This is a genomic window from Streptomyces sp. NPDC006309 (genome assembly GCF_040613095.1).
Taxonomy (GTDB): domain Bacteria; phylum Actinomycetota; class Actinomycetes; order Streptomycetales; family Streptomycetaceae; genus Streptomyces.
This window is the reverse complement of record NZ_JBEXRO010000010.1, coordinates 1-115343: the sequence shown is the minus strand read 5'-3', so window position 1 is coordinate 115343 and position 115343 is coordinate 1. Positions and strand designations below refer to the sequence as shown.

At 72.3% G+C, this 115343-nt stretch carries 85 protein-coding genes and 6 pseudogenes; 45 read left to right on the top strand and 46 right to left on the bottom strand.

The window, feature by feature from the left end:
* Positions 1-82 precede the first annotated feature (82 nt).
* A complete protein-coding gene (locus ABZ117_RS15960; RefSeq protein ID WP_356821144.1) occupies positions 83-622 on the top strand; it encodes an NAD(P)H-dependent oxidoreductase in 540 nt (179 codons plus the stop codon).
* Between the two features lie 160 nt (positions 623-782).
* Here ABZ117_RS15960 and ABZ117_RS15955 read toward each other — a convergent pair whose 3' ends face one another.
* From ABZ117_RS15955 to ABZ117_RS15940, 4 genes and pseudogenes are all read right to left on the bottom strand, one after another.
* Positions 783-1421 carry a TetR/AcrR family transcriptional regulator gene (locus ABZ117_RS15955; protein ID WP_356821142.1) on the bottom strand — a complete coding sequence of 213 codons (639 nt, stop codon included), beginning with the start codon at positions 1419-1421 and terminating at the stop codon, positions 783-785.
* Positions 1422-1619: 198 nt separating this feature from the next.
* Positions 1620-2519 carry an SDR family oxidoreductase gene (locus ABZ117_RS15950; protein WP_356821140.1) on the bottom strand — a complete coding sequence of 300 codons (900 nt, stop codon included), beginning with the start codon at positions 2517-2519 and terminating at the stop codon, positions 1620-1622.
* A gap of 89 nt (positions 2520-2608) precedes the next feature.
* Positions 2609-3355: an SDR family oxidoreductase gene (locus tag ABZ117_RS15945; RefSeq protein WP_356821138.1), complete on the bottom strand. Its 747-nt coding sequence runs from the start codon at positions 3353-3355 to the stop codon at positions 2609-2611.
* Between the two features lie 94 nt (positions 3356-3449).
* Positions 3450-4370: pseudogene (locus ABZ117_RS15940) on the bottom strand (IS5 family transposase).
* Between the two features lie 14 nt (positions 4371-4384).
* Between ABZ117_RS15940 and ABZ117_RS15935 the strand changes: the two are divergent.
* A complete protein-coding gene (locus ABZ117_RS15935) occupies positions 4385-4810 on the top strand; it encodes a VOC family protein (RefSeq protein ID WP_356821136.1) in 426 nt (141 codons plus the stop codon).
* Between the two features lie 137 nt (positions 4811-4947).
* Here ABZ117_RS15935 and ABZ117_RS15930 read toward each other — a convergent pair.
* A pseudogene (locus ABZ117_RS15930) lies at positions 4948-5193 on the bottom strand (cation diffusion facilitator family transporter); the annotation flags it as partial.
* A gap of 422 nt (positions 5194-5615) precedes the next feature.
* Between ABZ117_RS15930 and ABZ117_RS15925 the strand changes: the two are divergent.
* Positions 5616-6650 (top strand): permease, encoded by a 1035-nt coding sequence (locus ABZ117_RS15925; RefSeq protein WP_356821134.1) that lies wholly within the window; start codon positions 5616-5618, stop codon positions 6648-6650.
* On the top strand, positions 6647-7399 hold the full coding sequence (locus tag ABZ117_RS15920; protein ID WP_356821132.1) for a TIGR03943 family protein: 753 nt from the start codon (positions 6647-6649) through the stop codon (positions 7397-7399). Before ABZ117_RS15925 ends, ABZ117_RS15920 begins: the two co-directional genes overlap by 4 nt.
* 40 nt (positions 7400-7439) lie before the next feature.
* Here ABZ117_RS15920 and ABZ117_RS15915 read toward each other — a convergent pair whose 3' ends face one another.
* Complete coding sequence (locus tag ABZ117_RS15915; protein WP_356821130.1) at positions 7440-7931, bottom strand: hypothetical protein; 492 nt, start codon at positions 7929-7931, stop codon at positions 7440-7442.
* A gap of 140 nt (positions 7932-8071) precedes the next feature.
* Here ABZ117_RS15915 and ABZ117_RS15910 point away from each other — a divergent pair.
* Positions 8072-8329, top strand: a pseudogene (locus ABZ117_RS15910) (transposase family protein); the annotation flags it as partial.
* A gap of 4 nt (positions 8330-8333) precedes the next feature.
* Here ABZ117_RS15910 and ABZ117_RS15905 read toward each other — a convergent pair.
* Both ABZ117_RS15905 and ABZ117_RS15900 read right to left on the bottom strand, forming a co-directional pair.
* Positions 8334-8477 (bottom strand): hypothetical protein, encoded by a 144-nt coding sequence (locus ABZ117_RS15905; RefSeq protein WP_356821288.1) that lies wholly within the window; start codon positions 8475-8477, stop codon positions 8334-8336.
* Positions 8478-8898: 421 nt separating this feature from the next.
* Positions 8899-10887: an amino acid transporter gene (locus tag ABZ117_RS15900; RefSeq protein ID WP_356821128.1), complete on the bottom strand. Its 1989-nt coding sequence runs from the start codon at positions 10885-10887 to the stop codon at positions 8899-8901.
* A gap of 483 nt (positions 10888-11370) precedes the next feature.
* Here ABZ117_RS15900 and ABZ117_RS15895 point away from each other — a divergent pair, with 483 nt between their 5' ends.
* The 11 genes from ABZ117_RS15895 (at position 11371) to ABZ117_RS15845 (ending at position 26693) form a co-directional block, all read left to right on the top strand.
* Positions 11371-11682 carry a trypco2 family protein gene (locus ABZ117_RS15895; protein WP_356821127.1) on the top strand — a complete coding sequence of 104 codons (312 nt, stop codon included), beginning with the start codon at positions 11371-11373 and terminating at the stop codon, positions 11680-11682.
* Positions 11683-11735: 53 nt separating this feature from the next.
* Positions 11736-14633 (top strand): trypsin-like serine protease, encoded by a 2898-nt coding sequence (locus ABZ117_RS15890; protein WP_356821125.1) that lies wholly within the window; start codon positions 11736-11738, stop codon positions 14631-14633.
* 691 nt (positions 14634-15324) lie between these two features.
* Entirely contained in the window at positions 15325-15957 is a 633-nt protein-coding gene (locus tag ABZ117_RS15885; protein WP_356821123.1) for a LuxR C-terminal-related transcriptional regulator, read from the top strand.
* 8 nt (positions 15958-15965) lie between these two features.
* The gene (locus tag ABZ117_RS15880) at positions 15966-16628 is read left to right on the top strand and encodes a LuxR C-terminal-related transcriptional regulator (RefSeq protein ID WP_356821121.1); all 663 of its coding nucleotides are present in this window, start codon (positions 15966-15968) and stop codon (positions 16626-16628) included.
* Positions 16629-16868: 240 nt separating this feature from the next.
* Positions 16869-18170 carry a diaminobutyrate--2-oxoglutarate transaminase gene (gene ectB, locus ABZ117_RS15875; RefSeq protein WP_356821120.1) on the top strand — a complete coding sequence of 434 codons (1302 nt, stop codon included), beginning with the start codon at positions 16869-16871 and terminating at the stop codon, positions 18168-18170.
* A gap of 80 nt (positions 18171-18250) precedes the next feature.
* A complete protein-coding gene (locus ABZ117_RS15870) occupies positions 18251-19204 on the top strand; it encodes an ornithine carbamoyltransferase (protein WP_356821118.1) in 954 nt (317 codons plus the stop codon).
* Positions 19197-21518, top strand: coding sequence for a lantibiotic dehydratase (locus ABZ117_RS15865; protein WP_356821116.1), 2322 nt, complete (start codon positions 19197-19199; stop codon positions 21516-21518). Before ABZ117_RS15870 ends, ABZ117_RS15865 begins: the two co-directional genes overlap by 8 nt.
* On the top strand, positions 21515-23062 hold the full coding sequence (locus ABZ117_RS15860) for an amino acid adenylation domain-containing protein (RefSeq protein WP_356821114.1): 1548 nt from the start codon (positions 21515-21517) through the stop codon (positions 23060-23062). The genes ABZ117_RS15865 and ABZ117_RS15860 overlap by 4 nt, the downstream gene beginning before the upstream one ends.
* On the top strand, positions 23059-24021 hold the full coding sequence (locus tag ABZ117_RS15855) for a threonine/serine dehydratase (protein WP_356821112.1): 963 nt from the start codon (positions 23059-23061) through the stop codon (positions 24019-24021). Before ABZ117_RS15860 ends, ABZ117_RS15855 begins: the two co-directional genes overlap by 4 nt.
* A gap of 102 nt (positions 24022-24123) precedes the next feature.
* The gene (locus tag ABZ117_RS15850; RefSeq protein WP_356821110.1) at positions 24124-24387 is read left to right on the top strand and encodes an acyl carrier protein; all 264 of its coding nucleotides are present in this window, start codon (positions 24124-24126) and stop codon (positions 24385-24387) included.
* Positions 24388-24398: 11 nt separating this feature from the next.
* Positions 24399-26693 carry a lantibiotic dehydratase gene (locus ABZ117_RS15845; RefSeq protein ID WP_356821108.1) on the top strand — a complete coding sequence of 765 codons (2295 nt, stop codon included), beginning with the start codon at positions 24399-24401 and terminating at the stop codon, positions 26691-26693.
* A 214-nt stretch (positions 26694-26907) separates the two neighbouring features.
* On the opposite strand, the gene ABZ117_RS15840 is transcribed toward ABZ117_RS15845, so the two are convergent.
* From ABZ117_RS15840 to ABZ117_RS15830, 3 genes are all read right to left on the bottom strand, one after another.
* Entirely contained in the window at positions 26908-27465 is a 558-nt protein-coding gene (locus tag ABZ117_RS15840) for a hypothetical protein (protein ID WP_356821107.1), read from the bottom strand.
* 27 nt (positions 27466-27492) lie between these two features.
* Positions 27493-28479, bottom strand: coding sequence for a TauD/TfdA family dioxygenase (locus ABZ117_RS15835; RefSeq protein WP_356821105.1), 987 nt, complete (start codon positions 28477-28479; stop codon positions 27493-27495).
* A 137-nt stretch (positions 28480-28616) separates the two neighbouring features.
* Positions 28617-35972, bottom strand: a complete 7356-nt coding sequence (locus tag ABZ117_RS15830) for an amino acid adenylation domain-containing protein (protein WP_356821103.1) — start codon at positions 35970-35972, stop codon at positions 28617-28619.
* Between the two features lie 184 nt (positions 35973-36156).
* Here ABZ117_RS15830 and ABZ117_RS15825 point away from each other — a divergent pair, with 184 nt between their 5' ends.
* Positions 36157-37440, top strand: coding sequence for an MFS transporter (locus ABZ117_RS15825; protein WP_356821101.1), 1284 nt, complete (start codon positions 36157-36159; stop codon positions 37438-37440).
* A 199-nt stretch (positions 37441-37639) separates the two neighbouring features.
* Here ABZ117_RS15825 and ABZ117_RS15820 read toward each other — a convergent pair whose 3' ends face one another.
* Entirely contained in the window at positions 37640-47194 is a 9555-nt protein-coding gene (locus tag ABZ117_RS15820; RefSeq protein WP_356821099.1) for an amino acid adenylation domain-containing protein, read from the bottom strand.
* A 197-nt stretch (positions 47195-47391) separates the two neighbouring features.
* On the opposite strand from ABZ117_RS15820, the gene ABZ117_RS15815 reads away from it, so the two are divergent.
* The 3 genes from ABZ117_RS15815 to ABZ117_RS15805 all read left to right on the top strand — a co-directional run bounded on the left by ABZ117_RS15815 (position 47392) and on the right by ABZ117_RS15805 (position 49660).
* Positions 47392-47625, top strand: a complete 234-nt coding sequence (locus ABZ117_RS15815; RefSeq protein WP_356821097.1) for an MbtH family NRPS accessory protein — start codon at positions 47392-47394, stop codon at positions 47623-47625.
* Positions 47626-47641: 16 nt separating this feature from the next.
* Positions 47642-47881, top strand: a complete 240-nt coding sequence (locus ABZ117_RS15810; protein ID WP_356821095.1) for a hypothetical protein — start codon at positions 47642-47644, stop codon at positions 47879-47881.
* A gap of 1050 nt (positions 47882-48931) precedes the next feature.
* Positions 48932-49660 (top strand): hypothetical protein, encoded by a 729-nt coding sequence (locus tag ABZ117_RS15805; RefSeq protein ID WP_356821093.1) that lies wholly within the window; start codon positions 48932-48934, stop codon positions 49658-49660.
* A gap of 56 nt (positions 49661-49716) precedes the next feature.
* Here the strand turns inward: ABZ117_RS15805 and ABZ117_RS15800 are convergent, their stop codons facing one another.
* The 3 genes from ABZ117_RS15800 to ABZ117_RS15790 all read right to left on the bottom strand — a co-directional run bounded on the left by ABZ117_RS15800 (position 49717) and on the right by ABZ117_RS15790 (position 55953).
* Positions 49717-52623, bottom strand: coding sequence for an AAA family ATPase (locus ABZ117_RS15800; protein ID WP_356821091.1), 2907 nt, complete (start codon positions 52621-52623; stop codon positions 49717-49719).
* 103 nt (positions 52624-52726) lie between these two features.
* Positions 52727-52918: a hypothetical protein gene (locus tag ABZ117_RS15795; protein WP_356821090.1), complete on the bottom strand. Its 192-nt coding sequence runs from the start codon at positions 52916-52918 to the stop codon at positions 52727-52729.
* A 71-nt stretch (positions 52919-52989) separates the two neighbouring features.
* Positions 52990-55953 carry a type 2 lanthipeptide synthetase LanM family protein gene (locus ABZ117_RS15790; protein WP_356821089.1) on the bottom strand — a complete coding sequence of 988 codons (2964 nt, stop codon included), beginning with the start codon at positions 55951-55953 and terminating at the stop codon, positions 52990-52992.
* 126 nt (positions 55954-56079) lie between these two features.
* Here ABZ117_RS15790 and ABZ117_RS15785 point away from each other — a divergent pair.
* A pseudogene (locus ABZ117_RS15785) lies at positions 56080-56229 on the top strand (hydrolase); the annotation flags it as partial.
* Between the two features lie 792 nt (positions 56230-57021).
* Here ABZ117_RS15785 and ABZ117_RS15780 read toward each other — a convergent pair.
* Together ABZ117_RS15780 and ABZ117_RS15775 are read right to left on the bottom strand one after the other, a co-directional pair.
* A complete protein-coding gene (locus ABZ117_RS15780) occupies positions 57022-57855 on the bottom strand; it encodes a PIG-L family deacetylase (RefSeq protein WP_356821088.1) in 834 nt (277 codons plus the stop codon).
* 872 nt (positions 57856-58727) lie between these two features.
* Entirely contained in the window at positions 58728-60434 is a 1707-nt protein-coding gene (locus ABZ117_RS15775) for a ricin-type beta-trefoil lectin domain protein (protein WP_356821087.1), read from the bottom strand.
* 326 nt (positions 60435-60760) lie between these two features.
* Between ABZ117_RS15775 and ABZ117_RS15770 the strand changes: the two are divergent.
* A pseudogene (locus ABZ117_RS15770) lies at positions 60761-62220 on the top strand (family 43 glycosylhydrolase).
* Between the two features lie 52 nt (positions 62221-62272).
* A complete protein-coding gene (locus ABZ117_RS15765; protein ID WP_356821085.1) occupies positions 62273-64294 on the top strand; it encodes a non-reducing end alpha-L-arabinofuranosidase family hydrolase in 2022 nt (673 codons plus the stop codon).
* Positions 64295-64519: 225 nt separating this feature from the next.
* Here ABZ117_RS15765 and ABZ117_RS15760 read toward each other — a convergent pair whose 3' ends face one another.
* From ABZ117_RS15760 to ABZ117_RS15745, 4 genes and pseudogenes are all read right to left on the bottom strand, one after another.
* Positions 64520-65278 carry a helix-turn-helix transcriptional regulator gene (locus ABZ117_RS15760; RefSeq protein ID WP_356821083.1) on the bottom strand — a complete coding sequence of 253 codons (759 nt, stop codon included), beginning with the start codon at positions 65276-65278 and terminating at the stop codon, positions 64520-64522.
* Positions 65187-65612, bottom strand: a complete 426-nt coding sequence (locus ABZ117_RS15755; RefSeq protein WP_356821287.1) for a hypothetical protein — start codon at positions 65610-65612, stop codon at positions 65187-65189. Before ABZ117_RS15755 ends, ABZ117_RS15760 begins: the two co-directional genes overlap by 92 nt.
* A gap of 163 nt (positions 65613-65775) precedes the next feature.
* Positions 65776-65985, bottom strand: a pseudogene (locus ABZ117_RS15750) (GDP-mannose 4,6-dehydratase); the annotation flags it as partial.
* A 69-nt stretch (positions 65986-66054) separates the two neighbouring features.
* Entirely contained in the window at positions 66055-66273 is a 219-nt protein-coding gene (locus ABZ117_RS15745) for a hypothetical protein (protein ID WP_356821081.1), read from the bottom strand.
* 787 nt (positions 66274-67060) lie between these two features.
* On the opposite strand from ABZ117_RS15745, the gene ABZ117_RS15740 reads away from it, so the two are divergent.
* From ABZ117_RS15740 to ABZ117_RS15730, 3 genes are all read left to right on the top strand, one after another.
* Positions 67061-67957 carry a ribosome-inactivating family protein gene (locus ABZ117_RS15740; RefSeq protein WP_356821079.1) on the top strand — a complete coding sequence of 299 codons (897 nt, stop codon included), beginning with the start codon at positions 67061-67063 and terminating at the stop codon, positions 67955-67957.
* Between the two features lie 109 nt (positions 67958-68066).
* Entirely contained in the window at positions 68067-68603 is a 537-nt protein-coding gene (locus ABZ117_RS15735) for an isochorismatase family cysteine hydrolase (RefSeq protein WP_356821077.1), read from the top strand.
* 397 nt (positions 68604-69000) lie between these two features.
* On the top strand, positions 69001-69744 hold the full coding sequence (locus ABZ117_RS15730; protein WP_356821076.1) for an SOS response-associated peptidase: 744 nt from the start codon (positions 69001-69003) through the stop codon (positions 69742-69744).
* Between the two features lie 453 nt (positions 69745-70197).
* Here the strand turns inward: ABZ117_RS15730 and ABZ117_RS15725 are convergent, their stop codons facing one another.
* The 5 genes from ABZ117_RS15725 to ABZ117_RS15705 all read right to left on the bottom strand — a co-directional run bounded on the left by ABZ117_RS15725 (position 70198) and on the right by ABZ117_RS15705 (position 73518).
* Complete coding sequence (locus ABZ117_RS15725; RefSeq protein WP_356821074.1) at positions 70198-70731, bottom strand: 2'-5' RNA ligase family protein; 534 nt, start codon at positions 70729-70731, stop codon at positions 70198-70200.
* A gap of 408 nt (positions 70732-71139) precedes the next feature.
* Positions 71140-71469, bottom strand: coding sequence for a WhiB family transcriptional regulator (locus ABZ117_RS15720; RefSeq protein WP_356821073.1), 330 nt, complete (start codon positions 71467-71469; stop codon positions 71140-71142).
* Positions 71470-71804: 335 nt separating this feature from the next.
* A complete protein-coding gene (locus tag ABZ117_RS15715; RefSeq protein ID WP_356821071.1) occupies positions 71805-72203 on the bottom strand; it encodes a VOC family protein in 399 nt (132 codons plus the stop codon).
* A 317-nt stretch (positions 72204-72520) separates the two neighbouring features.
* Entirely contained in the window at positions 72521-73255 is a 735-nt protein-coding gene (locus ABZ117_RS15710; protein ID WP_356821068.1) for an SDR family oxidoreductase, read from the bottom strand.
* On the bottom strand, positions 73252-73518 hold the full coding sequence (locus ABZ117_RS15705) for an Atu4866 domain-containing protein (RefSeq protein ID WP_356821066.1): 267 nt from the start codon (positions 73516-73518) through the stop codon (positions 73252-73254). The genes ABZ117_RS15710 and ABZ117_RS15705 overlap by 4 nt, the downstream gene beginning before the upstream one ends.
* 141 nt (positions 73519-73659) lie before the next feature.
* Here ABZ117_RS15705 and ABZ117_RS15700 point away from each other — a divergent pair, with 141 nt between their 5' ends.
* Positions 73660-74496, top strand: a complete 837-nt coding sequence (locus ABZ117_RS15700; protein WP_356821064.1) for a helix-turn-helix transcriptional regulator — start codon at positions 73660-73662, stop codon at positions 74494-74496.
* A 324-nt stretch (positions 74497-74820) separates the two neighbouring features.
* Positions 74821-75543, top strand: coding sequence for an alpha/beta hydrolase (locus ABZ117_RS15695; protein WP_356821062.1), 723 nt, complete (start codon positions 74821-74823; stop codon positions 75541-75543).
* A 255-nt stretch (positions 75544-75798) separates the two neighbouring features.
* Here the strand turns inward: ABZ117_RS15695 and ABZ117_RS15690 are convergent, their stop codons facing one another.
* A complete protein-coding gene (locus tag ABZ117_RS15690; RefSeq protein ID WP_356821060.1) occupies positions 75799-76608 on the bottom strand; it encodes a formate/nitrite transporter family protein in 810 nt (269 codons plus the stop codon).
* A gap of 218 nt (positions 76609-76826) precedes the next feature.
* Here ABZ117_RS15690 and ABZ117_RS15685 point away from each other — a divergent pair, with 218 nt between their 5' ends.
* Positions 76827-77462 carry a LysE family translocator gene (locus ABZ117_RS15685; protein ID WP_356821058.1) on the top strand — a complete coding sequence of 212 codons (636 nt, stop codon included), beginning with the start codon at positions 76827-76829 and terminating at the stop codon, positions 77460-77462.
* Between the two features lie 69 nt (positions 77463-77531).
* Here the strand turns inward: ABZ117_RS15685 and ABZ117_RS15680 are convergent, their stop codons facing one another.
* The gene (locus tag ABZ117_RS15680; RefSeq protein WP_356821056.1) at positions 77532-78254 is read right to left on the bottom strand and encodes a response regulator transcription factor; all 723 of its coding nucleotides are present in this window, start codon (positions 78252-78254) and stop codon (positions 77532-77534) included.
* A 227-nt stretch (positions 78255-78481) separates the two neighbouring features.
* Here ABZ117_RS15680 and ABZ117_RS15675 point away from each other — a divergent pair, with 227 nt between their 5' ends.
* The 4 genes from ABZ117_RS15675 to ABZ117_RS15660 are packed head-to-tail and all read left to right on the top strand — an operon-like array spanning position 78482 to position 81323.
* On the top strand, positions 78482-80029 hold the full coding sequence (locus tag ABZ117_RS15675; protein WP_356821054.1) for a tryptophan halogenase family protein: 1548 nt from the start codon (positions 78482-78484) through the stop codon (positions 80027-80029).
* Complete coding sequence (locus tag ABZ117_RS15670) at positions 80029-80274, top strand: hypothetical protein (RefSeq protein ID WP_356821052.1); 246 nt, start codon at positions 80029-80031, stop codon at positions 80272-80274. Before ABZ117_RS15675 ends, ABZ117_RS15670 begins: the two co-directional genes overlap by 1 nt.
* Entirely contained in the window at positions 80261-80836 is a 576-nt protein-coding gene (locus tag ABZ117_RS15665; protein WP_356821051.1) for a flavin reductase family protein, read from the top strand. Before ABZ117_RS15670 ends, ABZ117_RS15665 begins: the two co-directional genes overlap by 14 nt.
* A gap of 1 nt (position 80837) precedes the next feature.
* Complete coding sequence (locus ABZ117_RS15660) at positions 80838-81323, top strand: YbaK/EbsC family protein (protein WP_356821049.1); 486 nt, start codon at positions 80838-80840, stop codon at positions 81321-81323.
* A 67-nt stretch (positions 81324-81390) separates the two neighbouring features.
* Here ABZ117_RS15660 and ABZ117_RS15655 read toward each other — a convergent pair whose 3' ends face one another.
* The 5 genes from ABZ117_RS15655 to ABZ117_RS15635 are packed head-to-tail and all read right to left on the bottom strand — an operon-like array spanning position 81391 to position 87279.
* On the bottom strand, positions 81391-82593 hold the full coding sequence (locus ABZ117_RS15655) for an FAD-dependent oxidoreductase (protein WP_356821047.1): 1203 nt from the start codon (positions 82591-82593) through the stop codon (positions 81391-81393).
* A complete protein-coding gene (locus tag ABZ117_RS15650) occupies positions 82583-83572 on the bottom strand; it encodes an L-tyrosine 3-hydroxylase (protein WP_356821045.1) in 990 nt (329 codons plus the stop codon). Before ABZ117_RS15650 ends, ABZ117_RS15655 begins: the two co-directional genes overlap by 11 nt.
* Positions 83569-84069: a VOC family protein gene (locus tag ABZ117_RS15645; protein ID WP_356821043.1), complete on the bottom strand. Its 501-nt coding sequence runs from the start codon at positions 84067-84069 to the stop codon at positions 83569-83571. Before ABZ117_RS15645 ends, ABZ117_RS15650 begins: the two co-directional genes overlap by 4 nt.
* 23 nt (positions 84070-84092) lie before the next feature.
* Complete coding sequence (locus ABZ117_RS15640) at positions 84093-85898, bottom strand: gamma-glutamyltransferase family protein (protein ID WP_356821041.1); 1806 nt, start codon at positions 85896-85898, stop codon at positions 84093-84095.
* A 13-nt stretch (positions 85899-85911) separates the two neighbouring features.
* Positions 85912-87279: a TrpB-like pyridoxal phosphate-dependent enzyme gene (locus ABZ117_RS15635; RefSeq protein WP_356821039.1), complete on the bottom strand. Its 1368-nt coding sequence runs from the start codon at positions 87277-87279 to the stop codon at positions 85912-85914.
* Between the two features lie 198 nt (positions 87280-87477).
* Between ABZ117_RS15635 and ABZ117_RS15630 the strand changes: the two genes are divergently transcribed.
* On the top strand, positions 87478-87852 hold the full coding sequence (locus ABZ117_RS15630; protein ID WP_356821037.1) for a nuclear transport factor 2 family protein: 375 nt from the start codon (positions 87478-87480) through the stop codon (positions 87850-87852).
* 331 nt (positions 87853-88183) lie between these two features.
* Here the strand turns inward: ABZ117_RS15630 and ABZ117_RS15625 are convergent, their stop codons facing one another.
* Positions 88184-88945 (bottom strand): DeoR/GlpR family DNA-binding transcription regulator, encoded by a 762-nt coding sequence (locus ABZ117_RS15625; RefSeq protein WP_356821036.1) that lies wholly within the window; start codon positions 88943-88945, stop codon positions 88184-88186.
* A gap of 89 nt (positions 88946-89034) precedes the next feature.
* Between ABZ117_RS15625 and ABZ117_RS15620 the strand changes: the two genes are divergently transcribed.
* Entirely contained in the window at positions 89035-90237 is a 1203-nt protein-coding gene (locus ABZ117_RS15620) for an MFS transporter (protein ID WP_356821034.1), read from the top strand.
* A 32-nt stretch (positions 90238-90269) separates the two neighbouring features.
* Complete coding sequence (locus ABZ117_RS15615) at positions 90270-90920, top strand: HAD family phosphatase (RefSeq protein ID WP_356821032.1); 651 nt, start codon at positions 90270-90272, stop codon at positions 90918-90920.
* Positions 90921-91200: 280 nt separating this feature from the next.
* Here ABZ117_RS15615 and ABZ117_RS15610 read toward each other — a convergent pair whose 3' ends face one another.
* From ABZ117_RS15610 to ABZ117_RS15595, 4 genes are read right to left on the bottom strand one after another with little or no spacing between them, the layout of a single operon-like run.
* Positions 91201-92382 carry an XdhC/CoxI family protein gene (locus ABZ117_RS15610; protein ID WP_356821030.1) on the bottom strand — a complete coding sequence of 394 codons (1182 nt, stop codon included), beginning with the start codon at positions 92380-92382 and terminating at the stop codon, positions 91201-91203.
* Positions 92375-94513, bottom strand: a complete 2139-nt coding sequence (locus tag ABZ117_RS15605) for a xanthine dehydrogenase family protein molybdopterin-binding subunit (RefSeq protein WP_356821028.1) — start codon at positions 94511-94513, stop codon at positions 92375-92377. The genes ABZ117_RS15610 and ABZ117_RS15605 overlap by 8 nt, the downstream gene beginning before the upstream one ends.
* Positions 94510-95502, bottom strand: coding sequence for a xanthine dehydrogenase family protein subunit M (locus ABZ117_RS15600; RefSeq protein ID WP_356821026.1), 993 nt, complete (start codon positions 95500-95502; stop codon positions 94510-94512). The genes ABZ117_RS15605 and ABZ117_RS15600 overlap by 4 nt, the downstream gene beginning before the upstream one ends.
* Positions 95499-96080, bottom strand: coding sequence for a 2Fe-2S iron-sulfur cluster-binding protein (locus ABZ117_RS15595; protein ID WP_356821024.1), 582 nt, complete (start codon positions 96078-96080; stop codon positions 95499-95501). The genes ABZ117_RS15600 and ABZ117_RS15595 overlap by 4 nt, the downstream gene beginning before the upstream one ends.
* 281 nt (positions 96081-96361) lie before the next feature.
* Between ABZ117_RS15595 and ABZ117_RS15590 the strand changes: the two genes are divergently transcribed.
* A complete protein-coding gene (locus ABZ117_RS15590; RefSeq protein WP_356821022.1) occupies positions 96362-96940 on the top strand; it encodes a TetR/AcrR family transcriptional regulator in 579 nt (192 codons plus the stop codon).
* A 542-nt stretch (positions 96941-97482) separates the two neighbouring features.
* On the opposite strand, the gene ABZ117_RS15585 is transcribed toward ABZ117_RS15590, so the two are convergent.
* On the bottom strand, positions 97483-98655 hold the full coding sequence (locus ABZ117_RS15585) for a S1 family peptidase (RefSeq protein ID WP_356821021.1): 1173 nt from the start codon (positions 98653-98655) through the stop codon (positions 97483-97485).
* A gap of 352 nt (positions 98656-99007) precedes the next feature.
* Here ABZ117_RS15585 and ABZ117_RS15580 point away from each other — a divergent pair, with 352 nt between their 5' ends.
* The gene (locus tag ABZ117_RS15580) at positions 99008-99817 is read left to right on the top strand and encodes an SGNH/GDSL hydrolase family protein (protein ID WP_356821019.1); all 810 of its coding nucleotides are present in this window, start codon (positions 99008-99010) and stop codon (positions 99815-99817) included.
* 18 nt (positions 99818-99835) lie between these two features.
* Here the strand turns inward: ABZ117_RS15580 and ABZ117_RS15575 are convergent, their stop codons facing one another.
* The 4 genes from ABZ117_RS15575 to ABZ117_RS15560 form a co-directional block, all read right to left on the bottom strand.
* Complete coding sequence (locus ABZ117_RS15575; protein ID WP_356821017.1) at positions 99836-100792, bottom strand: hypothetical protein; 957 nt, start codon at positions 100790-100792, stop codon at positions 99836-99838.
* Between the two features lie 277 nt (positions 100793-101069).
* Positions 101070-101558 carry a glutathione peroxidase gene (locus tag ABZ117_RS15570; RefSeq protein WP_356821016.1) on the bottom strand — a complete coding sequence of 163 codons (489 nt, stop codon included), beginning with the start codon at positions 101556-101558 and terminating at the stop codon, positions 101070-101072.
* A gap of 36 nt (positions 101559-101594) precedes the next feature.
* On the bottom strand, positions 101595-102794 hold the full coding sequence (locus ABZ117_RS15565; protein ID WP_356821015.1) for a DegT/DnrJ/EryC1/StrS family aminotransferase: 1200 nt from the start codon (positions 102792-102794) through the stop codon (positions 101595-101597).
* Entirely contained in the window at positions 102791-104497 is a 1707-nt protein-coding gene (locus ABZ117_RS15560) for a carbamoyltransferase C-terminal domain-containing protein (RefSeq protein WP_356821014.1), read from the bottom strand. The genes ABZ117_RS15565 and ABZ117_RS15560 overlap by 4 nt, the downstream gene beginning before the upstream one ends.
* A 242-nt stretch (positions 104498-104739) precedes the next feature.
* Here ABZ117_RS15560 and ABZ117_RS15555 point away from each other — a divergent pair, with 242 nt between their 5' ends.
* Together ABZ117_RS15555 and ABZ117_RS15550 are read left to right on the top strand one after the other, a co-directional pair.
* Entirely contained in the window at positions 104740-105888 is a 1149-nt protein-coding gene (locus ABZ117_RS15555) for a radical SAM protein (RefSeq protein ID WP_356821013.1), read from the top strand.
* Positions 105889-105945: 57 nt separating this feature from the next.
* Entirely contained in the window at positions 105946-107025 is a 1080-nt protein-coding gene (locus ABZ117_RS15550) for a methyltransferase (protein ID WP_356821011.1), read from the top strand.
* Here ABZ117_RS15550 and ABZ117_RS15545 read toward each other — a convergent pair whose 3' ends face one another.
* From ABZ117_RS15545 to ABZ117_RS15535, 3 genes are read right to left on the bottom strand one after another with little or no spacing between them, the layout of a single operon-like run.
* Entirely contained in the window at positions 107026-107553 is a 528-nt protein-coding gene (locus ABZ117_RS15545) for a hypothetical protein (protein WP_356821010.1), read from the bottom strand.
* Positions 107553-108188 carry a hypothetical protein gene (locus ABZ117_RS15540; RefSeq protein WP_356821008.1) on the bottom strand — a complete coding sequence of 212 codons (636 nt, stop codon included), beginning with the start codon at positions 108186-108188 and terminating at the stop codon, positions 107553-107555. The genes ABZ117_RS15545 and ABZ117_RS15540 overlap by 1 nt, the downstream gene beginning before the upstream one ends.
* Before the next feature lie 55 nt (positions 108189-108243).
* Positions 108244-109260 (bottom strand): PIG-L family deacetylase, encoded by a 1017-nt coding sequence (locus ABZ117_RS15535; RefSeq protein ID WP_356821006.1) that lies wholly within the window; start codon positions 109258-109260, stop codon positions 108244-108246.
* A gap of 495 nt (positions 109261-109755) precedes the next feature.
* Between ABZ117_RS15535 and ABZ117_RS15530 the strand changes: the two genes are divergently transcribed.
* The 5 genes from ABZ117_RS15530 to ABZ117_RS15510 all read left to right on the top strand — a co-directional run.
* Positions 109756-111657, top strand: a complete 1902-nt coding sequence (locus tag ABZ117_RS15530; RefSeq protein ID WP_356821004.1) for a KedN5 family methylcobalamin-dependent radical SAM C-methyltransferase — start codon at positions 109756-109758, stop codon at positions 111655-111657.
* Between the two features lie 79 nt (positions 111658-111736).
* A complete protein-coding gene (locus ABZ117_RS15525) occupies positions 111737-111964 on the top strand; it encodes an acyl carrier protein (protein ID WP_356821002.1) in 228 nt (75 codons plus the stop codon).
* 65 nt (positions 111965-112029) lie between these two features.
* Positions 112030-112941, top strand: coding sequence for a glycosyltransferase (locus ABZ117_RS15520; RefSeq protein WP_356821000.1), 912 nt, complete (start codon positions 112030-112032; stop codon positions 112939-112941).
* Positions 112938-114692 carry a beta-ketoacyl synthase N-terminal-like domain-containing protein gene (locus ABZ117_RS15515; protein ID WP_356820998.1) on the top strand — a complete coding sequence of 585 codons (1755 nt, stop codon included), beginning with the start codon at positions 112938-112940 and terminating at the stop codon, positions 114690-114692. The genes ABZ117_RS15520 and ABZ117_RS15515 overlap by 4 nt, the downstream gene beginning before the upstream one ends.
* Positions 114685-115343 (top strand): cobalamin B12-binding domain-containing protein (locus ABZ117_RS15510; RefSeq protein WP_356820996.1); only part of this gene is annotated, 659 nt, incomplete at its 3' end. The genes ABZ117_RS15515 and ABZ117_RS15510, both read left to right, overlap by 8 nt.

The window sequence follows — 115343 nt, the reverse complement described above, 5'->3', positions numbered from 1 at the left end:
CCCGCGACGTACTGACCCGTCGCACCCAACCAACCCGCATCCGTTCACCCATTTCACTGATCACTGAAGAGGCTTTCTCACCATGTCCAAGGTTCTCCTTGTCGTAGGCCACCCCGACCTGTCCCAGTCGAAGGCCAACAAGGCCCTGCTGGACGCCGTCCGCGAGCTGGCCCATGTCACCGTGCACGACCTCTACGCCACCTACCCCGACTTCCAGATCGACGTCGACGCCGAGCAGGCGCTGCTGGCCGACCACGACGTGGTCGTCTTCCAGCACCCGGTGTTCTGGTACAACACCACCCCTCTGCTCAAGCAGTGGCAGGACAAGGTCTTCACCCTCGGCTGGGCCTTCACCATGGACGGCTCTCCCTCCGAGCTGGCCGGCAAGAAGGCCGTCGTCGCCGTCACCGCCGGCGTCCCCGCCGAGCACTACACCCCCGGAGGCGCGAACAAGACCACCCTGGAGACGCTCCTCAGTAACTGGCACGCCACCCTGCGGCTGTGCCAGTTCGACATCCAGCCGATGGTCAAGCTGTACGGCACCGCCTTCGGCCTCTCCGACGAAGACCTGAACACAGCCGCCAAGCAGTACAACGAACTGCTCGCCTCCTTTGCCGCCTGACCGCACTCTCACAGCAACAGCCGCCCTCGCTGATCGCAACGCAGCGGTGATAGCCCTGCCAGTCTCCGGTCACTCTTCGCCGGATCAGTGCCAAGCGGCTGGAGACTGGCAAGCGGACGGTGAGGGTCACCGTGGCGCGCGAGCGTACCGGGTCAGCAGCTCAGGGGCAGGCCGGGGGGTCTCCGGGCCGGGGAGCGACGCCGTCCATCACGTTGGCGACCAGGGCCAGCACGAAGTCCTCGGTCACGGGCTCGTCCGGGATCAGCAGCCGGTGGTAGACGGCGCCCCACAACTGGTCGACGAGGACCTGCACGTCGACGTCCGGACGGATTTGCCCCTGCTCCCTGGCGCGCAGCATCCGCTCCCCCGCCAGCCGTCGGCGTTCGGAGGAGTACAGGGAGCGGAAGGCGGTGGCCAGGTCTTCGTCCGTCTGAGACTGGCCGATAAGCTCGGTCACCACCCGGCCAGCCGGGCTCCTGGTCATGATGCGTGCGAACGTCCGCAGTTGACGCGTGAGGTCGGCGCGGATGTCACCCGTGTCCTCGAAGGCGAGCGTCTCCTCGACAGCGTGGAAGTAGCCGTCCAGGGCGAGTGCGCCCTTGGAGGGCCACCACTTGTAAAGCGTCGTCTTACTGACACCGGACAGTCGGGCCACCCGTTCGAAGGTCAGATCGGAGATCCCCTCCTCCATGAGGATCTCCCCGACCACACGGAAGACGTCCGCGCGCACCTCGTCGGCCGGGCGGCGTCCTCGCCCGCGGGCCGGACGCTCGGCGGCGCCCTCGGCCTGCTTCGTCAAGATGTCTCTCCCTCGTTCGTCCGGAACCGGATCAGTCTAGGAAGGTGTAGGTGTGCGTACGGCCTGGGCGCCCGCTCGTCCGAAGTGGTCCGTGGCCGACACCCTCTCCTTCGCTCACTGGGCGCTGCGCCGCATCGGCGAGCGGCCGGGGCGGCGCAGCGGATGGCAGGCGGCGGGTCGTGGTCCGGCCGAGGTGTGTCAGGAGCCCGCTCCCGCGACGTGGAGGAGTTCACCGAAGCCGAGGCGGGTGACGAACTCCTCCTGGGCCCGCCGCAGCACCTCGTTGACCTGCTCCACACCGGCCTGGCTGAAGTCGACGACGGTGCGGAAGGGACGGGTGCCGGCCGGCAGGGCCATGACGCGGGCGATCTCGTCTGCCACGGCACGCGGGTGCGCGTCCACGCCGGGCGGGAACAGCCCCTCGGTGGCCTCCTCGTTGCGCGCGACCATCGCGTCCAGCGCGGCGTAGGCACGGGTGCGTTCGGCGTCACCGGCGCGGTCGGCGTTGGCGAAGTGCTCGGTGCCCTGGGTGAAGGGACCCGGCATGACGATCGTGGTCTCGATGCCGAATTGCCCCACCTCGTACGCCGTGACCTGGGCGAGCGCATCGGCGGCGAACTTCGAGGCGACGTAAGGACCCAGAAAGGGCGGTGCGATCACGGAGGTGGTGCTGCCGACGTACAAGAGGGTTCCGGAGCGGCGCGAGCGCATGTGCGGCAGCACGGCCCGGTTGACGCGCTGGATGCCGAGCGTGTTGATGTCCAGCAGGCGCTGGATGTCCTCGGGGGTGAACGCCTCGACGTATCCGACGTAGAGGTGTCCCGCGTTGTGGACCACCGTGTCGAGCCGGCCGCTCTCATCGAGGACGGTGGCGACGGCCGCCTCCGCCGAGGCGTCGGACTGCACGTCGAGCTCGACGACGCGGAGGTCCTGCTCCGCACGGCGTGCCAGGTCCAGGAGTTCGGCGGCGCGCTCGGCGTTGCGGCCCTCGACGTCGCGCATGCTGGCGTAGACGGTATGGCCTGCGGCGGCGAGCGCGCGGGCAGTCAGATTGCCGATGCCGGTGGCGGCACCGGTGATGAGAACGACGGATGACATGCGTCTTCCTTTCCGCTGAGTGCTGATGGTGCGGAGCGGCGAGGGGTTGTGGGTGCTGTGCCTGGCCGGGGCCGGGGCCGGGGGCGGGGTCAGACCAGTCCGCCGTTGGTGTAGAGGGTCTGGCCGTTCACCCAGCGGGCGGGGCCGGCGAGGAAGGCAACCGTCTCGGCGACATCGCGCGGCTCGCCCAGCCGCTCCAGCGGGGTGGCCCTGACGAAGTTGGCGACGGTCGCCTCGTCCTTGCCTTCTATGAAGAGCGGGGTGGCGACCGGGCCGGGTGCGACAGTGTTGACGGTGATGTCCTTGCCACGCAGTTCCCGGGCCAGGATCAGCGAGATGCTTTGCACGGCGGCCTTGCTGGCGACGTACGCCCCGTAGGTGGGCAGCTGGGTGCGGGTGACCGACGTGGACACGTTGATGATCGCGCCTCCGCGGCGGACCCGCCGCGCGGCCTGCTGGGCGACGACGAAGGTGCCGCGGATGTTCGTGCGGTGCATCCGGTCCAGATCGTCCAGGTCCAGCTCGGCGATGGGCGCGAGCACCATGATCCCGGCGGTGTTGACCACGACGTCGATCCCGCCAAAGGCGGTCTCGACTGCGTCGAAGGCGGCCGCCATCGCGCGCTCGTCGGCGACGTCGCCGCCGACGGCGACAGCTTGGCCGCCGGACGTCGTGATCTCCTCGACGATGGCGTCGGCCTTGGCCAGGTTACCGGCGTAGTGCACCGCGACGGCGAAACCGTCCGTGACGAGCCGCCCGACGACGGCCTTGCCGATGCCGCCGGAACCGCCGGTGACGAGGGCGACGCGGGGAGCGGTGCGAGGGGTGGTGGTCATGGGTCTGCTCCTCCAGGAAATGAACGTTGACTCCATATAAGCACAATATGAACGCACCGTCCACTTACCTGTTGATCGCAGGGACACCCCCTAGCTAGGGTCTGTCTGATAAATGATCTTGTCTGGGTTCGCGGAGCCAGAGGATGAGTGGGCGAGGCGGATGCCGGCCTTGTAGCGGTCGGCGAGTTTGTCTAAGCGGGATCGCGCGGAACTGCTCGAGGCGGTTGAAGCAGCGTTCGACGACGTTGCGAGCCTTGCAGAGGTCCCGGTCGAAGGCCGGTGGTCTGCCACCGGCCCGGCCGCGCCCCATCCGGTTGGCCTTCTGGTCCTCCCGTTCGGGGATGACGGCTCGGGTGCCCCGGCGCCGCAGCGTCTGGCGGATCACCCGTGACGAATACGCTTTGTCGGCGATGACCGCGTCGGGCCTGCGGCGCGGCCGACCGACGCCGGTGCGGGGCACTCTCACCGCGTCCAGGACCGCGTCGAAGGCGGTGAGTCGTTGACGTCGCCCGGCGTGACGAGGACGGCCAGGAGCAGGCCCCGGCCGTCACAGGCGAGGTGGACCTTGGTGGTCAGACCGCCGCGGGACCGGCCGAGCGCCTGACGATCCGCCGTGCGTTCCGGATCTTCCAGTTCGTCCCCCGACGCCGCCCCCTTTGCGGGCGCCAGCGGCGTGCTGGTGAGCACGGTTGATCGTGGAGTCGACCGACACGGTCCACTCCACCGCCCCGACCGAGTCGTCGCGGACCCGGACCTCCTCGAGCAGGCGGGCCCAGGTCCCGTCCGCCTTTCACCGGGCGAACCGCTCATAGACCGTCTGCCACGGCCCGAACCGTTCCGGCAAGTCACGCCACGGAGCACCCGTCCGCAACCGCCACAACACCCCGTTGATCACCTGCCGGTGATCCCGCCACGGACGACCCCGCCCGTCAACGCCCGGCAACAGCGCCGCTATCCGCTCCCACGCCGCATCCGTCAGCTCACCACGCCCACCACAAGATCCATCATCAGACAAGACCTAGGAGAACCATGAGCAGCGAGACCCTGCACCAGGCCGCGGAGTGGATGCCGGGCAAGGCGCTGGACGCCGCGTTCCGCCAGCGCCTGTTCTGCGGCGAGGACGGGCAGCGCACCCCCGCCAGCAGTACCTCGATGACGAATGGGACGGCATCAGACGCGGCGGGCACCCTGGTGGTCGCCTTCCGACGGGTGGAGGATTTTCGCGCGCCGCGGTGGACGGATTCCGCGCATCCTCAGCAAATGCACATCGACGTGATGGTCACGCACCTCGACACGGCTGAGGCCCAAGTGCTCGCCCTCGGTGCGACGCTGTTGGATGGTTCGGACAAGCCGATCGGTTACCGCGTCTACGAGGACCCCGTCGGCCATCCCTTCTGCCTGATCACTACCGAGGGGCATGACCGCCGGCGTCGAAATGTGCCTCGAACTGGGTAGCTGACCTGGGCATTCTCCGGAGGCCGAGGTGGCCTTCGCCTGATCATGTGCTCCGACCGAGGTGCACCGATCAGAAACGAAGGCCGTGAGGGTGAGTCACCTGCCTGAAGCCATCCCTGAGAAAGCGTTCGCGGAAGTCCCAACAGGGCCACCGATCCGGACAGGCCGACGATCACCGCCTGGACGACGGCGGTGCCCCCCAGGAGGATGCCCAGCGACAGCCACAGCGTGCGCATCCCCTCACGCGAGGTCTCCATGACCGAGTCGACCTTGTCCATCGCCTCATGACTGTGCGGCGTCACCAGGTGCGCGACCTCGTGCCGTGCCCTGGCCCACCACCCTGAGCCGTGCGGGTGGTTGTGGTCGTGGTCGCCGGTGTTCACTGCCGTCGGGACATTGCTGGCATACGAGGACGAGCCCGCTGGGGTGCGAGCGCAGTTCCACGGTCCAGCGTCGCCGGGCATGTTGTGCGCAGCCTCATGGGCGCGTATTCCTCCTGTTGCGTGCGTGCCGGTCCCGTCGGGGGCTGGTTCGGTCGCTGCCCGGCTGGCGTAGTGCTTCTCTTCGAGCTCGATGGGACTGAGGTAGCCGAGACGCTTCTGGATGCGGCGGGGTTGCTGTTCGAAGAGCGTGAGGTCGGCCTCGGCTCTGGTGTCGAAGGTCCGCGGCGATCTCTTCCCCTCAGAACCACCGAGCCCGCCCGCCCCAGTCATACGCCCCAGTCGTCGTTAAGCTTGGCGCGTTTGGATCACATGTTCGTCGGCGCCCCTTATGTTGACGCGAACATCTGGCAGGTGGGTGGGGCATGCAGAGAACTGAAGAATGGGCCGAAGCGGCGGAGGACGACGACGCGGACACAGCGGCAACGGGTCACAGGGCTTCCGGTTGGCCCCGGTCCTGGCCGCTCCTGTTGCTGGGGGCGGCCACCGTTCCTGGGACAGTGCTCTATTTCGTGGGGCGCTGGATGGAGACGCCAGCGATGCAGGCGTGGCGCACCGTCTGTCTCGCCGTGACCGTGCAGGCGCTGCCCTTCCTTCTGCTCGGCACAGCCCTGTCTGGTGCGATCAATGCGTTCGTACCGGCACACGTGTTCAGTCGTGTGCTGCCGCGTCGGCCGGCGCTCGCCGTCCCGGTGGCAGGATTGGCGGGAGTCGTGTTGCCAGGCTGCGAGTGTGCGTCGGTGCCGGTGGCGAACAGCCTGATCGGCCGGGGTGTAGCGCCTGCGGCCGCTTTCGCGTTCCTGCTGTCCGCGCCCGCGATCAACCCGGTGGTGCTGACCGCCACCGCAGTCGCCTTCCCGGGCCGGCCCGACATGGTCGCCGCTCGGCTGCTGGCCTCGCTCGCCACGGCGTTGGTGATGGGCTGGCTCTGGCTAGGGCTGGGGAGAGCGGAGTGGTTGGGGCCGGTCGTGCGGCACAGCGGGCATCGGTCCGGTGCCAGTCGATGGCGGGAGTTCCGGGTCGGTTTCCAGCACGACTTCCTGCATGCGGGCGGTTTCCTGGTGGTCGGTGCGATGGCGGCTGCCACGTTCAATGTGGCGGTGCCCCGTTCCGTGCTGGATGCGTTCTCAGGCTCGCCCTGGCTGTCGGTGCTCTTCCTGGCCGGGCTGGCGATCGTGCTGGCGGTGTGCTCGGAAGCTGACGCTTTCGTGGCGGCCTCGCTGAGCGGGTTCTCGTCTACCGCGCGGCTGGCGTTCATGGTGGTCGGTCCGATGGTCGACCTGAAGCTGATCGCCCTGCAGGCGGGCACCTTCGGCCGGGCGTTCGCGGTCCGGTTCTCCGCCGCCACGGTGGTCGTGGGGGTCCTGTCCAGCGCGCTGATCGGAGGAGCCCTGCTGTGAGACGCCCGTATCAGATGACCTTGCTCGTTCTGAGCGGCCTCGGCCTGCTGCACATCGCCCTCTTCACCGACCTGTACCTGCGCTATGTCAAAGAGGGGATGCGCCCGCTGCTGATCGCCTCCGGCGCACTGCTGATCCTGCTGGGCGTGTCGGACGCGGTGTCCTACTGGAGACGGCGCGACCACGGCGCTGAGCACACGGACCACGCCGGGGACGGTCACGGGCACGATCATTCCACCGCACCCCGCGCCGCGTGGCTGCTCCTGCTTCCCGCGTTGAGCCTGCTGCTCTACGCCCCACCCGCCCTCGGCGCATACACCGCCTCCCGCGAGCCGGCCAAGGCCGTCACACAACAGGACGACTTCGACCCGCTGCCTTCAAGCTCGCCGCTTCCGATCACCCTTTCCGACTTCACCCGCCGCGTGCAGCAGGACCGTTCCCGGGCCATCAAGGGGCGCACGGTCCGGATGACCGGTTTCGTCACGTCCGCCAAGCCGGGGAGCAACTGGTTCCTGACTCGGATCATGATCTCCTGCTGCGCGGCCGACGCCCAGTCCGTGAAAGTACGGATCTACGGCATCCAGGCCCCGCCCGCCAACACCTGGGTGGCGGTCACGGGCACCTGGCGCCCCAGCGGAACCCTCGGCACCAGCTCCGCTCCCGCCGCGCTCGAGGCCCGTTCCGTGGAGAAGGTCGCCAAGCCGGCGAACTCGTACACCGACGCTCTTCCACTCACCCTCACGAGGTGAACCGGCGCAGCCGCGTGACTCACCTCGAAGGAGATCGCTCTCAGCGGTTCCGCCGACGCCCGCCCCGGCCAGCGGCGGGTCCGCCAGCCGCCATCCGCCAGACGCCATCCGCCCGCCGCCGCCGTTCCGTGGGCAGCTCCTCCTCTCCCCCGGCGTCCCCGGCCGCCCTGTCGCCGGCCGGGCCGAAGGCACTTGGAGCGGGCGCTGCCGGAGTGCCTGCCGGCGGTAGCGGGGTGACGGGGCGGGTGAGAGCCTCGACGAGGCCGCGTACGTGGTCCAGGACGGCCGGCAGGTCACCGCCGAGGTCAGCGCCGGTGCGCCACACGAAGTGCAGCAGACCGGACCACGCGCGGCCGACGAACTCCGCCGCGTCGGGGACATGTGGGCTGTCAGGAGCGGGCAGGGCGCGGCTCAGGGCGAGCGCGGCGAGGACGGCCTCGGCCAGACCGGCGGGGAAGACGCCGGGCGGCGCGCGGCGGTCGCCACGGCGGCGAGGTAGAACGTAGAACGCGCCCAGCTCCGGCCGGAGCAAGATGTCGAGATGGGAAGGGTGCCCGAGCAAGGCCGTCGCCGGTCGGCCGACCACACTCCGGGCAACAGCGCGACCGGCGACGCCGAGGCCCTGTGGCGGGAGTATCACCGCCAGATCCTCGACAACGCGACCGGCACGGCGGCGCACCGGCCATCGCCGACGGCGGCTACCAGGGGACCGGCCTGCTCATCCCACACCGCAAACGACGAGGTCCGACCCACCTCAGCCCGCAACAGGAAGCGGAGAACGCCGTCCACCGCCGAGCGCGAGCACGCGTAGAACACGCCCTGTCGCGGCTGAAGACCTGGAAGATCCTCCGCGACTGCCGGCTCAAGGGCAACGGCGTTCACCAGGCCATGCTCGGCATCACCCGGCTCCACAACCTGGCCCTCACCGGACAACTCACACCCCGTGCGGGACAACCTCCAGCCCCGAGTGTCGGGTCCAGAGGAGGATGCCGACAAGGTGGAGTGCGGCCCGGTAGGCGATGGTGAGTTCGGCGATCCGCGTGGCCGGGCCGCGCCACTGCTCGGGCGGTTGATGCACCGTTCGACGGGGGCCGGCCGTGCTGGAGTGGTTCGCCGAGGTCGCGGGCACATCGAGCGCTGCCGCCCGCCCAGCCACGCAGCGGCGATGCGCACCGTGTGCCGCTGCGGACTGAGCCAGCGGGACGCCTTCTGTACGTGGTTCGTCCGCGGGATGTACGGCTGTGGCTGGACGAGGTGCCCCAGGAACTCTCGATGCCGTCAACAGTGCGTCCTGCGCTCCTCACCCGTTCCGGCAGCACCCACACCGGTCCCGCGTACGGCGGCCACCGGCGGCTCCGGGACAGCAGCGGTCCCGGGACGCACAGGCACGTCTGCCGGTCCGAGGCGGGCGGGACATCGGACGCCCCCTCCGTCACCGTCTCGCCCGCCCCGGCCGCGAGCGCCAGGCGAAGACGGCGGGTGCGGCGCGGCAGACCAGGTCAATCGCCCACGTGAATGCCGGGGCGACGACCAGGATCGGGTTCATTGCTGCGGATGATCTCGCGAGTGACGGGAGCTGTGTCGCCGCGCCCCAGGAGGAAATAGCGGAACATGTGCTTCAGGGGGCTGCCTTCAGCCCAGGCGAAGTAGCAGTGCGGCTTGACGCCGGTCGTGTCGCGCAGCGCCAGGAGGATGGCCGCGATGGCGTTTGGAGCGGCCGGGGCCTGGGCGCGCAGGATGCGGTACGGGCCGACCTGGACGCCATGGATGGTGAGGGTGTCGCTGAAATCGGAAGGGTCGACCACATCGATCTCGAGGAACAGTACGTCGGCGGGCCCGGGGACGGGATTGGTGCCGCGCTGTTCGAGTTCTTTGGCCGAGTACTCGGCTTCGTCGCCGGCCTGCCGGCGGTTCGCGATGATGTTGATGGACTGGTCGTGGGCGAGGGTATCTGCGATGAACCGGCGGGCGGCCTCATCGAAGACCAGGCGGTCGGCGCGCAGTTCAGTGGTGCGCGAGACACGTGAGACCAGCGAGACGATGATGATGCCGAGGATGAACATGCCCGATATGGCGATGCCGTCGGGCTTGTCGATGATGTTGGCGACCAAGGCGTAGAAGAGGACCGCGGTCAGCATCGCGAAACCGACGGCGGCCGTGCGTTTGCGGCGGCGTACGACGGAGACGGTGACGGCGAAGGCGCCTGAGACCATCATGGCCAGGATGCCGGTGGCGTAGGCGCCGGCCTGCTTGTCGACATCCGCGCCGAACGCGATGGTGATCAGGACGCACAGAGCGGTGTAGACGATCACCACGGGGCGTACCGCGCGGCCCCATTCGGGGGCCATTCCGTAGCCGGGCAGGTAGCGGGGCACGATATTGATCAGTCCGGCCATCGCCGACGCGCCGGCGAACCAGAGAATCAGGATGGTGCTGATGTCGTAGACGGTGCCGAACGCCTCCCCCACGTGCTCGTGCGCGAGCCACGCCAGGGCGCGGCCGTTGGCCGCGCCGCCGGGCTCGAACTGCTTGTGAGGGATGAGGACGGTGGTCGCGAAGCTGGCGGCCAGTAGGTAGACGCTCATGATGAGCGCCGCGGTGGTGAGCAGCCGGCGGGTGTTGCGGATCCGGGAGTGCAGACGTTGTTCATCGTCGGCGGCGTCCGCGGTCACGAGCGGCATCATGCTCACGCCGGTCTCGAAGCCCGACAAACCCAGGACCAGCAAGGGGAAGGCCAGCAGAGCCGGGCCTGCGAGGTCGCCGAAGCCGCCGCCTTCACCGAGGGCGTCGGTCCAGCCCGACAGGGCGCCGGGGGTGCTGAATACGTCCGTCAGAGCGACGGCGATGACCACGGCGTTGAGGACCAGGAATATGGCCACCAAAGGGATGGCCACTTTGACGGCTTCGCTGAACCCGAGGAGAAAGACCCCGCCCAGGATCAGCAGCAAGGCCACGGTGAGGACGACCTCATGTCCGTGCAGAGCCTGGGGGAAGAAGGGATTCTCCACCACGTGGACGGAGGCGTCCGCCGTGGACAGGGTGATGGTGATGATCCAGGAGGTGGCGACGAAGCCGAGCAGGACCAGCACGAACAGTTTCCCCCACCAGAACGGCAGCAGGTCCTCCAGCATCGCCACCGATCCGGCCCCGTGCGGGCTCTCCTTCGCCACGCGCCGATACATCGGCAGCATGCCCAGCAAGGTCAGCGCCACGATCAGCAGCGTCGCCAGGGGTGAGACGGCGCCGGCAGCCAGTGCGGCGATCGCCGGCACATAGGCGAGGCTGGAGAAGTAGTCCACGCCGGTCAGGCACATCACCTTCCACCAGGCATGCGTCTCCGTGTGTCCGCCGTCCGCCGCCGGTCCGACCGGCTGCACCTGATGACGCAGCATCCACCGCGCAAGACGGCTTCTCGGCCTGATCCGCAGAGCCGGACTGTCCACGACCTCGGGGACGAGCGGCTGATTCACATCTTCCATATGCTCCATGAGCCTTTCCTGGTTCCCATCGACGCAGCGCACCAGTCGGAGCCCTGCCCGCGGCACGACCACCGAGTGTGAGACCTGCCGGACACGGAGCCGGCCGGTCAGGGTAGCCGCGACCCACCTTCTTCCCCACGTCTGTCACGCCAACGTCTGTCACGCCGAAGACGAACCCTTGCTCGCCTCAGCCGATCCCGACGCGCGCCGTGGTGGTGCGCTTGGTTCCGGTGGTCGCTGGGGGTGATGCCGTGCAGAGCCCACGGAAGACGCGGGGTGAAGTCTGCGGCGTGGGGGAATCCCCAGCGTGCTGCGAGGGCACGGGTCGGCACGTGACGCTTCGGCGAACCGAGGTGATGTCGTGTTTGCCGGTCCCGGCCCCTGGGGAGACCGGGACCGGATACGGTTCGAACCGCAGCGGGCCGGCGCACGTTCGGCCACACCCGCTTTGCGTCGTCCGGGCGTCAGGGCCAGCCGTCAGGGGGTATCGACGTGCCGCAGGAACCATGGGCCGAGCTGGGGGAGACCATCAGCGCGATTCGTGCCGAGTTGCAGAGCGCCATGGAGGCGGGCAGGGAGGAGTCCCTGAAATTCAGGACCGGGCCGGTGGAGCTCGAGTTCACCGTGGAGGTCAAGAAGGACGGCGGGGCCAGGGCCAAGGTCTTCGTTCTTCCCTGGACGGTTGAGGCCCATGGTGCGGCAAGCGTGGGCCGGACCCACCGTGTCAAGCTCACCCTGCATCCGGTCGACGGCGACGACAACGATCTGAGGATCTCCGCCGACTCTCCGCAGCGTCCGAGATAGCCGCGTACGGTCCGTGTGGAGGACAGGTCGTCGGGTGAGGAACAGGACGGGGGATGGACCAGTCACGGGTCATGGAGATCTGGAATCCGGTCCTCGGGAAGTCGGGCAGCGGGTACCTGATCGGTGACGACGTGGTGCTCACTGCGCACCACGTCGTGGACGGGGTCCGGATGCGCGGCAGCGTGGAGGTCCGGCAGCTGGATCCGGCGGGCCGCACGGACTGGACGGCTGCCGAACTGGTGTGGCTGCCGGAAGCGGCAGCTTCGGAGGTATCGCCGGACGCGGACGGTGCGCTGCTGCGGATCACGGGGCCGGACTGGCAACCGCCGGTGGCTCCGCCGGTGCGATTCGGGCGGACCGTGGGCAGGAGCCGCATGCCCTGCCTCGGACTGGGCTTTCCCGACGCGGTCACACGTCCTGACCACGCACGGGACACCATGCCGATACGTGGTCATGTGGACCCGTTGCACGGCATGAAGTCGCGGATGACCACCGTGCATGTCGACGTGGGCATCGTGCCGAGCCGCTCGGGATGGCGCGGCAGCTCGGGGACCGGGCTGCTGTGCGGACCGCACCTGATCGCGGTCGTGACGACGGAGAAAAGCCTCGCGCCCGGTGTGCTGGAGGCCGTACCCGTCAGTGTCCTCGCCGAACTGCCGGGATTCGAGCAGACCTTGCGTGCCCACGGTGTCCACTTCGTCACCGAGGACATCGGCGAGGCGTCTCCGGAGGCGGACGACGAACCGGACTACGCGCCGATTGCCATACCGCCGCCGTCCTCACGGCACCGCCTGAAGAAGCTGCTGGTGCCCGCCGCAGGAGGGACGATGACGGTCCTGGCGCTCTTGGCGCTGTCCCCGCCCGCGTCGGGCGTCACCTGGCCGATCGGATCGACACTCTCCGGTGTTCTGGCCGGATGGGGCATCGACCGGCTCCGTGGCCCGCGGTCGGCAGGGGCCGGCCGGGAAGCTGCCGTCCGAAGGCTGCGCGAGGCCGTCCGGGGGGAGGTGGAGCGACGTCGTTGGCAACTGCTGGGCAACGACAGCAAGGCCATCAACGTCACGTTCGTCACCGTACCGCAGGGCGGCAGGGACGCGGACAGGGCCTGGCCTCGCGGGGACTTCGACGGCATCGCCCGTTACCTGGACGAGCTGCGGCCGAAACGTCTGGTCATCACGGGCGGTCCCGGCTCGGGCAAGACGCTTCTGGCTTATGAACTCGTCCATCGGGTGCTCGCCCGCAAGCACTACGACGGTCCGGTGCCGGTGCCGGCCGGCCTGTCGGAGTGGGACACCAGCGCGACATTCGCCGACTGGTTCAGCGCTCTCTGGGGTCAGGAGTACCTGGGCGGTTCCGAGAGCACGGCGCGGGACCTGTTGGCGTCCGGGCGCATCATGCCGGTCCTGGACGGGCTCGACGAGATGGACCCTACGGACAGCGGACGGCCCAGGGCCGTCGCCGCGCTGGCCCAGCTCAACCGGTTCGCCGGGCCATTGGTGCTGACGTGCCGTTCGGACGAGTACGCCGAACTCAGCCGCGCCGATCAGCGTCTGCTGGACTGCGCGACGGTGCGGATCGAGGAGGTCCACCCCGTCGACGGCCGGCGGTTCCTGGACGAACGGACCAGGAACAGGGCCCGGCTCGCCGAGTTCGAGGACGACCTCTTCGCAACGGGGACGGCCACGAGAGCGGTGCTGTCCTCACCGTGGATGCTCACGCTGGCATCACTGGCATCGCAGACGGAAGCGGGAACCGCGAAACTCCGCTCGTTCATCGGGGCACCGGCCTCGGGCGGCCGAGAGCAGGAGGAGCTGCACGCGGCGTTGCTGGAGGAACTCGTCCCGTCCCTGTGCGAGCCGGATCCGGCCGACCGGCGTCGGCCGTACCAGGCGCAAGCCGTGACTCAGTGGCTGCGGCTGCTCACCGCAAGCCTGCGCGGCGGCCACGCGGCGCCGGCCGACGGCAGCGGTGCCGTCATACCGTCCCGAGACCTGGCCATCCATACGCTGTGGCCGGTCGCCGGGCCGCGCAGCGCCCGCTACGCCGCCGCAGCGATCACCATCGCCCTCTGGCTGCCCGCCCTGCTCTCCTTGGCGGTCTGCCTCCACCACAACCACGCCCTGCCACTGCCCGGCGCGGTACTGCTCGCACTGCTGACCCCCGCGCCGCTGCTGTCGGCCTGGAACGCACGTGCACGGTACGTCCAGCCCCGCCGAATCCTGTTCGGGCGGCTACGCAGCAGACGCGGCTGGAGCCGGATCGTCCTGGGTGCCACACTGGGCGGCGTCCTCATGCTGCCGCTGACGCCGCTGTTCGGTCCGGGCTTCGCGCTGGCCGCCGGCGCCGGGTTCGCAGCCGTCTTCGGCCTCGGCCTGGCGCTGTCGGTGCGGGCGGACATCGACCGCCGCCATCTGGTGGCAGTCAGTACCCCGTCCGCCCTGGGGGTGACAGTGGCGGCCGGGTTCCTCGCCGGCGGACTCGGCGATTTCATCGGTCTCACCGCGGGATGCGGAGCGGGAGCCATCGGGCTGGCGGTGGGGGTACCCGCAGGGCTGCGCGCCGCTCGGCGCAACAACGGCGGAGACCCGGACCCGGATCCGCCCGGGGTGCCCACGCCGCTGTCCCCGCTGCGCAATGACGCCATGGCAGGGGTGGTGTCCGGTGCCGTCGTCGTGGCCCTCACCCTCTACGGGACGCTGAGCGTCGAGTGGTTGCGGGTGCCCTGGCCGCTCGCCGTCATCACGGCCCTGGCCTGCGGTGTGGCTGCCGGGCCCGGTTTCGTCGCGGTCACCACCCGCCAGTACCTCGGCCTGATCTCGGCCACCCGCGGAAAGCTGCCGTGGCGCCTGGCCGCGTTCCTCCGCTGGTGTCATGAACGAGGACTGCTGAGGTCGGCCGGCACCGTCTACCAAGTACGCCACGACGAACTGCTTGAGTGGCTCCGGCGTTGACCTCTGCTCACGCCGCGTTGCCGCTCAGCATGCGGAGTGACGAGAATCCGTCGCATCGGGGCAAGTTGTTGATCTGGGACAGGCCGCCCAGGTCGTGCACCGGCGTTTCGGATTCTCACCCGTTCTCGTCGGAGTTCGCGGTGGAGTTCGCGGTGCCGAGGACAGCACGTACTCACGGCCGATCCCGGCAGGCACGCCCTGCTCGCGAACCCCTACGCCGTCGAGCTGATGCGCTGCCGTGACCGATGGCTCATGAGCCCCGCGCATCGACGACACCTTTCACCGGCGACCCCGTCGCGGTCTTCGGCGGCTGAGGGCCGCCGTCACGCGGGAGGGGAACCGGCAGCGGGTGCGGCGGCCCCTCCCGCCGCCCTCCCGCGCGGTTTCGGGTGACGGCCGCGGCGGACATGGGGGGATCGCCCCCATGTTTGCTCCCGGCCCGGCGGTGGACCGGTGGTGGCCGCCGGAACCCGGTGGCGGCGGGCGGCGAGGCGGTGCGGACGGCGACTGCGGGCGGCGGGCCCGGGCGGGCGGTGAAGGCCGCGGGGACGGCGGTGCGGGCCGGCGGCGGTCGCTGCCGGCCCGCACCGCCGTCGGACCGGGAAAACTGGGTGCCCGCACCCGATGCCGCTCGGGGCCCCGCGACCGATGCTCTCTCCTGTCGGGCAGGGCCAATTATCAGGAGGAGCCGATGGGCGAACCGGTGAGAGTCAGCATCGTCGCGCAGGACCCGATACTGGAGGCCGGTACCCGGATCAGCCTGCAGTACCACGGCGACATCGCGGTGGCGCTGTCCGGGGAGCGGGCGCAGGTCGTGGTCATGATGGTGGACCGGGTGGCCCCGCAGGTGATGAACGCGGTGCGGGCCGGGCGCGAGGCGGACGAGCGCCAGGAGGTGGTGCTGGTCGCGACCGATCTGGCGGCCGGCGACGCGGTCCAGGCGTTCGCGGCGGGCGTCCGGGGGCTGCTGCGCCGTTCCGAGGCCACCGCCGAGCGCCTGGCGTCGACGGTCGTGGCGGCCGCCGCGGGCGACTGCACGCTGCCGCCGGACCTGTTGGACGGCCTGCTGGAGCACGGCCAGGGCGCCGGCGCCCGCCGCCCGGGCACGGGCGGGGTGGCGGCGCCCGGCGGCTCGGCGCTGTCGGAGCGGGAACGGGCGGTCCTGCGACTGGTCGCGGACGGCCGGGAGACCGAGGAGATCGCACGTGAACTGTGCTACTCGCCCCGCACCGTGACCACCGTGGTGCACGACGTCACCCGGCGGTTCCAGCTGCGCAACCGGGCCCACGCGGTGGCCTTCGCCCTCCGGGCGGGCCTGCTGTGATCGCGACGATGACGGCCCCCGCCGCGGCCCCGTCCACGGCCGCCCCGGCCGCCACCGCGCCCAGGACGGGGGTCCGGGTGCGGGTGCGGTCGAGCGACGCGGCGGCGCGCGCGGTGGTGGAGGCCAAGCTGATCATCGCGGGGCTCCGGCCGGCCGAGGCGCCGGATCCGTCCCCGCAGGACGTGCTGGTGGCCGTCGGCGACACCGTGGAGGGCGCGATCGAGGCCTGCCGGCCCGGCCTGCCGGGCGGTCACGAGCGGCTGCTTGTGGTGGCCGACGTGCTGTCCCGCCACGGCGCCCGGCAGGCGTTGCGGGTGGGCGCGCGGGCCATGGTGCTGTCCGCCGAGGCGACGCCGGAGCGACTGGCCGCGGCCGTCCACTCGGCCCACCGCGGCGAGGGCCGGCTCTCCCACCTGGCGCTGGCCCGCCTGCTCGACGGATCGCCGGAGCCGGCCGGGCCCGGGCGGCGGCCGGGCCCCCCGACGCTGACCGGCCGTCAGCTGAAGGTGCTGCGGCTGATGGCGGACGGCCACGGCAACGAGGCGATCGCCGCGACGCTGCGCTGCTCCAAGCACACCGTCAAAAACGTGATCTACGAGCTGATGGGCCAGCTCCAGGTCCGTAACCGGGCCCACGCGGTGGCGCACGCGGTGCGCACCGGGCTGATCTGACCCCCGACCGGCCGGGCCGGACGGGATGCCGGGCCGGGCCGGACCGGCTCGCGGGCCGGACCGGGACAAACGCGCAACGACGCGGCCGCGCGGCTGCCATTCGTTCCCTGGTGCCGCGCCACGGTCCGGCGGCACGCTGCTCCTGCCCATGTCCGTCCGGCGGGCATGGCGACCCTCCCTCCACCTGCGGGCACTGTCACGAGCGGCTGCCGCGGGCTCGTTTCCTGCCGAGAGGACCCGATGGACATCGCCGAGGACACCCCGACCACCGGCCAGGAGTCCCTGCCGGAGCCAGAGTTCAAGATCTTCGAAGACCTGGAGTCGGAGGTCCGGCTGTACTGCCGCAAGTTCCCGGCCGTCTTCGAGCGGGCCAAGGGCGCCGAGCTGTTCGCCGAGGACGGCCGGACCTTCATCGACTTCTTCTGCGGTGCGGGGACGCTCAACTACGGGCACAACAACGACTTCATCAAGGCCCGGGTGGCCGGCTACCTCGCCGCCGACGGCCTCGCGCACGGCCTGGACATGTACACCGTGGCCAAGCGGGACTTCCTGACCGCCTTCGCCGACACCGTGCTGCGGCCCCGCGGGCTGGACTACAAGGCGCAGTTCACCGGGCCGACCGGCACCGACGCCGTGGAGGCCGCGCTCAAGCTGGCCTGCAAGCAGACCGGCCGCTCCGGCCTGGTCGCGTTCACCGGCGCGTACCACGGCATGTCGCGCGGTTCGCTCGCGGTGACCGGCAGCCGCCGGGCCCGCCGGGCGGGCGGGGTCACCGGGCAGGACGTCACGTTCGTGCCCTACGAGGACGGTCCGCAGGGCGGGTTCGACTCGATCGGTTACCTGGAGCGGCTGCTCACCGACTCCTCCTCGGGCGTCGACCTGCCCGCCGCGGTGATCGTGGAGCCGATGCAGATGGAGGGCGGCGTCTACCCCGCGAGCGCCGGCTGGCTGCGCGCCCTGCGCGAACTCACCGAGCGGCACGGGATCCTGCTGATTCTGGACGAGATCCAGGCGGGCTGCGGCCGATCCGGCCGGTTCTTCTGCTTCGAGCACGCCGGCATCACCCCCGACGTGGTGACCCTCTCCAAGTCGCTGAGCGGTTACGGGCTGCCGCTCTCCCTGGTGCTGTTCAAGCGGGAGCTGGACGTCTGGGAGCCGGGCGAGCACACCGGGACGTTCCGCGGCAACCAGCTGGCCTTCGTCGCCGCCACCGCGGCCTGCGAGCTGTGGCGGCAGGACGCCTTCCACACCCAGCTCGCCGCCTCGATCGGCCGGCTGGACCGGTTCCGCGCCGAACTGGACGCGCTGGGGCGGGGACTGGTGACGCGCGGGAGCGGGATGGCGCTCGGCATCGACCTCGGCTCCGGCGCCGGCCCGCTGCGCGCCGAGCGACTGCAGCAGTACGCCTTCGAGCACGGGCTGATCGTCGAACTGTGCGGCCGCCGTGACGAGGTGGTCAAGCTGCTGCCGCCGCTGACCATCGATCCCGCCGTGCTGGACCGCGGGCTCGACGTGCTGCGACAGGGCCTGCGAATCGACTGACGCTCCGCCAGGACCTTTTCCGGGTCCGTCAAGCCCTGTTCCAGGCCGTCAGACAAGCCCGTCAAGGAAGGAGACCGCAGATGTCCGGTCCGCTACGCCGACACCTGATCTCGATCGACGACCTCGGCTTCGAGGAGATGCACGGCATCGTGCGGCGGGGTGCCGAGTTCGCCGCCGGCCGCCGCGAGGACGCCCGCCCGCTGCACGACGCCGTGGTGGGCGTGCTGTTCCGCAAGACCTCCACCCGCACCCGCACCGCCTTCTCGGCCGGCGCCCTGCGCCTGGGCGGCCGGCTGATCACCTACGGCCCCGGGGACCTCCAGGAGAACACCGGGGAGACGGTCGAGGACACCGCCGCGGTGCTGTCCCGGATGCTCGACGTGCTGGTGGCCAGGACCGCCGGTGGCGAGGCCGAGCTGCGGGCCTTCGCCGCCCAGCGGCGGATGGCCGTGGTCAACGCGATGAGCGCCGCCGAGCACCCCACGCAGGCGCTCACCGACCTCACCACACTGCTGCGCCGGTTCGGGCGGATCGACGGCCTGCGGGTGCTCTACCTCGGCGAGGGCAACAACACCGCCTCGGCGCTGACGCTGGCGCTGTCCCGCTACCCCGGCACCGAACTGCACCTGCGCACTCCGCAGGGGTACGGGGTCGAGCAGCACTACCTCGACCGGGCCGCCGAGTACGCGGCGGCCGGCGGCGCGCTGGTGACGCATCGGCACGACCCGGCCGACCTGCCCGAGGCAGACGTGGTCTACACCACTCGTTGGCAGACCACCGGCACCACCAAGGCCGACCCCGACTGGCAGCGCGCCTTCGAGCCGTTCCGGGTCGACAAGGCCGTCATGGAGGCCAGCCCAGGCGCGCTCTTCATGCACGACCTGCCCGCGCACCGCGGCGACGAGGTGACCGCCGAGGTGCTCGACGGACCCGCCTCGATCGCGTTCGAGCAGGCCGAGAACAAGTACCACAGCGCCCGCGCGGTGCTGGAGTGGTGCGTCGGCGGCGCCCCCGAGGGAGACGGCGATGAGTGAGCCCGTACTGCTGCCCGGCGGCGGCTGGCGCCTGTGGCGGCACTTCGCGCTGCGCGGACCGGGCTTCCCGGTGACCGGGGTGCTGCGGCTGGCACCGCAGGGCCTGGCCGAGGCGGCAGACCGGTTCGGTGCCGGGGCGGAGCTGGCCGGAGCCGACTGGCGGTCCTTCGAGACCGCCTTCGCCGACGCGGCCGTGGAGACCGCCAGGGAGCTCCAGACGATCGCCGGCCGGCCCGACTTCCGGGCCGCGGTGGCCTGGCAGAACCGGACCGTGCTGCGCACCGGCATCGCGCCGTTCCTGGCCTGGACGCCGAGCGCGGCCGGCCGGACCAGCATGCCCCGCCAGCGGGAGGAACTGGTGGCGCACTACTGGCAGCGGTTCTGCGTCAAGAACGACACCATCGGCTTCTTCGGCCCGGTCGGCTGGGCCACCCTCGACCCGGAGCTGCGCGGGGTCGAGGTGGACCGCGGCACGGGCCTGATCACCCGGTCCGAGGTCTTCTTCTCCAGCTGGTCGATCGACGAGCTGGCCAGGACGCTGGACCGTGATCCGGGTCTGCGTCCCTGGCTGGCGCCGCGCCGGCTGCCGTACCTGCGGATCGGGGAGGCGCAGGTACGGATCCCGGGGCGGCCCGCGCAGCCGGTGCCGGAGCTGGAGCGCGAGGTGCTGCTGCGCTGCGACGGGGTGCGCCCGGCCCGGGACATCCAGCGGGAGCTGGCCGACCGGGCCGCGCCGGAAGAGGTGGAGGACCTCCTCGACCAGCTGGTCCGGCGGCGCTGGATCGCCTGGCGGCTGGAGATCCCCGCCACCGCCTACCCGGAGCGCCACCTGCGCGAGACCTTGGAGCGGGTCGGCGACCCGGCGGTCCGCGAGCCGGCCCTGGCCGGACTCGCCGTGCTGGAGCGCGGCCGGGACCGGGTGCAGGCCGCCGGGACCGACGCGGAGGAGCTGGTCGCGGCGCTCGCCGCCCTGGAGGCCGACTTCGCCCGCCTGACCCAGGCTCCGGCGCAGCGCGAGAAGGGTGCCAGGACGGCGCCCAACCGCTCGCTGGTGTACGCGGACTGCCGTCGCTCGGCGACGGCCCGGGTCGGCAGTGCGGTGCTGGACGCCCTCACCCCGCTGGAGCTGTGCCTGACCGCCGCCCGCTGGATGACCGACCGGTTCGCCGAGGTCGTCGGCGCCCGGATCACCGACGCGTACCGGCGGCTGCGCGCGCGGCAGGGGACGGTGGACCTGGGCTCGCTCTGGTTCGAGTGCCTGCCCGCCCCGCACAGCCGGTCGATCGCCGACATCGACGCCATCCAGGCGGAGCTGCGCGAGCGCTGGGCGGCCGTCATCGCCGCCCCCGAGGGTGCCCGCCGGGTGGAGCGGGCCTCCGCCGACATCGCCGAGCAGGTCCACAAGGCGTTCGGGGAGCCGGGCGCCGGCTGGTCGCTGTCCCGCTACGCCAGCCCGGACGTGATGCTCATCGCCGAGGACCTCCGGGCCGTGGAGCGGGGCGAGTTCAGCCTGGTGCTCGGCGAGCTGCACGTGGCGATGAACACGCTGGGCGCCTCGCTCTTCGTCACCCAGCACCCGGACCGCGAGGAGCTGATCGCGGAGACCACGGCGGACTTCCCCGGTCCCCGCCTGGTCCCCATGCTGCCCAAGGAGCTGCCGCTGATCCGCTGGTCCGCGCGCAGCCGCCCGGCGCTGGACCGCCCGGAGGACTACTACGTCGCGCTCGTGGACCACACGGCCGACCCGCGCCGGCCGCGCACCGTCCGCTGTGCGGACGTGGCGGTCGAGGAGCGGGCGGGCCGGCTGGTCGCCGAACTGCCCGACGGCGCCGTGTTCGACCTGCTCGACGTCTTCTGCCACGCGATGACCAACCGGGTGATGGACCGGTTCCGGATCCGCCCGGACGCCGACCACTCCCCCAGGGTCACCGTGGACAAGATGGTCCTCTCCCGCGAGACCTGGCGCTTCGCCGCCGGTCAACTGCCGTTCGCCACCGAGAAGAGCGAGGCGAAGCGGTTCGTCCGGGCCCGCCACTGGCAGGCCGCGACGGAGCTGCCGCGGCACGTCTTCGTGGTCTCGCCCGCCGAACCCCGGCCGTTCTACGTGGACTTCGACAGCCCGGTGTACGTCAACATCCTGGCCAAGGCGATCCGCCGGCTGGCCGCCCGGGACCCGCAGGCCCGGCTGACCGTCTCCGAGATGCTTCCGACCCCGGAACAGGCGTGGCTCACCGACGACCTGGGCAGCAGGTACACCTCCGAGCTGCGCTTCGTCGCGGTCGACCGCTCCGAGTCGCCGGGCGGTGCCGGATGACCGGAGAGCCGACCGTGGAGCCGAGCTACGTCGACTCGATCGCGGCGCACGCCGCCGGTGCTCCCGGGGCGCCCGCCCTGGTCACCCCTGAGGGCGTCCTGACGTACGGTGAACTGCTCGCGCGTATCGACGGGTTGGCCCGGCTGCTGGCCGTTCGCGGGGTCGGTCCCGAGCGGGTCTGCGCGGTGGCGCTGGAGCGCGGCCCGCACGCCGTGGTGGCGATGGCCGCCGTCTCCCGGGCCGGCGGTGCCTTCCTCACCCTGGACGTGGACGCGCCGCCGCCACGGCTGCGGGCGATGGCCGCCAGTGCCCGGGCCGGCGTCCTGCTCACCACCGCCGCACTGGCCGAGAAACTCGAACTCGCCGTCCCCGGGCCGACCGTGCTGATCGACGAGGAGGCCGGGGCGGGCTCCGAAGGCGCGCCGGATCCGGCCGCGCCGACCGCGCTGCCGCAGATCGTGGCGTCCTCGCTGGCGTACGTCTCGCACACATCCGGCTCGACCGGGACGCCCAACGCGGTGCTGATCGAGCACCGCGGGCTCACCCGCTACCTGCGGTTCGTGGCCCGCGACTACGGTCTGGGCCCGCACACCACCGCGCTCCAGCTGGCGCCGCTCGGCTACGACGCGTCCGTCCGGGACACCTTCGCCCCGCTGGTCGCGGGCGCCCGGCTGGTCCTGGTGGACCGCTCGGTGCTGCTCCGGGCGGAGGGTTTCGCCGAGACGGTGCGGCGGTTCGGCGTGGAAACGGTGCTCAGCGCCACCCCGTCACTGCTCACCTTCCTGACCCGGCACGAGACGAGCGCCGCGGAGCTGCGCGGGCTGCGGCTGACCGTCTCCAGCGGGGAGTCGCTGCGGCCGTTCCTCGCCGCGGGCGGCCACCGGGCGCTCGGCGGCGGGCTGGTCAACCAGTACGGCCCGACCGAGTGCACCATGACCTCGACCCGGCTGCACCTGCCCGAGCGGCCGGAGACCACCGCCGACCTGATCGGCACGCCGATCGACGGGGTCGCCGTGCGGCTGCTGGACGGCGGGTCCGACCCGGTGGCGGACGGCGAGGTCGGCGAGATTCACATCGCCGGCGCCGGCGTGGCGCGCGGCTACTGCGGCCGCCCCGCGCTGACCGCAGAGCGGTTCCTGCCCGATCCGGCGGGCCCGCCCGGCGCGCGGATGTACCGGACCGGCGACCTGGCCCGGCGGCGGCCCGACGGCAACCTGGAGTACCTGGGCCGCGGCGACCGGCAGATCAAGATTCGCGGCTACCGGGTGGACCCGGCCGAGATCGAGGGCGAGCTGCTCGGCCACCCCGCGGTGACCGGCGCCGTGGTCACCGCGGAGACCGACGACCGGGGCCGCACCTACCTGGTCGCCCACCTCTCCGGGGCACTGGCCGGGGTGACCGACGCCGCGCTCCGCGCCCACCTGGCGCGGACCCTGCCGTTCCATCTGATGCCGCGCCGCTTCGCCCGGATCGACCGGGTGCCGACCACCAGCACCGGCAAGGCCGACCGCCGCGCGCTGGGTTCCCCGGACCGGACACCGTGACGGCCCTGCCGACCCGACTCGGGCTGGCGGACGTCCGGGCGGCGGCCGACCGGATCGCCGACCGGGTGCGCCGTACCCCGCTGCTGGCCCTCGACGCGCTGCCCGGCATCCTGCTCAAGGCCGAACACCTCCAGCACAGCGGCTCCTTCAAGGTCCGCGGCGCCGCCAACGCGATGGCCGGGGCTACCGCGGGCGAGATCGTCACCGGTTCCTCGGGCAACCACGGCATCGCGGTGGCCCGCAACGGCCTGGCCCTCGGCGTCCCGGTCACCGTGGTGATGGCGGCCGGGGCCAGCGCGGACAAGGAGCGGGTCATCCGCTCGCTGGGCGCGCGGGTACTGCGGGTGGACGGCGGCGTGGCCGAGCGCGAACGGCAGGCGCTGGCCCACGCGAAGCGGACCGGCGCGCTGCTCGTGCCCTCCTCCGACCACGAGCTGGTGGTCGCGGGCCAGGGCACGGTGGGCCTGGAGATCTTCGAGCAGGCGCCCGAGGTCGACACCGTCTTCGTCCCGACCGGCGGCGGCGGTCTGCTCGCCGGCATCTGCCTGGCCGCGCGGGCGGCCCGCCACCCGGTGCGGATCGTCGGCGTGGAGCCGGCCGGGGCCGACCGGTACGCCCGCTCGCTGGCCGCCGGACGAGCGGTCGCCGTGCCGCCGTCGGACACCGTCGCGGACGGGCTGCGCGGGCAGCGGCCGGGCACCGTCACCTTCCCCATCGTGCAGGAGCGGGTGGACGCGCTGGTCGAGGTCGCCGACGAGGCGATCCTGCGGGCCATGCGGCTGCTGCACCGGGAGGGCGTCCCCGCAGAGCCCAGCGGCAGCGTCGCGCTGGCCGGGGCGCTCTGTCCGGCGGGCCGCCGGCTGCGCGGCGAGCGCGTCGCCGTCGTGGTGTCGGGGGGCAACACGCCCGCCGCACTGTCCGCCAGGCTGCTGGGCCGTCCCCCGGCCGCTTCGGTCTGACCCCCGCGGTACCGCCGGCACCCGGCCGGCGGTACCGCACCGATTCCCGGCATCGCGCCGGCTCACCCGTACAGCAAGCAGCTACTCACTCGGAGGTACCGGATGACCAGCACGCACAGCCCGCAGGTGGCAGCGGCAGAACTGCCCGAGCTGATCGCCTCCTTCTACCGCGAGACGCTGGGCGACGACACGCTGGACACCTTCAGCGACTTCTTCGAGGCGGGCGGCGATTCGCTCAGCGCCTTCCAGATCACCGCCCGGCTACAGCAGGCCGTCGGTGCGGAGGTGCCGGTCGCCCTGGTCTTCACCTACCCGTCGCCCGAGGACCTTGCCATGGTCGTCATCGCCGACGCCGGCCTGAGCTAGGAGGGGGCACCATGGCCGGGAGAACCGTCCCGCTGGGGGACAAGTGGCAGCTGTGGCGGCAGTTCGCCCTGCGCGGGCCGGGCTTCCCGGCCGACGGGGTGCTGCGGCTGGCCGCGCCCGAACTGGCCCGGGCGGCCGACGCCCTGGGACCGCGGGCCGCGCTGACCGGGCCGGCTTGGAAGGCATTCGAGGCGGCCTTCGCCGAGGCCGCGGTGGACGGCGCCAGGGAGCTGCAACGGATCGCCGCCCGGCCGGACTTCCAGGCCGCGGTGGCCTGGCAGAACCGCGCGGTGGTCGGCCGCGCCGTGGAGCCGTTCGTGCGCTGGGAGCCGAGCGCGGCCGGGCGGACCAGCGGCCACCGGCAGCGCGAGGAGCTGGTGGCGCACTACTGGCAGCGGTTCTGCGTCAAGAACGACACCATCGGCTTCTTCGGCCCGGTCGGCTGGGGCACCCTCGACCCGGACCGGCCCGGCGTGACGGTCGAGCCGGGCGAGGGCCTGGTGGCCAGGACCAAGGTGTACTTCTCCAGCTGGTCGATCGACGAGCTGGCCAAGGTCCTGGACGCCGACCCGCGGCTGCGCGAGTGGGTCGCCCCGCGCCGCATGCCGTACCTGCGCACCGGCGCGGCGGCGGTCCTGCTGCCCGGCCGGCCCGCGCAGCCGGCCACCGAGCTGGAGCTGGCGGTCCTGCGGCTGTGCGACGGCCGGCGCCCGGCCCGGGAGATCCGGCGCGAGCTGGCCGGCCGGGCCGCGCCGCAGCAGGTCGAGGACCTGCTCGATCAGCTGGCCCGGCGGCGCTGGATCGTCCGCAGGCTGGAGGTGCCGGCCGGCACCCACCCCGAGCGCCACCTGCGGGACTGGCTGGAGCGGGTCGGTGACGAGCCGGCGCGCCGGCGCGGCCTCGCCATGCTGGAGGTGCTCGAACGCGGCCGGGCCGGGGTCGCCGCCGCGGCCACCGGGCCGGAGCTGACCGCGGCGCTGGCCGCCCTGGAATCCGACTTCCGGGAGCTGACCGACACGGCGGCGGCCCGCGAGAAGGGCAGCACCACCGCGCCCTGCCGCACCCTCGTCTACTCGGACAGCATCAGGGCCGCGACCGCCACGGTCGGCGCCGAGGTGCTGCGGGCGCTGGAACCGCTGGACCTGCTGATGACCAGCGCCGGCTGGCTCACCTCCCACCTGGCGTCCCGGGTGCTGGCACTGGCCGAACAGGTCCACGAGCGGCTGAGCAAGGCCGCCGGCGGACCGGTGGATCTGGCGTCGTTCTGGTTCGCCTGCATGCCGATCCTGCACGGTGACGCGGCCGGCGAGGCGGCCGCACTGCAGCGCGAGTTCTGGCACCGCTGGTCCGCGATCCTGCGCCTGCCGGAGCACGAGGGCAACGTCGCGGTCGCCGCGGCGGACATCGCCGGGGCGGTGCGGGCCGCCTTCGACGAGCGGTCGGCCGGCTGGACCGCGGCCCGCTACCTCAGCCCGGACGTGATGCTCGCCGCCGACGGCCTGCGGGCCGTCGAACGGGGCGAGTTCGAGCTGGTGCTCGGCGAGCTGCACGTGGCCATCAACACTCTCGGTGCCTCGCTCTTCGTCCACCAGCACCCGGCCCCGGCCGAGCTGTTCGCGCAGACCGGCCTGGACCACCCGCGGCCGCGGCTGATGCCGCTGCTGCCCAAGGAGCACCGGGCCCGGCTCTCCACCCGGGTCCGGCACGCCCTGGTCCGCCCCGAGGACTACCAGATCGCCCTGCTCGACCACGGCGCCGACCCGCACCGGGAGCGCACCGTGCCGAGCGCCGAGGCGGTGGTGGAGCGGCAGGACGGCCGCCTGGTGGTCCGGCTGCCCGACGGCGCGGTCTTCGGTGTGCTGGACGTCTTCGCGCACGTGCTGACCACGCTGGTGATCGACCTCTGCCGGCTGCTGCCGGAGGCCGACCACACGCCCCGGATCACCGTGGACCGGATGGTGCTGGCCCGGGAGACCTGGCGGTACGCCGGCGCCGCGCTGGACTGCGCCCAGGACAAGAACGAGGCGCGCCGCTTCGTGCGGGTCCGCCGCTGGCACGCCGCGAGCGGGCTGCCCAGGTTCGTCTTCGTCACCACGCCGGCCGAACCCCGGCCGTTCTTCGTGGACTTCGAGAGTCCGGCGTACGTCAACCTGTTCGCCAAGGCGGCCCGCCGGCTGGCCCGGCAGGACCCGGAGGGCCGGCTGACGGTCACCGAGATGCTGCCCAGCCCGGAGCAGACCTGGCTCACCGACGACCAGGGCAACCGCTACACCAGCGAACTGCGCTTCGTCGCCCTCGGCGACTGACGCAGGCCGGCCGGACGGGCCGCCCCCGAAGACCGGCCGGGGGCGGCCCGCCGCCGTGCCACGCCGGGCAGCGAACACTGACGGACCGCCGGGGCCGTACGCTGACGGACGGCTGGTGCCGGAGCGCCGGCGGTCCGTCAGGGACCGGCCGAGAGGATCTGTCGGGGAGCGGTCAGCCGAAGGTCCGTCAGGGTGCGGTCAGCCGAGGGGCCCGTCAGGGTGCGGTCAGCCGAGGGGCCGTCAGGGAGCCGTCACCGAGGGCCGGCAGCCGGCCCGACCGCCGCGGCTCGGCCGGTGCACCGGTACCGAGCACGCCGGTCCCGAAGCTCTCGCGCAACGCGCGCACTGTCCGGCCGAGTTGCGCCTGCGGGCGGGACGCGCCGAGCCGGCGGGAGCCGAACGAGGTGGCCGCCGGGCACACCCCCGCGCGGGCCGGCGCCGCGCAGAAGGCCGCCGCCGTCGCGGGGGCCGGTCGCGGGCCGGCGCCGCGCAGCGCCGCCTCGACCACCCGGTCGTCCGGGCGGACCCGGTCGGCAGCGGCCGGGGCCGGCGCCGCTGCCGCCACGGCGGGGGCCGGCCCGTGCGGCCGCGGGACGGTGAACGTCACCGCCTCCGGGCCGCCCCGGAACGCCACGGTGCCGACCGGGACGCCGCGTCCCGCGGCCGGCCGCAGGAAGTGCGCGGTCGCGGCGGGCGGCTCGCCGCCGGCCGCGACCGTGATCAGGACACCGGCGAACGAGACGGTGACGCCTCGCACGATCGGCCGCGCCACCGGGTCCTCCCCGCCTCTGACTCGACGTCAGCCGGTCACGACGTGGCCGTCGCCCGCCCGGTGGACACGCGAGCGGCGCAGGTTCTGGGTCGCGAAGGTGCGGTGCAGCCAGCGGTCGCGTCCGTCGTAGCGCGGCGCGAAACCGGTGCGGCCGTGCGCGGTGACCCGGTTGTCGACGATCGCCAGGTCACCGGGCAGCAGGTGATGGGTCAGCGCGTGCGCCGCGAAGAGGCGCTGGAGTTCGAGCATGGCCTGCGCCGCCCGCTCGGTGAGCGGCTCGGTGGCGGCGAAGTCGACCAGCAGGTCCGGGTCCTCGCGAGCGCCGCTGAGCACCGGGTGCGGCCGGGAGTGCGCCGCGGGCAGTGCGAAGGAGGGCGGCGGCGCGGTGCTGAACTCGGGCTCGAAGAGCGCGTCCCGGTGGGTGTCGCCGAGCAGGTGGTGGACCTGCCGGATGGAGGCGGTGCGCAGCCCGGCCACCCGGTCGTGGTCCGCCCGCACGCACAGCAGCAGGACGAAGTCGGGGCGGTGCGGGTGGAAGGCGTTCTCGTTGTGGAAGGTCAGCAGGGCCGAGCCCTCGTTGCCCTGGAACTCCTCGCTGCCCGGCACCGGGACCACGTCGTGGACCATCGCGCCGGACTTCTCGGGCCGGAAGGAGATCGGCTCGCCGAGCGCGTGGGTGAGGAGCATCAGGACGGCCGCGGGGATGGTGGCCTCGCGCTGGACCGAGCCGCTGACCATGGGGGTCGGCCCGATCAGCTCCTCGTCGACCGGCAGGCCGCGGATCAGCAGCGCGCCGGCCGGTCCTGGGTCCCGGCCGAAGTCGGCCAGGGATCTGCGCAGGGGGGTGGGCAGCTCGTGGCGGCGCCGGCCGGCTTGGCGGATCCAGGCGGGATCGTCGATCCGTCCGTCCGCGAAGGACAGGAGGTCGGCGGCCAGGCTCTCGACGGCCATGGACGCGCTGGGGTCCAGGGTCACCACGCTGTCGTGCGAGTCCGCTGTGAGGACGGGGGGCATCGGTTCACTTCCTTCGTCGGTGGTACGTGGTCCCGGCCGGGCTCGACTGACGGACCCGGCGGGTGGGTCGTGCACGCGCCGGCCGGTTCGTCCGGCACCGGGGCGGGCGGGCCCGGCCACCTGCCCCGGCCGGGTGCTTACTGCTGCTCGCCGGCCAGCAGGCCGGTCAGCACCGCCGCGACCTGGGCGACATGGGGCGCCTTCAGGACGCCCAGGTGGTTGCCGCCCACCCGGTGGACCGTCAGCCCGCCGGAGGCCAGCTCCCGCCAGCGCGCGGTGAAGTCCTCGAAGCTGACCCCTTCCGCGACCTCGTGCTCGCCCGCCGCGACGTCGTCACCCGCGAGCAGGTGAAGCCGACCCTGGTACGGCTTGTGGCGGTAGGCCAGCCGGGTCTGTAGCAGCTCCCGCCAGACCCGGATCCGCCCCGGCCAGAAGTCGTCGCCCGGCTCCGGCGGGGCCACCTCGCCGTCGTCCAGGATCCCGTTGAGCAGGTCACCGGCCCGCTGCCGCAGCTCGGCCACCCGCTCCCGGCCGGCTCCGGAGCGTGCGGCGTCGGCGAGTTCGGCGAACGCCGCCTCGGCCCGCTCGAAACGGCGGACGAACTCGTGCATGTTCTCCCGCTCGTAGGTGTCCAGCGCGGGGTCGAGCAGCAGGAAGGTGACCTCCTCGCCCGCCGCGTGCAGTCGGCGCACCATCTCGGTGGTGATCTGGCTGCCGCCGCACCAGCCGAGCAGGTGGTACGGACCGCTGGGGGCGATCCGCCGCAGCTCGGCCAGGTTCAGCTCGGCGACCTGCTCGACGCTCTCCGGCGCCGGGCACGGACGGCTCAGGCCCGGCCACTCGAAGGCGGCCACCGGCTGGTCCGGGTCCAGGTGGTCGGCCAGCTCGGCGAACCAGTGGGCGCTGCCGGGGTGCACGCAGAACAGCGGCGGCCGGCTGCCGGTGCGGCGCAGCCAGACGATCGAGTCCGCCGCCCTGGCCTGCGCGCCGCTCGGGCCGTCCGGGACACCCGCGCCCTCCGCCGCCTTGGCGTCGGTCACCACGGCGGCCAGCTCGGCCACGGTCCGGTGCCGGTAGAAGTCCTGGAAGGTGAGCTTGTAGCCGTGCTCGGCCCGGAGCTTGGTGATCACCTGCATCACCGTCAGGGAGTGGCCGCCCAGCTCGGTGAAGCTGTCGTCGATCCCCACCTGCTCGCGCTTGAGCGCCGCGGCCCAGGCCCGGGCCAGGATGTTCTCCACGGCCGTGCGCGGGGCACGGTAGGGGCGGGCGGAGACCGGCTGGGTGTCCTTCGGCAGCCTCGCCAGGTCGATCTTGCCGCTCGGCGTCATCGGCAGCTCGTCGAGCACCAGGTACCTGGACGGCACCAGGTGGGCCGGCAGCACCTGGGCCAGCCGGTCGCGCAGCGCCACCGGATCGAGCGCGGTGTCGCCGGCCGGCACCAGGTAGGCGGCCAGTTCCTTCTCGCCGCCCGGCGTGCTCGCCACGTGCACCGCGACCTCGCGCAGCCCGGCCTCGCGGCGCAGCGCGGCCTCCACCTCGCCGGGCTCGATCCGGTAGCCGCGGATCTTCACCTGGTGGTCCACCCGGCCGGCGAACTCCAGCACCCCGTCCTCCCGGTAGCGGGCCAGGTCGCCGGACCGGTAGAGCCGCTCGCCGGGGCGTGCCGCGTACGGGTCCGGCACAAAGCGTTCGGCGGTCAGCTCCGGCCGCTCGACGTACCCGCGGGCCAACTGCGCCCCGCCGATGTACAGTTCGCCGACCACCCCGACCGGCACCAGCTGCATGTCGCGGTCCAGCACCCGCATCGTGGTGTTGGCGAACGGACGGCCGATCGGCAGCACGCCGGCCGGCAGCTCGCCCGGGGTGCCTTCGAGGTGGGAGCAGCCGACGGTGGTCTCGGTCGGGCCGTACTCGTTGTCCACCACGGTGTCCGGCGCGTGCTCGGCCCAGCGCGAGACCATCTCCCGGGTGAGCTCCTCGCCGCCGGCGATGAGGCGCCCGGCCGCGCCGCGCAGTGCCTGGGGCGACAGCGACTGGTTCAGCAGCGCCAGGTGGGAGGGCGTCAGCTTCAGCAGCCCGAACCCGCCACGCTCCAGCTCCGCCACCAGGGCGTCGATCCCGGGCGTGCCGTCGTCCTCGGTGAGGGTGACCGGCTGGCCGGAGAGCAGCGCGGGGAAGAGCGAGGTGACCGGGAGGTCGAAGGCCATCGAGGAGTACAGCGGAGCGCCGGTGCCGCCCAGCGGCCGGTAGCCGTCCAGGCACCAGCACACGTAGTTGACCAGGTTGCGGTGCTCGATCATCACGCCCTTCGGCATGCCGGTCGAGCCGGAGGTGTAGATCACGTAGGCCAGCGAGTCCGGCGTCACCGGCAGGCCGGGGTTGCCCGGGTCCTGGCCGGCGATGCCGGGGTCCCGGTCGACCAGCAGCGGCTCGGCGGCGCTCGCGGCGAGCAGACCGGCCAGGGCGGTCTGGGTGAGCACCACCCGGGCACCGGTCTCGGCGACGAGTGCGGTCAGCCGGGCCGCCGGGTGGCCCGGGTCGAGCGGCAGGTAGCCGGCGCCCGCCTTGAGGACCGCCAGCAGCGCGACCACCAGCTCCGGGCCGCGGCGCAGCAGCACGCCGACCCGGGACTCCTGGCCGACCCCGAGCTCGCCCAGGCGCCGGGCCAACCGGTTGGCGCGGGCGTTGAGTGCGGCGTAGTCGAGGGTGCTGCCGTCGGCGCAGCGCAGCGCCGTGGCCCTCGGGGTGCGCTCGGCCTGCGCCTCGAACAGCTGGTGCAGGCAGGCGTCCGGGTAGGCCGTGGCAGGGCCGGTCGCGAACTCCGCCAGCCGGGCGTGCTCCTCGGCGGCCAGGACGCTGCCCCGGGCGTCGCCCAGCGGGTCGGCGGCCATCGCCTCCAGGATCCGCCGGTACAGCGCGGCCAGCCGGCGCCCGTTGGCGCGGCTGATCCGCTCGGGCCGGCCGGAGATGAAGACCACGCCGGGGAAGGTCCACACGTCCAGCGCGAACTCGTTGGGACTGACGTCGACCACCTTGCCGGAGTCGATCTGCCGGCTGTCCAGGACGTGGAAGTCCAGGTAGGTGAAGGCGACGTCGACGAGCGGAGTGCCCTCGCCCCAGGAGCGCTGCATCTCCGGCAGGGGGAACCGGCGGTGCGGCCAGGCCTCCACCTCGGCGGTGAAGACCTGCCCGGCCAGTTCGCTCCAGGTGGCGCCGGTCAGCTCGACGCCGAGCGGCAGGGTGTTGAGGTGCATGCCGCGGACCAGCTCACCGCCGTCGGTCTCCAGGCGGCCGTTGCAGACCAGGCCGCTGTGGAAGCGGTGGCTGCCGCTGATCGTGGCCACCGCCTTCAGGTGGGCGGCGAACAGCACGCTCTTGAGCGGCACCCCGGCGGTGGCGGCCAGCCGGCGCAGGCCCGGCTCGAGGTCCCGGAACGGCACGGTGACCTGGAACGCCCGCTCGCCGGCCCGCGGGTCGGCGGCCCAGGCGGGCGGCAGGGCGACCCGCTCGAAGCCGGCGACGCGCGCCCGCCAGAACTCCCGGTCCGCGGTGGAGGCGAGCGAGCGCCGCTCCAGCGCGACGTGGTCGGCGAACCGGACGGTGTGCCCGGCGGGGCCGGCCGGGGCCTGCCCGGCGCGGATCGCCCGGTAGTCGCCCATCACCTCGTCGATCAGCGAGTGGTGGCTCCAGCCGTCGAGGATCGCGTGGCACTCGATGAAGGAGAAGGTCCAGCGGTCCTCGGCGGTCTGGTGGACGTGGAAGCGCAGCATCGGCGCCTCGCCGATGTCGAAGGGCGTGCGGCGGGTCTCGGCGGTGAAGCGCTCCAGCTCCGCCCGCACCTGCTCCTCGTCGAGCCCGCGCAGGTCGTCGTAGCCGACCTGGGCGACGGCCTCGGCGTGCACGAATTGCAGCGGCTCGGAGAAGCCGGTGAGGTCGAAGCCGGTGCGCAGGATCTCGTGCCGCCTGGTGAGCTGGGCGGCCGCCTCGCGCAGCGCCGGCAGCGAGAACGGCGCGTCGTCGATGAACGGGAAGAGCGTGATGTTGTGGTACGGGCTCTCGTCCCGGTCGGCGAGCATCTGGTAGACCATCGCGGCCTGCACCATCCCGAGCGGGTAGGCGTCCACCAGGCCGGGCGGCAGGGCCGTGCGGTCGGCGGGCGACAGCAGCGCGAACGGCGCCACCCGCTCCTCCTCGACGCTCGCCTGCCCGCCGGGCGCGGCCGTCTCGGCGAACCCGGCCAGGCCCTCGACGCTCTGGTGCACCAGCAGGTTCTGCACCGTCAGGTCGACCCCGCGCCGGCGCAGCGCGCCGACCACCTTGATCGCACGGATCGAGTCGCCGCCCAGCTCGAAGAAGTTGTCGAGGGCACCGACCTTCGGCAGGCCGAGCACCTCGGCCCAGGTCTCGGCGACGATCTGCTCGGTCCTGGTCCGGGGGTTGACGTACTCGCCCGCTCCGCGGGCGCCGTACGCCTCGGGGTCGGGCAGCGCCCGGCGGTCGATCTTGCCGTTGGCCGTCATCGGGAAGGCGTCCAGCGGGACGAGGAGGGCGGGCACCATGTAGCCGGGCAGCGTCCGGCCGAGCCGGGCCCGCAACTCCGCCACCTCGACCGAGTGGCCGGCCCGCGGCGCGACGTACGCGACCAGCCGGGCCTCCCGCTCGCCCGGGCGGCGGTGCGCGATCACCAGGCTGCTCTCCACCTCGGGCTGGCTGCCGAGGGCCGCCTCGATCTCGCCGGGCTCGATCCGGTGGCCGCGGATCTTCACCTGCTCGTCGGCCCGGCCGAGAAATTCCAGTTCGCCGTCGGCGTCGTAGCGCGCCAGGTCGCCGGTGCGGTACATCCTGGCCCCCGGCACGGTGGCGAACGGGTCGGGCAGGAACCGCTCGGCGGTCAGGCCCGGACGGCCCAGGTATCCGCGCGCCAGGCCGGGTCCGGACACGTGGAGCTGGCCCGGGACGCCGACCGGCACCTGGTTGAGGTCGGAGTCCAGCAGGTAGAGCCGCAGGTCGCCGAGCGGGCGGCCGATCGGGCTGCGCCGGGCGCCGGCCTCCTCGCCGGCCCGGACCGGGCGGTAGGTGACGTGCACGGTGGTCTCGGTGATGCCGTACATGTTGACGAGCGACGGCCGCTGGTCGCCGAACCGATCGAACCAGGGCGCCAGTTCGGTGACGTCCAGCGCCTCGCCGCCGAATACCACGGTCCGCACCGCGAGGGCACCGGGCCGCAGGTCGGCCAGCGCCACCGCCTCCTGGAGGCCGCGGAACGCGGAGGGAGTCTGGTTGAGCACGGTGACCCGCTCGGTGACCAGCAGGTCGAGGAAGTCCTGCGGCGAGCGCGAGACGGCGAACGGCACCACCACGGCCCGGCCGCCGTTCAGCAGCGCGCCCCAGAGCTCCCAGACCGAGAAGTCGAAGGCGTAGGAGTGGAAGAGCGTCCACACGTCCTCGGGGCCGAAGCCGAAGTCCTCCTGGCAGGAGCCCAGCAGCCGCAGCACGTTGGCGTGGGTGACCTGGACGCCCTTGGGCGCTCCGGTGGAGCCGGAGGTGTAGATGACGTACGCGGTGTTGCCGGAACTCGCGAGCGGGACCGGGTCGGTGTCGGGCCACTGCTGGTCGTCCTCGCCGAGCAGCAGGGTGGTGACGGCCTCCTCACCCGTGCGCCGGTCGGCGACCAGGGCCGTCACCCGGGCGTCGGCCAGGATGTAGCCGAGGCGGTCGGCCGGCTGGCCGGGGTCCAGCGGGAGGTAGCCGGCCCCGGACTTGAGTACGCCGAGCAGCGCCACCACCAGGTCGAGCCCGCGCTCGAACCGCACTCCGACCAGTTTCTCCGGGCCGGCGCCGAGCGCGCGCAGCCGGTGGGCCAGGCGGTTGGCCCGGGCGTTCAGTTCACCGTAGCTGAGGGAGACGTCCTCGCAGCTGACGGCGGGCGCGTCGGGGGTGCGGCCGGCCCAGCGCTCGAAGACCTCGGGCAGGGTCCGTTCGGCGGCGTAGCTGCGGCCGGATCCGCTCCAGGAGGCGAGGAGGGCGCGCTCGGCGTCCGGCAGCAGTTCGAGCCGGTCGACCGGCTTGCCCGGCTCGGCGACGATGTCGGCCAGCAGCCGCAGGTAGTGCGCGATCGTCCGGTGGATCGTCGCCTCGTCGAACAGCGCGGTGGCGTACTCCAGTCGGCCGGTGATGGTGCCCTCGACGGTGCTGCCCAGCGCCAGGCCGAGGTCGAACTTGGCGGTGCGCCAGTCCACCGGCTGCTGCCCGGCGCGCAGCGCGCCCGGCTCGGCCGGGGTGTGGGCGACCAGCTGGAAGACCACCTGGAAGATCGGGTTGCGGGAGGGATCGCGCTCCGGCGCCAGCTCGTCCACCAGCCGCTCGAACGGGGTCTCCTGGTGGGTGAACGCGCCGAGCGCGGTCTCCCGGACCCGGCCCAGGAGTTCGAGGAAGGACGGGGCGCCGGACAGATCGGTGCGCAGCGCCACCGTGTTGGCGAACAGGCCGACCATGGCCTGGGTCTCGGCGCGGTCCCGGCCCGCCACCGGGGTGCCGACCACCACGTCGCGCTGCCCGCAGCTGCGGCCGAGCAGCAGCTGGAAGGCGGCCAGGAACACCATGAACGGGGTCGCGCCCTGGCCCCGCCCCAACTCGACCAGCGGCTCCACAAGTTCGGCCGGGATGGTGAAGGCCGCGGTCGCGCCTGCGGCGTCCCGGACCGAGCCGCGCGGCCGGTCGGTGGGCAGCGCCAGCGGGGTGAGGCCGGCCAGAGTGGTGCGCCAGTAGGCGAGCTGGGCCGCCAGGCGGTCGCCGGAGAGTTGCTCGCGCTGCCAGGCGGCGAAGTCCGCGTACTGGAGGCCGGCCGGTTCCAGGGGGGCGGGCCGGCCGGCGGCGAACGCCTCGTAGAGCTGGTCCAGTTCACCGAGCAGCACACCTTCGGACCATCCGTCGGAGGCGATGTGGTGGAGGGTGAGCAGCAGCGCGTGGGTGTCCTCGCCGAGCCTGGCGAGCAGCGCCCGGACCGGGTGCTCGGCGGCCAGGTCGAAGGGGCGCCGGCCGTCCTCGGCCACCAGCTCGGCGAGCCGCCGCTCGGCCTGCGCGAGGGCCGCGCCGGCACCGCTGTCCGCGCCGGGCCCGCCGTCCTGGCCGTCCGCGCCGCGCAGGTCCACGGTGGTCAGGGCGATCGGGCCCGGCGCGTCGATCACCAGCACCGGCTCGTCGTCCACCGCCGGGTAGCGGGTGCGCAGCACCTCGTGCCGGGCCACCAGCGCGTCCAGGGCCCGCCGCAGCACCACCGGGTCGACCGGGCCGGGCAGGCGCAGCAGCAGCGGCATCAGGTACTCGGTGCCGCCCGGCTGGAGCTGGTCGAGCACCCACATCCGGTGCTGCGCGAACGACAGCGGGAGAGCGCCGTCCCGGGGAACGGGGGCGATCCCGTCCTGCCGCTTCTTCGTCAAGCCGCGCAGGCGTCGCTGCAGCAGCTCCGTGCGGGAGCTCGGGCTCGTGCTCATCCTTCGCCTTCCTGTGCGTGCGACGGGGTCCGGTCCGGCGACGGTCCACCGGCCAGGCAGCAGCCTGCCGACGGCGGACGGGCCGGCGGCAGGGTCAGCAGGGCGAAGCTTTTGGCCGCGGACTGCGCGCGTGACTGCCGGTCCTTCTCTGGGCCGGGGACGGACGGCCTCCCAGCATCGAGCCATGACCCACACCGTGCGCGAGGAAGTCCCCCGGCCCGTCGAGCCGTTGCTGCGCAACCGAGACTTCGTCCTGCTGTGGCAGGCCGCGGCGGCCTCCGGGCTGGGCTCCAACGTCTCCAGCGTGGCCTACCCGCTGCTGATCCTCGCGCTGACCGGCTCCCCGGCGGACGCCGGACTCACCGGCTTCATCGCCCTGCTGCCGCAACTGCTGTTCCAGCTGCCGGCCGGAGCGCTGGTCGACCGCTGGAACCGGCGGCGGACGATGATCACCTGCGACGCGCTGCGCGGCCTGGCCATCGGCAGCGTGGCGGCGGCCCTGCTGCTGCACCGGCTCTCGCTGCCCCACGTGCTCGCGGTCGGGTTCACCGAGGGCACGCTGACGGTGTTCTTCCGGATCGCCGCCTCGGCGGCCGTCCCCAACGTGGTGCACCCCTCCCAGCTCGCCGCCGCGCTCTCCCGCAACGAGGCGCGGGCGCGCGGGGCCGCGATGCTCGGCCAGCCACTGGGCGGCGTGCTCTTCGGTCTGGGCCGGGCGGTGCCGTTCCTCTTCGATGCCGCCAGCTACCTGTGGTCGCTGGTCGGCCTGCTGCTGATCCGCCGCGAGTTCCAGGCCGAGCGGCGCCCGCGCACTGCCCCGCTGCACCGCGAACTCACCGAGGGCGTGCGCTGGTTGTGGCGCCAGCCGTTCCTGCGTACGACCACCTTCCTGATCGCCGGCAGCAACCTGCTGTTCCAGGCGCTCTTCCTGACGGTCATCGTGATGGCCCGCGGGCGGCACGGCTCGTCCGCCGCGATCGGCGTGATGTTCGGGGTGGCGGCGGTGGGCGGGGTGCTCGGCTCGCTGCTCGCGCCCGCGGTGGAGCGCCGGCTGTCGATGCGGACCGTGGTGATCGGCGCCAACTGGGCCTGGGCCCTGCTCACTCCGGTGCTGCTGGTGGTCCGCGACCCGTACCTGATCGGCGTGGTGTACGCGTTGATGTGCTTCGTCGGCCCCGTTTGGAACGTGGTCATCTCGGCCTATCAGCTGGCCGTCACGCCCGACGCCATCCAGGGCCGGGTGCTCGGCGCGGTCGGCCTGGTCGCGTTCGGCGCCATCCCGCTCGGCTCCCTGGTCGGCGGCCAGTTGCTGGCCGGGCTGGGCGCGGACGCCACCGTCCGGGTGCTGGCCGCCTGGATGGTCCTGCTGGCCGCGACCGCCGCGCTCAGCCCTTCGGTGCGCTCCGCCCCCACGCTGGCCGGCGCCACGGCGACCACCGACGAGCCGGAGCCGACGCCGGCCGCCTGACAGCCGGTCCACGAGCGCCGCCCCCGCGCGGCGCACGGTTCCCCGCCGTGCGCCGCGCTTCGCCGTTGCCCGCCGGCAGCCTCGTGGCCCCGGCCCCGCCACTCAGGACGCCGCCCGACCGCGCGTGAGGACGGGAACGCGAAAGACGTCCGCCCGCCGCCCCCCAGGGGGTGGCGGGCGGACGTGCCGGGCCCTGGGTTCAGCGGGCTTCGCCCTCCTCCGCCAGCAGGGCGGCGACCTCCTCGTCCGTCAGCTCGGCGATCTGCGCCTCCAGCGCCTCCAGCAGGACCTGGCTCAGGGCGGCCACCGTGGTGGCCTCGAAGAGGCAGCGCAGCGGCAGGTCCACGTCGAAGACGGCGACCAGCCGGGCGAGCACCCGGGTGGCGAGCAGCGAGTGGGCGCCGAGGACGAAGACGTCCTCGTCGACGCCGATCCGCTCGATGCCGAGGGTCTCCGCCCACACCTCGGCCACGATCTCCTCGGTCGGGTTGCGCGGCGCCCGGTAGGGGCGTTCCAGCAGCTCGCCGGTGGTGGCGGGCTCCGGGAGGGCCTTGCGGTCCACCTTCTTGCTGGGGGTCAGCGGCAGCTCGGGCAGGGTCGTCCAGAGCGAGGGCACCATGTACGGGGGCAGCCGCTCGCCGGCCCACTCGCGCAGCTCGGCGACGTCCGGGCAGCCGTTGCCGCGCGGTACCAGGTAGGCGACCAGCCGGCGGTCGCCCGGCCGGACGTCGCGGGCGACGACGGCGACCTGGCGCAGCCCGGGGTGCTGCGCCAGCACCGCCTCGATCTCCCCCAGTTCGATCCGGAAGCCGCGCAGCTTGACCTGCTGGTCGATCCGGCCGAGGAACTCGATGGTGCCGTCGGCGAGGTAGCGCACCAGGTCGCCGGTCCGGTAGAGCCGGCCGCCCGGCACGTCGCCGAAGGGGTCGGGGACGAACTTCTCCGCGGTGAGCCCGGGGCGGCGATGGTAGCCGCGGGCCAAGCGGACCCCGGCGAGGTGGAGTTCGCCGGGCACCCCGACCGGAACGGGGCCGCCGGCACCGTCCAGCACGTAGGCCCGGGTGCCCGGGACGGGGCGGCCGATCGGCAGCGCGGCCTCGCCGCGGCCGGCCGGGGCCGCCGGCACGGGGTGCAGGACGCAGGTGACGGTCGCCTCGGTGGGGCCGTAGTTGCACAGGAACCGGCCGGGCAGGCCGGTGGTGGTCCAGGCCCGGGCGTCGTCCACGGTGACCACGTCGCTGCCGACGTTCATCAGCTTCAGGCCGCTCAGCCGTTCGTCGCCGGGCGGCACGTGCTGGATCACCTCGCGGTAGTAGGCGGGGGTGATCTCCATGACGGTGATGCCGTGTTCGGCGACCCGCCCGGGGAGTTCGGCGGGGCTCCAGAACAGCGGGTCGGCCACGACGACGGTCGCGCCGGCCAGCAGGGTGGCGGCGATCTGGTCCATCGCCACGTCGAAGGTGAGCGCCGAGAGCAGCACCACCCGGTCGCCCGGCTCGATGCCGTAGGCGTCGGCGATCACCCGGCAGTGGTGGGCGTAGGAGCCGTGCTCGATCAGCACGCCCTTGGGCTGCCCGGTGGAGCCCGAGGTGTAGATCATGTACGCCAGCTGGTCCGGCGCGGCCTGCGGCGGGGGGTTGTGGTCCGGGCGCCCGGCGATCCGCCCCGCCTCCGCGTCGACCAGCACCAGCGGGCCGCGGGCGACGGCGGAGAGCCGCCCGGCGAACCGGCCGGTGCTCAGCACGGCCCCGGCGTCCAGCTCGCCCAGCATGAACGCCAGCCGTTCGGCCGGGTGTTCGGGATCGATCGGCACGTAGACGCCGCCCGCCTTGAGCACCGCGAGCAGCGCCACCACGACCTCGACCCCGCGCTCCATGCAGACGGCGACCGGGCGTTCCGCCCCGACACCCAGCTCGCGCAGGTGGTGGGCCAGCTGGTTGGCCCGGGCGTTGAGCTCGGCGTAGCCGAGGGAGGCCGGTCCGAACGAGACGGCGACCGCGTCGGGGGTCTCGGCGGCGCGCCGCTCGAACAGGGCCGGCACGCAGGCCGCCGGCAGCTCGGCGCCGGCCGTGTTCCAGCCGTGCACCAGCTGCTCCCGTTCGTCCTGGCTGAGGATCGCCAGCCGGCTGAGCGGGGTCTCGGGCCGCGCGGTGGCCGCGCGCAACAGGGTCAGGTAGTGCCCGGCCATGCGCTCGACCGTGGTGCGGTCGAAGAGCGCCGTGGCGTACTCGAACAGCCCTTGCAGACCGCCGTCGGCGCGGCGGCCGAGCGAGAGGGTGAGGTCGAACTTCGCGGTCCGCCAGGGCGAGGGGACCCGCTCGACGGTCAGGCCGTCCAGCCGCAGCGGGGTTCTCTGGACGTGCTGTAGCTCGAACATCACCTGGAACAGCGGGTTCCGCGACAGGTCCCGGTCCGGCTGGAGTTCGTCGACCAGGCGCTCGAAGGGCAGGTCCTGGTGGCTGTAGGCGGCGACCACGTCCTGGTGGACCCGGCGCAGCAGCGCCGCGAAGCTCGGGTCGCCGCCGAGGTCGGCGCGCAGCACCACGGTGTTGACGAAGGAGCCGACCACCTCCTCCACTTCGGGCCGGGTCCGGCCTGCGGTGGGGGTGCCGACGCAGACGTCCGCCTGCCGGGTGTAGCGGGCGAGCAGCACGTCGAAGGCGGCGAGCAGCACCACGAACGGGGTGACCGCCTGGCTGCGCGCCAGGTCCGCCACGGCCTCGGCGAGCTCGTCGGGAACCGCGAGGGCGAGCAGGTCGCCGCGCGGGTCGCGGACGGCCGGGCGGGGCCGGTCGGTGGGCAGCTCCAGCGGGGTGAGCCCGCCGAGCCGCTCCCGCCAGTGCGCGAGTTGGGCCTCCGGCAGCTCGCCCTGCGACCAGCGGTCCTGCCAGGCCGCGAAGTCGGCGTACTGCACCGGTGGCGCGGGCGGCAGGCTGCCGCCGGTGAGCCGGGCCCGGTGGAGCGACCCGAGGTCGCGGGTCAGCAGGTCCAGGGACCAGCCGTCGACCGCTATGTGATGGGCGGTCAGGACGAGCAGGTGCTCCTGTTCGCCGACCTTGACGAGCAGGGCGCGCAGCGGCGGTTCCCGGTCGAGGCGGAACGGCCGGGCGGTCTCGTCCCGCACCAGCTCCTCGGCCCGAGCGGCGGCCTCCTCCGCCGGCAGGCCGGAGAGGTCCACCGGCGCGGCACCGAGGGCGACCACCGGGTCGATCACCTGTACCGGCTCGCCGCCCGGCGCCAGGTAACGTGTTCTCAGCGCCTCGTGACGGGCCGCCAGGTCGTCCAGCGCGCCGGTCAGTGCGGCGGTGTGCAGCGGGCCGCGCAGGCGCAGCACCAGCGGCACCAGGTACTCGGAGCTGCCGGGCTCCAGCTGGTCGAGGAACCACATCCGGCGCTGGGCGGAGGAGAGCGGCAGCGTGCCGCCGCGCGGCACCGGCAGCACCGCTCCGGCCGGGTCGGCGGGCCGGGCGCCCGGGGCGGTGGCCAGTTCGGCCAGGGCGGCGACGGTGCGGCGGGAGAAGACCTCGGCGACCGGGATGTCGACACCGAAGGCCGCCCGCAGCCGGAAGACCAGCCGGGTGGCGAGCAGCGAGTGGCCCCCGAGGGCGAAGAAGTCGTCGAGCGCGCCGACCAGCTCGCGGCCCAGCAGCTCGGCGAAGATCTCGGCGATGGTCTGCTCGGCGGGGTCACGTGGCGCGAGGTACTCCCCCACCGCGGCCAGGCCGGCCAGCCCGGGCAGCGCCTCGAGGTCCACCTTGCCGCTGGCGGTGAGGGGCAGTGCGGCGAGGGTCCGCAGCACGGCCGGCACCATGGCGTCCGGCAGCCGGGCCGCCAGGTGGGCCCGCAGCGCGGCCGGGTCGGGTTCGGCGCCCTCGACGGGGACGACGTGGCCGACCAGTTGCTGGTCACCGTAGACGCCGACGGCCGCCGCGGCGACGGAGGGGTGCTCGCAGAGCGCGGCCTCGATCTCGCTGGGCTCGATCCGGATGCCGCGCAGCTTGACCTGCCGGTCGAGCCGGCCGAGGTACTCCAGCGTGCCGTCGGCGCGGCGCCGGACCCGGTCCCCGGTGCGGTAGAGCCGCTCGCCCGGGGCGGCCGGGTGCGGGTTGGGAACGAAGCGCTCGGCGGTCAGGTCGCCGCGGCCGAGGTAGCCGCGGGCCAGGCCGGTGCCGGCCACGCACAGCTCGCCGGGGACGCCGAGCGGGACCAGGCCGCCGTCCGGGTCGAGCACCAGGATCCGGGTGTTGTCGATCGGCTGCCCGATGGCGACGATCTCGCCGGCCTCCCGGCCGTCGTAGCGCCAGGAGGTCACGTCGATGGCGCACTCGGTGGGGCCGTAGGTGTTGACCAGGGTGACCGGCAGCAGGGCGAGCAGCCGGTCGCAGAGTTCCACGGGCAGCGGCTCGCCGGCGCAGAACACCAGTCGCAGCGTGCCGCAGTCGCGCAGCCCGGGCTGCTGGACCAGCACCCGCAGCACGGACGGCACGAGTTGCAGCACCGTGATCCGGTGCTCGGCCACCGCCCGCACCATGGCGGCCGGGTCGCGCGGCACGCCGTCGGCGGCGACCACCACCGTCGCGCCGCAGACCAGCGGTGCCAGGAACTCCCAGACGGAGGCGTCGAAGCCGACCGTGGTCTTCTGTAGCACCCGGTCCGCCGGGCCGAGGCCGTGCTCGCGCACCGTCCACAACACCCGGTTGCGGATGGCCTCGTGGCTGATCAGCACGCCCTTGGGGCGGCCGGTCGAGCCCGAGGTGTACACCAGGTAGGCGGCCCCGGCGGGGTCGAGCGGCGGCAGTTCGGCGGCCGGCCGCCAACCGGCCGGTGCCGGCCCGGCCGGCTCCGGGTCCTCGTCGAGCAGTACCAACCGGGCGGGGCACTCGGGCAGTTCCCCGCGGATCCAGGACTGGCTGATCAGCACGGTGGCGCCGCTGTCGGCGAGCACGTGGGTGCGGCGCTGCGGTGGGTGCGCGGGGTCGACCGGCACGTAGATGCCGCCGGCCCGGAGCACGCCGAGCAGAGCGGTGACCAGGTCGGCGTCGCGGCGCAGGCAGACCGCGACCGGGGTCTCCGCGCGCACTCCGAGGGCGCGCAGGTGGTGCGCCAACCGGGTGGCCCGGGCGTCGAGTTCGGCGTAGCTCAGGGTGTGCTCGGCGAAGACGACGGCCGGCGCGTCGGGGGTGCGGGCGGCCTGTTCGGCGAAGAGCTCGGGCAGGCAGCGGGCGGGCGGCTCGGCTGTGGTGTCGTGCCGGCCGTGCACCAGCGCCTCCCGTTCGGCGGCGTCCAGCGCCTCGATCCGGTCGAGCGGCAGGTCCGGTTCGCCGACCACCGCGGCGAGCAGGCGCCCGTAGTGCTCGGCCATCCGCCGCACGGTGTCCCGGTCGAACAGCGCGGTGGCGTACTCGAAGCCGCAGCGCAGGGTACCGTCCGCCTGCGGCTGCACCGAGACCGTCAGGTCGAACTTGGCGGCCGGCCAGGAGACGGCGAGTTGCTCGACCCGGAGCCCGGGCAGGCTGAACGCCTCGCCCTTGGGCGGGCGCAGCTCGAACATCACCTGGAAGAGCGGGTTGCGGGACAGGTCGCGTTCGGGTGCCAGCTCCTCGACGACGCGTTCGAACGGCACGTCGGCGTGGCCGTAGGCGTCGAGCGCCAGCTCGCGGACCCGGGCGAGCAGGTCCGTGAAGCTGGGGCGCCCGCTGAGGTCGCCGCGCAGCACCAGGGTGTTGGCGAAGAATCCGATCAGCGGTGCCGTCTCTGAGCGGGTGCGGCCGGAGACGGCGGTGCCGACCGCGATGTCCTGCTGGCCGCTCCACCGGCCGAGCAGCGCGTAGCAGCCGGCGAGCAGCACCATGAACGGGGTGGCGCCGTTGCGGCGGGCCAAATCATCGATGGACTCGCCGAGTTCGGCGGGCAGCTCGATGGCGAGCCGGCCGCCGCGCGGGTCGCGCAGGCGCGGGCGGCGGCGGTCGGTGGGCAGCTCCAGCGGGGTCAGGCCGGCCAGCCGTTCCCGCCAGTGCCCGAGGCGGGCGGCGAACTCCTCGGTGGCGGCGTGCTCGCGCTGCCAGCGGGCGAAGTCCGCGTACTGGACGGGCAGCGGCTCGACGGCCTCGCCGGCGTAGTGCCGCGCCAGCTCGTCGGCCAGGACCTCCACCGACCAGCCGTCGGAGACGATGTGGTGCAGCGTCAGCGCCAGCAGGTGGTCGTCCGCGCCGATGCGCAGCAGCATCGCGCGCACCGGGGCGCCGGCCGCCAGGTCGAACGGGACCTCCAGGTCCGCGCGGATCAGCCGCAGCGCCTCCTCCTCGGTGGCCGCCCGCTCGGTCAGCGGGATCCGGGCGCCGGGGTCGACGAGCTGGACCGGCTCGCCGTCGCGCTCCTCGTACCGGGTGCGCAGCACCGCATGTCGCTCGGCCAGGCGGGCCAGCGCGGTGGTCAGCGCCGTCCGGTCCAGCGGGCCGCGCAGCCGCAGCGCGATCGGCACCAGGTAGTCGGTGGCGCCGGGCGCGAGGCGGTCGAGGAACCAGAGGCGCTGCTGGGCGAAGGAAAGAGGCAGCGGTCCGTCCGTGCCCGCCGGGGTGATCGGCGCCTGCCGTTCGGGGGCGGCGGCGGCCAAAACCTCGGCGAGCCGGGCGACGGTGCCTGCGGCGAACACGTCCGCCAGCGGCACGTCGGCGGAGAGGACCTGCCGGAGCCGGAAGGCCAGCCGGGTGACCAGCAGGGAGTTGCCGCCGAGGGCGAAGAAGTCGTCGTGCACGCCGACCTCGTCCAGGTCGAGCAGCTCGCACCAGATGGCGGCGACCGCCCGCTCCAGCGGGGTGCGCGGCGCGACCCGGTCCGCGGCCGGGACCAGCCGGGCGCCGGTAGGGTCGGGCAGCGCCTTGCGGTCCACCTTGCCGCTGGCCGTGTGCGGCAGCTCGGGCAGCACCACGTAGAGCGCGGGCACCAGGTAGGCGGGGAGCAGCCGCTCCAGGTGGGCGCGGAGTTCGGCCACCCGCGGTGCGCGTTCGCCGGCCGGCACCAGGTAGGCGACCAGCCGGGCCGCGTCTCCCGTGCCGTGGGCGCCCACCGCGGCCTCCAGCACCTCGGGGTGCTCGGCCAGCGCGGCCTCCACCTCGGCCGGTTCGACCCGGAACCCGGCGACCTTGATCTGGGTGTCGACGCGGCTGAGGAACTCCAGCAGGCCGTCGGAGCGGTGCCGGACCAGGTCGCCGCTGCGGTAGAGCCGGGCGCCGGGGACCTTGGCGTACGGGTCGGGGACGAAGCGCTCGGCGGTGAGGTCGCCGCGCCCCCGGTAACCGCGGGCCACCTGGACGCCACCGATGTACAGCTCGCCGACGGCGCCCGGCAGCACCGGCTCGAGCTCGGCGTCCAGCACGTACAGGGTGGTGTTGTCGATCGGCACGCCGATGCCCATCGGGCCCTCGTCGAGCTCGCGCACCGGGAGGGCGAGGGTGGCGCAGCCGACCGTGGTCTCGGTCGGGCCGTACTCGTTGAACGCCACGGTGTCCGGGGCGTGCCACCGCCACGGCTCCAGCATCGCGCCGGTGAGCTGCTCGCCGCCGATCACCAGGTGGGGTGTCGCGGTGCGCAGCGCCGCCGCGGGCAGCTCCCGGCCGAGTGGCCCGAGGTGGGTCGGGGTGAGCTTCAGCAGGTCGAAGGAGTCCCGGCTCAGCAGCTGGACCAGGCCGTCGAGGCCGGGCGTGCCGTCGTCCGGGGTGAGGGTGACGGCGGCGCCGGTGAGCAGCGCGGGGAAGAGCGAGGTGACCGGCAGGTCGAAGGCGACCGAGGAGTACAGCGCGGTGCCGGCGCCCTCGCCGAGGTAGGTCCGGGCGGACCAGCGCACGTAGTTGACCACGTTGCGGTGGGTCACCATGACGCCCTTGGGCTCGCCGGTGGAGCCCGAGGTGTAGATCAGGTACGCGAGGTTGTCCGGCCCGGCACCGCTCTCGGGCGCGGTCTCCCGCTCCCCGTCCCCGACGGCCAGCACCGTCCCGGTCCAGCCCTGCGCCGACTCACCGTCAGCGATGAGCAGTTCGGCGCCGGCCCGGTCGAGCAGCCGGGAGCGCCGCAGCGGCGGGTGGTCGGGCGCCAGCGGCAGGTAACCGGCACCGGCCTTGAGCACCGCGAGCAGCGCCACCACCAGCTCCGGCCCCCGGCGCAGGCAGACGCCCACCAGGCTCTCCGGCCCCGCCCCGTGCGCCCGCAACCGGTGCGCCAGGAGGTTCGCCCGGGAATCGAGCTGACGATACGTCAGTTCACCGTCCGGCCAGCGCAGCGCGACCGCCCCTGGGGTGCGCTCGGCCTGCTCGGCGAACAGCTCGTGCAGGCAGCGCTCGGGCAGCGGCACGGCGGTCTCGTTGAACTTCTCGACCACCGCCAGCCGGTCCTGGTCGGTCAGCAGGCCGACGCGGTGCAGCGGGCGGTCCGGGTCGGCTAGCACGGCGTCGAGCAGCACGCGGAAGGCGTCGGCCAGGCGCTTCGCGGTCGTCCGGTCGAACAGCGCGGTGGCGTATTGCAGCCGGGCGTTGAGGCGTCCGTCGGGCAGTATGTCGGTGTCCAGCACCAGGTCGAACGGCGAGCCGGTCAGCGGTGTGCGGACCAGTTCGCAGTCGAGGCCGGGCAGCGCGATCGGCTCCGGCGGCGCGGTGCGCAGTGAGAAGGACACCTGGAACAGCGGGTTGCGGGCGAGGTCACGCTCCGGCGCCAGCTCGTCCACCACCAGTTCGAACGGCGTACCGGCGTGGCTGAGGGCGGCCAGTGTGTTGGCCGCGACCCGGCCGAGCAGGGTCCGGAAGGACGGCTCGCCGCTCAGGTCGCCACGCAGCACCACGGTGTTGACGAACAGGCCGATCAGCCGCTCCGCATCGGGCAGTCCGCGGCCGGCCACCGGCGTGCCGACCGCGATGTCCCGCTGTCCGCTGAACCGGGCGAGCACCGCCTGGAACGCGGCGAGCAGCACCATGAACCGGGTCGCCCGGCTGCGGCGGGCGAGTAGGTCGACCCGTGTCATCAGCTCGGCCGGCAGCTCGAAGCGGACGGCGTCGCCGGCGCCGTCCCAGACGGCCGGGCGGGGGCGGTCGGTGGGCAGCTCCAGCGGCGTCAGACCCGCCAGCGCGGTGCGCCAGTGGTCCAGCCCGGCGGCCAGCCGCCGGCCGGTGAGCCGCTCGGCCTGCCAGTCGGCGAAGTCGGCGTACTGGAGGGCGAGCGGCGCGAGGGCGGCCGGCGCGCCGCCGGTGCGCTCCCGGTAGCCGGCCGCCAGCTCGGCCCCGAGGAGGTGCCAGGACATGCCGTCGAAGGCGATGTGGTGGACCACCACGATCAGCAGGTGGTCGGCGGCGCCCACCCGGGCCAGCACGGCCCGCAGCGGGGGCTGCCGGGCCAGGTCGACCGGGAGCCGCAGCTCCTCCTCGATCAGCCGGACCAGCCGAGCCTCCCGATCGGCGGCCGGCAGGTCGGTGAAGTCGCATCGGTGGAACGGGAGTTCGACTTCCGGCGCGATCCGCTGCCGCAACCGGCCGGCGTCCTGCCGGTAGCTGGTGCGCAGCACCTCGTGCCGCTCGACGACGGCGGTGAGCGCACCGAGCAGCGCGCCGGCGTCCAGGTCGCCCCGGATCCGCAGCGCCAGCGGGAGCAGGTAGTCGGGCGTGCCCGGCCGCAACTGGTCGAGGAACCAGAGCCGTTGCTGCCCGAACGACGCGTTGCGGGGCGCCCCGGCCGTGCTGTCCGTGCCGCCACGGCTGTCGTCAATCTCCACCGGCCACCTCCACGGGTCCTCACGGACGCGCACCGCGCCCCCGGCGAAGCCTGCTGGCGGGCGCAAGCCCGGCACCAGGGACACAGTGGCAGGGTGCGGTGCCGTTCCTGCTGCCCGTTTGTCTCTTGTCGCCGTTCCCCGGCGCCCGGCAGGCTCGCCCCGTCGCAGTGTCGAACCCCCGAGGGCAGGAGGGCCTGATGGCCGAGGAAGCCGCCGACACCCGTAGCTACCTGGTCGTGCTCAACGACGAGGAGCAGTACTCGATCTGGCTCGCCGACCGCGAACTGCCGCTCGGCTGGCGGGCCGAGGGTGTCCGGGGCAGTCGGGAGGAGTGCCTGGAGCACATCGGGACCGTGTGGACCGACATGCGGCCGCTGAGCCTGCGCAACCGGATGGACAGCGCCAGCAGCGGGACCCGTGCGGCCGTCTGACACCGTGCCCGCCGGCGTGCAGCGGACCGCGGACCGGACGCCGCCGGCCGAGCTGCCCGGGTTCGACCCGACCGCCCGCTTCCGCCTGTTGGCCGAGCCGGAAGCGCTCGACCCCGGCGGCTCGACCAAGGACCGCTCCGGGCTGGAGCTGCTGCGCGGCGCCATCAACGAGGGCCGGGTGAGCTCCGGCCGGTCGGCCGTGGCCGAGCCCGGCTCGGGCGACCAGGGCATCGGACCCACCCGGGCGTACGGGTAGTTCGGGGTCCGCTTCGCCTGCGCGGTGCGTGAGATCCTCGCCGGCACGGAGCACGCCTACTGCCCGGACCGGTGATCGAACCGGATCGGCCCGCGCTCGCACCACGCGACCGTGCGGGAGATCTGCGAGGTCCTGCCCGGCGGCCTGGACCACCATTTCAGCGCGACCCGTTCGTGCGGGACGCTGCGCGGCTGCGCCGAGTACGCGCGGGAGCGGCGGCTCCCGGTGACCATCGTGGCCGTCGACGCCGAGGGCCATCTTCGGGCGCGAGCCCGCGCCTCGGCTGATCCCCGGCCACGGCGCGGCCGTCCGCCCGGCGCTCCACAGGGACGGCCTAGCGGAGGAGGCGGTGCACGTCAGCGACCTCGCTGCGTGGTCAACTGCCGCCGCTGGCGCACCGCGAGGCGATCCTGACCGGTGGCTCGGCGGGCGCGGTGCTCGCCGCGGTCCGGCGGCTGGGCGACCGTATCCCGGCCGGTCTGACCCGCGCGGTGATCCTCCCCGACCGGGGGCGAGTGCTGCCTCGGCACGATCTACGGCGACGATTGAGTCGCGTCGCGCTTCGGCGGCGTCGCCCACCTGTGGAAGGAGCAAGATCCAGTGGCCCAGGTGGCGGCATGCCGATCCTGACGGCCGGTCACGTCCGCCAGGTCCTGGACGGTGCCGAGGAGCAGGGTGGTCGAGGTGGTGAGCCGGGCGTACCGGCTGCACGCGGCCGGCCGGACCGTGCTCCCGCGCCCGCACTTCCTGCGGTTCCCCGAGGAGGCGCGCAACCGGGTCACCGCCCTGCCGGCCCACCCCGGCGGGCACGCCCCGGGCACGCAGGATGCCGGCCACTGGCACGCGTGCGCCCCGTGGCCGGCGCCGGCGCCGGTACGGGCACCGGCAAGGGCACGACGGGCGCCGGAGGTACAGCCTCCGGCAACCTGGGAAACGCCGGGGGCACCGGGGCGCAGGAGCCGGTCGCCGGCATCGAGTGGATCTCCTCGTTCCCCGGCAACCCGGACGCCGGGCTGGAGCGCGCCCCGGCGGCGAATCATCCTCCACTCGATGCGCACCGGTCACCCCGAGATGCTGCTGGACGGCTCCGTGACCTCCGCGCGGCGCACCGCGGCGAGCGCCGTGCTCGCCGCCGCCGTGCTCGCCGCCGCGACGCTCGCCCCGCGGGAGCCGCAGACCGGCGTCACGCTGACCGGCTGCGGAGTGATCGACTTCGAGGTGCTCACCTTCCCGCGCGCCCTGCTGCCCGAGTCGGCCGAGGTCACCCTCTTCGGCCTCGACCTCGACCCGGCCCGCGCGCGGGCCTTCGCCGAACGCCGCGCGGTCCAGCTGCCCGGGCTGCGGACCACCGCCACCGAGCGGATCGGGCACATCCCGGCGGCCCGCCCGCTGGTCTCACTCGCCACCACCGCCGCCGGCCCGCACCTGGACCCGTCCGACTGCCCGCCCGGGACGCTGCTGCTGCACCTGTCCCCGCGCGACCTCGCCCCGGAGACCATTCTGTCCAGCGTCAACATCGTCGACGACGGTGACCATGTCTGCCGCGAGTCCACCTCTCAGCAGCCGGCCGAAGAGCAGGCCGGTCACCGCGACTTCATCGCCGACTCGATCGGCGCCATCCTCGCCGGCGGCCGGCGCGAGCGCGCCCCCGAGGCCCTCACGGTCTTCTCGCCGTTCGGCCTGGGCGTGCTGGACCTCGCCGTCGCCGACCTGGTCCGTCACCGGAGTCAGGAGCAGGCTCTCGGCACCGACGTCCTCCTCCCACCCGGGGCCCGGTGACCGACGGCTCGTCCGTGCCGCCGGGCGGGGACCGACCGGCCCGGTGGCACGCGTGGTCAGTCCCCGCACAGCGCCCGGGCGAGCCGGCACAGCTCCGCGCGGTTCGCGCTGCCGGTCTTGTGGAGCAGGCTGGCGATGTGCTTCTCCACCGTGCGGGGCGAGATGGACAGCCGCTGGGCGACGTCCTGGTTCCCGAGCCGCTCCACGAGCAGCGCGAACACGTCGAACTCACGCGGCGTCACCCCGACCGACCGCAGCCCCTCGGGGATCAGCTCCCGCCCGGTGCGCCGCTGCGCCACCGGCACGCCCGCCTGCCGGATCAGCGACCGGCAGGCGCCGGCGACGGAGCGGACGCCGGCCTGGTGGAAGTACTCCTCGGCGGTCCGCAGCCAGGCGACGGGCTCGCCCCAGCCGTCGGCGAGAGCCGCCTCGGCGACCAGCCGCAGCCCGAGGTGACGGCCGGTCGGGAACCCGCGGAACTCCTGCCGTGCCCGGTCCACCAGTCCGGCGGCCTCCCGGCCGCGGCCCTCCCGCCCGAGCAGGACGGCGTCGGTGAGCACCAGGAACTGCCGGTTCCAGGCCAGCGCGGCGGCCGGGGCCGCCAGGGCCGCCGTGTACGCCGCACGGTCGGCGGTGCCGCCGACGACGGCGAGCAGCGGACCGAGGCCGTACCGTCCGCTCAGGTAGAACATGTTGGGGTGCTGGTCCTCCCAGGCGGCCGCGGCGGCCAGCTCGGCCAGCGCCTGGGTGCGGTTCTCCTCCAGCAGGGCGCAGAACGCCCGGCACAGGCCGAGCAGGACCGGCATCAGGAAGGAGGTGGATTCGTCGGCCTGGTCGAACCGGAGCAGTTCCCGCTCCATCTGCCGCCGCCGGCCCTGGTGGGCGGCGAGGGTGGCGGCCACCAGCAGCAGGTAGCGGTGGCCGCCGAGGTTGCGCATCCGGGCGCTCGGCTCCAGGCAGCGGTCGATGATCTCCTGCGCGGCGGGGAAGTCGGCGCGCTGCACGGCGTCCATCGCCAGCAGGCCCTCCGCGTGCTGGGCCAGGGCGAGGGCGCCCAGATCGCGCGCGGCGTCCCGCGCCTCCCGGATCCGACGCGCGTCACCGCTGCGCAGGAAGGCGTTGGCGCCGAGCCGCAGCAGCGCCTCCACCCGCCAGACCGGCAGGCTGTGCTCCTCCGCTACGGCGAGCATCCGCTCCAGGCAGGCGTCCGCGTCGTCGAAGCCGCGCTCGCGGGCCAGCAGGGCGAGCAGTTGCCAGGCCTGGCAGGCCACCACGGGGAGCTTCTCGCGCTCGGCGACCTCGGCCGCCTCGCGGGCCAGCCGTTCGGTCTCGGCCGTCTCCGCGCCGTGCGCGGGCAGCAGCGCCAGGTGGGCCTCGACCACGGCCAGCGCGGCGGTGTGCCGCGGGTCCGACGGGTCCCCGAGCTGTGCGCGGGCGGCGGCCACCTGCGCGAGAGTGTCGGCGGCGCGTTCGGAGATCACCGCGGCCCAGGCGAGCCTGGTGTGCAGGGCGACCCGGCGCTCGATGTCCAGCGCGTCGGCCCCCGCGTCCGGCAGCGACTGGGCCAGCGCGAGTGCCCGGTCCAGCTGCCCGTTCTCGGCCGTCGCGTGCACCAGCGACTCGGTGACGGCGGTGCGGTCGGCCGGCGCCGCCAGCCCGCGGGCCCGCTCCAGCAGCCGCACGGCGGTGGCCGAGGCGCCCCCGGCGAGTGCCCGGCGGCCGGCTTCGGCGTAGAGCAGCGCCGCTCCCGCCTCGTCGCCGCCCAGCAGCCGCAGCCGCGCCACCAGCTGGCAGCGGTCGTCGGAGACCGCCGGGTCGGCGGCCAGGACCGCCTCGGCCGCCCGGCGGGCGATCACCGCCCGCTCGGCCGGCGGCAGCCCGGCGAGCAGCGCCTCCGCGGTGAGCGCGTGGCGGAAGGCGTACTGGTCGACCGCGGTGGGATCGGGGACGACGAAGCCCGAGGCGGCCGCGGCGGCCAGCTGGTCGAGCAGCAGCCGCACGCTGTGTCCGGTGATCAGCTCCAGCGTGCCGATCGAGAACCTGGTGCCCAGGGTCGCGGCGAGCAGCAGCAGGTCGCGCACCTGCGGATCGAGCTGTGCCAGCCGTTGCCGCAGGCCGCTGACCACGCTGACCGGGACCGCGGCCGCCAGGTCGCCGGTGACCCGCCAGCCGCCGCCGTCCCGGCGCAGCACTCCGGAACCGACCATCTCGGCGAGCAACTCCTCGACGAGGTACGGGTTGCCGTTGCTGAGCGTGCTGAGCCGCTCGACCACGGCGGCGGGCACCTGCTCGGCCCGCAGGTCCAGGCAGCCGGCCGCGAGCGCGCCGACCTGGGGTGCGCCGAGCGGCTCCAGGGTGGCCAGCGAGGCGACCCGGCGCCGCTCGGCGCCCCGGGCCAGTTCCAGCGCGGCGCCCGGTTCGGGCCGCAGCGTGGCCGCCAGCAGGACCGGCAGCCCGGCCAGATTGTCGACCAGGTAGTCCACCACGGCGATGGTCTCGGAGTCGGCCTCGTGCAGGTCCTCCAGGACGAGCAGGCAGCCGCGGTCCCGGCCGAGCACGGCCAGCAGCCGCAGCACGGCCTCGGCCAGCTCCACCGCGCTCTCGGGGTAGCCGGGCACGGCGGTGTGCCGCCACTCCGGGATCACCCGGCCGAGGGCCGGCCGGTAGGGCTCCAGCTCCGGGTCCTGGGGCACGCCCGTGACCCGGAAGCGCGAGTTCAGCGCCTCGATGAGCGGGCGGTACGGCATCCCGGCACTGGTCGGGCTGCCGCGCCCGCGCAGCACCGGCAGGCCGAGCGACTCGGCCTGGCCGGCGCACTCCCCGGCAAGCCGGGACTTGCCGATCCCCGCCTCCCCCACCAGCAGGACCGTGTGGCCCGCCCTGTCCTGAAGACCTGTCAGTACACGTCGGAACAGCCCGAGTTCGGTCTCGCGGCCGATAGTGGTCGGGGCAGTAGTGTGCACCTGCGCAGGCTACCCGTGCCGCACTCGCGCTGAGTAGAGAGCTCCACGGGAGAGATGATCACGCTTCGCCGCAGCAGCCCGCCGCTGCCGCCCGACGGGCTGTTCAGTGGAGCTCGATACTGACGGAGGTCCACGGGCTGGTACCGCGGAACGCCGAGGACTCGCCGAGCAGCTGGGAGCGGCGGCCGAGCCCGCCGCCGCTGCGCAGCCGGATCTCGCCCGCCGGGTGGTCGGTGGAGGCGCCGTGCCGGATGGTGGGCTGCTTCCGGAGCTGCACGAGGTCGGTGGTGTTCATCAAGGGGTTCCTTTCCCTGCGGATGTTCTCGGTGGGCTGCGTCAGGTGGCGCGGCGTCCGGCTCCGGGCGTTCAGGAGCCGTCCGCGGCTTGGACCCGGGGCCGGGGCGGGACGGGTTCGGGTTCCGGCGCCCGCAGCAGCAGCGCCGGGGGGACCAGGTCGGCGAAGCCCAGCCGCAGCAGGCCGAGGCCGTGGCCGGCCAGGCCGGTGAGCAGGCCGGGCGCCGTGATGCCGCCGTCGGCCGCGGGGTGCGGGCCGTGCCGGACCGGCCCGGCGGCCCGCGCCCGGAGCACCGCGCCGGCCGCTGTCCGGTGCGGCAGCTCCAGCAGTCCCCACTCGCCGTGGCAGAGGCTGCCGTCCGGCACCGGTCCGGCGTCCGCGAGGTGCCCGACGGCCGCCGCGACGGCCGCCGCCAGCGCCGGATCCGCCATCGCCACGGGCCGGTCGGCGACCGCCAGCGCCACCCCCGTCGCGCCGGTGCACCAGGAGAGGTCGGCGCCGGCGGACGGTAACGCGGCCACGGCCGAACGCAGCGCGGCCAGCCCCGCCCGGCGGTACTGCTCGCCGCCCCCGGAGCCCGCGAAGCCGAGCAGCGCCCAGCCGACCCCGGCGGCGCCGGTGGCGAAGCCGGGCGCCGCCGGGACGGGCTCGGCGGCGAGCCGGTCGGCGCAGGCGCCCGCGCCGCGCCGGAGCTCGGCCGACGGGTACGCCCGGTGCGCGGCCAGCAGCGCGGCCAAGCCGCCCGCCGTGCCGTCGAGCACGCCGGTCGGCCGCTCGGCCCCGGCGGCCCGGACGGTCAGCGCGGCCGCCGGCTCGACCAGGGCGCGCAGCCCGGCGTCGGCCAGCACGGCCGAGACCCGGGTGAGCGCGTACAGGATGCCGCCGAGCCCGGTGAAGCCGCCCGAGCCGACCGTGCCGAGATCCTCGTCCGGGAGCGCGGCGAGCCGGTCCAGCAGCCGCGGCAGCGGGCGCAGCGCGGCGCGTGCCGTCCCGGCGTAGCGGTCCGCGCCGGTGAGCGCGGCCAGCTGGGCGAGGAAGAGGGCGATGCCCGGGTACCCGTGGCCCAGGTCGGCGCCGCACGGCCCGAGCCTGCGGTACCGCTCGCCGAGCAGTTCGACGCCCAGCCAGTTCGCTCGGTCCCGGCCCCGGTGGGCCTGCTGGACCAGCAGGTCGCCGAACTCCCGGGCGGCGGCGAGCAGCTGGTCGGGCGCCGGCGGCCCGGCCTGCCCGGCGGCTCGCGCACCCGGCCCGGCCGGCCGGGGTCCGGGCACCGCGGCGGGATGCGCCGGCGCCGCCGTCCGGCAGGCCAGCGCCGTCCGGATGATCCGCTCCTGCCCGGCGAGGTCGGCCTCGTCCATCGTCGCGAGGCGTTCCGCCACCCGGGCCAGTCCGGGCCGGTCGAGGGCGCCGGGGATGTGGGCGCCGGTACCGCTCCACAGGTCGGTGCGGCCGGGGCGGGCGGTGAACACCGGCACGTCGCCGTCCCACAGCTCGGCGATCTCATGGTCGAGCAGTCCCGGCCAGCCCTGGTCGTCCACCGCGTCCGTGCCGAGCAGCCGTAACAGTTCCTCCCGGTCGCCCGGCTCGCGTAGCACGTCGGGGTGGGTGGCTTCGGCGAGGACCGTCACGTAGACCTGGGTGGCCCGGGTCACCACCCGGACCTCGTCGTCGGCGAAGCGGCGCAGCAGGCCGGCCAGCTCCTGCCGGTGCGTCAGGAGCATGCGGTAGCCCGCGCGGAAGCCGGCCACCAGTGCCTCGGTGTGGGCGGCGGGCTCGGCTTCGGCGCCGCCCAGCCGGGGGCGGTTGGCCCCGGCGCGGACCGCGCCGGGGCGGCGGACCAGCCGCATGGCGTCGGTGCCCGCGGCCTCCCAGCCGGCCGTCTCGACCGGGGAGCGGCGGTCGGCGCCGCCGCCGAGGCCGGAGAGGTCGAGCGCGTCACCGTCCCCGAGCACCAGCTGGGGCAGCAGGCCGATCCGCTGCACGGACGCGTCCAGCGCGCGGCCCGCCGGGTCGTCGGCAGCGGGGTCCTCGGGCAGCGGCGGGTGGAAGAGCGTCTCCACGTCCACCAGCACCGGGTGGTCGGCGCAGGCGATCAGGTTCTCGTGGTGCAGGTCGGTGAGGTCGAGCACGTGGGCGAGCGCGAGCAGCGTGCCCTGGCGCAGGTAGAACCGGTCCAGTTCGGCCCGCGAGGCGCAGGGGCGGGCCTCGATCAGCTCCGACCAGCCGTGGTCCGGACGGGTCAGCAGGGCCGGTGTGCGCAGGCCGGGTGTCCCCGCGCGGGCGTTGCACCAGTCGACCAGTTCGCCGAAGTGGCGGTCGGCCGCGAGCGGGCGGGGCTTGTGCACCACCCGGCTGCCGTCGGCGAAGCGCAGCACGGCGACCCGGCGCCCGCGCCGGTGCGTGTCGCCGGCGGTCCGGTCCACTGCGACCAGCGGGCCGGGGTCGCGTCCGGCCAGCAGCCGGGCGACCAGCTCGGCGCGGTCCTCGGCGTACCGGTTGAGCAGCTCGGCCATGGCCGCGACGGCGTTCACGCAGCTGCGACCGACCAGTTGGGCCAGCAGGGGGTACTCGGTGAACAGTCGGGCCAGGCCGGCTCCGGTCCCGGTGCCGGCGACGAAGTCGCGGAACCTGGCCTGCGGGGTCGCGCCCGCCAGGCGTCCCTCGACCCGGGCCACCTGGAGCTCCAGCACCAGCGCGCGGGCCGCCAGGCCGCCCAGCGCGGCGGCCGTGGTCGCGGTGAACTCCCGGACGATCCCGTCCAGTCCGGTCGACCGGCCGACGCCCGGGTCGAGACCGGCAAGCAGCCGCCGCCCGGCCAGCTCGGCGAACGGCGCCAGCACGACGGCGAAGCCGGCCGTGCCCGGCAGCGGCCCGGACGGCGGGACCGGGTCGCCGGGCGCGGCGGCGAGGGCGGCCTCGACGAACTCGGCCGCGTCGCGGTCCCGCGGCTCCTGGGACTGCGCCGGCGCCAGGGCCGACGGCCACCTTGAGGGGGCGGCCGGCCCCACTGCCGCGAGCGCATCGTTGGCGGTCACGAGCCAGAGCCTGTCAGCCGGCGCGGTGGCGGCGCAAGAGACGGAAGTCTGCCGGAATTACCCTACCGGGACTGGCGTCGCCGGTGGCTGACGAGGCGTCGCGGGGGCGGCCCCGTCGGCCGCCCGGGTCTGTGGTTCACGGTCGCCGGGCGTGGCGGTATCGACACCACCTGCGCTGTCGCGGGCGGGGTGATTGCCGCCCGCACGGGCGTCGCCACCCTTCCCTGTGCCTGGCACGCAGCCCGTGAGCCGCTGCCGCTGGTTGTGCCGGAGTAAGAACTCCTCTCGGGATGAGTTCGGGCGTCTCCAGCAGATCAGTGAGCATCCGAGGGTGCGGAGGACTTCGTGGATGCCGTCGCGGATCTCCCAGCGGATCCGCAGGCGGCGGAGCCAGGGCAGGTGGGCGAACACCCGCTCGACGACCCAGCGTCGGGTGCCGGATCCAGAGCCCTGCTCGGTGCCTCGGCGGGCGATCACCCGTTTCACTCCGAGGTTCCAGACCAGACGGCGGTACGGCCGTAGCCGCGGTCGCCCAGCCTGATGTCCGGGCGGCGCCGGGGCCGGCCCCGCTTGCCTGCCCCGCACCTGTGGTACTGCCTGGAGCAGTGGGATCAGCTGGGCGACGTCGTTGAGACGACCAGGTCGCGGTCGCTGTAGACGGTGCCGAGGGCGGCCGTCACGGCGGCCACGCCGATGGAGTCGTCGAATCATGCACCGCCGGCTCCGCCCCCGGCCGCCGCCGTCGCAGGCGGGTGTGACCGAGCCCTTGAGCCGGCGAGTCGATCGTCGACATGGTGAGCCCGAGGTCTTGCCCCGACGGACGCAAGGGCGGCTGGGGTCCCACCTTCCGAGTCCGGCAGCCCTCAGGTCTCCCGCCCGTGCGGTTGCCAGGTGGGCCGGGGACCAGCGCGGTGTCGGGCCGGAAGCGCGGCCACGCATAGACGCCGCTGGCGAGGGCCTGGACGCGGGCTGCCGGAGCGGGACTCACGTGGGCGAGCCCCCGGGGGTGTGACCCGCTCGATCGCGCCGTGCGGTCGATGCCCTTTCCCGGCCGGCCGGAAGGGCGGGTCAGCGAAGTCCGGCGAAGAGATCGTTCTCGGGTATGGCCGCGCCGGTGGCGTCCTGGACACGTACGAAAGTCTCCATGCCCATCAACTCGCCGAACCTCTCCTTGCCCATCTTGAGGAAGAAGATGTTCTCGCCCTGGCTGGCGTGCGCGGCCAACGCGTCGAACTTCTGACCGCTGAACCCGGTGGTGTCCACCCACGTGGTGATCTCATCGTCGGGGAGGCCGATCTCGGCCATCGCGGCGGCCTCGGCAGGATCCGGCTCGGGCATGTCCTCGTGGAACTCGCGCATGATCTCGCCGAACCGCTGCATCATCGAGCGGGGCATCGTGGTCCAGTACACCTTCGGCGTCAGCGCGGTCATCTCCAGCGCCGCCATCGTGATGCGGTGGGCCTGGATGTGGTCGGGGTGGCCGTAAAAGCCGTTCTCGTCGTAGGTGACGACCACATCAGGCCGGTAATGCCGCATGAGTTCCGCGAGTCGGGCCGCGCCTTCCTCCACGGGGGTCCGCCAGAAGGATCCGGGGGCGTCGTTGCTCGCCCAGCCCGCCATCCCGGAGTCGGCGTAGTCCAGCGTCTCCAGATCGCTGACCTTCAGGACGTCACAGCTCGCCTCGAGTTCTTGCCGCCGCATCAAGGCGACCGCCGCCGGATCGTGCCCGGGATCACCCGGCTTGACACCCCCCGGACCGTCACCGCAACCGCCGTCGGTACACGTCACGAGGACCGTGCGGATGCCTTCCGCCGCGTACCGCGCGAGGACCCCTCCGGTTCCGGTGGCCTCGTCGTCGGGGTGGGCGTGTACTGCCATCAGCGTCAAAGGCCGGTCAGTCATGAAACAGTCCTCCAGCAGAGATTACGTCTTGGTCCGCGTGTGCGACGGGCGCACCGCGGTCTTGGGGCCCGGATCCTGGTGGGCGGACGACCTTGTGGTCTCGTGCTCCCCGCCCGTGCGGCGCCGGCCCCTCGGTCGATGCAACCATGCCGACTGGACCAGCTGTTCCCGGCGCGGCCGATTGATCTTCTCCCGGCGTCGGCGTTCGACGCGAACGAGGTACGGACGTGACGTGACCTGTACACCGCCCGGTGGCGGCAGGTACGGCGACGGATCGAGGAGCGCCACTTCCTGCGCGAGCGGACCCGCTGAAGCAAGCTCGCGCCGGATTCGCCGCTGACCACCGAGACGGCCCGGTTCCTGAGCACGGCTTCATCGACGAAGGCCGTCAACGGGACTCTGTCGGCTCCGGACCCTGAGCGGGGGCGCAGACACTCCGTCCGACACCGAAGCCCCAGCGAGCACGCGAGCGAGCCCGGACCGATCAGCGTCCGGGCTCGCCATCAGGGCGGCGCGTGCCAGGGTTCGACGAGCAACCCGGTGTGCTTCCCCCGAGCCTGCTGACAAGCCACCTGGACCGGGTGGCGCCGTTCAGGGCTTGGCCGTCGGCGTAAGCCCTGGTACCACCCATGTCGGAGTCCGACAAAGTGAAGGCACGCGAGTGCGATCAGCACCAGGGGGCCGACACTGCGAACAGCAGCAGAAGCCGCTTCCTGGTCGGAAACGTGATCCTGGATGCTAACGAGATCGTGAAGCGGCGCGCGGCCCCGACCACAGGGTCGTTGAACACCGGGCGGGCGGGCCCGAACACCCACGCGGCCGAGGTCCCGTCCAGGGCACTGTCCAGTGGTACGCGGACAAGCACGGCAGCATCAACGGCTACCTGCTGCTGCACCCAAGTGACCCCTCCTAGGCAGGTCCGTACGAAACGGTGCGTTGATCCGCCAAGACTGGTCGGCCTGGCCGTTGCAGGCCCACAGGACCAGCGGGGTGCCGTCGGCGGTGCCGGCCCGGTCGGTGTCGAGGCACAGCCCGGCGTGGACGTTGCGGACCGACCCGTCCGAGCCGAGCGTCCATCTCTGGTTGTCCTGGCCGTTGCAGGGCCAGGTGACCACCCGGGTGCCGTTGGCGGTGCCCTGGTCGTAGGCGTCCAGGCACTTGTCGCCGAAGACGCGGATCTCGCCGCCGGCCCACGTGGTCCACAGCTGGTTGGCGGCCGTATGGCAGTCCCAGATCAGCACCGTGGCCCCGGCGGCGGTGGAGGCGTTGTCCACGTCGACGCAGCGGCCGGACGCACTGCCCCGCAGACGCGAGGTGGTGGCGGCCAGCGGGCTGCCACCGGCCACCCGGAACACGGCGACGCCGTGCGCGGGGACGTTCGCCGAGATCTGCCCGGACGTGCTCGACATGCCGCCGGTCCACAGGTCTGTGAGGGTGAAGGGCCCACCGGAAAGCCCGACTTGCGCGGCCGTGGTGGTGACGGTCTCGGTGCCGCCTCCCCGGTTGAACAGACCCACCGCGACCGAGCCGTCGGACAGGGGCTTGGCGAAGACCTCCGTGCTGCCGTCGTCACGTACCCTGCGCCCGCCCGCGCCCAGCCGATCCTGGTCCACCGCCAGCAGCCGCGGGTTGCGCAGGACGGCGCTCACGTCGGCGGACATGGCGCGGATGTCGTTGCCTGCCATGAGCGGGGCACCCAGCAGCGCCCACAGGGCGAAGTGCGAACGTGATTCGGCCGGAGTCAGGCCGGGACGGCCGACGACCAGCATGTCGGGATCGTTCCAGTGTCCCGGGCCCACTTGTGCCGCCAGCGGCGCGGTGACGTCCAGGACGTTCCCGACACCCATCGGATAGCTGTTGGCGTTGCCGTTCTGCCAGATGTCGAGCAGGTCCTCGGTCGTCCGCCACAGGTCGGCGACCTCGCCCCAGTTGTACGTGGCGCCGGTGATGGCGTGCAGGCTGTTCGGGTTGATGCTGTAAACGATCGGCCGGCCGGTGGCGCGCAGGGCGTCGCGCATGAGCGTGAACCGTGCGACCTGTTCGTCACGGGTACCGCTGGAGGAACACCAGTCGTACTTGAGGTAGTCGACGCCCCATGAGGCGAACGCGGTGGCGTCCTGCGCCTCGTGCCCTCTGCTGCCCGTGGATCCCGGGTAGCTGCCCACGGCCTGCGCGCAGGTGCGCTCCCCCGGTGCCTCGTAGATGCCGAACTTCAGGCCCTTGCCGTGGATGTAGTCGCCGAGCGCTTTCATCCCGCTCGGGAACTTGGCCGGATCGGCCCGCAGGTTGCCCGCCGCGTCCCGCTGCGGGTCGAACCAGCAGTCGTCGACCACCACATAGCGGTAACCGGCGTCCCGCATGCCCGAGGACACCATCGCGTCGGCGGCCTGGCGGACCTGGCCCTCGGTGACCCCGCACCCGAAGCTGTTCCAGCTGTTCCAGCCCAGCGGTGGGGTGAGCGCCGGGCTGCCGGGCGCGGCTGAAGCAGTGGACCGGACAGACGCCGCGACCGACGCGGTGACCGTCAACACAATGGCCGCAAAGACGTGCAGAAGTCGTCTGCCTGGTCCTCTGGGCACCTGGGCTCCTCTCCGAAGCTGCGAAACGATTCGTTCGTGATTCCGAACATTGTTCGGCCATCAGGCCTATGGATGGTCAGGGAGGGGCGCGAGCATGTCAATGTTTTCGGCATCCTCAACCCACCGCAGGAACGAGCGCCGCTTCCCAGCTCACCGAGCTTCGAAAGATTCGGCGCCGGTAACGAATCCTGCGAGAAGGATTGACGGCGCTCTCAGACTCCTTACCATCCAAAGTGCTCGGCCAGTCGATCGATGTTCGATATTACGAACATCCCGACCAGGAGTGTCGTGTCAGCCGGGACGCATGAGGAGGAGCACACATGAATATGTCATGCTCTGACCAATTCTGGGGTCGTCGTCAGGTGCTGGCCTCCGCCACCGGCCTGGTCGCCGGCTCACTCCTCCCGATCGCCGGGACCTCCCGGACCGCGGTCGCCGCGACGGCCGCCGGGGCCGCAGCGCCGTACACGAATCCGGTGATCCGGCAGGACTTCGCAGACATCGACGTCATCCGCGTCCTCGGCACCGACTACGCCTCGGCCTCGACCATGCACTACGCGCCGGGCGCCCCCGTCCTGCGCTCCTACGACCTGGTCAACTGGGAGATCGCCGGCCACTCGGTACCCGTCCTGGACTTCGGCGCCATCAGCACGCCCTACGACGCGGGACTGCTCGTCGACAGCGACGACACCCTGTACGTGGCGTACGGGAACACCACCATCAGCGTGGCCCAGTTCTCGCCCGACGGACGCAGCCAGGTCCGTACACAGCAGGTGTTCACCGCCCCGTCGAGTGTCGGCACCCTTGAGGGGCCGCGCTCCTACAAGATCGACGGGCACTACTACATCTTCCTGACCCGCCCGGCGAACGGGCAGTACATCCTGAAGTCGTCGAGCGGCCCGTTCGGTTCGTACACGATGCGGCAGGTGCTCCTCGACCTGCGCGGACCGGTCGCCGGCGGTGGCGTGCCGCACCAGGGCGGGCTGGTGCAGACGCAGAGCGGTGCCTGGTACTACCTGGCTTTCGTGGACGCGTACCCCGGCGGCCGGGTGCCTGTCCTGGCGCCGGTGACCTGGACCGCGGACGGCTGGCCCGTCGCACAGCTCGTGAACGGCGCCTGGGGTGCGTCCTGTCCCAGCCCGGCCGTGCCCGCTCCGGCCGGCCAGGTCGCCCCCATGACCGGGGTCGACACCTTCGACGGGACGGGCCTGAAGCCGAACTGGGAGTGGAACCACAACCCGGACAACACGAGGTGGTCGGTCGGTGACGGACCGACCCTGCGGACCGCGACCGTCACCGACGACCTGTACTGGGCCCGCAACACCCTCACCCACCGCATCCAGGGCCCCACCTCCACCGCCACGGCCCTGCTGGACCACTCGGCGATGCGGGACGGCGACCGGGCCGGACTGGCGCTGGTGCGTGACTCCTCCGCATGGGTCGGCCTCAAGCGCGACGGCGGCGTGACTCGGGTGGTGATGGTGGGCGGGCCGGTCATGGACGGCAACTGGAACACCACCGGCACGGGCACCGAACTCGCGAGCGCGCCCGTATCCGGCGGCCGGCTCTGGCTGCGCGCGAGCGCGGACATCCGTTCCGGCGCAGCACGCCCCGGAACCTCTCCTACAGCACCGACGGCATCCACTACGCCCGCCTCGGGTCCGACTTCTCCATGGGCAACGACTGGCACTTCTTCATGGGCTACCGATTCGCCCTCTTCGACCACGCCACACAGGCACTCGGCGGCGCGGTCCGCGTCACGCGGTTCGAGCTGGCCACGCCCTGACCGGACGGAGGATCGCACCACCCACCCCCCCACCAACCGTACGAGGAGAATTATGATCCCGCTGAAACGGCTCGGCCGTCGCCGAGCCTCGGTGTTGTCCCTGCTGGCCGTGGCCGCCCTGGTGACGCCAGGGACCGCGGCCGGCGCGTCCGAACCCGTCAAGGCCTCCACGCTGGGCGCCCAAGCGGCTCAATCGGGCCGGTACTTCGGAACCGCCGTGGCCGCAGGCAAGCTCGGCGACGGCACGTACGCCTCGATCCTGGACCGCGAGTTCAACGCGATCACTCCCGAGAACGAGATGAAGTGGGACACGACCGAGCCGTCGCGCGGCTCGTTCAACTTCGCTCCCGCGGACCAGATCGTGAGTCACGCGACGGCCCGCGGCCAGCGCATGCGTGGCCACACCCTGGTCTGGCACTCCCAACTGCCGGGCTGGGTCAGCTCCATCGGCGATGCGAACACGCTGCGCAACGTCATGCACAACCACATCACCACCGAGATGAACCACTTCAGGGGCAAGATCTACGCCTGGGACGTGGTCAACGAGGCGTTCGCCGACGGCGGCAGCGGCCAGCACCGGTCCTCGGTGTTCCAGAACCTGCTCGGTGACGACTTCATCGAGGACGCCTTCCGCACGGCTCGCTCCGCCGGCCCCGCGGCCAAACTCTGCTACAACGACTACAACATCGAGAACTGGTCGGACGCCAAGACCCAGGGCGTCTACCGCATGGTGCGCGACTTCAAGACGCGTGGCGTACCCATCGACTGTGTCGGCTTCCAGGCCCACTTCGGTACGGGCGGTCCGCCCGCCAGTTTCCAGACGACGCTGTCGAACTTCGCCGCCCTCGGCGTGGATGTCCAGATCACCGAACTGGACATCGCACAGGCGTCGCCGACGGCGTACGCGAACACCGTCCGGGCCTGTATGAACGTCTCGCGCTGCACCGGCATCACCACCTGGGGCATCCGGGACAGCGACTCCTGGCGCAGCGGTGACAGTCCGTTGCTCTTCGACCGCAACGGCAACAAGAAACCGGCCTACCAGGCGGTGCTGTCGGCGCTGGGCGGCACGGCCGCGGCACGACGGACCCACACCCCTTCGCCCCGGTCCACCGCGGCCCTCCCCGCCGGCTTCTCCTGGAACTCCAGCGGTGCGCTGATCGCCCCGAAGCCGGACGCCACCCACAACATCGCCGGGATCAAGGATCCGACGGTCGTCCACTACAACGGCAAATACCACGTGTTCGCGAGCACCGCCAGCTCGTCCGGGTACAACCTGGTGTACCTGAACTTCAGTGACTGGTCGCAGGCAGGCTCCGCCACGCACCACTACCTCGACCGCACCGCCATCGGCACCGGCTACCGGGCCGCGCCCCAGGTGTTCTACTACGCGCCGCAGAAGCTCTGGTACCTCGTCTACCAGACCGGGAACGCCTCGTACTCCACCAACCCCGACATCAGCAACCCCGACGGGTGGAGCGCGCCGCGCAACTTCTACCCATCGATGCCCGACATCATCCGCCAGAACATCGGCAGCGGTTACTGGGTCGACATGTGGGTGATCTGCGACAGCGCCAACTGCTACCTGTTCTCCTCCGACGACAACGGACACCTCTACCGCTCGCAGACGACCGTCGGCCAGTTCCCCAACGGGTTCACCAACACCGTCATCGCGGCCCAGGACTCCAACAGGTACGCGCTGTTCGAGGCGAGCAACGTCTACAAGGTGCAGGGCGCCAACCAGTACCTCCTGCTCGTCGAGGCCATCGGCTCGGACGGCCGGCGCTACTTCCGCTCCTGGACGACGAGCAGCCTCGCCGGCTCCTGGACGCCCCTGGCCGCGTCCGAGAACAACCCCTTCGCGAAGTCGAACAACGTGGCCTTCCCCGCGGGCGCGTGGACCCGGGACATCAGTCACGGCGAGATGATCCGTGCCGGTTACGACCAGACACTCACCATTCCCGCCTGCCGGCTCCAGTACCTGTACCAGGGCAAGGACCCCAACGCGAGCGGCAACTACGACAACCTCCCGTGGCGGCTGGGCCTCCTCACCCAGACCAACTCCACCTGCTGAACGCAACACCGCTGACTGCTGGTCGACCGGCCAGGGCCAGGAGATCAACGAGGCGCTCGGCTGGGATTCCCCGGCCGAGCGCTTCGCGTGGGCGGGAACGACCCGACGCCAACTACTCCCGGGGGTCCGGGGACCCCGCCAGGAGAAGGAGACCAACTACCTGCGCGTCCACCTCGCCAACCCGCCGCGAACTCGAACCGGAACCCTCCCAGCCCCGCTACGTCATCACCGAGCCCGGCGTCGGCTACCGTTCCACCTCCGACATCCCCGCCTGACTCCGCTGTCGCCGGAATCGGCGGGCCGGCGCCCACCGGTCGGCGCGCAACCGGTCGAGCGGACCTCGCGGCGGGTCCACAGGGTGCTGAACCGCTCGCTGGCGACGGTGAGTTCGCCGATGGTCTCCAGTAACTCCGGGTCGGCCTCGTCGACATCGATCATGGCGCGCAGTCCGGAGACGGCCTTCGCGGTCATGTCGTCCCACTGCGGGTAGAGGCTGCGCATCTCGGGTTCGAGGAAGGCAGCCCGAAGCGGGTTGCGGCCGACGGCGAAGAAGGGGCACAGCAGCCCGGCCAGCCGGTTCGCGGCGACGACGCGTCCGCTGGGACCCTGGACGTAGGCGGGGGTCTGCGGCCAGCTGTCCAGCAGTGGTTGCAGATCGCCCTGGTTCGTACGGGCGCGGCCGCGTGGCCTACGGGTGGGCGGTGCGGGGCGGGCGAGGCGGTGCAGGTAGGCGACGGCGTCCTCGTCGAGCTGGAGGGCGCCGGCCAGGGCGGCCAGGATCTGGTCGGAGGGGTTGAGGTTGCGGCCCTGTTCCAGGCGCAGGTAGTACTCGGGACTGATACCGGCGAGCTGAGCGACCTCCTCGCGCCGAAGTCCGGGGACCCGGCGCCGCTCACCGGCGGGCAGCCCGGCCTGTTGCGGGCTGATCTGCCCGCGCCGGGCCCGCAGGAACTCGCCCAGGGTGTCGGCCGTCTCGTGCGCCATGTTCTCGACGCTGACCGCTGAGCAGTCCGAGGCGGACCAGGCTCTCCGCGGTGGCCACGACTGCGTCCTCGTTGGAACGCGGGGACCAGTCCAGCTCCTTGCGGGCCTTCGCGTTGGAGGCGCGGCGCACCACGCCCAGCTGCGGCACCGTCTCACGCAGCGTCGGGTTGCCCGTGGCCGGCAGGCGCAGCAGCCAGGCCGGGGCCGTCCTGGTGGGGGCCTTGGCGGCGACCTCGCCCAGCCGCGCACGCAACGCCAGGGCGATGTGGTGGAAGGAGATCGGCTCGCCCGCGAGCGCCAGGTATCGCTGTCCGGCCGCCTGCGGTGCCGTCATGGCGCGTGCGTGCAGGTCGGCCGCGTCTCGGACGTCTACCGTGTTGCTCCAGATCGGCGGCGCGGCCCGCATCCCGCCGGTCAGCATCGTCCTCGGTCTTCGGCCGGGCTTCGGGAAACGGCGAGGCCACGTGCAGCACGTAGTCGGCTCCCGCCACGGCCCGGCCCCAGCCGTGGTCAGAGGTCAGATCCGCCTCTACATAGGAGACGCCGTCCGCGTGCGGGGCGCCGGCCACGGCGAGCATCCGCTCGACGTCGGACCGCCGCGTGCGGGAGCGCACGGTGGTCGTGACGGTGTGCCCGGCGATCAGGAGCTGCGCGATCGTATGGGAACCCAGAAACCCGGTTCCGCCCGTGACGAGTACATGTGCCATGCCTTCATGGTCGACCGCCGGATCGTCCCGTTCCAGATCCCGCCGATACCAGTACTCCCAGGGACAGGCTCAGCGCAGCACCCGGCGCGACGCCGACCCCTCCCTCCGGATTCGAAGCTTCTGGGCGTGCGGGCCCCCGTCGCGGAAGTACACGTGGGCGAGGTCCTCGGCGATGATGCCGCGCAACTGCTGGTCGCCGGCGCCGGCCTGCGGGCGTCGAAGAGGCGGGCCGCGTAGTCGGGGCGGGAGGGCGAGGGTGAGGTGACCGGTGACGCAGGCGTGCGTCACCGGTGGTGCCAGGCGCCGCGCTGAAGCAGGCCCGACGGGCGAGAGACTGCCCATCCGCTGCGGCCGACGAGTACGACTGCGGGCCGGAGGGGGCGGGTCCGGCCAGGCATGGCGGCCCGGCACGGTGATCGGACCGCGGTGCCTGCCGAGGGCGGGGGCGGGCGCGAGACCGCAGGACGGGCGCGAGACCGCAGGACGGGCGCGAGACCGCAGGGCGGGCGCGAGCGTGGGCGAAAGCGGTGTGGTTGGCCCGGTCGGCACTCTGGCGGACAGGCTGCCGACCGGGCCGTCGGCGGTGGGCGGTGGGCGGTGGGCGGTGGGGCCGACGGACGAGGGCAGGGCGGGCGGCAGACGGTCAAGTCGACGGACGGAAGTCTCCGCTCGCGACCCGGCAACAAGGCGGCCGGCACCGGACAGGCGGCAGCTCGGCCCGGCGGGGACGCGGGGCGGGCGCGGCCGGGCGGTGGCAAAGGCGGGGCCTCTCGCCCGCGGCCCGACCACAGAAACCGCCGGCGGCGACCGGGCTGGATGCGGCGGCCGTGCAGCGAGACCGGTCAACGCAGCGAAGGCCGGACGGAGGCGGTGACGGGCTGGGAGGAAGCCCGGACGAACGGGCGACGGGCCCGGACGGAGGACAGCAGGGCGGCGGCCATGCACCGGTGGCACCACCGCGGTGCACGTTCGGACAAGGAGGACAACACGACCAGCCCTAGGTTCCAGGTGACCCCGCCCGGTCCCGGTGGACCGACCCCCGAACGCGGGCCGGCGGACGAGCGAAGGAACCAAGATGCGAAGAGGCGTACGGAAGCTGGTGTCGCTGCTGGCGACGTTAGTGACGGCGGCCGGCCTGGTCACGGTGCTCAGCGGCACCGCGTCCGCGGCCGACATCAAGGTGGTGATCGACTGGAACATCTCGGACATCACCGCGGGCGGAGCGGCGCACGAACGGAACTACTACAACGTCATCGACCGCATCCACACGGCCTCCTACGGCACGCCGACGCACATGGACGGTGTCCGGCAGACCCAGACGCAGGCCGGTGAGCTCATCCAGGTCAGGGTGCTCGACACCAACGGGGTCTACCTGTCGTCGGTCTACCTCTGGGCCCATGACCTCTACGTCGCCGGCTTCTACTCCCCCGGTCGCAACGGACACCCGGGCATGCACTGGGCGTTCAACGACCGGACCAACGAGTTCGCCCACGCGCTCGGCATCGCGCCCAACACCCTGCATGTCATGCAGTCGACCGGGAACTACAACAGCCTGCCCGGCGGCAACGACCGCGGCGGGCTGGTCCTGAGCCCTGGAAGCATCTACAACGCGCTGTACCAACTGGGCGATGTCACCCAGTACAACCAGGCCACCGGGCACAACATGCTCGTCGCCATCCAGATCTTCTCCGAGGCGTCCCGCTTCGCCTCGATCTTCGACACGGTACGCGGAAACATCCGCGAGCCGAACAGGAACCAGACCCTCGACCACTGGGAGGAGGCACCCCGGGGCTTCGTGATCAACTCCTCGCTGGAGAACCAGTGGGCCGACATCAGCGATTTCGTCCGCAACGTCCGCGACTCCCCCGACCACGGAATCTACGTCATGGGACACTGGGTCACCAGCATCGCGGGCCTGCTCTACTGGGCCGGGGGCTTCGTGGAGCTCAACGGTTCCCGAGCCCGCCTCTGATGATTCCCGGCTCCGCCCGGGCGTGTCACGTCGTGGCGCCCCGGGCGACGCTGTCGCGGACGTAGGCAATACACGCGTTGCCCAGCCCCGATCGTGGAACCCGGGCCGCATGAGCAAGACCGCGCTGATCATCATCGACATGATCAATACGTACGAGCACAAGGATGCCGACCTGCTGATTCCCTCGGTGGAATCGGTCGTGCCGGTCATGGGCGGCCTCCTGCGCCGGGCCCGCGACCAGGGGGTGCCGGTCATCTATGTCAACGACAACTTCGGCGAGTGGCGCTCGCACCACGGGGAGCAACTGGAGCAGGCGCTAGCCGGGCCGCGTGCAGACCTGGTCGAGCCGGTGAAGCCCGACGGCGACTCCCTCTTCGTGCTCAAGGCCCGGCACTCGATCTTCTTCGAGACACCGCTGAGCTATCTGCTCAGGGAGCAGGGGATCGATCGGCTGGTGCTGTCCGGTCAGGTGACCGAGCAGTGCGTGCTGTACTCGGCGCTCGACGCGCACATCCGTCACTTCGACGTGGTCGTACCGAAGGACGCGGTGGCGCACATCCACGAAGACCTCGCTGAGGCGGCGCTGCGCATGATGGAGCGCAACATGGGTGCGCTCATCCGCGAGAGCCGCCAGCTGTGGACGTGAGCGCTGCCCACGTCCGTCCGGAAGCACCGGTCGGGGGCCGTCTCCCCCGGCCCCCGACCGGAGGCCGATCGGCGAGCCCCCTGAATCCGGTACGGCGATCTCCAGCGGCCCGCTGCGCAGTCGCAGCCTCCTCCCCCGGTGGCGGTGGTAGGCCGGCTACGTCCAGCGCGTCGCGGTCACAGCCGGCGCCCACCGGCACCGCATGAGGTGAACCGGCTCCACCGCGACCTGTCCCAGTCAGCCTTCTGCGCCGTCGGCGTCCTGCCCAGGAAGCGTGTCGGAGACACGGCACGCGCCGGCCGTCCGGTCCTGCCCCGCCGATCTTCCGCACGAACACGTCCGCTCGGCCACCGTACCGGCGCCTCGTCGAGCGGACGGGCGGTGAGAGAGTGGTCGCATGTGCGGTCGATACGTTGCCACCCGGCGCCCGCAGGACCTGGCGCCGCTGTTCCACGTCGCCCGGTGGCCTGCCACCGAGGCGCTCGCACCGAACTGGAACGTCGCCCCGACCGACGACGTCTGGGCCGTGCTGGAGCGCACCCCGCACGACGGTGGCGGTTCCGCGGCACCCGTGAGGGAGCTGCGGCCGCTGCGCTGGGGCCTGGTGCCGTCCTGGGCGAAGGAGCCGAAGATCGGCGCGCGAATGATCAACGCCCGGGTGGAGACCGTGCACGAGAAGCCCGCCTTCCGCCGCGCGTTCGTCAAACGCCGCTGCCTGCTTCCGGCGGACGGCTTCTACGAGTGGCAGCCCGGCAAGGACCCGGCCACCGGCAAGGCCCGCAAGCAGCCGTACTTCATCCACCCCGAGGACGACGAGGTGATGGCGCTCGCCGGCCTGTACGAGTACTGGCGCGACCCGGCCGTCGTACAGGACGACGACCCGGCCGCCTGGCTGATGACCTGCACCATCATCACCACCGAGGCCACAGACGCAGCCGGCCGCGTGCATCCGCGCATGCCCCTCGCGCTCACCGAGGATCACTACGAGGCCTGGCTCGACCCCACTCACCAAGAACCCGACGAACTGCGCGCTCTCCTCGGCCAGCCCGCCGGCGGGCATCTGGATGCGCGCCCTGTCTCCACGGTCGTCAACGACGTCCGCAACAACGGCCCTCAACTCCTCGACACGATCAGCCTGTAGCTGTGTCGGGCCGTACCGTGCCGAAACGCGAGCTGTGTCCTGGCCAGCCGATTCCTGCGCCCGTGTGCGTCACTCTCACCCTCGCGCTGCCCTCACAGCAGCTGCCCGTCTCTTCGCGGCCCAGGAAGGGAAGGCGGCGCCATGAGAATGGGCTCCGGCAGCTCGCCGCTGAAGCCCCGGGGGACGTGTACTCGCGCGACAACCGCCGTGCGCCCACGGCCTCGAAGACGCCGGCGTCTCGGTCTGCCATCGGGCGGCGTCGGCCATCTGAAGAGAACTCGCCACCGGACGAGGCGAATGCATGGCTACGCTTCAGGTGTCCCGGGTGCTGGCAAGCTGGGGGCGCAAGCCGGCCTGGCGGCGGTGCGCCGTCGTCGAACGGCGCCATCGTCGCCCACGGCACTGTTCCGCTGATTCTTGGAGCCTCGCCACGGCTCCGACGTCAGGCGCGGCTCAGGGGCGGGCCTCCAGCACCTCCAGGGCGCCGGTCCGGGTGTCGTAGCTGCGCAGGGTGGTGAGCCGGACCGACAATGGGGGCGCCGGCAGCAGTTCGGGGACCCGCCGGTCGGCGAAGGCACCGGCCCGCCGGGTCCGGCCGAGGGTGATGTGCGGGCTCCAGCGTCCTGGGGCGTGGAAGGGGTTGAGGGTCTCGGGCGGGCTGTCCGAGGCGACCGCCTCCCACACCCGGCGGTGCAAGCCGGCCAGCTCGGAGTCGAGGTCCAGCGCCCAGGCCAGCACCGAGGTGGGCCGCTCGAAACGGACCACACCGGTGCACCGCACCGGCAGCGGCAGGGCGGCGGCCACCTCGGCGAGCTCCCAGCGGATCGAGGCGGTCAGCTCCGGGCAGGCGGCCAGGGTGAGGTGCGGGCTGTTGGTCGGTGAGCGGTGACGCGCCTGACTCGGCAGCCCCGCGTCCGCGAGCCGCCGCCAGGCCTCCCGGACCGCTAGCTCTGCCGCCTCGTCCAACAGGAGCTCGACCGTGCGCACCGCCGTAGCCTACCGGCGATCGGCTGCGGTTCCGTCGTTGCCGGGCCGTCAGGCCGGAGGCTGGGCAGGGTCCCGCGGGGTCGGTCTCCTCGATGACGGTCCGGCCGCATGTCCTTCGCGTCCTCACCGACCTGAGCTGGTGACCTAACGTCACATATCCGCACCGTCGTCGTGCCCACTCGGGCCCCTCGCCAAGAGGTCCTCGGGAGTCCCGACAACCACGACTGCCACATCGCCTGGACATCGTTCATCGCACCAGGATGCCCCGCCGGTTGCCAGCACCATCGAGATCAAGGACCCACGCGGCCTCGACAACATCCGCTGCGACGTCGCCGACGGCACCGCCGGCTTCCTGCCTCGTCGTCGTCCGCCCCGATGGAGCGCTGCCAGGGCGGCACAGGGCGCTGTTCAGGCGGTGCGCTTGCGCTCCGTGGCCTGGATCGGGAGTGCTCGGCCCGGGCTCACGTGCTCGGTGCGGGCGGCCTCCAGCAGCAGGCGCCAGGAGCTCACCATCGGGCGGCGCCGCAGAAGACCGCGGCGTTCACGCTCGGTCATGCCTCCCCAGATGCCGTGTTCGATGCGGTTGTCGAGAGCGTGGGCGAGGCATTCGGTCCGGACCAGGCAGCCGTCGCACAGGGCCTTCGCCCGATTCTGGGCCGCGCCCTCGACGAACAACTCCTCAGGGTCCGCAGTGCGGCACTTCGCCCATGTCTCCCACTCCCGATCGCCCGTTGCCATTGCCGGCTGTCCCTCCCCGTACGGGTTTCCCCCGCCTGCGGGGGCTTGGTGCAGACCGTATGCCCATGACACGGAGATGATGATCCCCTCCGCAGTTCCAACCCTTACGAGGGACGCCACCGTTGACAGCGACGGCCACTAGTGCTGTGACCTCGATCGATGCGCGAACTGGTCGTCCACCTGCGCAAAGCCCACGGACGCTGATCCGGATCGACCGCGAGGTGTTGAAGAAACGCGCCCAGGGCGGCCATGGCGCTTTCGCATCAACGCCCACACGGCCGAGGCCACCGCCCACGGCACCGGAGCCGCGACTCCCGGCCTGACGCGGTGGGCTGTCAGGCGCTCTCGGGGCCGGACGGGTCGGCCCACTCGACGAACTGGATGATCACGCCGTTGGGGTCGGTGACCTGGAAGAGGCGTTCGCCCCAGGGTTCCTCGCGCAGCGGCATGGTGATCTCGACGCCCTCGGCGCGCAGCCGCTTCTCGTTGTTCTCGATGTCGGTGCTGGTGAAGGCGAGGATCAGGCCGGTAGCGTGCTGGTCACGCTGTTCGGCCGGCAGCACCTCGGTGCCACGTGCGAGCAGGACGATGTCCACCGCAGCGTCGTCGCGGGCCAGGGAGGCGAACCCCTCGGCGCTGGCCTGCTCGACGTAGCCGAGGTGGGCGGTGAAGAACCGCTGGGACGCAGCGACATCGTCGACGGTGAGCGAGATGGTGGACGCGGTGATCTGCAAGACCGTTCTCCTCATGGATCGGCGAAGCCTGTCGCCGCTGGTAGGCGAGGTGGTCGGGCGTGATCGTCGGTGGGCGTGTGGCTCCGGGGCCGAGACGGCGGGTGCTCCACGTTGTCGAACGCCGCCCACGGGGCAGTGGCAGCCAGCGGCTGGAGCACCGCGGACCCAGGCGTTGGCGCGGCCCTCCCTGACAGGGTGACGCCCGCAAACGTCCTGGACATGTGCGTTGATGCCATGCCCCTCACAGCGTCATCGGGTACGCGCCCGAGGATAGGGAGCCGACCCGGAGCGATGTGCAACACGTCTGGCGATGACGGTCATCGGGCGCTTGCGGCGGGACGGACGACGATTTCGTTGACGTCGACCTGCGAAGGCTGGGAAAGGGCGTAGGCGATGGCCTCCGCGATGGCGGAAGCGGGCAGTGCCGCAGCGCGGTAGGTCTTCATGGCCTGCCTGGCGGCCGGGTCGGAGATGCTGTCGGCGAGTTCGGACTCGGTCACGCCCGGGGATACGAGGGTGACGCGGATGGTCCCGGCGGACTCCTGGCGCAGTCCTTCGGAGATCGCGCGGACGGCGAACTTGGTGGCGCAGTAGACGGCAGCGGTGGGAGAGACCTCGTACGCGCCGACGGAGGCGATGTTCACGAAGTGTCCGCCGCCCTGAGCGCGCATCACGGGCAGCGCGGCGGCGATGCCGTGCAGGACTCCCCGCACGTTCACGTCGATCATCCGGTCCCACTCGTCGGTTCTCAGCGCGTCCAGCGGCGAAAGCGGCATCACCCCGGCGTTGTTGACCACCACGTCCACGCGGCCGTACTGCTCGCGGGCGGCGGACACGAAGGCCCGGACGTCGGCGGCATCGGTGACATCCAGCCGCTGGAACGTCGCGGTGCCGCCTGCGGTCGTGATTTCCCTGGTGAGCGCGTCGAGACGATCGGTGCGCCGCGCTCCGAGGAACAGGCGGTGGCCGTCGGCGGCAAGCCGACGGGCGGTCGCCTCCCCGATCCCGCTGCTCGCTCCGGTGACCGCCACGACCTTGGCTGCGTCTGTCATGCCTGCTTTTCCTCTCGGTGGAGCACGAGGTGCTCGTGGTGGAGCACGCCATCACGGATGTCGCCCGTCGCGGTGAACCCGGAGTCGTCGACGCAGTCGATGTGGCCGCCGGTCACCGTGCAGTGGCCCGTGCAGGCGCTGTGCCGGGTACCGCGGGCCTCGACGTACCGGCCGTCCGCCCGCAACTCCTGACGGATGTGACCGTCTGCGGTCACCCACATGCCGACCACGTCGGCATGGCACTCCTCCGTGTTCCCTGTCATGGCGGACTCTCCTCGTCCATGGGTGCGGGTCTGTCCTGCCCGAACGAGTCTGGACAGAACGGGGACCGCAGGCCAGGACGTGTGGTGCCTGGGTGCACGGCACCCAGGCACCGCACGGCTTGCGCGGCCTAGCCTGAGGAGATGACCGACAACAACCACCTGGGAGAGTTCCTGCGCGCAGGCAGGGCGGCGCTGCGGCCGCAGGACGTCGGCATGGCGAGTTACGGCGTGCGCAGGGTCACCGGTCTGCGCCGTGAAGAGGTCGCGGTCCTGGCCGGGGTGAACGCGGACTACTACACCCGCTTGGAACAGGGGCGTGAACGACACCCCTCGGCCCAAGTGCTCGACGCGCTCGGCCGCGCCCTGCGTCTGGGTCCCGATGCCCGGGCACACCTGCACCAGCTGGCCGGGACAGTGCCGGGCAACCAGTTCACCCACACCACGGACCGCGTCAGTCCCGCCCTTCGCCAGTTGATGGACGGCTACCCGGGTGCCCCGGCGTTCGTCATCAATCGGACCTTGGACGTGCTGGCGGGCAACGCCCTGGCCGAAGCCCTCCACTCACCCTTCGAACAGGCGGACAACCTGGCCCGCATGGCCTTCCTCGACCCGGCGGGCCGGCAGTTCTACGCCCGGTGGGACTGCACGGCGCAGGCCACCGTCGGCCACCTGCGTCAGGCGGCCGGACCCGACCCGGACAACCCACGGCTACGAGAACTCGTCCGCGTCCTCACCGAGCACAGCACGGACTTCGCTCGCTTGTGGAACGCCCACGCCGTCCGTGGCAAGACCCGGGACGCCAAGTACTTCCTCCACCCGGACGTCGGGCCCCTGACGCTCACCTACCAGGCCTTCGACGTACGCGACGCTCCGGGCCAGCAACTCATCATCTACCAGGCCGAACCCGGCAGCCCCGACGCCCAGGCCCTGGACCTTCTCGGCTCCCTCCACGCCACCTCGAAGCAGGCAACCATGTAGCCATGAAGCCGGGCTCGCCTTCACGAACCCGCTCGACCCCGCTCCTCATCAACCGAACGCGAAGGCCCTGAGCGGCTCTTGCATCGCCCATTCCGTCAGGGCGATAAGACCGTCTCCTGAAGTGGTGAGGCGTCATCCGGAGCTTCCGCAGAAACCCGTTGGCGAACCACGGCGACCGTTGCTAATCTCACGGAGGCCGTGCGAGAGAACAAGGAGGTGGTACCCGTGAACGCAGTACTGACATGGGTGCTCCCCTCCGGGGTCACGGTCGGGCGATAGGTCGTCCGGGAGTGCCGTTCAGCAGCACTCCCGAAAGGCACGACCATGCGATTCACTTCTGAACAGCGCCTCGATGACGACGTCATCGAACGTGAATTCACCCTCGGTGAGATTCCCGGCGTCCTGTGGACGCCTGGATCAGGGCCAGCCCCGCTGATCCTGATCGGCCACCCCGGTGGCTTCCACAAGCGGCTTCCCCGGGTGGTGGCCCGGGCCCGGCACTACGCGGCGGAGTACGGCTTCGCGGCGGCCGCCATCGACGCACCCGGGTGCGGTGACCGGCCCCGTTCCGCCGTCGATGAGCAGGCCCGGGCCGACCTCCGCCGGGCGATGCAGGCCGGTGAGCCGGTCGATGAGATCCTCGACGCCTTCATCGTCCCGCTGGTCGAGAAGGCGGTCCCTGAATGGCGGACCACTCTGGACGCCCTCCTTTCGCTGCCCGAGATCGGCGGCTCGGTCGGGTACGACGGGATGAACGCCATCGGCATTCGGCTGGCGGTGGTCGATCCGCGCATCTCGGCCGCCGTCTTCTTCGGCATGGGTTTCGTGCCCGACCTCCTGCGCGAGGAGGCCCGGCGAGTCACCATTCCGCTGCAGTTCCTGATTCAGTGGGATGACGAAGGGAACGACCGGCGAACGGCCCTGGACTTGTTCGACACCTTCGGCGCCAAGGAGAAGACGCTGCACGCCAACTTGGGCGGCCACGCCGGTACACCGTGGTTCGAGGTGGATGACGCGGCCCGGTTCTTCACCCGGCATTTGAGCTAGCCTCCGGCCGGCCCCGCGCCCGGTCACGGCGGTACCGCCGTCGGCGGTACCGGCGGGTCGGGGCCGCGCTAGCACCTGGAGGATGTCGTCCGAACCGCCAAGGAGCACGACCCGGTCTGCATGCGGGTGATCACACCCGGAGTCCAGTACCCCCGCAGCCCCGGGCGCGCCCGAGGAGGGAACACCCCGCTCCGTGTGTCGGCGGCCGGCGGCCGAGATGGTGAGCCGGGGCGCGTCACGCCCGTCTCGTGGGTGTCAGGAGCCGGCTTTCAGCGACGGTTTGTCGCCTGTCAGCACCGGGGCGCTGCGCACGAGGCGCAGTCCCGTCGTCAGCAGGAGGCCCCCGACGATGTTGCCGAGGACCGCCCAGGCCAGCCAACGAAGCCAGTCGGTGTAACCGTAGGGCGTCCTGCCGGTGTGCAGGCCGGCGAACGCGATCAGGGAGTCCAGGACCGAGTGCCACAGTCCGAGCCCGGCCAGGACGAACGCGGTGGTGATCGATGCGGTGATCTTCCCGGCCATCGACTCGGTGCCGTGGTGCATACGGGTCATGAGCGTGATGACGCCGCCGCCCAGCACGGCGAGGCAGAAGGTGCCCAGTGTGTAGCCCCCGTCGACGAAACGCGCGCCAGAAGCAGCCGCCGTGCGGTGCAGGTCCGGGTAAGCCTGCATGACCAGCCAGGTGAACAGCCATCCGCCGGTCAGGTTCATCACCAGGACCGTCACCCACATCCGTACCAGGTCCAGCCAGGAGGCCGCACCGGCGATGACGGTGGCGACGGGTACCAGGAAGCCTTCCGTGAACAGCTCGCTGTGACCGAGCAGCAAGGCGATGAGCCCCACGGAGAAGGCCAGCCCGGCCAGCAGTTCACTGCCGGTCACCTGCCGCACGAACAGCAGCGTCATGACACCGACACCTACGTCGATACCGCCCAGCAGCGAGGTGGCCACCAATGACGTCCAGGTGCGGTGCAACCGTGGCCGGCCCTCGTCCACGATCCGTTCCGCCGCTTCGGCGACCCGCCGCTCCCCGGGCCCCTGCATGATCGGGTCATCCGGCTGCATGACGGTTCCTCCGGTCTCACGTCGGCACGGGAACACGTCGCCGGTGTCGTGAGACCGGAGCGTTCCCGCAGTGATCTTCGGTGAGATCGTCCCCGGATGCCGTCACCCACGCCGTCCTAACCCGGCCGCAGTTCACTGACCCGATCGGTGCGCGGCATCGCTCACCGCGTTGGCCGAAACGGCGGAGACGTCGGACTCGTGGTGCGTATTCTGTGGAGGTGATCGGACCAGAGCGTTTGACTGTCTTCCTGACCGTTGTAACCGTGCTGATCGCTGTGCCGGGGCCGAGTGTCCTTTTCGTGGTGAGCCGAGGGGTGGCACTGGGCCGGAAGGCCGCTGTGTCGACGGCGGTGGGGAACGAAGCGGGGCTGCTCGTCCAGGTGGTGCTGGTGGCGTTCGGGCTGGGGGAAGTGCTTGCCCGCTCCCTCCTGATCTTCTCGATCCTGAAGTTCGCCGGTGCGCTGTATCTCGTCTATCTCGGTGTCCAGGCCTGGCGGCGACGCAAGCTGCTGATGGTGGAGGATCAGACCGTGTCGGCGCCGGCCCGTCCGGCACGGATCTTCCGGGAGGGCTTCATCGTCGGGGTGAGCAATCCCAAGGGACTGCTGATCTTCGGCGCGGTACTGCCGCAGTTCGTCGACGCGTCGACGGGAAACGCGCAGGTGCAGTTGTTGCTGCTCGGCCTGATCTGTGTCCTGATCGCGTTGATCTCGGACGCGGCATGGGGCCTCCTCGCCGGAACGGCCCGCAACTGGCTTGCCGGTTCACCGCGTCGGCTGTCCTGGATCGGTGGGGCGTCGGGCGTCGCGATGGTCGGCCTGGGGGTCCGGCTCGCGTTCAGCGGCCGGGAATGAAACGGGATCGAGCCCGCCCCGCCCCTGCGGGTCCGGCGCCCAGGACACGGGCCGGCGCGGTCGCCCGGATCAGCTGGCCCGTTCGGCCCGGGTGAGGCCCAACTCGTACGCGACCGCGACCGCACTGGCCCGGTTCCGTAGGCCGAGCTTCATGAGCACGTTCTGCACGTGTGTCTTGACCGTGCTCTCGCTCACCACCAGTTCTCCGGCGATCTCCGCGTTCTTCAAGCCGCGCGCCAGGAGTGTGAGGACCTGCCGCTCGCGGAGTGTGAGCAGGTCGAGCGCCGTATGGTGGACGGACTGTCTGCGGGACGGTGTGCGGTCGGGCTCGCCCTGCTCGGGTACGCCGATGCGGTAGCCCCCGGAGACGAGTCTTATGGCGGACACCAGGAATGCCGGCTCCTCCCACGCCAGCACCAGCCCCCCGGCACCGAGTTTTTCCGCTTCCGCGTGGATGGGGTTGTTCGCGTCATTACTCAGCAGCAGCATGCGCGAGACCCCGGCACCGGCATAGTGGGCGGCCCGGTGCATCAGGTGCACGACGTCGATGGACCGGCAGGCGGTGTTGATCACGAGCACGTCCAACGACGAGTCGAGAGTGGCTTCGAGCGCCGTCGCACTGTCCCGGGCGCTGCCGATGAGTGTGAGGTCGGGGTACGCCCGCAGAACATCGACGAGCCCGGCGTGCACCAGGCTGGAGTCGTCGATCAGGAAGATGCGCAACGGGGCCCGCTTCTCGACGCCGTCCAGGCCGTCCGATGTTGGATTCCGGTCGGTTCGAGCGTCACGCACGAGGCCCTCCTGTGCCGCGAGCCGCAGCATTGGACCGAATCGAACAAGGCGTCATCCTCTCCCACACCCTCAGTCCGGAGTGCGTGTTTTTTCGCCATATCCGATCGGCAAGTGCGTGAAGGCGGGAATTGGCTACTTCGGCCTAGTCCGTTCGACGCGATGTCCTCCCGCGATCCGTCCGATCTGCCGAAGACGTCGCCCGGCGATCACGCCTAGGGTCACCCGACATGACACGTAGCGTGGTGATCCTGGGTGGTGGAACGGCTGGGTGGATGACCGCCTCCTACTTACGGGCGGCCTTCGCGGACAGCGTCGACGTCACCGTGGTGGAGTCCCGGCGGATCGGTACCATCGGGGTCGGGGAGGCAACCTTCAGCACGGTCCGCCACTTCTTCGACTACCTCGGTCTCAGCGAGGCCGACTGGATGCCGGAATGCAACGCCACCTACAAGCTGGCGGTACGGCTGGAGAACTGGCGGGCACCTGGCACGCACTTCTACCATCCGTTCGAACGGATGCGGATCGTCGACGGGGTGCCCCTCACCGACTGGTGGCAGAAGGTCGGCGGGACGGACCGCTTCGACCGGGACTGCTTCCTCATACCCTGGCTCTGCGACGCGAAGGCATCCCCCAGGTACCTGGACCACCGACTGTTCGAGCAGGATTTCGACGAGGACCCCCACCGCCCCCTCTACCGGACCACGCTCGCCGAGCAGAACACCCAGTTCCCCTACGCCTACCACTTCGACGCCTCCCTCCTCGCCGACTTCCTGAGCCGCTACGCCGTCGAGCGCGGTGTCCGCCGGATCATCGACGACGTCGTGGACGTGCGGCTCGACGAGCAGGGCTGGATCGACCGCCTCGTCACCCGCGAGCACGGCGACCTGACCGCCGACCTCTACGTCGACTGCTCGGGATTCCGCAGCAGGCTGCTCGGCGACGCCCTGGGGGAACCGTTCATCTCCTTCCAGGACTCCCTCCCCAACGACCGCGCGGTGGCCCTGCGGGTCCCCGTCGACACCGCCGTACGGGGCATCAGGCCGTGCACCACGGCCACCGCCCAGGAGGCGGGATGGATCTGGACCATCCCGCTGCTCGACAGGATCGGCACCGGATACGTCTACGCGGCCGACTACTGCGCACCCGAGGAGGCGGAGCGCGTCCTGCGCGACTTCGTCGGACCCGCGGCCGCGGACCTGGAAGCCAACCACATCCGCATGCGGATCGGCCGCTCCGACCGGGCCTGGGTGAACAACTGCGTGGGTATCGGGCTGTCCGCCGGGTTCGTCGAACCGCTCCAGTCGACCGGGATCTTCCTCATCCAGCACGCGATCGAACAGCTCGTCAGGTACTTCCCCGGCACGAACCGCGACCCGGTGCTGCGCGACACCTACAACCTCAGCACGGCCAGGGCCGTCGAGGGCGTACGTGAGTTCCTGATCCTGCACTACCGGGGCGCCGCCCGCGTGGACAACGACTACTGGCGCGACGCGAAGAAGCGCCCGCTGCCCGACGACATGGCGGTGCGCCTGGAACAGTGGACGAGCAGGCTCCCCGACAACAACACCACCTACCCCTACTACCACGCTTTCGAGCCCTACAGCTACGTCTGCATGGCCCTCGGGCTCGGCGGTCTCCCGCTGCGTCACCCGCCCGCGCTGGACCTCGTCGACACCCGCGCGGCACGGCACGAGCTGACGCGGGTACGGCAACAGGCGCGCAAGCTCGTGGAGACGCTGCCCAGCCAGGTGGAGTACCTCTCAGGGCTGCGCTGATGACGGTCGCCCCCCGGTCCCCGGCGGCGCTGCCGGTGGTGCTGGCCGTGGCCCGGCCGGCCCGCCGGGCGGCGCCGCCGGAACGCCGCGCACCGCTCACCGGGGAGACCGCCCTCGGCCTGGTGCTGGTGGCGTCGGTGACCACGGTCGTCCCCGGCCCGCTGCCGGCGCTCGCGGTCCGGTACCCCGCCGCCGGAGCACCGCCACGGCCCGCGTCCCGGGAGCTGTTCCGTGACGGGGTCTGACACGGCCACTCAGGACACGACTGCGGGTGAAGAGGGCTTCAGGGCCCTGATGTCCCTGTTCCCCACGGGCGTTGCGGTGATCGGGGCCCTCGACATGGCCGGCCGGCCCTGGGGCATGACCTGCTCGTCGCTGTGCAGCGTCTCCCTCAGCCCGCCCACCCTGCTGGTGTGCGTGCGCAGCGGCAGCCCCACGCTGGACGCGCTGAGGAGCACCGGGGCGTTCAGCGTCAACCTGCTGCACCACTCCGCCCGGGACGTTGCGGAACTGTTCGCCTCCGGCGACCCGGACCGCTTCCGGCGGACGGCCTGGCATCTGCCCGGCACGGCGGCCGGCCCCCATCTGCGGGACGCCGCGCACGCCGTGGGCGACTGCCGGGTCGACAGCGTGCGGCAGGCCGGGGACCACACCGTGGTCTTCGGCCGTGTGACCCGGGTGAGCGTCGGCACCGGACCCGAACGGACCCCGCTGCTGTACGGGTTGCGGCGGTACGCCGCATGGCCGTCGGCCAGTAGCGTGGCGGAGCCCGGCCGGTCCCGGCCGGGCTCCGCCGACGAGGAGTGAGATGTCGCAGCCCGTGGAGCCCACCCGTGTCCTGTCGCCCGAAGAGGTGCTCCGCAGATCCGGAGTGCCGTTCACGGTCCTCGACCACGTTCCCATCGTGGGACGGCAGGACGCCGAGACCGAACTCGGGCTCGCCACCGAGCAGTTACTGAAGACCATGGTCTTCAGGACGGCCGACGGCGGCTTCGTGCTCGCCGCGCTGCCCGTCACCGGCCGCGTCAACTACGGCCGGCTGGCCCGGGCGGCGGGCGTGTCCCGTTCCAAGCTCCGGCAGGCCGAGCCCGGGGAGCTGAGCCTGCTGGGCATGGAACCGGGCGGCGCGAGCCCGGTGTGCGGCGTGTCGGACGCCGTGATCGTCTTTGACGCGTCGGTGACGCGCATGGACATCGTGTACTGCGGCAGCGGGCGTGCCGACCGGACCGTACGGATGGAGGCCGGGCGCCTGATCGAGGTGGTGAATCCGAGGATCGAGGAACTCTCCTCGTGAACCGGGAAGGCGGTGTGTGCCTGGACAGCCGGACCACACCGCCTTCCGTGTCTTCCGTGTGCCCGGGTCAGCCGTCCTGGTCCCGCCGGCCGTCGAACCGCTCCGGGGCGAACGGCTCGGCGCCCGCCGGACGGCGCCCGGCCATCAGGTGCTCCGTCAGCAGCCTGGCCGTCCCGGGCGCCAACGGCATGCCGTCGATCCCGAAGCCGGTGAGCAGCCACAGCCCCGGAGCGCCGGGCGCCGGGCCGACGACGGGCAGACCGTCGGGGGACATCGGGCGCACACCCGACCACGCCGCGCGCACCGGTGTCTTGGCCAGCACCGGGGCGTGCCGGATCGCCGCCGCCGCGATCATCGGGACCGCCTCCTCACCGTCCCGTATGTCGTCGAGCTGTAGCGCGGGGCCGCTGCTGGAGCCGAGCACGACCTCCCCGCTCGGCAACGGCTGCAACGAGAAGACGACCTGGGCGCCCCCCGCCGGCGCGGGAGCGGCGACGTCGGCCAGCAACGGCGGTCCGTTGCGCTTCAGTCCGACCGGGCCGTGCCAGGTGGACTGCATGAGTGTGTGGCGGAACACCGCACCCGTCACCGGCGCGGTGCGCAGCAACCAGCCACGTGCTCCGAACACCGGCACATCGGTGCCGGCCTGCTGGGCCAGGCTTCGCGACCACGGTCCGGCCGCGAGGACCACCGCGCCCGCTGCCAGCGGACCACCGTCCGTGACCACACCGGTGACCCGCTCGCCGTCCGTCGACAGCCCCCGGACCGTCGTGTGCGTGCGGATCTCGGCGCCCGCACGGGCGGCCCGGACAGCCAGGGCCGCGGCCGTCAGGACCGGGTGGAGGGCGTGCGCCCCCTCGACCACCACCGCGCCCGCCAGGTCGGGGGCGAGGCCGGGCTCCAGTTCCCGCAGTTCACGGGAGCTGATCGGATGGGCCGGGAACCCGCCTTCGGACAGCGCCCGGCCGTGGCCTTGCGCCCGGTCCATGCCGTCTTCGTCCGCCGCGACCAGCAGATAGCCGTGCGGACGGAACCGGAAGGGCACCTCGCTCTCCCGGTCGGCCTGTGCGTAGTAGGCGACCGCCTCGGCGAACAGGCCACCGCAGGCGGGCAAGGGGCTCGGCAGCAGACCGCCCTGGTTGCGGCCGGTGGCACCGCCGGCCAGGGTGCCGCGCTCCAGGAGGAGCACGCTCAGTCCCCGCTCGGCCAGCCGCTCGGCGGCGGCACAGCCTGCTATGCCACCGCCGACCACGATCACGTCATGCGCCATGGCATCCGCTTCCTTCCATGGAGTGCTCGGCAGTGCGGGTGGAGGGAGAGGGGAAGGTGCATTCGGGGGAGGAATGCCGTAGGAAGTCGCGGGCGATGTGCCCGAGGAGCTCCGGGACGGCAGGCTCGATCTCCTCGATCCGGGGCGCCCGCAGCGCCTCCGGCTTCTCGGCTCGGCTGGAGGCGGACGCCGGGTACAGGCCGTTGGCCGCGAGATCGTGCCGCACCGCCCGTAGCCGGCGCAGGAGTTGTGCGGCGACCTCCTCGGGGGCGCAGGGTGCGCGGAAAGTGAGGAAGTAGGTGTCGAACAGGGCCGCCCGGACGTCGCGCGGCAAGGGACGGCAGTTGCCCGTCGCCGACTGGAGCAGCGAGGGGGCGTCCGGCACCAGCTTCGCGGCGATGCCCTCGTGCACCCGCTCGTTCAGTGCGCACTCCTCGCTGAGTGCGTCGGACCGGCCGTCCCAGGCAGCGGGGAGCCGGCCGCGCAGCAGTGCCCGCACGGGCCCGTAGTCGCGGGCCCAGGCACCGCTGAAGGCGGGGTGGTGCAGCGCCATGCTCGGCCTGATGATCCGGAGGTAGACGTCCCGCGTGCAGGACGCCGTGTAGAGCAGCATGGCGGAGTAGCCCCGTACCAGGCGCCCCATGGCGGCCGTGTCGTCCGGCGGCGCGGCGACGGCTGCCTCGGCGGCCCGCCGTCCCAGCTCCTGCCAGAGCATGAAGGTGACTTGGTGGCCGGTGATCCACCGGAACCAGAACAACCGCTCCGCCCAGTCGGCGGTAACCGGGGCGTCCGACTCGGCATCCGGGTCCGGTCCCTGGCCGAGAAGCTCCGCATACCGTCGCATCAGCTGACCGTCGGCGTCGCAGCACACCGGGTCGGGAGGCAGCATCAGGGGTTCGAGCCCGTAGGCCCGGCCACCGTACTCGGGGACGAAGGCTTCCAGCAGACCGGTGGCCGAGTTGGCGTCCAGCGCGCTCACCGGCCCTCGGCCTCCGCCGGTATGTGGGTGAACTCGTACTCCAGCCCGTTGACGTCGTAGGCGTAGAAGCTGCTCACCCCGTCGTCGTCCACGACGATGTCCGTAGGGGGTTCCGGGCGGGCGAAGACGTAGCCGCCCGAGGCGAACAGCCGTTGCCAGCGGTCCCGCCACTGTGTCAGTTCCGAGCGGGACGCGGCGGTCATGCACACGTGCTGGAACTGGAGGGTGTCCGGGTGCGGCGGAGCGTAGGCGGCCGAACGGGTGAACACATGGAACCGGGTACCCGCGGCCGTCACCTCGGTCAGCCGGGTGATGCCGGGCAGCCGGTCGCGGGTCAGGGCGGAGAAGGTGTCGAGGGTCCAGGCGGCGGTGCCGCCGAAGAAATCGGTGTACCACGCGACGCAGTTGTCGAGATCGGCCGTTTCGACCGCCAGATGGTGCAGTGCGGCCCGTGGGGGGCGGCCGGGCGGTTTCGTTTCGTCCGCGGGGAGAGACACGGGTGTGGATCCTTTCGAGGGGTTCATCGGGCGATCGCGTACGCCTGCTCGCCGCGCGGCGAAGCGGCGGCGAGCAGCAGCCCGTCGCCGGGTTCGACGCCCACGGCGCACACCTTTCCCAGCGACCAGTCCGCAACGGGCACGAGGATGTGCCCGCGGCGGGTCAGGCCCGAGGCGGTCTCGTCCGGGCGGCGGCTCTCGATCCGTACGGCGAGCGGCCGGTACGTGCGGGGGGTGAACGAGGACGGGACATGCTCGGAGTGGAAGGCGAGGGTCTCCACGGCGCGTTGCAGATCGAGTCCGAAGTCGACGTGCGCCAGGAAGAAGCCCAGCGTCCACTGGTCCTGCTGGTCGCCGCCCGGTGTGCCGAACGCCAGCCGGGCCCGGCCCTCCTGGGTGACGAGAGTGGGACTGAGCGTGGTGCGGGGTCTCTTCCCCGGTGCCAGGGAGTTGGGATGCCCCTCCTCCAGCCAGGCCATCTGGCCCCGTGTGCCCAAAGGGAAGCCGAGACCGGGGACCACGGGGGAACTCTTCAGCCAGCCGCCGCTGGGAGTGGCGGCCACCATGTTGCCGTGCCGGTCGGTGACCGTCAGACAGCAGGTGTCGCCGCGTGCCTCGGTCGCCGCCACGACAGGGGGCACCACCGTGGGCAGCCCGTCGTACAACTGCCCCTGCCAGTGGGGGCCGGCGGGTGGATCCGCCCGGTCCGGCGGCGGGATGCGCGGCGACCGGCCCGCCGGGGCGCCGGGGCGCAAGGTGTCGGAGGCCAGGTCGCCGACGAGCCGGCGGCGGTCGTCGGTGTAGTCGTCGGCCAGGAGCGCGGCCAGGGGTACGTCGGTGAAGTCCGGGTCGCCGTACCAGGCTTCCCGGTCCGCGTAGGCCAGCTTGGCGCACTCGATCACGGTGTGCAGATGGTCTGAGCTGTCCAGACCCGTCGCCGCGAGGTCGAACCCCTCCAGCAGAGCGAGCTGCTGGAGGAAGACCGGGCCCTGCGACCACGGGCCGGGCTTGTGCACCTCCAGACCCCGGTAGTCGCGGCTCACCGTGGCCTCCGTACGCGGCTCCCAGCGGGCCATGTCGTCCCCGGTGAGCAGCCCCCGGTGACGCCGTCCGGTCGAATCCAGTACGTCGGTGCCCCGCAGATGGGCATCGATGGTCTCGGCGACGAAGCCACCGTAGAACGCCCGGTGGGCAGCGCGTATCTGCTGCTCACGGCCGGGGCCGGCGGCTTCGGCCTCCTTGAGGATCCGCCGGTAGGTCTCGGCCAGCGCCACGTTGCGCAGCCGGGAACGTGGACGGGGTGGTGCGCCGTCCACCAGGTAGGTGCGTCCGGACTCCGCCCACTCGCCACGGAACAGCTCCGCCAGCACCGCGATGGCCTCGGCAGCCTTCGGCAGCACCGGATAGCCGTGCGCCGCGTAGCCGATGGCGTGGTGGAGGACCTGGCCGAGGCGCATCGTGCCGTGCTCTTCCAGCACCTTCAGCCAGGCCCCGAACGCCCCGGGGACGGTGGCCGGGAGCACCCCCGAGCCGGGGATCCGGGACAGGCCGAGCGCCCGGAACGCCGCAGGCGTGGCCGCCTGCGGCATCGGGCCCTGTCCGCAGATCACCTGGGCGCGGCCCGAGGCGGCGTCGAAGAAGAGGATCGGCACATCGCCGCCCGGCCCGTTCAAATGGGGTTCGACCACCTGGAGGACGAAGCCGGCGGCGACGGCGGCGTCGAAGGCGTTCCCGCCGGCCTCCAGCGTGGCCATACCTGCCGCCGATGCCAGCCAGTGGGTCGAGGACACCGCGCCGAAGGTGCCCCGCAACTCGGGACGCGTCGTCACCACCACAGCCCCCTCAGGCCGTCGAGGCGGGCGACGGGAGGACGCTCAGGCTCTCCGCGATCTGCTCGTCCGTGACCGACGGATTCTCCATCGTGCCGGCCAGGAAGGAATCGAAGGCAGCCAGGTCGAAGTTGCCGTGCCCGGAGATGTTGAACAGGACGACCCGCTCCTGTCCGGCCTCGCGAGCGGCCAGTGCTTCCACGATCGCCGCCTTCAACCCGTGCGACGACTCGGGAGCTATGACGAAGCCCTCGCTCCGCGCGAACCTCACCGCCGCGTCGAAGACGTCCGTCTGCGCGAACGCCCGGGCCTCCACCAGACCGTGCTCCTTGAGCAGGCACAGGCTGGGCGCGTCACCGTGGTAGCGCAGGCCGCCGGCGTGGATGGCGCCGGGGATGAAGTCGTGTCCGAGGGTGTGCATGTACAACGGCGGGGTCAGGCCCGCGGTGTCCGGGTAATCGTAGGCCAGCTTGCCCCGGGTGAGGGTGGGGCAGGCATCGGGCTCGGCGGCGACGAACCGGGTCTGCGGGCGCTCGCCGCTGAGCCGGTCCCGCATGAACGGGTAGGCGAGCCCGGCGTAGTTGGAGCCGCCGCCGACGCAACCGATCACTACGTCGGGGTACTCCCCCATGATCTCCATCTGCTTCTTCGCCTCCAGCCCGATCACGGTCTGGTGCAGCAGCACGTTGTTCATGATGGAGCCCAGCGCGAACTTGGTGTCGTCCCGGCTCAGCGCGTCGGCCACGGCCTCACTGATCGCGATGCCGATACTGCCGGGCGAGTCCGGGTCCTTCGCCAGGATCCGGCGCCCGGCTTCGGTCCGCTGCGTGGGCGAGGAGTAGACCTCGGCGCCCCAGCTCCGCATCAGCGACTTGCGGTACGGCTTCTGCTCGAAGGACGCCCGGACCATGTAGACGTTCACCTCGAGCCCGAACAGCGCACCGGCGAACGACAGCGCGGAGCCCCACTGGCCCGCCCCGGTCTCCGTCGTCAGCCGGCGGACCCCCTCCTCGGCGGCGTAGTACGCCTGGACGACAGCGGTGTTCGGTTTGTGGGAACCGGACGGGGACACGCCCTCGAACTTGAAGTAGATGTGCGCCGGAGTGTCGAGCACGCGCTCCAGGCGCTCGGCCCGGACCAGCGGGGAGGGTCGCCAGATCTTGTACACGTCCCGCACCCGGTCCGGGATCTCCACCCAGCGTTCCTGCGTGAATTCGTGATCGATGACTTTCCCCGGAAGCAGATCGGCCAGATCACCCGGCTGGAGCGGAGCCATGGTCAGCGGGTTGAGCGGACCGGGGAGCGGGGCCGGCAGATCGGGAAGGATGTTGTACCAATGGTCGGGCAGATCGGTCTCGGAAAGCAGAACTCGCTTCACCATCGGGCTTCCCTTCGAGTGACATGACATTCTTGCCACGGAATCCTAGGAGGGAGAAAGTCGGACAGCGTCGCCTTTTCTGCTTGTTCGGCGGGATGACGGTCAGCAGATAGGACTAGGCCGAAATGCGCAGGACGGGCAGCCGGGTGAACGTGCAGACTGGGGCGGTGAACGACGCGGGAGTCCGAGGTGGAGGGAACCGTGACGGCAACCGACGCGGACATCATCCGCGAGCTGGAGAAGCTCCGTTTCGACGCCCTTGTGGAACGCAACCTCCGGGCCTTCACCGGTCTCGCTCACCCCGCTCTCGCCTACACCCACTCGAGCGGGACCCTGGATACGCTCGATTCGTTCGTCGAGAAATGCGGGAGTGCCTATTATGTGTACCACCGCATCGATCACCTCATTGAGCATGTGACGGTGGTCGGTGACACCGCCGTGGTGATCGGCGAAATGCGCGTCGACATGACCGCCGGGGGAATACGGAGGGAATTGGCCAACCGCTCGCTCGGAGTGTGGGCCCGGGCCGACGGCGCCTGGAGGCTCCTCGCCCACCAGGCCACCGCGAAGCGGTAGCCGGAGCGCGTCGCGGCGGCGGTGCGCCGTCCCGCACCCTCCCTGTCCGTCCCACCGTGCCGCATCGGGCCGTCGTCACCCACGTCGCCGGCGCCGATTCCAGCTCCTTCACCGACCGCGCGGAGGCGCCGGAGTCCCGGGCCCCGGCGCGCGGGACCAGGTGCTGCCCGACGCCGCCCGCCTCCCCGAACGCTGATGCGCGCCATGCGGGACGTACCCGGCGTGGCCGATGGCCGCACCGCCAGGCCCCCGGATCCGGCCCGCCGCACCCTTCGCAGGCGCGGCGGAGCGGCTGCTCCTCCAGCGCCGCTCCCAGAGCGGTGAAGCCTCGTCAGACGGCCTTGACGACGGTGCCGGTGCTTTCCAGCGCGGTCACCTCGTCGGCGGGAGCCGTGGTGTCGGTGACGAGGGTGTGCAGGAGTGTGGAGGGGCCGACGTGGGCGTAGGCGGTGTGGCCCAGCTTGGTGCCGTCGGCTGCGACGATGATGCGGCGCGCGGAGGCGATGCCGGCCTTCTTCACGGCTGCGTCATCGAGGTCGTAGGCGGTCAGGCCCTCGGCTGCGCTCAGGCCACAGCAGCCCATCACGGCGGTGTCGAAGCGCAGTGCCGCCAGGGAAGCGAGGGTGAGGGGGCCGGTGAGGGCTCCCTCGGCGGCCCGGGGCTGCCCGCCCGGCACCATCAGCCTCGCCCGGCCCGGACCCTGGCCGAGTACGTGGATGGCCTGCAACGACAGGGGCATCACAGTGACCGGTCGTCGGCGCAGCAGGTGGGCGATTTCCAGGCAGGTGGTGCCGCTGTCGAGGAGGACGGTCTCCCCGTCGGCGATGAGCGAGGACACTTCGGCGGCGATGCGGCGCTTGGCGTCGACGGCCGCGTGAGCACGCAGCGCGAAGGGCGGCTCATCGCCCCGGAGCAGCAGGGTGCGCGCCCCGCCACGGACTCGCTCGAGGACGCCTTGCGCGGCCAGCGCGTCGAGATCGCGCCGGATGGTCATCTCGGAGGCGCCGGTCAGTCGGACGAGGTCTTGGACCGTGATCCTCCCGGACTCCCTGACGGCCTGCGCGATCATCCCGTGTCGGTCCGCGTTGCTCATACCGCGATTGAACACCCCTCGAAACGAACATTCAATGTGTGTGAAAGGACAGTATCTGAGCACGTTCAGTGTTCGTTACGGTAGCGGCCATGAGCAATGCGCTGCGACATGCCCGAGTGGCCACCTTTGTCTACTTCATCCTGTGCGGCACGACGATGGGCACCTGGGTGGTGCACATCCCGGCCGTCGAGGAGCGCGTCGGCGTCAGCCACGCGACGCTCGGGGGACTCCTGGTGCTGCTGGGCGTGGGGGCGTTCCTCGGCATGCGGGCGGCCGGGCGTCTGACCGACCGGCTCGGAGCGCGCATCGTCGTCCCCGCCACCGGCGTGCTGTCCAGCGCGGCCCTCGCGCTGCCCGGCCTGTCCCGGGACCCGTGGACTCTGGCAGGTGCCCTGCTGGCCTTCGGGTTCTGCAACGGCTGCCTGGACGTCAGCATGAATGCCCACGCCGTACATGTGGAGAAGGCGTACGGCCGCCCCGTCATGTCGGCCTTCCACGCCACGTTCTCGGTCGGCGGTGTCCTCGCCTCGCTCGTGGCAGCGGCCACGGCGAGCGCCGGCCTGGGCCCGGCCGCAGGCATGGCCGCCATGGCAGGCCTCGGCATCGTGATCGCCGTGGTGTCGGCGGGCGCCCTGCTGCCGGCCGCACCCACCACTGCCGACACGGACCCGGTGGAGACGGCCGAGCAGGCTCAGGACGCCGGTCGCCGCGGAACCAGCGGACGCATCCGGCTCCTCGCCACCCTGGCTCTGCTGGTCATGCTGTGCGAGGGAGCCGCCAACGACTGGAGCGCGCTGCACCTGAGGGACGTCGTCGGTGCACCCGCGAGCACTGCCGCATTCGCGTACGGCACCTTCGCGGCGGCCATGACGATCGGCCGGCTGCTCACCGACCGCCTCGTCACCCGGTTCGGATCCATGACGATCCTGCGCTACGGCGCGGCCACGGCCGCTGTCGGCATCACCGTCGTGGCCGTCTCCGGGTGGATATGGGCGGCGTTCGCAGGCTGGGCGCTGTTCGGTCTCGGGCTGTCCGGCTGTGTCCCGCAGCTGTTCAGTGCGGCCGGGCACGCCGACTCCTCGGCTGCCGGGGCCAACGTCTCCCGCGTCGCCGGACTCGGCTACGTCGGCATGCTCGCCGGCCCCGCAGTCATCGGCTGGCTGACCCACCTCGTCGTCCTGAATCACGCCTTCCTCCTGCTGACCCTGCTGTGTGCGATCACCGCGGTGGCCGCCGGGACCCTGCGCACCGAATCCGACCGCGAGCGCGGGATGGCAGCGAGCAGGCACTGAACACCCCTCAGGATCCGGAAGGACCCATCAGCATGTCCCCCACCGGCCGGAACATCGTGCTGTTCGACCTCTTCGGGGTCATCGCCCGCCACCAGCGCCCGGGCGCCCTGGAAGAAATGGCCGCCCGCTGCCACGCCCCCACCGACACCTTCACCACGGCCTACTGGGACTGCCGCCCGCCCTATGACGCCGGCCGGCAGTCCGCGCCCGAGTACTGGACCGCCGTACTGCGACGGCTGTCCCTGCCCGCCGACGCCGGCACGATCGAGGAACTGCGCCTCACCGACATCGACAGCTGGTCACGCGTCGACGACCGGATGGTCGCCTACGTCCACTCCCTGCGCGACATCGCGGAGGTCGCTCTGCTGTCCAACATCCCCTCCGACCATGCGGACGCCTTCCTCACCGCGCAGCCTTGGCTGCGCGATCTGCACCACGTCGCCTTCTCCGGCAAGATCAGAGTGGCGAAGCCGGCCCCCGCAGCCTTCCATCACTGCGTCGTCGCCATGCGGGCCGCCCCGGCCGACTTCCTCTTCGTCGACGACCGTGAGGAGAACGTACGCGCCGCGCGGGCCACCGGCATGAACGGACACGTCTTCACCGACCGGGACGAGGTGGCAGCCGTCATCGGACACTGGTTGCCGGCTCGGCGCTCCACTCGTCCGACGGGCAGCCCGCCTTGATGGGATGTGCCGAGGACGCCGCCTCGTGCCTGGGCCACGGGATCCGCACGGCCGGTGCTGCCCTCACGGCCGCCCGCTGCTGTGCGTGCCCCGTGGGGGGCGGCGCGCCGGGCTCGCGCACGACACACCTGCCCCTGCTGGTGGCGATCGGCCTCACGACGGGCGGCCGGGCCCGGGCGCGGGCGGGCGGCACGTGGGCGACGGGCGCCAGTGGGCCCTGCCGGCGCTTGCCGGATGCCGTACGACGCCGCCCGCTGAGTGCCCCCTCGGAAAATGACCGTCAGGCGACCGCCGGCCGTTCGGCCTCCCCGTTCTCATGATGGATCGGCGTCTTCCCCCCGGTCAGCGGGACGCCCGTCCCGCCCCGTCGCGCGGCGACGATCTCCGCCGTGATGGACAGGGCGGTCTCCTCCGGGGTGCGGGCGCCGAGGTCGAGGCCGATCGGTGAGTGGAGCCGCGACAGTTCCCGTTCGGTGAGGCCTTCCGACCGCAGACGCCGGTTGCGGTCCTCGTGGGTGCGGCGCGAGCCCATCGCCCCGACGAACGCGACCGGCATCCGCAGGGCCACCTTCAGCAACGGTACGTCGAACTTCGCGTCGTGGGTGAGCACGCACAGGACCGTACGGGCATCGGTGGCGGTGCGCCGCAGGTAGCGGTGCGGCCAGTCGACGACGACCTCGTCGGCGTCCGGGAACCGGTCCGGCGTGGCGAAGACCGGCCGGGCGTCGCAGACGGTGACGCGGTAGCCGAGGAACCGGCCGGCCCGGGCCAGCGCCACCGCGAAGTCCACCGCACCGAAGACGATCATCCGCGGGGGCGGCACGTTCGACTCGACCAGCAGTGTCAGACCGCCGGGGCAGTGCGCGCCTCCCCCGGACTCCGTCCGGGGGGACTCCCCTCTCGCTCCGCTCGCCGACAGGCCCACCGTGCCGGTGCGGCCCGCCTCCAGCAGGGCGCGGGCTTCGGCCGCCGCCACCCGGTCCAGCTCCGGATGGCCGCCGAGAGTTCCCTCGGCCGTGCCGTCGGGGCGGACCAGCAGGGCCCGGCCGAGGAGTTCGGCGGGGCCCCGGGCCACCCGGGCGAGGGCCGCCGGTTCGCCCTGCGCGGCGGCCGACAGCGCCGACCGCAGGACGGTGCGTACGCGGGCCTCGCCGGTCACCGGTGTGACCAGCATGTCGATCGTCCCGCCGCAGGTCAGGCCGACGGCGAAGGCGTCGTCGTCGCTGTAGCCGAACCTTTCGAGCACGCTCTCGCCGGTCCGCAGGGCCTCGCGGCACAGGTCGTACACCGCGCCCTCCACGCAGCCGCCGGAGACCGAGCCGATGGCCGTGCCCGCGCTGTCGACGGCGAGGGCCGCGCCGGGAGCGCGCGGCGCGCTGCCGGCGACCGCCACCACGGTGGCGACGGCGAACTCCCGGCCCTCCTCGGTCCAGTGGCGCAGTTCCTCGGCCAGATCAAGCATCCGGGGCCCCCGCGGCGGCCGACAGGACGCGGTCGGGCCGGATGGGCAGGTCGCGGTGGCGTACGCCGGTCGCGTGCCAGACCGCGTTGGCGATCGCCGCCGCGGCGCCGACGATGCCGACCTCTCCGATGCCCTTGATGCCGACCGGGTCGTCCGGGTCGGTGTCCTCGAGCCAGTCCGCCTCGATGCGGGGCACGTCGGCGTGGGTGGCGACGTGGTAGCCCGCGAGGTCGGCGCCGACATGGCCGCCCGAGGCGTGGTCCCGGACGGCCTCCTCGTGCAGGGCCATGGAGATGCCCCAGATCATGCCGCCCAGCAGCTGGTTGCGGGCGGTGAGCGGGTTGACGATCCGGCCCGCCGTGAAGATGCCGAGCATCCGCCGCACCCGCACCTCGCCGGTGCCGGTGTCCACGGCGACCTCCGCGAACTGCGCACCGTAGGAGTGGCGTTCGGCGGGCGGCAGCGCCGCGACGGCCGCGGTGGTGTCGGAGCGTACGGTGATGCCCTCCGGCGGGATGTCGGCGCCGAGAGCCAGCCGTTCGCGCAGGTCACCGGCCGCGGCCTGGACGGCCCAGGACCACGAGCGGGTGCCCATGGAGCCGCCGGCGATCATCGCGGGACCGAAGGCGCTGTCCCCGATGCGCACCCGGATGCGCTCCGGCGGCACCTGGAGCGCGTCCGCGGCGACCAGAGTGAGCGCGGTACGGGCCCCGGTGCCGATGTCGGCCGCGGAGATCCGCACGGTGAAGGTGCCGTCCGGGTGCGCTGTCGCGGCGGCGGTGGACGGCGCGGCGCCCGCCGGGAACGAGGCCGCGGCCGTACCGGTGCCGAGCAGCCAGCGGCCGTCCCGGCGCACCCCGGGGCGCGGGTCCCGGTCCGCCCAGCCGAACCGGCGGGCGCCCTCCCGGAGGCAGGCGGCCAGCTGGCGGCCGGCGAACGGCAGGCCCGACACCGGGCCCTTGTCCGGTTCGTTGCGCAGGCGCAGCTCGACCGGGTCGAGCCCGCACTTCTCGGCGAGTTCGTCGAGTGCCGCCTCCAGCGCGAACGAGCCGGGTGCCTCGCCCGGGGCACGCATGAACGTCGGGGTGGGCACGTCGAGCCGTACGAGACGGTTGGCGGTGTGGTGGGCGTCGGCGTCGTACATCACCCGCGCCACCCCGGCGCTCGGCTCGATGAACTCGTACACCGTGGAGGTGGCGCTGACGGCTCGGTGCTCCAGGGCGCGCAGGCGTCCGGCGGTGTCGGCGCCGAGCCGGACTCGCTGGGCGGTGGGGCTGCGGTAGCCGGCCAGCGAGAACATCTGACGGCGGGTCAGGACGACGCGGACGGGCCGGTGCAGGACGGTCGCGGCCATCACCGCGGCGACCTGGTGGGCGCGGACCCCCTTGCTGCCGAAGCCGCCGCCGACGTGTTCGGAGCGCACGCGCACGGAGGCCGGGTCGAGGGTGAAGAGGTTCGCGAGTGTGCCGGCGACCCAGGTGACGCCCTGGTTGGAGTCGATCACCTCCAGCTGTCCGCCGTCCCAGCGGGCGGTCGCCGCGTGGGGCTCCATCGGGTTGTGGTGCTCTTCGGGGGTGGTGTATTCGGCGTCCACGACGACGGGCGAGGAGGCGAGCGCGGCGTCGAGGTCCCCCTTCTCCGTCACCGCCGGCATATGGCCGTCCAGCGGGTACGCGTCCGCCCGCTCGCCGGTGAACTCGACGTCGTGCGGCTCCTGTTCGTAGTGCACGACGAGTGCCTCGGCGGCCTCCCGCGCCTGCTCGGACGTCTCGGCGACCACCAGCGCCACCGGCCAGCCCCGGTGCGGCACCCGGTCGTGCTGGAAGACCGCGCAGGTCGGGTCGGGGCGCATGCCCATCGGACCGGTGAAGTCGGTCTCCAGGCGCAGGGCGTTGCGGTGGTCCAGCACGGCGATGACGCCCGGCATGGCGAGGACGGGTTCGGTGTCGAGGGCGCGGACGCGGCCTCGGGCGACCGTGGACAGCACCAGCCAGCCGTGGGCGAGGTCGGCGAAGGGCACCTCGCCCGCGTAGCGGGCCGCTCCGGTGACCTTGTCCCTGCCCTCGACACGGGTGTGGCCGGTGCCGACGGCAGGCGCCTGCGCGGGCGTTCCGGTGGTGACGGCGGTCATCGTGCGCTCTCCTCGGCGAGTTCGGTCAGGACGGCCACCACCAGATTGCGGACGAGGTCCACCTTGTAGCCGTTGTGCGGCAGCGGCCGCGCCGCCGCCAGCTCGGCGTCCGCCGCGGCGGCGTAGGTCTCGGCGGTGGCCGGTGCGCCGGTCAGGACCCGCTCGGCCGCGGCGGCCCGCCACGGCCGGGAGGCGACGGCGCCGAGGGCCAGGCGCGCGTCCCGGACGACGCCGTCACGGACGTCGAGCGCGGCGGCGAGGGAGCCGATGGCGAAGGCGTAGGAGGCGCGCTCGCGGACCTTGCGGTAGCGGGAGCGGGCGGCGACCGGGGCGGGTGGCAGTGTCACGCCGGTGATCAGCGCGCCCGGCGGCAGGGCGGTCTCCCGGTGCGGGGTGTCCCCGACGGGCAGGTAGAAGCCGGCGAGCGGCAGCTGACCGGGCCCGTCCGCCGTCTCGAACCGGACCACGGCGTCGAAGGCGGTCAGGGCCACGGCCATGTCCGAGGGGTGTACGGCCACACAGTGGTCGGAAGCGCCCAGGATCGCGTGGTTGCGGTGCTCGCCCTCGATGGCGGGGCAGCCGCTGCCGGGGATCCGCTTGTTGCAGGGCTGGGTGACGTCGGTGAAGTAGCCGCAGCGGGTGCGCTGGACCAGGTTCCCGCCGACCGTGGCCATGTTGCGCAGCTGGCCGGACGCACCGGCGAGCACCGCCTGGGCGAGCGCCGGGTAACGGCGCCGCACCTCGGGGTGGGCGGCCAGGTCGCCGTTGGTGACGGTCGCGCCGATGCGCAGACCGCCCTCCGGCGTCGTCTCGATCTGGTCCAGCGGGAGTTCGCGGACGTCGACGAGCCGCGCGGGCCGCTCGACGCCGGTCTTCATCAGGTCGACCAGGTTGGTGCCGCCACCGAGATAGCGGGCGTCCGGATCGGTGCCGAGCAGGGCGACGGCCCCGGTGACGTCGTGCGCCCGCTGGTAGTCGAACTCCCTCATGCCACAGCCTCCTCGGCACCCGTCACGGGGTGCGCGTGTTCCTCGTCCGGCCGGGCCCCGGCCGCGCGGGCCACCGCGTCGACGATCGAGACGTACGCGGCGCAACGGCACAGGTTTCCGCTCATCCGCTCGCGGATCTCCTCGGCGGTCAGGGGTGGGGGCCCCGCCTCGGGGCGGACGTCCTCGGTGACGGCGCTCGGCCAGCCCGCCGCGTGCTCCTCGATCATCCCGATCGCCGAACAGATCTGGCCCGGTGTGCAGTAGCCGCACTGGAAACCGTCCAGGTCGAGAAAGGCCTGCTGCACGGGATGCAGCCGCTCACCGTCGGCCACGCCCTCGATGGTGGTGATCTCCCGGCCCTCGGCCGCCACCGCCAGTTGCAGGCAGGCGACCGACCGCCGTCCGTCCAGCAGGACCGTACAGGCCCCGCACTGCCCCTGGTCGCAGCCCTTCTTCGTGCCGGTGAGATCGAGGCGCTCGCGCAGGGCGTCGAGCAGTGTGGTGCGGTGGTCGACGGGCAGTGTGTACTTCTCGCCGTTGATCCTCAAGGTGATGGCACTGGACGTCGATGAGGCCATGAGCTGCTTCTTTCGCATTTCCAGGACAGACGGGGGGCCGGCGGCCGAGGGGCGGCGGCGCGGGGAGTACGTCGTGCGGTCGGTGACGCGAGGGCGGGGGCGAACGAAGGTGCGGGGCGCGGGCCCCGTGGGGGCGGCCGGCGACTCCCGCGGGGCCGCCTCCGCCGCTATGGTGAACGTAACCGGATAGCTGTCCGCTCCTGGAAAACGTAATGGACAGTTGTCCGCTTAGCAAGGGCGAGGTTCGGCCACGCCGTTCGGCCACGCCTTGAGGAGGACGAGTGCCGCAGCAGAAGGACTCACCCCGGCGCTCGGACGCACAGCGCAACCGCGAACGCATCCTGGAAGTGGCACTCGCCGAACTGTCGCACTGTGCCGACACCCCGCTGAGCCAGATCGCCAAGAAGGCCGGTGTCGGGCAGGGCACCTTCTACCGGAACTTCCCCAACCGCGAATCACTCGTCCTGGAGATCTACCGCCACGAGATGCAGCAGGTCGCGGACAGCGCGGAACACCTGCTCGCCACCCGCGCGCCCGACGCGGCCCTGCGCGCCTGGATGGACCGGCTCGCCGAGTTCGCCATGACCAAGGCCGGGCTGGCCGACGCGATACGGCAGGTCACCGGCGCGCCCGGGGGCCCCGCCAAGCCGTCCCCCACACCGGTGGCCCACGCGGCGGAACTCCTGCTGCGCGCCAACGAGGAAGCCGGCACCATCCGCCCCGCGGTCACCGCCGACGACTTCCTCCTCGCCATAGCGGGCCTGTGGCAACTCGACCCCCACGAGGACTGGCGCCCCCGCGCCGCCCGGCTCCTCGACCTCGTCATGTCCGGCTTGCGCAGCGGGGCGCCTCGGGGGTGACGACGCGTGCGGGGGCGCTCTGTGGGGGGCGCCGGCTCGCGGTGAGTGCCTGGTTCCGGTCCGACGGGCGCACCGCCGGCCGGCGGCGTTCCTCAGCCGGCGGGCGAGGGTACGCAGAACCGCGTCGTGGCCGCAGCGGACGCCCGTCATGAGCCCGGCCACCGCGGCCGAGGGCGCGTTCGCCCTGGTGCTGCCCACACTGCCGTTCCGCCGCGCCACGCGGGTCACGCGGGCCGCCCGCCGCCTGCGCCGACGCCCCTGTCGGCACCGCGCGCGGCGAGGCTGCGTCGGCGCCCTGTGGCGGACCGCCCGCTGCCGGCCCGGCCGGCGCGCAGGCGACGAGCCGGGGCAGGGCGGCGTCGACCGCGGCGCATACGTGGTGGGCATGCGGTCCCGGGCGGGTGGTCGAGGTGCCGGACGTGACGGACGGGGATCCGTTCCGCGGTGGTGTCGTCCCGCGGACGGTCCCGGGAGCCCCGGGGGTCACGGGTGGGGGGGTTCCGCGTCGGGCGTGCGGAACCCCCCGGGCTGCCGGGCTCCGGTCAGTAGGTGTGCAAGGTCAGACCGTACCGGCCCAGGATCTCGTTGATCGGCTGGAACCAGGTCTCGCCGCCGCTGGAGCAGTTGCCCCAGCCGCCGGAGGTGACGCCCTGGGCCTGGTCCCCGGTGATGAAGGAGCCGCCCGAGTCACCGGGTTCGGCGCAGGCGCTGGTCCTGGTCAGCTCGTGCACCGCGCCCTGGCTGTAGTTGACGGTCTCGTTCAGCGCCAGCACCGTGCCGCAGTGCCAGTGCGAGGTGGAACCCGAACGGCAGACCGAGGAGCCGACGGGCGCCACGGCGGAGCCGCGTACGAGCTGGTCGGGCACCGTGCCCCAGCCGAGCACCACCGGCACCGTCCACCAGCCGCTGCCCACGCTGACCCAGGCGTAGTCGTTGTCCGGGAACGAGGAGCCCTGGAAGGTGCCGATGTAGGAGTGGTCCCAGCCGCTGACCCCGGCGCCGGGCTGCCCGCAGTGCCCGGCCGTGACGAAGCCGCCGTACACCGAGAAGCCGATGGAGCAGCGGACGTTGCCGGTGTAGTAGGGGTCACCTCCCACGGTGCCGGCGGCGAGGGTCCTCGGGGCCGCGGAAGTCTGGACGGTGACGGGCCCGGTCCGGCGGGCCTGCGACAGGAAGCGCCGGACATCGTTGTCGGCCCGCTTGCCGCGTACGACCTCGACGACGACCGTGCCGGCCTTCGGATCGACATGCCAGCCGCTGACCCCGGGGGGTGCGGTCAGCCGGTCGATGCGCGCCTTGGCCGCGTCCAGTTGCCGGGCGCTGTGCTCGGCGGTACGGACGGTGGCCCCGGAACGTTCGATCGCCCGGCGTGTGGCGGCCGGGGCGTCCCGGGTGAGCGCCACGGTCAGACGCCCGCTCGGGGCGTCGAACCAGGAGCCCGCGTAGGCGGCGCCCGCCGTGCGGCGAGCCTTGGGGGCGAGCTGCGCGGCGGTCTTCTCGGCCGCGAGCCGGGCCACCGCCCGGGTGCGGGTCAGGCCGAGGTCCCGCTGCATGGCGGTGAGGATGCCGTCGGCGGCGGGCTCGGCCGATCGTGCGGAGGTGGCGGCTTCGGCGGCGGAGCCGGTCGCCGACGCGGGGAAGGTACCGGCCGCGCTCAGTCCGCCGAGGACGAGGAGCGCGGCCGTGACGGCGTGCGCAAGTCTGGTGCGTCTCATGGAGGTTGCCCTTCGTCGTTCCAGGGGTGGGGGTGGAACAGCCGATGTGTCTGAGAGCGCTCTCATGCGTGGCGGGGCAGAGCCTAGTCGCGTCCGCACGTCAGGTCCATGCCAATGCAGGGTTCGATCCGACGATGTGAGCGGTGGCCCGGTACGCCGCCGGGCGGGTGACGGCTCATCGGGTGACGTCCGCCGCGTGGACGGCCCCGCACCGCGTGTCCCCATCCGGCCCGCGTGCCTGCCGCCACAGCGGTGTCACCGCCGCACCACGAGCGGCGGTGCCCGTCAACTCGGCGGTTCGCGAAGGGGTCCGGGGCGGGCGGAGCCGGCCGGGCCGGGATAGAGGAGAGTCATGAGAAAGTCCCGGATACCCCCCTGGGCGGCCGCCCTCCTCCTCGCGGCCGCCGGTACCCTCGCCGGTCCCGCGGCCACCGCGGCGGCACCCGGCATCGCGGCCACGGGTTACGTGGCCCTCGGTGACTCCTACTCGGCGGGGGTCGGAGCCGGCGGCTACCTCACCGCCATGCCGCGCTGCCTGCGCAGCAGCCTGTCCTTCCCCGCCCTGTGGGCCGCGGCCCACTCCCCCTCGTCGTTCGGCTTCACCGCCTGCGACGGTGCCAGGACCGGCGACGTGCTCAAGAACCAGCTCGGCCCGCTCGGCCCGCGCACCGGCCTGGTGACCCTCACGGCAGGCGGCCGGGACGCGGGCTTCACCAGCGTGATGGCGGCCTGCGCAGTGGGCGGCAGCGGCAGGTGCCTGTCCGCCCTGGCCAAGGCCCGCTCCGCCACGGACGGGACGCTGCCGGGCAACCTCGACCGTCTCTACTCGGCCATCCGCGGCAGAGCGCCCGCCGCCCGTGTCGTGGTGCTCGGCTATCCGCACCTGTACCAGTTGCACGGCAGCTGTTCGGTCGGCCTGCCGGACACCGAGCGGTCCGCGCTCAACGACGTCTCGGACCATCTCAACGAGGTGCTCGCCGCGCGCGCCGCCGCCCACGGTTTCACCTTCGTCGACGTGCGCAGCGCGTTCGCAGGGCACGAGATCTGCTCACCCGATCCCTGGCTGCACAGCGTCGACTGGCTGGATCTCGGCGAGTCCTACCACCCCACGGCGACCGGGCACTCCCTCGGCTATCTCCCCCGGCTCACCGACGTGCTCTGAAACGGGCACGGGCGCCGGTCACATACCGGCCGTCGCCTTGCGCCGCGCCTGCTCGAACTCCTGGACCGGGTCGCCGCCGGCCTGCCAGGGCCAGGCGGTGACGGTGCCCTCGAGCGCATCGAACACCGCACGGGCCTCCACCCGCCGGTCGGCGGCCAGCAACGCGTAGGCGAGGACGTTGAGATCGGCCAGGGCCGCGGCGTGGGTCAGGAACCCCGGCCGTACCCAGGTGGAGACGACACGGTCGAGGGCCTGGGCCGCCATCGCCTGGGACCAGTGGTTGCGCGCCACCAGCGCCTCGAACCCGCCCCGGTCGAGCACGGCGTGGTACTGCTGGACCTGGGCGGTCAGTTCCGTCGCCGCGCACGGGGCGTTCGCGGGCATTCGGGCCCGCAGGGTGTCCACGAACTCCAGGACCTGGATGCGCGATCCGGCCTCCTCCGGGCTCAGATAGCCCAGCATGCCCAGATAGGCCTCACGGTTCCAGCGGTCACGCGCGAGCACCTCGTTCCACACGCCGAACACCCGGGGCTGTGCCCAGCGTTCCACACGTGCCACCGCCAGGAGGACGACCCACGGGGTGGGATCCTCCGGTGCGAGTTCGGCGGCCCGCAGACAGCGGTCCACGGTACCGGCCGCGTCCTGAAGGCCCCCTCGCGTGCGGGCGTGGACGACCTCGGTCCAGGCGTGCAGGACGAGCGCGTTCGCGTCACGCGGCTCGCGCGTGGCCCAGGTCCGCGCCAGATGCGAACCGGCCAGGAAACCGGCCAGTACGCCCATGCGGTGCGTCCGGCGGTCCCAGTCGCCCGGCTCCTGGGCCAGCAGCCGGGACAGCTGCGCGGCGCACAGGTCCGTCGTCGCGATCGTTCCGGTCCTCGTGGTCGCCAGCAGGGACTTCAGCAGCCTGCCCAGTTCCTGGTCACCGAGTTCCGGCGCCAGGCGTGCCGCTCCGCGGCGACGCGATAGAAAAGCCATGGCCGGAGGCTAGACGGGCCTGTGGATTACGCAAGGTATGCGCCGAGATCGTTATCTGTCACCGACCGTTCCGTCCGTGCGCGCACGCCTCCCAGCCCTCGGCGGGCCGCGCTCCGCAGCGGGCGGGAGGCCCGGTTCAGATACTTGCTCCGGTGGTATGCCGCGATCACCCGACCACCCGGGCAGGACGCGAGGTGCTGCCCCTCCCCCGTGGCGCGGTACGGGCGCCTCCCGCCCGCGCACGCATCCCGGGAAGGGGTGGACGGCCGGGGCGGGGTCAGGTCGGCAGGAGCGCTTCGATCTTGGCGATGACGTCGGGGGTGTCCGGCTTGACGCGTGAACCGATGCGGTGCGCCACCAGGCCGTCGGGCGAGACGAGGAACTTCTCGAAGTTCCACTCGACGTCTCCGGCCACCCCGTGCTCGTCGGGAGCGGCGGTGAGGATCTCGTAGACCGGGTGCCTCCGCGCGCCGTTGACGTCCACCTTCTCGAAGAGGGGGAAGGTGACGTCGTAGGTGGTCGAGCAGAACTCCCGGATCTCCTCGGGGGTGCCCGGTTCCTGTTCCCCGAACTGGTTGCAGGGGAAACCCAGAACGGCGAACCCGCGGGGCCCGTAGCGCCGGTGCAGTTGTTCCAGCGCCGCGTACTGCGGTGTCCGCCCGCACCGGGAGGCGACGTTGACCACGAGCAGTGCCTTTCCCCGGTAGGCGCTCAGGTCGCCGGGCTCCCCGGCGAGTGTGCGGACGGGAATGTCGTACAGGGTCATGTCGGTGTGTCGCTCCGCTCCTGTCGGGGTGCTCGTTCAGTCGGTCCGGGTGATGCCCGGGTAGGTCTTGCGGAAGGCGGTGACGACGGCATCGACGTCCTCGTCTGTCATGCCGGCGCCCAGACCGATGGTGACGGAGCGGCCGAGGAGCCCTTCGCTGATCCGGTAGCGCGGGGGGCGGTCCCACTCCACGCCCCAGGGCGTACGTCCCTCCCGCACGGCCCGGTTGGCCGTGACGGGCTGCCCCTGGTACATGGTGTGCGCCGGGATGCCCTCGGCGTTCAGGCCGGCGACGAAGCCGCGCGCCGCCAGGCGCGAGTCGAGGAACAGGGTGAGGTCACCGCCCGATCCTTCCTCGTCCGGCAGCCGCCGCCAGCGCACCGGCAGATCGGCCGTCTCCCCGCGCACATGGCGCGCCACGTCGCGCAGGCGCCGGCACATGGGAGCCAGCCGAGGGAGCTGTGCGGACAGGATGGCCGCGGTCAGCTCGGTCATGCGCTGGTTGGCGCCGATGAACGGCGGGCTGTCGGCGGTTCCCCGCGTCGCGCCCTTGGAGGTGGTGAACTGGCCGCCCTGGTCCTGGTACCGGGCCACCCGGTCGTACACGTCGGCATCGGCCACGGTGACCGCGCCGCCCTCGCCGGCGGTGATGTTCTTGTCGAGCTGGAAACTGAAGGCGCCCGCGTCGCCGAGGCTGCCGACGGGCCGTCCCCGGTAGCCGACACCGGCGGCCTGGGCCGCGTCCTCGATCACCCGCAGTCCGTGCCGGCGCGCGACCTGCGTGATCGGCCCCATGTCGGCGGCGGCGTTGTTGAGGTGGACCGGCATCACGCCCCAGGTGCGCTCGGTGATCTGCTCCTCCAGTTTCGCGGGGTCCAGCGTCAGGGAGTCGTCGACCTCGGCGAAGACGGGGATGCCGCGGGCGGCGACGACGGCGCCGACACTGCCGACGAAGGTCACGGCGGGCACGATCACCTCCGCCCGGGGCGGGATCGCGAGGCCGATCATCGCGGCGGTGAGCGCGGCGGTGCCGGAGGACACGGCGACCGTGTGCGCAACCCCCGCCACCGCGGAGAACGCGGCCTCGAACGCGTCGGTCCGGCGGCGCAGGTCCGGCCCGTAATAGCGGAACAGCGACCGGGACCGGATCACCTCCATGGCCGCGGCCGCCTCCTCCTCCCCCCACAGCGCGAGGGCCCGCCAGGTCTCGTACCGCATCCGCGGGCCGTCGCTCACGCGGCCGCCTCCGTCACCGTGTCGAGGTCCGTCGTGCTGTGGGCCACCACGAAGTCCTCCAGGAAGAGGTAGTCGAGCCGGCTGGGTCCGAAGAAGGCCAGCGCCTGTTCGGGGGTCTCCACGATCGGCTCACCGCGGTCGTTGAAGGAGGTGTTGAGTACGACGGGTACCGAGGTGAGCTCGCCGAACCGTTCCACCAGTTCGTAGAAGGCGCCGTTCGCCTCAGGGGTCAGCGTCTGGACCCGTGCCGTCCCGTCGACGTGGGTGATGGCCGGCACCTCCTGGCGCTTGTCGTCCCGCACCGGCGCGACGAGCAGCATGTACGGGGACTCGATGTCGAGGTCGAAGTACTCGGAGGCCCTGTGGGCGAGGACGGCGGGGGCGAACGGCCGGAACGCCTCGCGGTGTTTGACCTTGCGGTTGAGGATGTCCTTCATCTCCGCGCGGCGCGGGTCGGCGAGGATGCTGCGGTGTCCGAGGGCGCGCGGCCCGAACTCGGAGCCACCGGTGAACCAGCCTATGAGGGCGCCCCGTGGGAGGAGCCCGGCGGCCAGCCGGGCCGGCCGCGCCACGCGCCGGTGGGGCAGGCCGGAGGCGTCGAGGGCGGTCTGGATCTCCTCGGTGCTGTACGACCGGCCGAGGTAGATGTGGCGCTGGGGCCGCGGGGCCGTCTTCGGCGCCTTCGGGCCGCGCGGCCGCGGCTGCTCGCCGAGGACGTGACAGCCGTAGTACGCGCAGCCGACCGCGCAGCCGTTGTCGCCCGCGGCGGGCTGGGCGAAGACATCGGTGAACGGCGTCTTCCGCAGGATCTTGCCGTTCGCCACCGAGTTGAGGACCACGCCGCCGGCCAGGCAGAGGCGGGAGAGTCCGGTCTCCCGGTGCAGCCAGTGGGCGGCGTGCAGGACGGCGGTCTCCAGGAGGTCCTGCGCGGCCCAGGCGAGGTCGGCGCCCCGGGCGAAGCGCTCGTCCCCTTCGAGTCCGTCCAGGGCATGCTCGACGAAGTGGAGCAGTCCCCCGCTCTTCAGGTGCAGTCGGAACCGGCCCTCCGGCAGGAGGTCGAGGTAGCGGCGGAACTCCGCCCGGTAGCGGTCGGTCCCGTAGGGCGCGAGGCCCATGGTCTTGCCGTCCTCGGTCAGGTACCAGCTGCCCTCCTCGTAGAGGCTGAAGCCGATGGCCCTGCTGACCGCCTTGTACATGAAGCCCAGCGAGTGGTCGCTGTCACCGGCCTGGTAGACCTTGACCTCCCGCAGGCCGTCGGTGCTCCAGTTGGTCCCGTACACCTTGGAGATCTCGGTGATCTCCGTGCCGGTGCCGACCGACATGGTCATGGTCTCGACGCCTTGCCCCTCGAACAGGCTGCCCGCGCCGTCCACCACGAGGATCGCCGCCTCGGGGAAGGGCGAGGGATAGAAGGCGCTGGCGGCGTGCGCCATGTGATGCCGGATGAGCGTCGTCCGACTGCGGAACGGGAAGTAGCAACTGGGCAGGAGGGTGTCGTCCGCGACGATGGCCTCCACCTCACCGAGCCGGACTCCCCGGGTTGTCAGGCAGTACCGCCAGCACTGGTTCGCCAGTGAATTCACATTGACGGCGTATTTGCGGCGCGTGAGCCGCTCCTCTTCAATACCGACGACGATCTCACCGTTCTCGACGAGACAAGCCGAGAAGTCATGGTTGGAACCACCGAGCCCGAGAGCCAGCATACTGCCGTCCTTACTGCCAGTTCAGCCTACTGATTTGGCGAGCACGTGGACGTAACGCTACCTTGTTCCAACTGGTCGGCCATCAGGCGAATATGAGCCATCCTCCGGACGGATCGAGTCGCGTTCCAGCCGAAAGGCAGTGCCGCCGGTCGCGCGCATTGACCTTGCGTTCAGAGTGAACTTAGACTCGTCGGTCAACGGAGCGTCATGCGTGAAAACGACCCTGGGTTCGGTGATAAGGCATGGCCCTGAAAAGCGAGTTCCGTGAAACGATGTTCGCGCACCGCGACGGTCAGGACCGTCTCAAGCTCCTGATGAACGACATGGTCATCGAGGAGCAGTTGTGCCAGATGCGATGCTCCTACTGCCTCACCGAGGACTTCAATCTCCTCATGCAGGTCCCGGACGCGAGGCTGCGCCTGACCACCGACCGGCGCGCGGACTGGCATGAGATCCTCGACGCCTATCACCGTCATGTGGACAGCCCCATCATGCGCCTCAGCGGTGGCGAGTTCTTCTGGCTGAAGGGCTCCACCGAGTTCGTCGCGGAGTGCAGCGAGAAGTACGAGGTCGTGCAGGTCATCACCAACGGCGCCTTCCTGACGCCGCACCGGCTGGAAACCCTCGCCGAGCTGGGCAACGTCCAGCTGTGCCTCTCCCTTGACGGCCATACGCTGGAACTGAACGGCCACCGGCTGCCGCCGAAGCAGCACAAGCTCTTCGACGTCATCATGCGCCACCTGGACCACGCGGTGGAACTGGGCATCCCCATCGAGATCCAGTCGGTGCTCAGTGACCTGAACGCCGGCAGCCAGGCGGATTTCGCCGAGTTCCTGCTCGAACGGTACGGGCATGGCGTGATGCTCTACTTCTTCCCCGTACGCGGAGAGACCAGGACCACTCACGCGCCTCCACTCGGCGACCATTTCGCGCCACTGCTGGAACGCTACGACGAACTGGCCGCGGTCCTTCCGCCGCGCGCCTTCGTGGAACACATAGGCAATCAACTGAGCACCGGTGTCCGCACCCTGAGGTGTTACGCGACGGCCACCATGGTTCAGCTTTTCGGCCAGGGAGACGTCTCCTGCTGCCCGTACGCCTGGCTCAAGCCCATGGGAAACATAAAGGAGAGCCCCGAACTGATCCAGGAACAGTTCGGAAAGCACCAGCACTACGATATGTTCATGCAGTCCCGGCCCCGCTTTCCCTATTGCAAGAGCTGCACCGGACCGATCGACGTGGTCAACCTCTATCTGTTCGGGGGTATCTCCGAGGAGGAGATCGCGCGCTGTGCGCCGTACGCCGGACCCCGCGCTCTGGAACGGCTACGGGAGCTGAAGTCGGCGTTCACGCCGATCTTCGAGCCGGCCGGTGAACCGTCCGCCCACTGATCCCGCGGGCGGCGGAATGCCGGAGAACCAGAGCATACCGAGGCCTCGAGGAGAGCAATGATTTCCGTGGATGGGATTTCCGGCGACGACTTCGCGGGCGCCGGGCTGGAGAGGCTTCTCACGCTTCCGCAGCACGATCTGCTCACGCTCGCCGGGGACTGGCTCGGTGAACTGGCACCGTGGCGGAACGCCGAGACCCTGGCGGCGATCTCCACCACCATGGGCGCCGAGTCCGTCCTCTCCTCCCTGTTCGTCTTCGGGGAGCGGGTGGCGGAGTGCGACGTCCGCTCGCAGGTCCCCGGTCCGCTGCTCGATCTCCTCCTCCGCGCCCGGGTGCTCGCCGAGGATTCCGGAAAGGTGTCGGCCGACTACTGCCTGGTCCGCGGGGACGGTATGTCGCTGCTGGCCGCCTGGCGGGCGGCCGGACGGGACACCGGATCGTACGCGCCCTGGGTCGGCACCGACTCGATGACGCTCTCCCGTCTCGTGGCGGCGCGCCGCGGTGCGCGGTCGGCCCTGGACCTCGGGTGCGGCACCGGCATCCTCGGCCTGTCGGCGGCGAGGAACGGCGCCGAGGTGCTGTCGGTCGACGTCAATCCGGAATGTACGGCGGCTGCGACGCTCAACGCCCATGTCAACGGGCTGGGAGACCGGCTGACCGCCGCCGAGGGGGACATCATGTCCCTCTCCCTGGACTCCCGGTTCGATCTCGTCGTCTCCAATCCCCCCTGCCTCCCGCTGCGTCGGGGCTCGCTCGGCTGGCTGGCCGGCGAGGCCGGGCTGGACGGCCTGGAGTTCTTCTGGGAACTCCTGCGCCAGGTCCCCCGGCTGCTCACCGGGGACGGCGAGGCACTGCTCCAGGCCGCGGCCTACGGGGACGAGCGAGGGCCGTTCTTCGTCCCGGAGCTGGAGGCCGCGCTGCGGCGCCTGAAGGTCTCCGGGCGGCTGCTGCTGCGGCCCTCGACGCCCCCGCGCTGGCCGGCCTTCGCACCGCGCGACGAACAGCAGCGGCTCACGGGCCCGCTCGGCGACGAGGTCCGGGAGTACGTCACGCGGATCGGTGCCACGCACTACTACGGATTCGTCCTCTCGGTGCGACTCGGCGGCGAGGGCATGGAGGTGGGCCGCTTCCGGTGATCACCCGGGCGCGCCGAGCCAGTCCGGCCCCAGCTCGGCGCGTTCCAGGGCCGCGACCGCGTCGGTCGCCTCGATCAGGGTCAGGCGCGTGGTGTCGACCATCCGGACACCGGGCACTTCGGGCACCTCCGCGTCGAGGTGACGCTCGGCGAGCCGGCCCTCGATGAAGTGCCGGCCGCCCGCGTCCTTCTCGATCCGGGCGGCCAGTGCGTCCGCTTCGGCCCGTAGCCCGTAGTGGACCGGGTGCGCGCCGAGTTCCTCGAACACGTTCTGGAAGCGTTCGTAGACACGGCCGACGAGGACCACCCCGGTGACGATCACGACGCGCGCCCCCCACTCGCGGTAGACGGGCAGGGCGGCGCGCACGGTCGCGGCCATCAGGTCGTACACCTCCTCGCCGCCGTTCCACGGGTGGACGATGGGATCGCAGTCCATCGCGGCGGCCGGGACGCTGTAGCGGGTCACCAACTGGTGGCCCAGCCTGGTCTTGCCCACGCCCGGAGCGCCGGTGATCACCACTGCGCGCATCAGTTCTCACCCTCGCGGACGGTTCCGACCAGGCGGAAGCCCAGGTGAGGGACCTTGAGCAGTTTCGCACCGGAGTCGAGGTCCAGGAACTTCTGCTTCAGGACCGAGGTCACCTTGTTGACGTCCTCCCCGCCCGTGGCCTCGGTGAGTTGCTCACGCGAGACGATCTGGCCCGACCGGTCGGACAACAGGCGCAGCAGCTCCGCCTCGGCGTCGGTCACGGGCAGCGTCTTCGCGGGGGAACTCAGTGAGCCCTTCCCGTCGAGGGTGAGCACCTGGGTGTTCTCGGACGGCGTGACGTTCTTGAGGTAGCTGAGGGTCTCCACGAGCCGGGGGCGCCGCAGGGGGCTGGCCAGCGTGAAGCTGAAGCCGCGGGAGACCGCGGCCAGGACCTCGGTGGCGGAGATGCCGTCCAGTACGGCCACGGGGTAACCGCCCCCGCGCTTCAACTCCTCCATGGACAGGTCGTCCGGCCGGGCGGCGGCGACCCGGTGGAAGGAGACCAGCAGCGCGCCGGGCGGCGGGGCGTGGCCCGCTTCGGGGTCCGTCACATGCAGGGGGAGGCCCACCTCGGCGCATGCCTCCGTGAGGACCTCCAGGTCCGCCGGTATCAGGGACTGAGCCAGTGCGTACATGGGAAACCCTTCACAGAGCGGCGGGGCCGCGGTTGCCGGTCGGGTGGGGGGACGGTCAGCTGCGCATCAGCCAGACCCGTTCGGCGGCCGGAGATGCCGGAGCCGCCGCGCCCTGCGCGCCCTGCACCAGGCGCATGTCGTGGCGGCGGATGCGCTGGATGATGCCCTTGCGCACCTGGATGCGGTACGCGCCCAGCGCCTCGCGCTTGGTGAGCGCCGCCGTCTCGTCCACGGGCAGCAGCCGCGGGCGCAGTTCGCCGAGTCCCGCGTCGGCCAGGCGCGCGCCGAGCCGCTTCGCGGTCTCCTCCGCGGCGGAGAACAGGGAGTACGGCTGGTCCTCGTAGAAGGCTACCCGCGCACCACCGAGTCCGCCGCCGCGCGCCAGTTCCAGCACCGCTTCCCGGCAGGCGAGGTGGTCGACGTGACCGCCGACTCCCAGGGGCGCGTAGACGAGGCCGGCGCCGTCCAGGAGGGCTGCCAGCCGTTCCGTGACGGCGTCGAAGAGCTCCGGCTCTTCCCGGGCGAATCCGTCGGACCAGGCCGGGTCGGCGAAGAAGCGGTCCCGTCTGAGGTCGCGGTCGGCGGCGTCGACGAATCCCAGCAGCTCGACCCGGGCGCCCAGCACACGGGCGGCGACGGCTTCCTCCGCCAGCAGGAGGCGCTGGGTCGTCGCCGGGCGTCGGCCGTAGTACGGATCCCTGGTCCAGGTCTCGACGCTGAAGACGTCGAGGAACCGGCCTCCCTGCCGGGCCACCGTCCCGCCGAGGGCCAGGGCGGCGTCGTCCGGGTGCGGGGACACGATCACGGGCGGTTCCGGGACCGCGTGGCCGGCGGTGCGCGGGGGTGCCATGAGCAGCAGCCCGTGCCGACGCCAGAGGCCGATTCTCTCGCGGTCCGCCGCGGTGAAGCCGTCGAGGGGCCGGCTGCCGTCGCAGTGGGACAGCAGGACGGCGTCCTCGTCCGGCACGGGGCCGGGCACATCGACCTGACGTCCCATGAAACGGAGCCGGCCGTCGACTGTTTCCACGTGCGGCAGGACGGTCGGGCACCATGTGTCAGGAATCTCTGTCATGTAACTCCCGAGCCCGAGCGGTGACGAATCACAGACGCGATATGGGCGGAGCATACCGATCGCCGCCACACGCGCACAGGGCAGATTCCGGACCGGCAGAAAATGAGGGACGGGTGGCCGAAATCATTCTGCCGGGGCTGTTCTGATCTTTCTTCGCGGACCGCCGAGAGGCGGACTGGTTTCCGGTCATTCATTCCGTCCCGGAGACCGCTTCCGGCGACATCCCCCGGCCCGCGCCGCCCGCCGGGAACGCGCCGCGCGGCCTCGACTGGATTCGCACGTCAGCCGCCCCGCACCGGAGGAGTTCCGGGCCGCCCGACCGCACCAGGACGGTGACCTTCACCAGTACGCCGACATGGTTGAACACGCGCCGAACGCAGGGAATTGGCCATGCCGGCGGCCCGGTGACGGCGGCCCCATTGCGTCGGGGATCTTCTGCTGTAGCCTCAAAGTTGCGATTTGGCCTGCCGGAGCGATTAGAGGACGAGGCAGTGAATGGAGACTCGCGTACTACTTGTTCAGCAAGGAGTCTGGGGGAATTCTGCGGCCTCCATGCCGCTGGCCATCGGCTACCTGAAGGCGTACGCCGACGCCGATGAGCGCATTCGGCGGCGTATGGACATCTCCATCCGGAACTATCCCGGCGACGTCGCCCTGAACGCCATGTCCCGGGATCTCATCCGGGACGGGTGTCCCGACATCCTCTGCTTCTCCGTCCTCGGCTGGAACTACCGCTCCTTCGGTACCCTCGCGGAGACGTTCAAGCAGATGAACCCGCAGGGCTGGGTCATCTTCGGCGGCAACCACGTCGCCCACCAGGCCGAGCGGGTCTTCCGTATGTTCCCCCAGGTCGACGTGGTGGTGAACGGCGAGGGAGAGCTGATCTTCCGGGATCTGATGAACGGCTATCTCGACGGCGCCCGCCGCACCGGACTCCACGAGATCAGCGGCATCTCCTTCCGGGAGGCCGACGGGAACCTGGTCACGACTCCCGAGCGCGAACGTATCGAGGATCTCGAGATCCTGCCGTCTCCCATCCTGACCGGAGCGGTGCCGCTCGTCGACGAAAAAGGCCGTTTCCTCTACGACTACGCGCTCATGGAGACGAACCGCGGCTGCCCGTACAAGTGTGCCTTCTGTTATTGGGGAGGTGCCACCGGGCAGAAGATGCGGGCGTTCTCCCGGGAGCGGCTGCGCGAGGAACTCGAGGTGCTGGGGCGGCACGGCGCGGAGATCCTCATGCTCGCCGATTCCAATTTCGGCCTCTTGCGCCAGGACGAGGAATTCCTCGACGATCTGCTCCGGGTGCGCAGCACATACGGTTTCCCGAGGAGACTCGAAACCTCCTGGGCCAAGAACAAGTCTCCCGGCTTCTACCGCATCATGGAAAAGATGAAGCAGTCCGGGATGCACAGCGCCTTCATCCTCGCGCTACAGACGATGGATGATTCCGTGCTGGATCTCATGCGTCGGCGGAACATGAAGCTGAACGACTGGGAAAGCCTCGTCGCCTGGCTGACCGAACACGGCATCACACCGTATCTGGAACTGATCTGGGGAGCGCCGGGCGAGACGATCGCCTCGTTCCTGGACGGTTACGACCGGGCGGCACGGCATACGCCGTTCATTGCCGTCCATCCGCTGATGCTGCTGCCGAACACCGAGTACCACGACAAGCGGGAGCAGCACGGACTGGTGACCGTGCGCGGTGAGCAGGACGACTTCGACTACGTGCTCGCCCACAGGACCATGACGCTCGCGGACAACGAGCGCATGCTCCGCTTCATCTGCTGGAACCGGGTGCTGGCCCGGAGCCTGTTGCTGCACAACATCTGGGTCGCCCTGCGCGAGCTCGCCGGCATCCCCCAGTCACGCGTCATCCTCAGCTTCTCCGACTGGATCGAGCAGAGCGACGACCCCGAGGCCCGGCAGCTGCACGCGGTCGCCAAGCCGGCGGGTTCCGCCAGCGAACTGGTCGACCCCAACGTCTGGCGGCTGCTCACCAAGCGGCTGTTGCGGCAGTGGTGGCAGGAGGCCATGCGCCCCGACGTGCCCGAACACCTGCTGCCGCTCCTGGACGAGGTGTTCCGGTACGACCTGCTGTGCCAGCCCGTCCGCCCGCTGCCCGACGGTTCGGGTCCCGAGGAGGACCTCCCGGTCGTCACGAAGTACGGGGAACGCTGGTACCTGCGCAGCGACGCGGAGTTCACCCACCCCGTGCCCCGGTTGATCGCCGCGCTCCGGCGCGGCGAGACGGTGAGCACGCAGCCGGAGCGCCACACCGCGGACTTCTACTACCGCGTCGAGTTCGGTGGTGACCTCCAGCACTACTTCCGCATGGACCGCTTCCGCGGGCTGACCGAGCAGCAGCTCGACGAACAGTTCACGAAGGTTTGACCGAGACTCCGACCACGGGAGACGAGAGACGATGGATCGCGCCGGACTCATTCGAGAACTCCACGAGATCGCAGCGGGCATGACCAAGGGCGATCACCGGCAGGCGCCCGGGGAGGGCGACGCCAGCCTCGTGGAGCAGTACGGATTCAGCTCCCTGGACGCTCTGGAGTACCTGCTGATCCTCGAGGAGAAGTTCGATGTCGTCTTCGAGGACGAGGACCTGACGGAGGAGACGCTCTTCTCCATCGAGGGCCTCGCCACCTACATCATCGAGCAGAGGGCCGGCGAGAGCCGCTCCCTGACGTGACGGCCATGACGCCGACGGGCGCGCGGCCGGGTGGAGCGGCCGGCGGGGTATCGGTGAGTGTGGTCGTGCCGACCCGTGACCGGACCACACGACTGCTGCTCACGCTGACGGCCCTCGCACATCAGACCATGGACCGTGAGCGGTTCGAGATCATCCTGGTCGACGACGCCGACGCCGGCGAGGCACCCGGCCGCGGTGCCGTGGAGCAGGTGCTGTCGGCCGGACCGGCGGGGCTGCCGATCCGGCGGGCCGCCACGGGCGGGCGTGGTGCGGCGTGCGCGCGCAACAGCGGGGCACGACTGGCTCGCGGGGAGGTCCTGCTCTTCCTCGACGACGACACGCTCGCCACACCGGGGTTGCTGGAGGCGCACCTCGCGGCCCACGAGGACGCCGGTGCCGCCGTGGTGCACGGCGGCATCACCGATCTGTCCGCGTTCGCGCTGACGCCCGATCCCCGGCCGTTGCAGGCGGCGCTGACCGGTGCCCGGGGGCGGAGGATCGAGCCCGGTACCGTAGCCGGCCTCGGCTCCCGTGTCCCTCTCCTCGGACCGCGTCTGTCGTTCATCGAGAGGACCGCCCGCAAGGTGACGCAGTCGCCCGACTACGCCGCGCTGCGCTGGCTGACCTGCATCGGCACGAACACCAGCGTCCGGCGCACGGTGTTCGAACGGGTCGGCGGCTTCGACGAGCACTACGGAGAGCTGTGGGGCGGCGAGGACCTCGAACTCGGTCTGCGGCTCGCCGCCTCGGGCGGCACGTTCGCACCGCTCGACGCGACCGCGTACCACCTGCCGACGGTGCGCCGGGACACCGGCGACCTCCTGCCGAGGTTCTGGCGGCGGGTCGCCGACCGGCACGGCGACCCGCGCCTCGCGGAGGTGGGCACCTTCCTCGCCGGCCGGCTCTCCCTCGACGAACTGGCCCAGCGGCTCGCTCGTACGGACGGCGCCGTGGCATCCGGAACGGCGGTGTCATGACCACCCCGGAGGCGGCCACCGTGATCGTGGGCGGTACGGCCCCACAGATGCTGGACGGCCTCCGCTCCCGGCGGGACCTGTCCGTCCTGACCGCCGGTGAGACCCTGGGCGCCGCCTTCGTCGACGTGCTGTCCGCGGCGCTGGGCCGCCTGCCCGCCTCGCTGCGGGCCGGCGTCCCCGTGGTCATGGCGGCCACGGACTACTGCGTCTCGGCCACCTCCCGCTACGTCGGCCGGTGCGTGGAGGCGGAGGCGGGGGGCCGCAGGCTGCGGCCGTCCGAGGCCATGACCCCGGAGCCGGCGCAGCTGCTCCAGGAGCTGGCGGCGGCCGGTGACTGGGACGGGCCGGGTTATGTGCTGATCAGCCCCCGTGCGGCCACCTTGCAGGCGGTGCGCTGGGCATGGGGCACGATCTCCGCGGGGCTGCACGAGGCGATGGTCGTGTGCGAGCTGGTGCGCGATCCGCACGGCGACGGCTACCGGGTCGCGGCCGTCCCCGTGACCGCCGCCGGCAGCGCCCGCTCCTCACCCGCCGACGGCATCGGTGGCACGGGCGGCACCGGCCGGACGGCGCCGCGGCGCCCACGGCGGCCGTCGGGGTCGTCGGTGGTCCTCTCCGGCACCGGTCTGGTCACCGCCTTCGGTGACGGAGGAGCCGTGTTCTGGCGGAACCTGCTGGCCGGCGGACGAGAGCTCCGCGAGCTGACCCGGTTCGACGCGTCCCGCTTCCGCAGTACGACCGTGTGCCAGACGAAGGTGGAGGCGGAGCCCGGAGAGCCGACGCGGCGTGCGCTGGTCGACCGGGCGCGCGCCGAGGCGCTGCGGGAGGCCGGACTCGCGGAGCTGCCGGAGCGGACCCTGCTGGTGTACGCCGGGGTGGTTCCGCACCTTCCGCAGGTCAGCGACGCGCCCCGGATCGAGGAGATAGCGCTCGGGCCCGACTGGGACGGGGACGGCTCGGGCGTCGCCCCACGGAATGCGGTACTGATGGCACACGCCTGCGCGTCGGGTGCCTTCGGGCTGGCCATGGCGCGCGAGTGGCTGCTGTGCGGGCTGGCCGACACGGCGGTCGTCATCGGGGTGTCGGCCCTCAACGCGTACGACTACGCCTGCCTGGACGTGCTGCGCGCGACGAGTACGACCGCCGCCCGCCCGTTCGACGAGGACCGCTCCGGCGTCACCATCGGGGAAGGCGCCGGGGTGGTCGTGCTGGAGACCGCCGAGCGGGCGGCGGCCCGCGGGCACGCTCCCCTGGCGACGCTCAGCGGGATCTCCTGCCGGGTGGCGGGTCAGGGCATCAGCCGGCTCAACGCGCACATCGGCGCCGCGTGCATGCGGGAGGCGCTGGCCATGGCCGGGCTCACCACCGTCGACTACGTCCACGGCCACGCCCCCGGCACCCGGCAGGGCGACGAGGCCGAACTGCTGGCTCTGGACCGGATCGGCGCCGAGCACGGCTGGCGGGGCGTCCCGGTCAGTTCGTACAAGGGGGCGGCCGGCCATCTGCTGCACGCCTCGGTGTTCCCCGGCGTCGTGGTGGCGGTCCGGGCCCTGCGTCATGAGGTCCTCCCGGGCACACCCGGGCTGCGCAAGCCTCTCGACGCGCGGCATGTGCGGGTCCTGCGCGATCCGGAGCCCTGTGCCGGGATTCGTTCCGTGATGGTCGACAACTTCGGGTTCGGCGGCAACAACGCCGCGTTCCTCCTCACGGGGGGCGCGGCCGGGCGCATGGAGTGGAGTAGGGATGGCTGACGCGGTGCTGATGACACCACGGGAGATCCTCACCGGATTCTCCAGTGTCAACAATCAGAACGTCCTGATCAACGACGACGAGTACCTCCGCCTGGACCCGGCGATGCGCCTCTTCTACGAGAAGGTCCGCGAGAACCTGGGCGTGGCCTGCATCGCGGGCCACTTGAGGGCCTGCGGATATTCGGTGCGGGCGCTGAACCTGCACGGGCGCAACCCCAGCGACGAGGTGATCACCGATCTGATCCGGCGCGAGCGGCCCCAGTTCGTCGGCATCAGCATCATGTACGACCTGCACATCATCGACGCCGTCCGGCTCCTGCGCTGCGTCCGCGAGGCGGATCCTTCCGTCTTCGTCGCGATCGGCGGCGCCTTCTGCACGTACAACGCCAAACTCATAGCCGAGCGCATCCCGGAAGCCGACTGCGTGGCCTTCGGCGAGGGCGAACTCACCGTCGAAGGCGTCATGGAGTGCCTGGCCGCGGGCCGGGACTGGCGCGGTGTGCCCGGCCTGTGGTTCTGGCAGGACGGCCGCGTCCGCAGCAGCGGCCCGCCGAAACTCCCCGACCTCACCAAGGAACCCTGGCCCGCCCGCGACCTGCTCGTCCACCACCGCAAGCACGGCATCCCCACGCCCGTGGCGTCGACGTACAC

What these genes read in the sequence shown, in the direction of transcription:
- ABZ117_RS15960 (WP_356821144.1), top strand. Translation starts at nt 83, where the DNA reads ATGTCCAAGGTTCTCCTTGTCGTAGGCCACCCCGACCTGTCCCAGTCG.
- ABZ117_RS15950 (WP_356821140.1), bottom strand. Translation starts at nt 2,519, where the DNA reads ATGTCATCCGTCGTTCTCATCACCGGTGCCGCCACCGGCATCGGCAAT.
- ABZ117_RS15945 (WP_356821138.1), bottom strand. Translation starts at nt 3,355, where the DNA reads ATGACCACCACCCCTCGCACCGCTCCCCGCGTCGCCCTCGTCACCGGC.
- ABZ117_RS15935 (WP_356821136.1), top strand. Translation starts at nt 4,385, where the DNA reads ATGAGCAGCGAGACCCTGCACCAGGCCGCGGAGTGGATGCCGGGCAAG.
- ABZ117_RS15925 (WP_356821134.1), top strand. Translation starts at nt 5,616, where the DNA reads ATGCAGAGAACTGAAGAATGGGCCGAAGCGGCGGAGGACGACGACGCG.
- ABZ117_RS15900 (WP_356821128.1), bottom strand. Translation starts at nt 10,887, where the DNA reads ATGGAGCATATGGAAGATGTGAATCAGCCGCTCGTCCCCGAGGTCGTG.
- ABZ117_RS15890 (WP_356821125.1), top strand. Translation starts at nt 11,736, where the DNA reads ATGGACCAGTCACGGGTCATGGAGATCTGGAATCCGGTCCTCGGGAAG.
- ABZ117_RS15885 (WP_356821123.1), top strand. Translation starts at nt 15,325, where the DNA reads ATGGGCGAACCGGTGAGAGTCAGCATCGTCGCGCAGGACCCGATACTG.
- ABZ117_RS15880 (WP_356821121.1), top strand. Translation starts at nt 15,966, where the DNA reads ATGACGGCCCCCGCCGCGGCCCCGTCCACGGCCGCCCCGGCCGCCACC.
- ectB (WP_356821120.1), top strand. Translation starts at nt 16,869, where the DNA reads ATGGACATCGCCGAGGACACCCCGACCACCGGCCAGGAGTCCCTGCCG.
- ABZ117_RS15870 (WP_356821118.1), top strand. Translation starts at nt 18,251, where the DNA reads ATGTCCGGTCCGCTACGCCGACACCTGATCTCGATCGACGACCTCGGC.
- ABZ117_RS15865 (WP_356821116.1), top strand. Translation starts at nt 19,197, where the DNA reads ATGAGTGAGCCCGTACTGCTGCCCGGCGGCGGCTGGCGCCTGTGGCGG.
- ABZ117_RS15860 (WP_356821114.1), top strand. Translation starts at nt 21,515, where the DNA reads ATGACCGGAGAGCCGACCGTGGAGCCGAGCTACGTCGACTCGATCGCG.
- ABZ117_RS15850 (WP_356821110.1), top strand. Translation starts at nt 24,124, where the DNA reads ATGACCAGCACGCACAGCCCGCAGGTGGCAGCGGCAGAACTGCCCGAG.
- ABZ117_RS15845 (WP_356821108.1), top strand. Translation starts at nt 24,399, where the DNA reads ATGGCCGGGAGAACCGTCCCGCTGGGGGACAAGTGGCAGCTGTGGCGG.
- ABZ117_RS15835 (WP_356821105.1), bottom strand. Translation starts at nt 28,479, where the DNA reads ATGCCCCCCGTCCTCACAGCGGACTCGCACGACAGCGTGGTGACCCTG.
- ABZ117_RS15830 (WP_356821103.1), bottom strand. Translation starts at nt 35,972, where the DNA reads ATGAGCACGAGCCCGAGCTCCCGCACGGAGCTGCTGCAGCGACGCCTG.
- ABZ117_RS15825 (WP_356821101.1), top strand. Translation starts at nt 36,157, where the DNA reads ATGACCCACACCGTGCGCGAGGAAGTCCCCCGGCCCGTCGAGCCGTTG.
- ABZ117_RS15815 (WP_356821097.1), top strand. Translation starts at nt 47,392, where the DNA reads ATGGCCGAGGAAGCCGCCGACACCCGTAGCTACCTGGTCGTGCTCAAC.
- ABZ117_RS15805 (WP_356821093.1), top strand. Translation starts at nt 48,932, where the DNA reads ATGCGCACCGGTCACCCCGAGATGCTGCTGGACGGCTCCGTGACCTCC.
- ABZ117_RS15795 (WP_356821090.1), bottom strand. Translation starts at nt 52,918, where the DNA reads ATGAACACCACCGACCTCGTGCAGCTCCGGAAGCAGCCCACCATCCGG.
- ABZ117_RS15780 (WP_356821088.1), bottom strand. Translation starts at nt 57,855, where the DNA reads ATGACTGACCGGCCTTTGACGCTGATGGCAGTACACGCCCACCCCGAC.
- ABZ117_RS15765 (WP_356821085.1), top strand. Translation starts at nt 62,273, where the DNA reads ATGATCCCGCTGAAACGGCTCGGCCGTCGCCGAGCCTCGGTGTTGTCC.
- ABZ117_RS15760 (WP_356821083.1), bottom strand. Translation starts at nt 65,278, where the DNA reads ATGGCGCACGAGACGGCCGACACCCTGGGCGAGTTCCTGCGGGCCCGG.
- ABZ117_RS15755 (WP_356821287.1), bottom strand. Translation starts at nt 65,612, where the DNA reads ATGACGGCACCGCAGGCGGCCGGACAGCGATACCTGGCGCTCGCGGGC.
- ABZ117_RS15740 (WP_356821079.1), top strand. Translation starts at nt 67,061, where the DNA reads ATGCGAAGAGGCGTACGGAAGCTGGTGTCGCTGCTGGCGACGTTAGTG.
- ABZ117_RS15735 (WP_356821077.1), top strand. Translation starts at nt 68,067, where the DNA reads ATGAGCAAGACCGCGCTGATCATCATCGACATGATCAATACGTACGAG.
- ABZ117_RS15730 (WP_356821076.1), top strand. Translation starts at nt 69,001, where the DNA reads ATGTGCGGTCGATACGTTGCCACCCGGCGCCCGCAGGACCTGGCGCCG.
- ABZ117_RS15720 (WP_356821073.1), bottom strand. Translation starts at nt 71,469, where the DNA reads ATGGCAACGGGCGATCGGGAGTGGGAGACATGGGCGAAGTGCCGCACT.
- ABZ117_RS15710 (WP_356821068.1), bottom strand. Translation starts at nt 73,255, where the DNA reads ATGACAGACGCAGCCAAGGTCGTGGCGGTCACCGGAGCGAGCAGCGGG.
- ABZ117_RS15705 (WP_356821066.1), bottom strand. Translation starts at nt 73,518, where the DNA reads ATGACAGGGAACACGGAGGAGTGCCATGCCGACGTGGTCGGCATGTGG.
- ABZ117_RS15700 (WP_356821064.1), top strand. Translation starts at nt 73,660, where the DNA reads ATGACCGACAACAACCACCTGGGAGAGTTCCTGCGCGCAGGCAGGGCG.
- ABZ117_RS15695 (WP_356821062.1), top strand. Translation starts at nt 74,821, where the DNA reads ATGCGATTCACTTCTGAACAGCGCCTCGATGACGACGTCATCGAACGT.
- ABZ117_RS15690 (WP_356821060.1), bottom strand. Translation starts at nt 76,608, where the DNA reads ATGCAGCCGGATGACCCGATCATGCAGGGGCCCGGGGAGCGGCGGGTC.
- ABZ117_RS15675 (WP_356821054.1), top strand. Translation starts at nt 78,482, where the DNA reads ATGACACGTAGCGTGGTGATCCTGGGTGGTGGAACGGCTGGGTGGATG.
- ABZ117_RS15670 (WP_356821052.1), top strand. Translation starts at nt 80,029, where the DNA reads ATGACGGTCGCCCCCCGGTCCCCGGCGGCGCTGCCGGTGGTGCTGGCC.
- ABZ117_RS15660 (WP_356821049.1), top strand. Translation starts at nt 80,838, where the DNA reads ATGTCGCAGCCCGTGGAGCCCACCCGTGTCCTGTCGCCCGAAGAGGTG.
- ABZ117_RS15655 (WP_356821047.1), bottom strand. Translation starts at nt 82,593, where the DNA reads ATGGCGCATGACGTGATCGTGGTCGGCGGTGGCATAGCAGGCTGTGCC.
- ABZ117_RS15635 (WP_356821039.1), bottom strand. Translation starts at nt 87,279, where the DNA reads ATGGTGAAGCGAGTTCTGCTTTCCGAGACCGATCTGCCCGACCATTGG.
- ABZ117_RS15625 (WP_356821036.1), bottom strand. Translation starts at nt 88,945, where the DNA reads ATGAGCAACGCGGACCGACACGGGATGATCGCGCAGGCCGTCAGGGAG.
- ABZ117_RS15620 (WP_356821034.1), top strand. Translation starts at nt 89,035, where the DNA reads ATGAGCAATGCGCTGCGACATGCCCGAGTGGCCACCTTTGTCTACTTC.
- ABZ117_RS15615 (WP_356821032.1), top strand. Translation starts at nt 90,270, where the DNA reads ATGTCCCCCACCGGCCGGAACATCGTGCTGTTCGACCTCTTCGGGGTC.
- ABZ117_RS15610 (WP_356821030.1), bottom strand. Translation starts at nt 92,382, where the DNA reads ATGCTTGATCTGGCCGAGGAACTGCGCCACTGGACCGAGGAGGGCCGG.
- ABZ117_RS15605 (WP_356821028.1), bottom strand. Translation starts at nt 94,513, where the DNA reads ATGACCGCCGTCACCACCGGAACGCCCGCGCAGGCGCCTGCCGTCGGC.
- ABZ117_RS15600 (WP_356821026.1), bottom strand. Translation starts at nt 95,502, where the DNA reads ATGAGGGAGTTCGACTACCAGCGGGCGCACGACGTCACCGGGGCCGTC.
- ABZ117_RS15595 (WP_356821024.1), bottom strand. Translation starts at nt 96,080, where the DNA reads ATGGCCTCATCGACGTCCAGTGCCATCACCTTGAGGATCAACGGCGAG.
- ABZ117_RS15585 (WP_356821021.1), bottom strand. Translation starts at nt 98,655, where the DNA reads ATGAGACGCACCAGACTTGCGCACGCCGTCACGGCCGCGCTCCTCGTC.
- ABZ117_RS15580 (WP_356821019.1), top strand. Translation starts at nt 99,008, where the DNA reads ATGAGAAAGTCCCGGATACCCCCCTGGGCGGCCGCCCTCCTCCTCGCG.
- ABZ117_RS15575 (WP_356821017.1), bottom strand. Translation starts at nt 100,792, where the DNA reads ATGGCTTTTCTATCGCGTCGCCGCGGAGCGGCACGCCTGGCGCCGGAA.
- ABZ117_RS15570 (WP_356821016.1), bottom strand. Translation starts at nt 101,558, where the DNA reads ATGACCCTGTACGACATTCCCGTCCGCACACTCGCCGGGGAGCCCGGC.
- ABZ117_RS15560 (WP_356821014.1), bottom strand. Translation starts at nt 104,497, where the DNA reads ATGCTGGCTCTCGGGCTCGGTGGTTCCAACCATGACTTCTCGGCTTGT.
- ABZ117_RS15555 (WP_356821013.1), top strand. Translation starts at nt 104,740, where the DNA reads ATGGCCCTGAAAAGCGAGTTCCGTGAAACGATGTTCGCGCACCGCGAC.
- ABZ117_RS15550 (WP_356821011.1), top strand. Translation starts at nt 105,946, where the DNA reads ATGATTTCCGTGGATGGGATTTCCGGCGACGACTTCGCGGGCGCCGGG.
- ABZ117_RS15545 (WP_356821010.1), bottom strand. Translation starts at nt 107,553, where the DNA reads ATGCGCGCAGTGGTGATCACCGGCGCTCCGGGCGTGGGCAAGACCAGG.
- ABZ117_RS15540 (WP_356821008.1), bottom strand. Translation starts at nt 108,188, where the DNA reads ATGTACGCACTGGCTCAGTCCCTGATACCGGCGGACCTGGAGGTCCTC.
- ABZ117_RS15535 (WP_356821006.1), bottom strand. Translation starts at nt 109,260, where the DNA reads ATGACAGAGATTCCTGACACATGGTGCCCGACCGTCCTGCCGCACGTG.
- ABZ117_RS15530 (WP_356821004.1), top strand. Translation starts at nt 109,756, where the DNA reads ATGGAGACTCGCGTACTACTTGTTCAGCAAGGAGTCTGGGGGAATTCT.
- ABZ117_RS15525 (WP_356821002.1), top strand. Translation starts at nt 111,737, where the DNA reads ATGACCAAGGGCGATCACCGGCAGGCGCCCGGGGAGGGCGACGCCAGC.
- ABZ117_RS15515 (WP_356820998.1), top strand. Translation starts at nt 112,938, where the DNA reads ATGACCACCCCGGAGGCGGCCACCGTGATCGTGGGCGGTACGGCCCCA.